This is a genomic window from Pseudomonas sp. B7 (assembly GCF_016735645.1).
GTDB classification, from domain to species: domain Bacteria; phylum Pseudomonadota; class Gammaproteobacteria; order Pseudomonadales; family Pseudomonadaceae; genus Aquipseudomonas; species Aquipseudomonas glycinae.
Genome location: NZ_JAERRE010000003.1, coordinates 297,626 through 412,968, shown reverse-complemented (window position 1 = coordinate 412,968; position 115,343 = coordinate 297,626). Strand labels below are relative to the sequence as shown.

Genomic DNA, 115,343 nt, shown 5'->3' with positions numbered 1-115,343 from the left:
CTGGAGCAACAGATCGCTCAGGTCTGGCAGGACGTGCTGGAGCGCGAGCAGATCGGGCGCAACGCGCATTTCTTCGAGGCCGGCGGTCATTCGTTGCTGGCGACCCAGGCCGTCTCGCGCTTGCGCAAGGTCACCGGTCTGACGCTGAGCCTGCGCGATCTGTTCGGTGCGCCGGTGCTCAAGGATCTGGCAGCGGTCATGCAGGCCAACGTCGGGGTGGAGCTGGGGGCGTTCGATTCACGTCAGGTCGAGCTCAAGGCGCACGGCGCCAAGAGCAGCGCGCCGTTGTCGCTGGTGCAGCGCCGCTTGTGGATCGCCGAGCAATTGTCCGGTGGCACGTCCGCCTATGGCATGCCGATGGCGTTGCGTTTGCGCGGTGACTTGTCGGTGCAGCGCCTGCTGGCGAGTTTTGCCGAGGTGGTGCGTCGCCATGAGGTGTTGCGCACGGCCTATGTGCAGGACGACGAAGGCGATCCGATTGCCGTGATCGTCGATGAGGTCGAGCTGGATTTCCCGCTGATCGATCTGTCCGGCCTGTCGCGCAGCGATCAGGAAGAACAGGTGGCGCAAGCCGTCCTCGACAACGCCAACACGCCGATCGACATGGAGCAGGCGCCGCTGTTGCGCGGACGCATCCTGCACCTGAGCCCGAACGAACATGTGTTGCTGTATTCGATGCACCACATCATTTCCGACGGTTGGTCGATGGGGGTGTTGATCAACGAGCTGGTGGAAATCTACGACCGCGTCAGCGCCGGCCAACCGCATGCCTTGCCGGCACTCGCCGTGCAGTATTCGGACTTTGCCCTGTGGCAACAGGCGCTGGAACAACAAGGCGTGCTCGGGCAGCAGGCGAGGTTCTGGAAAGAACAACTGGCGGGCTACAACGGCCAGCTCAGCCTGCCGCTGGACAACCCGCGCGGTGCAACGCCGTCCTACGCTGGCGACGCGGTGCAATTCGCCCTCGGCGCTCGGCTGAGTCGTGACGTCCGGGCGCTGGCCTCACGGGCCGGTGTGACGCTGTACAGCACGTTGCTGGCGTCGTTCCAGGTATTGCTGCACCGCGTCAGCGAAGGCGCGGACGTGTTGGTCGGTGCCGACGTGGCCGGGCGTGAGCGGGCGGAGCTGGAGCGCTTGATCGGTTTCTTCGTCAACGTGCTGCCGCTGCGTTCGCGGTTTGTGAGTCAGGCCTCGTTCAGCGGCTTCCTGGCGCAGACCCAGGACACGCTGCTGCAAGCGCTGGAGCACCAGGACCTGCCGTTCGACATGATCGTCGATGCGTCGGGCGTGCCGCGTCACAAGGGCATGAATCCGCTGGTGCAGGTGCTGTTCGTGATGAACAACCTGCCGGGCCGCACCCAGGCCATGGGCGGTTTGGACGTCGAAGCGCTGCCGTCGCTGGAGACCCATTCTAAATTCGACATGGCATTGTTCGTTGACGAAGAAGAAGGGCAATTGCTGGGTAATTGGCAATTCGCCACAAGCTTGTTCGGACATGAGCGCATTCAGTACCTGGTCAAGGCCTGGATAGCCCTGTTGGAACAGATCGTCGCTGATCAGGACATTCAATTGGGAGCTATCAGCATGCCAGTCGACAATTCAGCAGCGGCCACCCGGCCGTCTGCCCCCGGACCCAAGGCCGACAAACTGGGCAAATTCCTCAAGCGCGGCGCTGCCCCGGTGGCCAAGGCACGCCCGGCGCCGGTGCGTGAATCGTTGATGGCAGCGCCACAACCGTTCCCGCTGCTGGTGGAACCGAACGACCCGCAACTGGACCTGATCGAGTGGATCAAGAACAACCGGCCGCTGATCGAGACGAAGCTGGCCACCCACGCCGGCATCCTGTTCCGCGGTTTTGAACTCGACGGCATTCAGGGCTTTGAAGCCTTCGCCGAAGCGATCCAGCCCGGTCTCTACGGCCAGTACGGCGACCTGCCGAAGAAAGAAGGCGGCAAGAACACCTACCGCTCCACGCCGTACCCGGAACGCAAAATGATTCTGTTCCACAACGAGAGCTCCCATCAGGACCGCTGGCCGCGCAAGCAGATGTTCTATTGCGAAGTGGCGGCACCGATTGGCGGCGCGACGCCGGTGGTGGATTGCCGCTTGATGTACGAAAAACTGCCGGCGGATCTGCGCGACAAGTTCGAGGAAAAGGGTCTGCTGTATGTGCGCACCTTCACCGACAAACTGGACGTGTCGTGGCAGCACTTCTTCAAGACCGAAGACCGTGCCGAAGTCGAGGCCCGTTGCCGGGCCGGCGGTATCGAATGGCGTTGGCTGGACAACGACGAACTGCAAACCCGTACCCCCGGCCCGGCGATCATTCGTCACCCGGTGACCGGTGCGAAATCGTTCTTCAACCAGGTGCAACTGCACCACATCTACTGGCTGGAGCCGGATGTGCGTGAAGACCTGCTGTCGATGTTCGGTCTGGAGCGGATGCCGCGCCACGTTTACTACGGGGATGGCACGCCGATCGAGGACGAGGTGATGCAGCGCATCGGCGAACTCTACGAGGCATGCGCCGTACGGTTCGACTGGCAGAAGGGCGACGCCATTCTGCTCGACAACATGCTGGTGGCGCATGCCCGCGATCCGTTCGAAGGGCCGCGCAAGATTGTCGTGGCCATGGGCGACATGTTCGACCACAGCGACCTGCAAGGCGCCCGTGGCGAGCCGGTCCGCGCAACCGAAGGAACAGAGGCATGAACGAGGTGGTGATGGAACAACAGGACGTGGGGCAGGCGTTGACCCCCGAGCAACAGATGCTCTGCGAGCAACTGCCGGGCGCTGCATGCTGGGCCGACGCTGCACGTTTCTTGCGCATCGATATTGCCGGCGAGCTCGACGTGGCGCGCCTGCAAGCGGCCTTCGACCAGGTGCTGGCGCAGCAACCGATGCTGTTGGCCCGGTTGGCCAAGGCTCCGGGTTTTCATGGCCTGCGCCAGTTCAGCGTCGCCGCCGGGTGCTTCCCGCTGACCGTGCAAAACGCACCGGCCAGCGAAGCCGACATTCAGGCGCAATTGACCGAGTGGGCGCAGCGCGCCTTTGTTCCCGGCGAATCTGCCGGTGCGCAAGCGGTGTTGTACGCATTGCCGGAACAACGTTGGGCGCTCCTGCTGGGCGCGGCTCGTCACAGCCTGGATGGCAACGCGCTGACGCTGCTCTATCAGCACTTGCTGCGCGCGTATGAACAGCGTGAATGGCCTGAAGACGAAGAGTCGGGTGAGTTCGGTCAGTACCTGGAATGGCGCAGCGAAGTGATCCTCGACGAGGATGCCGCGACCGCCCGGGCGTATTGGCAGGCACAGCTCAATGGCCTCGATGCGAGCCTGTCGACGCCTTGGCTGGCGGCGCGCGTGTCCACGGTATCGGGCGCGGATTCGGCGACCCTTCAAAAGCCACTCGACGCGGCATTGATCGCGGGGCTTGAGCACCTGGCGCAGACCGTTGCACAACCGGTGACGGTGTTGATGCAAAGTGCCTGGTGGCTGTTGCTGGCGCGTTTGAGCGGTCGCGACGAAGTGCTGATGGGCTGGCGCCACGATGGTCGTGAAGACTATGAGTATTTCTCCGGTGCGATCGGCGTGTTCGAGAAAACCCTGCCGCTGAATCTGCCCGTGGAGGCCGATCAGTCATTCGCACAATGGCTGCCGACAGTCGCCGCGCGCCTGGAAGAACATCGTCTCTGGCAGGAATACTGGACCCCTGAGCTGCAACCGGCGGCTGCACGTCCGGACTATGGTTTTGCGTTGCATCGTCAGGCGCAGCCGGTAGTGATCGGCGCGACCCGTTACACAGCGCAGTCGGTGGAGACCGGGCGCGGTAGGGTGTTCGAGTTGCTGCTGCAAGTGCAATTGAATGCCGAGAACGTGGCCAGCGCGGTTGCGCTTGAATATGCCGCGCAGCGCTACAGCGCGGCGTCCATGCAGGTGCTGCTGGATCAATATGTCACGCTGCTGGACCAGCTCGCGGCCGACGCAAACGTGCCGTTGAGAGCGATCAGCCTGCTGACCGACGCCGAGCGTCAGCGCTTGCTGTCGATCAATCCGTCTGCCCGCGCTTGGGTTGAAACACCTATGCTGCCGCAACGCATTGCCGAGTGGGCACAGTCCACGCCAGAAGCGCTGGCACTGACCGATGAGACCGGCCGCCTGAACTACGCGCAGTTGCAGGCCCAAGTCGAGCGGCTGGCGGCGGGGTTGCATGCCGAGGGTGTGGGCCGTGATTCGATCGTCGCGCTGGCCTTGCCGCGTTCGGCAGCGCTGGTGGTGGCGATGCTCGCGATCTGGCGAGTCGGCGCGGCGTATCTGCCGCTGGATCGCCAATGGCCGGTGGCCCGTCAGCAACTGATGCTCGAACAAGCGCGTGCCGGTCTGTTGCTGACCGACGCCACGCAGGTCGCTGAATGGCAGGACAGTGCGCTGCCGGTGCATTCCATCGATCAATTGTTGGCAACGGACGCTGCGCCGGCTCCGGCCCATGAAACGCAGGGCAGCGATCTTGCGTACGTGCTGTTCACTTCGGGTTCTACCGGCACGCCGAAAGGCGTGTCGATCGAGCACCGCCATTTGCTCAACTACACCGCGAGTGTCAGCTCGGCACTGGGGCTGGACGGTCACCGGCACTTCGGTCTGACCTCCACGGTGGCGGCGGATCTGGGCAACACGACGTTGTTCGGCGCGCTGTTCAACGGTGCAGCGCTGCATGTTGCCAGCGATGCACAGATGCAGGACGCGCAGGCCTTCGCCGGCTATGTGCAGGCGCATGCCATCGACTGCCTGAAAATCGTGCCGTCGCATCTGGCCGCACTGCTCGACAGTGAAACCCCGCATTTGCCGCGAACCCTGGTGCTGGGCGGGGAGGCGATTGCCGCACCGCTGATTCAGCGAATCGCGCAGGTGCGCAGCGATTGCCAGGTGTTCAACCATTACGGCCCGACCGAAACCACGGTCGGCGTGATGGTGCACAAGGTTGCGCCGGGGCAGGGCGCCGGATGGCTGAGCCAGGTGCTCGACAACAATCAGGTGTACGTGCTCGACGCGCAGCAGCAATTGGCGCCGGTCGGTGTCGTTGGCGAGTTGTATGTTGGCGGTGCGCAGCTGTTTCGCGGGTACGTCAATGTCGACGCCGAGGCGGGACTGTTGATCGACAGCCCGTTCATCAGCGGCGAACGCCTGTATCGCACCGGCGATCTTGCGCGCTACCTGCCTGAGGGGGCGATTGTCTTGCACGGGCGGCGCGATCATCAGATCAAGGTGCGCGGTTTCCGTATCGAGCTGACGGAAGTCGAGGCGCAATTGCTGCGCCAGCCGTCCGTGCAGGAAGCGGCGGTGGTTGCCGGGGACAGTCCTGAGCAAGGCTTGCAGGCGTTTGTCGTGGCCCGTGAATCGCTGGCCGCGGACAGTCTGCGCGAGCAACTGGCGCAGCAACTGCCGGCGGTGATGGTGCCGCAGCAGATTCGCTTCATCGAACGCCTGCCGAGGCTGGCCAACGGCAAGATCGACCGCAAGGCTTTGCAGCAATTGGCCGATCAAGGCGTCGACGACGATTACGTCGCGCCGCGTGACGCCCTCGAAACGTTGCTGGCCGGACGCATGGCGCAGTTGCTCGGGCAGGATCGCCTGAGTATCGATCGCGACTTTTTCGCTGCCGGTGGCCACTCGTTGCTGGTGATCAAACTGGTCGCGGGGATTCGCAAGCTGCTGCAGTGCGAAATCCACCCGGGCGTGGTCTTCGACCATCCGACCGTGGCCGGGCTTGCGCAAGCGTTGCGCGGTCAGGAAGCAAGTCCGGGGCAGCTGGACAAACTGGCTCAGGCGCGGGTGCGTCTCGAGTCCATGAGCCCCGAGGAAAAAGCCCTGCTGACCGAAAAGGCCCGGCAGCTGCAAGCCGCCAAGGTGGCCCAGGACGTTTAACCGTCCGGCCAGGAAAAACCGTCGCCTCAGTGCGACGGTTTTTTTTAATTTATTTCACAAATGATAAACAAACGCATTCCGGTTTTTCCGGTCTGCTCCGTCTTACTAACGTAAGCGCGTGAATCGACTCGAAAAAGGGCCTTTTCAGTCAGATTTTCCCGCGGCAACAAACGGATTTCTTACGCAACCGATGACCGGCCCGCGTCTCTGCGCGGGCGACTGCTGCCCGGGGAGGGGCCAGTCGATCGATTCACATGATTGAACGATCCCGCAGCGCAGGTGTGCATTTCGAGGGGCGCTCGGCGCCCCGCAGGCTTTTCCACTTCGACCAATAATAGAGAGCACAATGTCCGCAATTCACGAATTGAAACCCCTGTTCAAGGCCCTGGTGATGTCCCGAACGTTGCGCTCGCGCTCTGTGCTGGCGGGAATGGGCATGGCGTCCCTGCTGCCGCTCAGCGCTCAGGTTCTGGCCGAGGACAAAGCCTTCAATATCGCGGCACAGTCCCTGCCGCAGGCGCTGCAGGCGTTTGGCGAGCAAAGCAACATGCAGGTCATCTACAGCGCCGATGATCTGGCGGGCCTCAAGAGTTTTGCAGTCAAAGGCAACATGACACCGGAGTCGGCCATCGGCCAGCTCCTGCGCGGCACCGACGTGCGCTTCACCGTGGAAGGCAACACCCTGATGCTGGTGCGCAGTGGCAGCGCCAAGGGGCTGGAGCTGGGTGCAACCACGATCAACGCCAGCGCGCTGGGCACCACCACCGAAGGCACCCATTCCTACACCACCGGTGCCGTGACCATCGGCAAGGGCCAGCAGAAACTCAAGGACATCCCGCAGTCGGTCAGCGTCCTGACCCGCAAGCGCATGGATGACCAGAACATCAGCAATCTGACCCAGGCAGTCGAAGCCACCACCGGCCTGACCGCGCTGAAGTCGCCGGGCCCGGGCATTTTCATTTACTCCCGTGGTTTCGACATCGAAGCGATCCAGTACGACGGCGTGCCGATCCCGCGCAACGTGTATGCGCTGGGCAGCTACATCACTGAAAACATGGCGATTTACGACCGCATGGAAGTGATCCGTGGCGCGGCCGGCCTGCTGCAAGGCGCGAACAGTCCGGGCGGCGCGATCAACATGGTGCGCAAGCGCGGCCAGGCCGAACCGACCGTGACCCTTTCTGCCAAGGCGGGCAGCTGGGACCGTTATGGCTCCCAGGCTGACGTAGGTGGCCCGCTGAACGATGCCGGCACCATCCGTGGTCGCGCAGTGGTCAACTATGAAAAAGACCATTCGTTCACCGATTACGCCTGGAATTGGGAACAGACCGTGTACGGCGCCCTGGACTTCGACCTGGATGAAGACACCGTGCTCGGTATCGGTTTCAGCAACAAGAAGAGCCACGGCCGTCCATACCTGCTGGGCCTGCCGCGTTACGCCGACGCGAGCAACATCAATCTGCCGCGCTCGACCTACACCGGTGCAACCTGGAACCGTTCGATGAACGACCAGACTGCGGTGTACGCCGACCTTGAACACCACTTCAACGACAGCTGGAAAATCAAGGCCTCGGCCATCGCCATGAACGAGTCGAACGAGGCGACCTACCAGTTCATCGCCGGCGTGGTGCCGGTGGGTGGCAGTACCGGTCCGCGTTTCTCCGACTACGCGACCGATTTTGCCAACAAGAACCGTGCGTTCGATATCTACCTCGACGGCCAGTTTGAAGGCTTCGGCTTCAAGCAAGGCCTGACCGTGGGCGCCAACTATTCCAAGTTCACCAGCGATGACAAATACGCTCGCCAGTTCACCCCCGGCGTAGACATCTTCGACATCGATCACAATCGTCCGCAGAAGTCGTTCGACATGATCGCCGACGCCGCCAACCTGGCCGTGAGCACCTACGATGTTCGCCAGAAGGGCCTCTACGGCAGTTACAAGATCAACCTGACCGATCCGCTGACCCTGATCCTCGGGGCGCGTACCAGCTGGTATGACTTCTCCTTCGACCAGGACAACTACTTCGCCCGCGAATTGCAGGAAGGCGGCGAGAAGAACTCGATCAAGAGCACCGGCCGTGTGACGCCTTACGTCGGCATGGTGTATGCGCTCAACGAACAGTGGTCGGCCTACGGCAGCGTTGCCGAAGTGTTCATTCCGCAAACCCAGTTGACCAAAGAGAAGACTGCGCTCAAGCCGATCGAAGGCACCAACTACGAGCTGGGGATCAAGGGCGAGTTGATGGATGGCCGCTTCAACACCTCCCTGGCGTTGTTCCGCTACATCCAGAAAAACCGCGCCGTGTCTGACCTGACCACCGACATCGAAGGGCCTGAGGCCTGCAACGGCTGGTACTGCTCGACAGCGTCGGGTAAGGTTCGCAGCCAGGGTCTGGAAGCGGAAATCGCCGGCGAACTGTTCGATGGCATGCAGATTTCCAGCGGCTATACCTACAACACCACCAAGTTCCTCGAAGACTCCGACCTCAAGGGCAAGCGCTTCGCCACCGGTACGCCGATGCACATGTTCCGCCTGTGGGGCGACTACACCCTGCCGGGTGATTTCCACAAGGTCAGCGTCGGTGCCGGCGTGAATGCCCAGAGCAGCACGGTCAGCTTCGACCGCAGCTTCGATCTGCCAGGCTTTGCCATCTGGGGTTCGCGCGTTGCCTACCAGGCTACCGACGAGGTCAACCTGGCCGTCAACCTGAACAACATGTTCGACAAGCGCTACATCATTCCGGCCTTCGCCCAGATCAACAGCAACAGCTACTACGGCGACCCGCGTAACGTGATGTTCAGCGTGACGTACAAACCGCAGTTCTGATCCACCGGTAATACCCGAACCCGGTCTGCCATTGCAGGCCGGGTTTTTTATTGCCCGGAAGAAAGGCTCCAGCGACGGATGAACGAAAAAGCGGCCAAAGAAAAACCCCGTCAATCAATGATTGACGGGGTTTTTCAGGTCCTGCACAGAGGCTCAGCGCACTCGACTGTTGCTCAGGAACGTATCGATCAGGGGTTCAAGCAGTTCATCCTGGAAGATCATGCTGCGGTGTTCCAGCGGTGACAGCAGCGAGCAGTTCAGTTCGCCCGACTGGCTGTAACGCTGGATCAGCGCCTGGCTGAAGGCCAGTTCCTCTGCAGTTTTTTCCGGGACGGCCCACCAGCAACTCGGTTTGACCCGCAGAGACTTGTAGGTGAAGGCCTCGAAGGCTTCCACCAGACGCTCGTGGACCGAGAACGCCTGGGCGTTCATGACTTCACTCTTGATGTTCTGCACAACGGCCAGCAAGTCGCCTTGGCCCGGTTCGACCTGACCGGCCGCCCAGTCATAGAAGTCCTTGACGCTGCCGTGCGGCGACGTTTGCAGGTAGGCAGCGGTGCGCGGTGCCAGGGTCGGGAACAACAGATTGAAGTAGTGCACGGCGTCGAGCACTTCTTCGGAGGTGACGCCGAGCGCTTCGTCGTCCGTTCGCTGGAAGCGTGGCAGGTCGGCAGGGAAGGCCGACGCCGGCACGGTGCCGTCGACCAGCCCCAGAAACGCCACTTCGTGACCCTGAGACTCCAGCGTCGCGGCCACGTCCATGGCCAGCGGGCCACCCAACGACCAGCCCATCAGGTGATAAGGCCCCTGCGGCTGGGTGTTGACGATTTCACGGCTGTAGTCGGCGATCATCTCCGACCAGGTTTGCGCGTCGTTGTGTTGCTGCGCGAAGCCGCGATGCATCACGCCGTAGACTTTCGCCCGGTTGTTCAGGCGTTTGGCCAGCGGCTGATAGCAGAACACGATGCCACCGCTGGGGTGCAGGCAGAACAGTGCCGGTGCGTCGGCCGGTGCGTTGTTGAGTTCGACCACACACTGCGCGGTTGCGAAATGCTGGCGAGCGACGAAAGCGGACAGTTCGGCGATGGTCGGGTGAGCCAGCAACTCTTGCAGACGTACTTCGATATCGAGCTGTGCCTTGAGCTGGGCGATCAACTGGATCGCGAGAATCGAATGGCCGCCCAACTCGAAGAAGTTGTCGGTGATCCCGACGCGCTCAATGTTCAACGATTGCTGCCAAAGACCGGCCAGCGCTTCTTCCAGCGGATTGCCCGGCGCCACGTAGGTTCGTTGCCAGAGGCTGGCATCCGGTTCCGGCAGGGCTTTGCGGTCGAGTTTGCCGTTGGCGTTCAAGGGGAAGCGCTCAAGGAACAGCAAGTGTGCAGGCACCATGTAATCGGGCAATTGCCCACGCAGTGCGGTGATCAGAGTGTCGCGCAGTTCCGTCGAATCCGCTGCGATGACGTAGGCCACCAATTGCAGACCGCTCGGGCCGTCGTGGGTCAGCACCGCGCAATCCTGCACCTGCGGCTGATCAAGCAGTCGCGCTTCGATCTCGCCCAGTTCGATGCGGAAGCCGCGGATTTTTACTTGATGGTCGATCCGTCCGACGTATTCGATGCTGCCGTCGTTGCAGTATTTCGCCAGGTCGCCGGTACGGTACAGACGCCCACCCGCAACACTGTCGAAGGGGTCGGGGATGAAGCGCGTGGCGGTCAGGTCGGTGCGGTTCAGGTAACCCCGGGCCAGCCCGGCGCGACCGATGTACAGCTCACCGGTGCAGCCTTTGGCGACCGGGTTGAGGCCTTCATCCAGCAGATACCAGGACAGGTCGGCAATCGGCACGCCGATAGGGCTGGCGGACTCGGCGTTCAGGTCAGCCAGTGACAGCGGCCGGTAGGTGACGTGGACGGTGGTTTCGGTGATGCCGTACATGTTGATCAGTTGCGGGGTCTGATCGCCGAAGCGTTCGAACCAGGGGCGCAGGCTTTTCACCTCGATCGCCTCACCGCCGAAAATCACGTAGCGCAGGTGCTGGGTCAACGGCTGGTCGGCTTCACAGGCGACTTTCATCAGTTGCTTGAACGCCGACGGCGTCTGGTTCAGCACGCTGACCTTTTCTTCGCAGAGCAGCGTGTAGACGTCTTGCGGAGAACGACTGACGGCGTGCGGCACGATCACCAGGCGTCCACCGTACAGCAACGCACCAAAGATCTCCCAGACCGAGAAGTCGAAGGCATAGGAATGGAACAGGCTCCAGACATCGTTCTGATCGAAGCCGAACCAACCGCTGGTGGCTTCGAACAGGCGTACCACGTTGTGATGCGCCAGCAGGGCGCCCTTGGGTTTGCCGGTCGAGCCGGAGGTGTAGATCACGTACGCCAGATTGTCCGGCTGAACGGCGACGTCGGGGTTGTGCTCGGCGGCGTCGATCAGGCTCGTGGCGTCGTCGAGCAGCACGCAGCGCACGTGGGCCGGCAATGGCAATTGCTCACGCAGGTGGGACTGGGTCAGCACCCAGTCGATGCGGCTGTCCTCGATCATGTAGGCCAGGCGATCTGCCGGGTAGGCCGGGTCCAGTGGCACATAGGCGCCGCCGGCCTTGAGAATCGCCAGCAGGCCGATCAGCATTTGCGGCGAGCGCTCGGCGGCGATGCCCACCAGCACATCCGGGCCGACACCGTTGGCGATCAAGCGGTGGGCCAGACGGTTGGCCTGGCGGTTGAGCTCGGCGTAGCTGACCTGTTGTGCGCCGAAGGTCAGGGCGATGGCGGCACCATCGCGCGCGACCTGCGCTTCGATCAACTGATGCAGGCATAGCGACGGGGCGATTCGGGTCTGCTGCGGGTTCCATTCGGCGAGGGTCTGCCGATGCTCTTCGGCTTCAAGCAACTGCAACTCGTCCAGGCGTAAATCGGGGCTGGCGATCAGTTGCAGCAGCAGTTGTTGCCAGTGCCGGGCCATGCGCTCGATGGTATCGGGGGTGTACAGGTCGCGGCTGTATTCGAAGGTGGCTTGCAGGTTCTGCGGATTGAAGTCGACGTCCAGCGACAGGTCGAACTTGGCCTGGCTTTCGCCGGCATCGAGAAATTGCAGGTTCAGCCCGGCCCATTCCACGGCCGCTGGCTCGCCGCCGCCCGTGCGCCAGTTGAACAGCACCTGGAACAGCGGATTGAGCGAGGTGGCACTGCCGCGTTGCAGTTGATCGAACAACAGCTCAAGAGGGTAATCGGCGTGTTCCAGGGTCGCCAGTGAATGCGCGCGCAAGGCGTGCAGGAAGTCCCGCACCGGTTGCTGGCCGTCGAGCGTCGCCTTGTACACCTGACTGCTGACAAAAAAGCCCACCAGTTCCTGGCTGTCGCTGCGGTTGCGGCTGGCGTTGGGCACGCCGACGGTGAATTCGCGTTGCTGACTGTAACGGCCCAGCAGCAATTGCCACGCGCCCATCGCCAGCACGAACGGGGTCAGGCCTTCGTTCTGGCAGAAGCGGTTGAGGGCTTGCAGCGCTGTGGGCTCAAGGCTCAGAGAATGACGCCCGGCCAAGTGTTGCTGGCCTTCGGCGCGGGCATGATCGACGGGCAGTTCAAGCACCGGCAGTTCGCGACCCAGATACTGACGCCAGTAATGGTCGGCGCGCTTGCAGGCGACGCCGTCGAGGTATTCGCTGCGTTGCCACTGCGCGTAGTCGCTGTACTGGATCGGCAACTCGCTCAGCACCGGAGCGAGGCCGGCGCTGGCCTGCGCATAGGCGCGCGCCAGATCCTGCATGAGGATCGCGTTGGACCAGGCGTCAGACACGATGTGGTGCATGTTCAGCAGCAGCACATGTTCACGCTCGGCGGTCTTGACCAGGGTGGTGCGGATCAGCGGCGCGCGGCTCAGGTCGAACGGTTGCAGGGCCTGGGTCTGGAGGCGTTGTTCGAGGTGCAGGCGACGGGTGTCCTCATCCAGCGAGGAAAGGTCCTGGCGCTTGAGGTTCAGGCGTATCTGGCGCTCGACCACCTGGGTCGGCACGCCGTCGATTTCGCGAAACGCACTACGCAGGATGTCGTGGCGATCGATCACTGCGTTGAGCGCGGTTTCCAGCGCCTGAGGATCGAGGTCACCGTCCAGGCGCAGGGCGCGCGGCAAGTTGTAGGCGGCATTCGCCGGTGCCTGCTGCTGCACCAGCCACAGACGCTGCTGGGCGTACGACAGCGGCGCCCGATCGAGGCGCGCGCGGCGGGTGGCGACCGGGTCTGGCTCGACGGCGTCGGCATCGGCCAACAGCAGCGCCAGCAGGTCATCATCAAGAAGTTCGTTCATGGCTTTCTCTTAACACTCGACAGGGGCGGGCCGGTTCAGCAGACGGCTGCCGGGGCTTTTTCGCTGATGACCTGGCCGCCTTGCATGCGCACCAGTTGGTCGGCGACGTCGAAATAACGGTCGTCGTGGGAGATCACGATGATGGTCTTGCCCAGGTATTTGAGTTCCGGCAGCAGCTCGGTGTAGAAAATCCGCCGGAACACCGGGTCCTGATCGGCCGCCCACTCGTCGAACACCAGCACCGGACGTTCCTCCAGCCACGCGTTGAGCAGGGCCAGACGCTTGCGCTGGCCAGTGGACAGGTCGGTGGTGCTGAACGCGCCATCTCGTATGCTGACCTTGTGCGAAATCTCCAGGCGTTCGAGGTAGCGGTTGGCGTCCTCGGGCACTTGCTGATCGCCCTGCACCAGTTCGTCGAACAGGTAGTAGTCGGCAAAAATCGTGGTGAACAACTGACGGTAATCGTCACGGTTCTCGGCCACCACGGGCGCACCGTTGAGCAGGATTTCCCCGCCCTTTGGCGCGTACAGCCCCAACAGCAATTTGATCAGGGTGGTTTTGCCGCCGCCGTTTTCGCCGACGATGAACACGATTTCGCCCTGACGGATCGACAGATTGACCGGGCCGAGGGTGAACGGTTTGTTGTCGCCCACGGCTGCAAATGCATAGTGAACATCACGCAGTTCCAGATGCTCGACCACCGGTTTGACGCTGGCGGTGTCGCTCAGCAGCAGGTGCGGTTCCGGGGAGGAAAACTGTTCCGCCAGATCGGCAATGCGTTTGAAGGCGATGTTGGCGCGACTGACCACCGGCAGGGTGGTCACCAGGTATTCCAGCGGGCCCTTCATGTACAGCAGCACCAGCACGAAACCGCTGAGCACCGCTTTGTCGGTGCCCAGCCAGAAGGATTGCAGGGCGAGTGCCAGGCCGATCACCACGAAGAACAGCATCGAGCCAAACGTCTTGGCGACCACGAAGGTGTTGATCGAACGGATGTGGGTGTTGCAGATGTAATCGGCGGTGCCTTCGATGCGCTGGCTGAACATGCGCTGACGGCGCGGGCGATGGATGCGCAGTTCCTTGGCGCCGGCCGCGATGGCGCTGTAGTGCTTTTGCAGTTCGTCTTCGGCTTCACGGGCGGCTTCAAAGCCTTTGATGCCTTTGGCTCGGGCGATGTACTGCACGACGGTGCCGATGATGATCGCCACCAGCAACAGCGCGAACATCGGCACCGAGAGGTAGGCCAGGTAACCCAGGCAACCGAGGGTGACGGTGAAGGCGATGGCCAGTGGCGCGAAGGAAAACGCGAAGTCGCTGACGGTGTCGACGTCATGGGTCAGCACCGGGATCAGGCGATGGCTGCGGAAGCGTTCGATCTGCTCGATCGGCGCCAGCAGGACTTTTTCACCGAGCGATTTTCGCAGTCCGGCAATGATGTGCTGGCCGACATGGTTGGTGCCGATGTCGGACAGGATCGAACTCAGCAGCGCCAGTGCACAGAGCCCGGCGAAACTGGCGAGCACACCCAGTGACGGGCTCCCGTTGGCGTTCAGGGCGTCATTGATGGTCGCCAGCAACGCCGTGACGCTGAGGCCGCCGACCATGCCGAGCATGATCGAAATCAGGACCACCAGCCAATAGGGCTTGAGCAGGCTGAGAACTTCGCTGATGGCGCCACGGGATTTTGTGGTCATGGTGGATTCCGCTTTTGAAGGCCGGGGGGGGCGTTGATTCGATAAAAACCGGGACGGCGTCGCCCCGCTGGTCGCCGCCGGGGTGGATCAGAGGTCGCGGGCTACACGAAAGCCCAGCCAGTCGCCCCGCACTTTGGGGTAGACCGCGTTGCGGTTGCCGGAGCGCGAGAACACCGGCGCCTCGCCCCAGTCATTGCCGCGGATGCGCCGGATGCTGCAGTCGCCGGTCAGCCACGCGCTGCCGTCACTCGGGGCACCGGCGTAGTTTTCGTTGTAGCAGTCAGCGGTCCATTCGTAGACGTTGCCGTGCATGTCATAGACGCCGAAGGCGTTGGCCGGAAAGCTGCCGGCCGGCGCGGTAAAGTTGTAGCCATCGGCGGCGCCGTAGGTGTTGGCGTGTTTGGCGATGCTGTATTCCTTGCCCTCATCGAACGGGAACGGGAAGGGCCCGGCGCTGCCGGCACGCGCGGCGTATTCGCGCAGGGACTCACTGACCAGACGGTATTGCTTGCCGGTCTTTTTCGAGAGCCACGCCACGTACGCGTTGACTTCGGCGAAGTCCATGCACACGGCCGGATGCTTGTCGGTGTACTGCTTGCGCGGATCGCTGCCCGCATAATCCGGAATCCCGGCCTTGCACGCGCGGCCCTCGCGATCATCGCCGTCGGGCATCTGATAACCGGTGTCCTTGAGATAGGCGTCCCATTGGCCCCGAAGGACCTGGAAGCGGCTGATGGCCAGCGGTTTGGCGAACGTCACCGGGTGCATCGGGCCTTCGTCCGGTTCGCGGCCGACTTCGTCTTCCGGGGTGCCCATGGTGAACGTGCCGGTGGGCAGCACGACCATTTCCGGGCAGTCCTTGCAGTCTTTGAACACCTTGCCCGGCTGCAGCGGTTCAGCCGCCTGCGCCAGTCCCGGCAACAGGCTGGCGAGCAGGGCGGCCAGGGTCAGCGCGGGGAGCGACTTGATGGAAAAACTACGTAGCTCACTGTTCATCATTTCTCTCGATAACAGGTTTAAAGGCGTTCACGGTGCTCAGATCTGGCTGACGAGCACGGTCATGAAACGGTCGATTTCTTGTTCGGTGTTCAACAGGCCCGGCGCGCTGCGAATGACCGGGCCGACGTCGCGGTCGACGGCATCGGCGATCACCTTGTTCTGCATCAGGTAGGCGGCGATCTTGTCGCAGTCCTTGCCCTTGACCCGGAAGAAGGTGAAACCGGCGGAGAGTTCGGGGCTCAGCGGCGTCACCAGTTCGATCTGCGGATGTTCCTGCAGGCGCTTTTTCAGATAGCTGTTCAAGCCGTGAATACGCGCCTGGACGTCGGCCTTGCCCAGTTGCAGGTGCAATTTGAACGCTTCGTTCAAGGCCCAGCGGTGCTCGAAGGCGTGATAGCCGCCGGGGGTCATGGTGGTGGAAAACGCGGTGGCTTCGGAGAAGGTCGGAATGATCGGCGTGATGTACCTGACCTGGTCGAAACGGCTGCAGACGATGCCGGTGCCGCGTGGGCCGAACATCCATTTGTGGGTGCCGGCGATAAAGAAGTCGCAGTTCATGGCCGGGAAACTCAGGTCATCGACGCCGAAACCGTGCACGCCGTCCACCAGATAAATGATCCGGTTGTCGTCCGAACGGCCCTTGTTGTGCTTGTCGACCAGCGCGCCGATTTCGCCGATCGGCAGTTTCACGCCGCTGCCCGAATGCACCCAGCACATGCCCAATACACGGGTTTCCGGGCGGATGTTGCTGTCGATCGCCGCCAGGATTTCGGCCTTGGTCGCCGTGTGCGGATCCTTGAACAGACGGATCTTGCGCACCTTGGTGCCTTCACGCTGTGTGCGCAGCGCGAGGATGGTGTGGGTGGCGTAGTGTTCGTGTTGAGTGGTGAGGATTTCCTGATCGGCACGCACATGGGCGCCGCCGTAAATCATCGCCAGGCCCTCGGTGGTGCTGCCGGTCAGGGCGATCTGTCTGGCGTCGGCTTGCAGATAACGCCCGGCCCAGACCCGTACCTCTTCCTCGCGCTGCTCGATCACGCCCAGGTCCCAGTCCATCGCCAGCCCCGGGTTCTTGTCGAGGGCGGCGCGGTGCAGGGCGATGGCGTCACGCACCGGTCTGGGGTGCGAGGTAATCAGGAAGTTGGAGAAGTGCAGGCAGTCGGGATCCTGCTCGAACAGTGTGCGTAATTGCGTCCACTTGTCCTGTGCCGGCGCCGCTGGCGCAACATTCGTGGTGTTGTCGGTGCTGGCGCCGTGGGCGATGCCCGAGGCCAGCGGCAGGCCGGCGGCGAGAATCCCCGCCTGCTTGAGAAACGTACGACGATCACTCATGGCTTGATCTTGTCCTGCTGTGAAATCAGCGCAGGTCGGGCGGCTTTCTGCACCTGATCCCAGACCCGCAGGAAGTTGCCGCCCCAGAGCTTGGCGATGTCTGCTTCGGAGTAGCCGCGCGAAATCAGTTCGGCGGTGACGTTGGGGATGTCGCCGACGTTCTCCCAGCCTTTGACGCCGCCGCCTTCGTTGAAGTCGGAGCTGATGCCGACGTGGTCGATACCGATCTTGCGCACGGTGTAATCGATGGCGTCGCCGTAGTCCTTGAGCGTGGCTTTGGGTTCTTCGTCGAGGATCGCGTAGAGGCGGCTGGCGTACTGGCCGAACTTGGCCTCGGGCCATGCGGCGATGATCGGGTCGCCCGGCATCAGTGCCACGGCGAGGTTGGGCAGTGGCGGCAGGTCAAAGCTTTTGCGCAGTTCGTTGAGCTTGTCCTGGGTGGTCTGGGTCAGCGGGCGCAGGTACTGCGAGAAGCCCACCACCTGCACCACGCCGCCGCTGTTCTTGATCAGTTGCAGTTCTTTGTCGCTGAGGTTGCGGGGGATGTCGACCATCGCCCGTGGCGCCGAGTGCGAGGCCACCATCGGCGTGCGGCTCAGTTGCGCGACTTGCTCCAGGGCTTTGGTCGACATCTGTGACACATCGATGATCACGCCCAAATCGTTGAGACGCTTGACCGCTTGTTTGCCGAGGTCGGAGAGGCCGTCGAGTGCATCCGGCGAATCATTGAAGAACGGCAGCGGCCGGGATGAGTCGGCCCAATCGTTGTTGCCGATGTAGCTGAAACCGAACATGCGCATGCCACGCGCCGTCCACAGGTCCAGCAGGTTCAGGTCGTGGCCCAGCGGGTAGGCGTTGAGCATGCTGATGAAGATCGCGAACTTGCCTTCACCGTGCAGGCGCCGAAAATCTTCGGGCGTGTAGGCAATCCCGACCTGATTGGGGAAGTCGCGGACCATCCCGGAGATGATCTTGTAGCGGATCTCCTGCTGGTTGCGTGCCTCTTCAACGAAACCCGCCGTAGGCTTGTGCGGCGCATTGGCGCCGTTCCACAGTTCCGGCCAGCCGAAAATCGTCAGTGCTGCACCGGACAGTTGCCCGCGATTGGCTTTTATCAGGTCGAACTGACCGGGGCCGTCCTTGTCGGCTTCATTGCCGTGGGTGCCGAAGTCCTGAAGGACGGTGATGTGGCTGTCGAAGGACAGCAGGTGCTGGTGCATCTCGCGGGCCTGGTCCATCACCTTGACCGGATAGCCGGGATTGTCGTTGAGCCAGTAATCCCAGGCTGCGAAGCCTGCTGCGGCACTGATCGCCAGGGCCAGTGGCAGGCCAATGAAAAGAGCCTTTTTCGAACGTGGTTTTGTCATTGCCATCTCAGTCAGGTTCGCCGTCAAGGTGCTGGCGCAGGGGCCATTGCTATCTGGAAAGAACGAGTGATTGGCAACGAAATTTAGTCGCATCGCCCTGTGGCGCGGGCGCCCTTAAATTTGTCGGGGCAGCGTACGTTCTAGCTTGGATAAAGCCTGCTTCATGGCTGACACAGGTAGGGCAATGAAGATTTCTCGACGATGGTTCATGGCAGGCCTGGCGCTGACCGGCGCTGCGGTGCCTGCGGCTTATTTTGGTCATCGTGAATGGACCAGACCGGACCCCACGATCACCCCCGGCGAGGCGTCGTTCGACGTGGCCGACATGGCCGGTCAGCGTTTGGCGAACAAATTGCGCGGGGTTTGGGATATCCGTTTCGAGGGCCGCGACGCGGGTGTCGAAGGGCTGCCGGCGAGCGGTCTGCAAGTGTTTCTCGACATCGGCCAGAAGGGGCGCGGTGTCTGCGGCTTTCTGGATACGCCCGAGCGTCTGCGCTCTGGCGAAACACCGCGTTACCGAATAATCGGTGATCTGGCCGAGGGCGACGCGGCGAAGTTGAGCTGGCGGCTGATCAGTGCCAACGGCCATATCGACTACGAACTGCAAATGATCCTTGACGAAGTCTGGGCCGACTTCGGCAACGCCGGCAGCGGCAGCCTCAGCGGTCGGGTGTCACGTCTGGATCGGCCGCTGGCTTTGCCGATGCAGGACAACCGCTTCATTGCCGTGAAACAGTTATTCCCCGAAGCGCGGCAGCGTACGCCGCTGAACCCGACGCTGCTGGCGTGGCTGATCTCCCCCGAACACCGGTTGTTTCACCAGGTCTGGCACGCCACGCGGGACAAGTGGCACACCCTGGCCGAAGACAAACGCAATGCGTTGCGCGGTCTCGGCTGGCAACCCGGCCCGCGCGGCAAGGAGCGCGATGCCCGTGGCGATCGCAAGGATCGTAACGGCTCGGGCGTCGACTTTTTCTTCATGCACCGGCATATGCTGGGCACGGCGCGTTCGATGCAGGATCTGCCGTCGTGGGAATACTTCCCGCTGCCGCAGCCCGAGCTGATCCGCGACCGGGTCGGTTTCGCCCGTTACTTCGACAACCACGACGGCACGGCACTGCCGCCGACGTGGCTGGCCGATGGCGACAACGAATACAGCCAGTGGGTCAGCGACCTGAAAACCGCCGAGACCTACGAAAGCAACTTTCAGGTATGGGAATCGCAATACCGCGATCCGGCTTATCTGGCCAAACTCACGCTGGGTCAGTTCGGTTCTGAAGTGGAGTTGGGGCTGCATGACTGGCTGCATATGCGCTGGGCCTCGGTGCCGCGTGATCCGTCCAACGGCCAGCCGGTGCCGTTTGCCCGTGATCCGGCGGATTTCGCCGCGCGCTGGTTTGCGGCGGAAAACGACTTCCTCGGCGATCCGTTTTCATCCCACGTCAACCCGGTGTTCTGGCATTTCCACGGCTGGATCGATGACCGCATCGAGGACTGGTTCCGCGCTCACGAGCGTTTCCATCCGGGCGAAGTAACGCGGCAAGTGGTCAACGGTGTGCAGTGGTTTGCGCCGGGACGCTGGAACGAGGTCGCGGATCCGTGGCTGGGGCCGACCACCCACGGTTGCAGCACCACGCCGGGGTTGCAGGTGGGCAAGTCCGTGGAAATGGACCCCGAGACCATGAAGCTGGCGTTGCGTATCACCTTCATCGGCGACGAGAAAAAACTCGCCGCACTGTTCCGCCGCGTGCCGCAACGGCCGTGGTATGCGCGTCATTTGAAAGCCAAGGTTTGAAGCAAAAGATCGCTGCGTGCGATCTTTTGTTTTTCAGCGCGTCTCCCAGCCCCCACCCAACGCTTTGTACAACGCAATGCTCGCTTGCATCCGCGCCAGTCGCAGTTGCACGTTGAGGTCTTGCGCGGCGTACAGCGTGCGCTGGGTCTCCAGCACGGTCAGCAGGTCTTCGGCGCCGGCCTGATAGCGGCTTTGCGAAAGGTTGAACGCAGTCTGTGCCTGATTCAACTCTTCGGTCTGCCATTGTCGCTGTTGATCCAGGCCCTGGATGCTGTTCAGGGCTTTTTCCACGTCGGCGAAGCCATTGATGATCGCGCCGCGATAGGTTTCCAACAGTTCTTCCTGGCGGGCGGTTGCCTTGTCGCGTTCTGCGGACAGGCGACCGTTATTGAAGATCGGTGCGATCAGCCCGGCGGTGAGGTTGTAGAACGGGCTACGCATCACATCGTCGAAGCGGTTGGCGCCGGAGCCCAGCTGCGCGCTCAGGGTGACCTTGGGCAGCATGGCGGCGCGGGCGACTTTGACGTCTGCCCGGGCGGCTGCCAGTTGCGCTTCGGCGCGGGCGATGTCCGGGCGTCGGGTCAGCAGGTCGCTGGGCAGCCCGGCAGCGATTTGTGGCCACTGCAGTTGGTCGAACGACTCGATGCTCGGTGGCAGCTCTTGCACCGGTCGCCCGAGCAGTGCCGCCAGACCGATTCGCGCGTCCTCGGCCTGTTGCTGCACCGTCGGCAGTTGCCGCTGTTGCGCGGCCACCAGACTTTTCTGCTGGGCCAGTTCCAGCGCGGTGGCCGAGCCGGCGTTGAAACGGGTCTGCACCAGTTGCAGAACACTCTGCGCGTTGGCCAGGTTCAGCGCGGCAATGCGGCTTTGTTCCTGCAATGACAACGCCTGGGTGTAGCGGTTGGCGACGTCGCTGAGCAGGGTCAATTCCACGGTGGCCTGATCGAACTCACTCGCGCGCAGGCCCTGGCGGGCGCTCTCGCGGGTGGCGGCCTGACCGCCCCAGAAGTCGATTTCATAACTCGCGCTGAGGTTGGCGTCGAAGTAGTCCACGGCCTTGTTGCTGCTGTCGGCATCCAGTTGGCTGTAGCCGTTGCCGCGCAGCAGTTTCTGGCGGTTGGCGTTCAGGCCTGCGGTTAGTTCCGGTAATTGCGAACCGCCCGCGATCACTGTGCTGGCGCGTGCCTGACGTACGCGGGCAATGGCGGCGGCCAGGTCGTGGCTGCCGCTTTGCGCCTGCCCGATCAGCAGGTTCAGATGCGGGCTGGCGAAATGCGTCCACCATTGCTGGTTGGTCTGCGCCACCGATTGCCCGGTCGGCGACTGCCACGCGGCGGGGGCGGTCACGCCGCTTTCCGGGCGTGGCGCGGGGCTGCCGCAGGCGCTCAGCATCAGGCAAAGGGTCAACAGGCTCAGTTGCGGTTTCATAGATCGATCATTCACTGGTGAGGGCCGTGACCGGGTCGAGCCGGGCAGCTTTGCGAGCGGGCATGAAGCCGAAAACGACCCCGGTGATCAGTGCGCAGGCGAAGGCGCCGGCGATGGCCACCAGGGAAAATGCGACAGCGACTTCGCTGAGTATCAACACACCGCCCACGAGCAGCGCCAGGCCGATGCCGGCAATGCCGCCGACCACCGAGAGCATCACCGCCTCGGTCAGGAACTGACGCAGGATGTCGCGCTGACGGGCGCCGGTGGCCATGCGGATACCGATTTCGCGAGTGCGTTCGCGCACGGTCATGAGCATGATGTTCATCACGCCGATGCCGCCGACCAGCAGCGAAATCGCGGCAATCGAACCGAGCATCAGTGACAGGGTGTTTTGCGTGCGAGCTTCGGCCTGAATCATCGCGGCATTGTTGGTCAGCTCGAAATCCTTCTTGCCGTTGTGCAACTGCAACATCAATTGCTCGATGGCCATTTCGGTTTCATGGACCTTGCGCGCATCGGCGGCAGCGATCACTACGTACTCGGGGTTGTGCGTGCCGAACAGTCGAACGCTGGCAGCGGAGTAGGGGATGGCGATGCGATTGTCGCTGTCCTGGTCGCCGGAGCTGGCGCCTTTGCCGGCCAGTACGCCGACCACCTGGAACGGTACGTTCTCGATCAGGATGTATTGACCGATGGGATTGCTCACGTCCTTGAGCAACTTGTCGCGGACCTTCTTGCCGATTACCGCCACGGCTGCACCGTTGCGCTCGTCGGCCTCGGTGAAGTAGCTGCCCTCGACCACCGGCCAGTTGAAGATCTCGGGGAAATTGGTGTCGTTGCCGCCGATGTAGCTCATATGGTCGAGGTTGCCGAAGCGCACCCCGGCTTCGGCGCCGTTGACCGGCATGATGCGAGTGATCTGCGGCAGGCTGGCCAGTGCGGCGACTTCATCGAGGGTAACGATGCCTGGTGGCGTGCGCGGGTTCGGCGCGGCGCCGCTGAGGTAAATGATGTTGGAGCCGAAGGCGCCCATCTGCGCCATGACCTGGCGTTTGCTGCCTTCACCGACGGCGAGCATGACCACCACCGATGCGACGCCGATGATGATCCCCAGCAGCGTCAGCGCGGTACGGAAGCGGTTGATCCACATGACGCGCCACGCCGCCTGCACCGCATCGACCAGTTCGCCTTTCCAGGCACCGCTCGCTTCGCTGCCCTCGCTCAGGCGTTTGCGCAGATCCACGGCCTGCAAGGCGCCGGGGTTGGTGCTGGCCTGCACGGTGGGATCTTCCTTGGCGCTGTCGCGGATGATCAGGCCGTCGCTGATTTCAATGATGCGCTTGGCGCGCGCCGCCACTTCACGGTCATGGGTGATGAGGATGACCACATGACCCTGGCTCGCCAGCTCGTCGAGCAGTGCCATGACTTCCTTGCCGCTGTGGCTGTCGAGGGCGCCGGTCGGTTCGTCCGCCAGAATGATATGGCCGCCGTTCATCAAGGCGCGGGCAATCGACACCCGTTGTTGCTGGCCGCCGGAGAGTTGATGGGGGCGGTTGCCGGTGCGCGAGGCCAGACCGAGGCGCTCAAGCAGGGCGGCGGCCCGTGCATGGCGCTCGGCAGCCGGAATGCCGGCATAGATGGCCGGCATCTCGACGTTTTCCTGGGCGGAGCCCGACGGAATCAGGTGGTAACCCTGAAACACGAAACCGAAAGCCTCGCGACGCAGCCAGGCCAGTTCATCGGTGTCCAGGCCGGCGACGTTCTCACCGGCAAAACGGTATTCGCCGGATGTGGGCCGGTCGAGGCAACCGAGGATGTTCATCAGCGTCGATTTGCCGGAGCCGGATGCACCGACGATCGCCACGAACTCGCCGGCATGGATCGACAGATCGATGCCACGCAACACGTGAACTTCGGGCGTGTCGCCGCCGCCGTAGGATTTGCGGATGTCCTGCAGGTCGATCAGGGGCGTTTGCATTCAGCCTCCGCTGCCGTCGGCCGGGCCGATCAACAGATGATCGCCTTCGCTGAGACCGTCGAGAATCTGCACCTTCAAACGGTCGCTGATGCCGGTACGCACGGTGCGTTGCTCAATGTCGCCGTTCTGCGCCACGACCCGGGCAACCTGACTGTCGGGTTTGGCGCTGCCGTGCAGGGCGGCAACCGGTGCGGTGAGGACGTTTTTTGCCTCGTTGGAGACGAAGAACACTTGTGTGGTCATTTCCGCCATCAGCGCGTTGTCGGCGTTATCGACATCCAGCAATACGGTGTACAGCACCACACGACCGGCACCGCTTTTGCTGGTGCTGGTCGGGCTGCCACCGCCCTGGCTGGTCTGGTCCAGCGGTTTGGGCGGCACCGGCAGGATCTGCCGCACGGTGCTGCTCCAGCGCCGGTTGCCGCCACTGAGGGTGGTGAAATAAGCGCTCATGCCCGGTTTGACGTGGCCGATGTCGGCTTCGGAGACTTCAGCCCAGACCGTCATTGGCGACAGCTTGGCGATCCGCAGGATCAGCGGTGTCTGTTGCTGGGCGTTGAGTGTCTGGCCTTCGCGAGCGTCCAGTGCGACCACGGTACCGGCCATCGGTGCGTAGATCCGGGTGTAACCGAGCTCGGCCTGATCGCTGCGCAGGCTCGCCTGTGCCTGACGGATCTGCGCCTGGAACATGTCGATGCGCGCCTGCGTGGCTTTCAGTTCGGCGCGGGCGGTTTGCACGTCTTCTTCACGGGTGGCGCCGCCGGCAGCCAGGTTCTGCTGGCGCTGATACTTCTGACGCGCCAGTTCATGTTGGGCCTGTTGTTCCTGCAACTGCGCCTTCAGGTTCTCGATGGAAAACTGGCTGGCGTCGAGTTTGGCCTTTTGCGTGGCCGGGTCGATCTCTACCAGCAACTGACCCTCCTTGACCACGTCGCCGACTTCCACGTGGATCTTGCGAATCTGCCCCGACGCCTGGGCGCCGACATCTACATACCGGCGAGGCTGGAGGGTGCCGAGTGCGGTCACGCTGCTTTCTATATCGCCGCGAGAGACCTGCACGGTGGTGAATTTGTCCCGACCGGGCGGCAACACCTGCCAGGCGGCAATAGCAATGACGGGGATAAGGCAAAGGGCGATGAGCAGGGCGCGTCGGGCGGGGCGGGGACGTTTCATGCAGGGTTCCGGCCAGTGGAAATAGGCCCGTCGTTCAGCAGGCACCGCGAGCGGGCCACGGTCGAACGCTGTCGCAGGACGCGACAGATACGGGGGCTGTCCTTTAAACGAGAGACGGGGTGGGGAATTTAAGCGCTGAAAAACGCGGTAACAGGTATAGCTGGCAACAATTTGTCGGGCAAATGGAAACAGCACTTTAAATCTATATGAGAATTACTATAAATTACGCACCTGAAATTGCCACTACCGTGCCACTGCCTTTTTCGACAGTCGCGGATCTGGCTCAAGGATCGAAACCGCACGCTGCGGCGGGGAATCATGTTGGAAAACTACTATCGCGAGTTGGTGTGTTTCCTGAACGCCAGGCTCGGCAACCGTCAGGTGGCCGAAGACGTGGTGCATGACGCTTATCTGCGGGTGCTGGAGCGGTCCAGCGAAACGCCGATCGAGCAGCCTCGGGCATTTCTCTATCGCACCGCACTCAATCTGGTGATCGACGACCATCGACGCAATGCCCTGCGTCAGGTCGAATCGCTGGAAGTGCTCGACAGCGAAGAGCGCTATTTCACTCCATCCCCCCACAACACCTTCGATCACGGCCAGCGACTGGAGATGCTCCAGCGCGCCCTCGCTGAACTTTCGCCGCTGTGCCGCGAAAGTTTTCTGCTACGCAAGATCGAAGGCCTGTCGCACCCCGAAATCGCCCAGCACCTCGGCATTTCCAAGGCCCTGGTGGAAAAACACATCGTCAACGCCATGAAGCATTGCCGCCTGCGCATCAAGCAATGGGACGCCCATTGAGCCGTCGTCGTTAAATTTTATTTCACTGTCCTCGTTCCTACTCAACAGACGATCTGCTGTCCTGCTCAAGGCCGGTCAGGTCACTCAGGCTTTTCGTCCAGAGGACACTGGAAATGACACAGGCAATTGCATCGCCCATCGTTCACGACCTGATCGGCGTCGGTTTCGGCCCTTCGAACCTGGCGCTGGCCATCGCTCTGCAAGAGCGCGGCCCGACCCAGGGCGAACTGGATGTGCTGTTTCTCGACAAACAACCGACCTACAGCTGGCACGGCAATACGCTTTCGACCCAGAGCGAGTTGCAGATTTCCTTCCTCAAGGATCTGGTGACCCTGCGCAATCCGACCAGCCCGTACTCGTTCGTCAACTACCTCAAGCACCACGGCCGTCTGGTGGACTTCATCAACCTCGGCACCTTCTACCCGTGCCGCATGGAGTACAACGACTACCTGCGCTGGGTGGCTGGGCAGTTCACCGAGCAGAGCCGCTACGGCGAAGAAGTGCTGACCATCGAGCCGGTGCTGCACAACCATCAGGTTGAAGCGCTGCGGGTGATCTCGCGAGGCACCGACGGCCAGCAGTTCGTACGCACCGCGCGTTCGGTGGTGGTCAGCGCCGGCGGTACGCCGCGCATTCCCGAGGCGTTCAAGGCGCTGAAGGGGGATGGCCGAGTGTTCCATCACTCGCAGTACCTGGCGGAAATGGCCAAACAGCCGTGCGTGAACAACCAGCCGATGAGCATCGCAATCATCGGTGGCGGCCAGAGCGCGGCGGAAGCCTTTATCGATCTGAACGATTCGTTCCCGTCGGTGCAGGTCGACATGATCCTGCGCGGCTCGGCGCTGAAGCCGGCGGACGACAGCCCGTTCGTCAACGAAGTGTTCTCGCCGGAGTTCACCGACCTGATCTTCCAGCAGAACAGCAGCGAGCGTGAGCGTCTGGTCAACGAGTATCACAACACCAACTACTCGGTGGTCGACATCGACCTGATCGAGCGTATCTACGGCATCTTCTATCGCCAGAAAGTCTCGGGCGTGGCGCGTCACGCGTTCCGCACCCTGACCACGGTCGAGAAAGCCACTGCCACCGAACATGGCATTGAACTGACCGTGCGCAACAATGCCACCGGCGAAGTCACCGTACGTGCCTACGATGCGGTCGTGCTGGCCACCGGTTACGAGCGTCAGATGCACCGCAAACTGCTGGCGCCGCTGGAGGAGTACCTGGGCGATTTCGAGGTCGACCGCAATTACCGCCTGATCACCGACGAGCGCTGCAAGGCCGGTCTGTACATGCAGGGCTTCTGCCAGGCCAGCCATGGTCTGAGCGATACGCTGCTGTCGATCCTGCCGATCCGCGCGGACGAGATCGCCGGCTCGCTGTATGAGCATGGCAAGAACCGCGGGCACAGCCGTTCGGTGATGGATCTGTTGCTGGCGACTGCCAGCTAAGCATCCTTTCAGCCTGATCGTTCCCACACAGTGGGAACGATCCTCAGGCCAATCCTGAACCCTTCCTGAACACCCGCCACATTCCCCGACACACTTCCTTTTGCGGGTTTACTCTCCAGACATCGGGGCGTAAGCTTCGCGCGTTTTCATCAATAGCGGAGACCCACAGTGGGTACTTGTTCGAGTGACAGTTGTCGGCCGGTCCTTGTAACCGGCAGATTCTCGGCAAGATAACGCGCATTCCTTTGTGCCGTTGTCTCGCCGAACAGCGAGCAGCGGCATCCCGATCATGACCGGTCCCGGTCATGTACCGACGTCCTTCTCATCGACACTGAAAAGCCTGTGAAGTCGACTTCATCGTCGTCATTGCAGCCCTATCGACACGCCTGTCTTTTCTGACCGGCGCGCCACGCCTTGCCGTGCCGGTTTTCCGGTGCCCGAGACGAGGACGTACCTGCTCGACGGTTTCCCGGCTGACCATAGGGGCAACAGCCATGAAACTTACGCTCAAGGAATTTTTCGCAGGCTTCCTGCGGACCCGCCACATCGCCCGGCATTTCCGTCGCCTGGCCTTGCTGGAAACCCTCAGCGACACCACGGTCAGCCGTGAAGTGCCGCCGACTCTCGCCAATACACTGGTGGACGCCGCCCATTGCGACAGCGGCGTGCTGCTGTCGAACCTCGGCACCCACACCGATGGCCTGACCGATTTCGAAGTCGATGTGCTGCGCGCGCAGCACGGCCTCAACGAAGTCGAGCACGAGCAACCGCTGCCGTGGTGGACCCACCTGTGGCACTGCTACAAGAACCCGTTCAACCTGCTGCTGACCCTGTTGGCGGTAATCTCGTGGCTGACCGAAGACCTCAAGGCCGCCATCGTGATTTTCTCGATGGTGGTGCTGTCGACGTTGCTGCGCTTCTGGCAGGAAAGCAAATCCAACCAGGCCGCCGACGCGCTCAAGGCGATGGTCAGCAACACCGCCACCGTGCTGCGCCGGGATGCGCCGCGCGCTGAACTGCCGATCAAGCAACTGGTGCCAGGCGATCTGATCGTGCTGTCGGCCGGCGACATGATTCCCGCCGATTGCCGGGTGCTCAGCGCCAAGGATCTGTTCGTCAGCCAGGCGGCGATGACCGGCGAATCGATGCCGGTGGAAAAATTCCCGCGTCAGGCCGATCGTGACACGCGCAATCCGCTGGAGCTCGACAACATCCTGTTCATGGGCACCAACGTGGTGTCCGGCACGGCGGTGGCGGTGATTCTCACCACCGGCAACAGCACCTATTTCGGTGCGCTGGCGCAGCGGGTCGGGGCGACGGATCGCGCGGTAACTTCGTTCCAGCAAGGGGTGAACAAAGTCAGCTGGCTGTTGATCCGTTTCATGTTCGTCATGGCGCCGCTGGTGTTGTTCATCAACGGTTTCACCAAGGGCGACTGGACCGAAGCGCTGCTGTTCGCGCTGTCGATCGCCGTGGGCCTTACCCCGGAAATGCTGCCGATGATCGTCACCTCGACGCTGGCCAAGGGCGCGGTGTTCCTGTCGCGCAAGAAAGTCATCGTCAAACGCCTGGATGCGATCCAGAACTTCGGCGCCATGGACGTGCTGTGCACCGACAAGACCGGCACCCTGACCCAGGACAGGATCTTCCTGGCACGCAACGTCGATGTCTGGGGCGAAGACTCCGATGACGTGCTGGAAATGGCTTACCTCAACAGCTACTACCAGACCGGCCTGAAAAACCTGCTCGACGTGGCGGTCCTGGAACACGTGGAAATCCACCGCGAGCTGAAGGTCGGCACGGCGTTTCGCAAGGTCGACGAGATCCCGTTCGACTTCAACCGCCGGCGCATGTCGGTGGTGGTCGAAGGGCGCGGTCAGCCGCATCAACTGATCTGCAAAGGCGCGGTGGAAGAGGTTCTGTCGGTGTGCAGCCGGGTTCGTCACGGTGAAGTCGACGAAGCCTTGAGCGATGAATTGCTGGCGAAAATTCGTCAGGTCACCGCAGCATTCAACGCTGAAGGCTTGCGTGTGGTAGCAGTGGCAGCACGGTCGATGCCTGAAGGTCGCGACACTTACAGCCTGGGCGACGAGCAGGAACTGACGCTGATCGGTTACGTGGCGTTTCTCGATCCGCCGAAGGAAAGCACCGCCCCGGCACTCAAGGCCCTGGCCGAGCACGGCGTGGCCGTGAAAGTGCTGACCGGCGACAACGAGCTGGTGACCGCCAAGATCTGCCGCGAAGTGGGCCTGGCCCAGCAAGGCCTGCTGATGGGCAACGACATCGAACGCATGAGCGACGCGGAACTGGCAGTGGCCGTGGAAACCACCAATGTGTTCGCCAAGCTGACGCCGTCGCACAAGGAGCGCATCGTGCGCATCCTCAAGGGCAACGGCCACGTGGTCGGGTTCATGGGCGACGGCATCAACGACGCCCCGGCCCTGCGCACCGCCGACATCGGGATTTCCGTGGACAGCGCGGTGGATATCGCCAAGGAAGCGGCCGACATCATCCTGCTGGAAAAGAGCCTGATGGTGCTGGAGGAGGGCGTGCTGGAAGGGCGGCGGACCTTCGCCAACATGCTCAAGTACATCAAGATGACTGCCAGCTCGAACTTCGGCAACGTGTTCTCGGTGCTGGTGGCCAGCGCGTTCATTCCGTTCCTGCCGATGCTGCCGATGCACCTGCTGGTGCAGAACCTGCTGTATGACATTTCGCAGATCGCGATCCCGTTCGACAACGTCGACGACGAGATGCTGAAACAGCCGCAACGCTGGCAGCCAGGGGACGTCGGGCGCTTCATGCTGTTCTTCGGCCCGATCAGTTCGATCTTCGACATCACAACGTTCGCCTTGATGTGGTACGTGTTCGATGCCAACACCCCGGATCACCAGACCCTGTTCCAGTCCGGCTGGTTCGTGGTCGGGCTGCTGACCCAGACGCTGATCGTGCACATGATCCGCACGCCGAAGATTCCGTTCCTGCAAAGCCGCGCGGCCATGCCGTTGCTGGTGATGACCGGGATCATCATGGCCGTGGGCATCTTCCTGCCGATGGGGCCGCTGGCGCACTACTTCAAACTGCAGGCGCTGCCGTCGATGTACTTCGTGTTCCTGCCGGTGATCCTGCTGGCGTACATGGCGCTGACTCAAGCCGTTAAAGGCTTCTACATCCGCCGGTTCGGCTGGCAGTAACAGGCAAGATTCCCCCCTTGTGGGAGCAAGGGGGGCGGTTTCAAGGAGTTCGACATGCAAGCGATCAACAATCTCAACCTCAGCTCATTGCTCGACACGCTGGTCAGCCTCAGCGCGGCGTTCATCCTCGGCGGCCTGATCGGCTTCGAGCGCCAGTACCGGCAACGCACGGCGGGCTTGCGCACCAATGTGCTGGTGGCGGTCGGCGCGGCGATTTTCGTCGACATGGCCAACCGTCTCGCCGGTGCCGAAGGCGCGGTCCGGGTGGTCGCGTATGTGGTCTCCGGCATCGGCTTTCTCGGTGCCGGGGTGATCATGCGCGAAGAGGGCAACGTGCGCGGCCTCAACACCGCCGCCACGCTCTGGACCTCGGCAGCCGTCGGTGCCTGTGCCGGTGCCGACCTGCTGGCCGAAGCGGTGCTGGGCACCTTGTTCGTGCTCGCCGCCAATACCTTGCTGCGGCCGATCGTCAACAACATCAACCGTCAGCCGCTCGATGTGGTCTCGGCGGAAGTCACCAACATCGTCTATGTCATTGCCCGGCGCTCGCAGCAAACGGCCGTGTTCGCCCTGCTTGAAGCGGAGCTTGAACGCAGCAACTACCCGGCCAGTGATGTCGATGTGCACGCCTTCGGTGCCGACGAAATCGAGATCGAAGCCACGCTCGCAACCACGTCGGTGGACGGCGATGAACTGGACGCACTGGTGAAGCGGATTTCCACTTCAAGCCTGGTGGTGCAGGCGTTCTGGAGTCCGAGCACCACGGAATAGCTTTTTCAATCCGGATGAGTGACGGTGTTTTTCGGAAAAGTCCTACAGAGCGCATCCCGATGCTTGGGTAGTCTTGCCGCCACTTGAAGCGACTACCCGGACTTCCACGTTGACCGACAAAACCCTGCGCATCCTGATCGCCGACCTGCAGCATTTTCACCGGATGAAGATCGAGCGGCTGTTCAATGGTCTCGATTACTACCGCATTGCACCGGTACAGAGCCTTGCCGAACTGCTGACGCTGGTCGATTACGGCTGTCAGCCGTTCGATGTCCTGGTGATTAATGCCGAGCTGGCGACCGGGATCGCGGATCTGCGTGGTTTTCTGTTTGATCACCCACTCGTCCGAAGGGCGCTGGTCTATGGTGAATCGGCGGACTCTTCAGGTGTTTCCAGGCGATTTGGGGCAAAGATCATCACTAGCCCTGAAGCATTGCCTTCCATCCGCGCCATCGAACAGTTGATGAACTCGGTCGAGGGTTCGTCTGGGCGCTCTTCGCGTGTTCGATCACAGATCGGCCGAACGCACAACTGTCAGATCTGACAGGTGATTCAGGGTGCATACCGTGCAACAGTTGTAGCGCAGCTACCAATAGTCCCGTTCAAGCCAGATCGGTGGCGTCGTGTCATGTATTCGCCCCGGGAGTGATCATGGGTTCAGCATTGATCGTTGATGATCATCCAGTGGTGGTGGGTGCCCTACGCCTGGTTCTGGAGTCTGCGGGTTACACACCGATCCATGTGACTGGCAGAGGTGTCGATGTGGTGCCGATGCTGCGTGAGCACGCGCCGAAACTGGTAGTGCTCGACCTGAAACTCGATGGCTTCGGCGGCCTGGAGGTGTTAGCCCGCATCAGAGCCGTCGGGCTGGTCTGCAATGTGGTGATTTTCACCTCGGCCGACCCTGAACACTATCTGATGCGCTGTCGACGTGCAGGGGCGATGGCTTTTGTCGCCAAATCCGCCTCGATGCAGCATTTGCAAAATGCAATCAAAGCCGTCCGTTCGGGTTATACCTACTTCCCCGAAATGCCTGTGGTCAATACCGGGCAATCCGAAGCACATCGCGATGAACGAGAGTTGATTGCACTTCTGTCCACTCGCGAAATGGAGATCATGCTGAAGCTGGCCAGAGGCGAGTCCAACAAGCACATTGCGCTTGCGATGAACCTTAGCCACAAAACCATCAGCACCTACAAGACCCGCCTGATGCTGAAGCTCGGGGTAAGCTCACTGGTGGTGTTGCGAGAGTTTGTCAAACGCAACGGTCTGCTTCCATAGGCTGCCCATGATATGGCCTCTGCGGTTCGTTCTTCTGTCGATACTGATGCTTGCAAGCACAGTGCACGCGACCGAGGCACAACGGCTGGAAATCGTCTCCCGCACCCGCCTTGAGGGTGTGCAGATTCAACTGGATGAGCAGGATCGACAGTGGCTCCGTGCGCACCCGGTATTGCGCATCGGTGCCTCCTGGCCGGACTACCCGCCCTTTGAACTGACCCGCAAGCGCCATGAGCTGGAAGGCCTCACGGCCGATTACGCTGATGCGATTGCGCAGATTTTGAACATCGACGTCGAAGTCTGGTGTCATGCCAACCGCGCAAGCGCCATGGCCGCGCTCAAGGCCGGTGAGGTAGACCTGCTGGGCACGTCGAACAACTTCGAGATCGCTGATCCCGAACTGATGCTGTCGCGCGCCTACGCCGAGGATCAGCCGATGTGGGTGACCCGGCTCAATGAGGCGTTACCGGATGATCTCGCCGGCAAGCGCATCGCCATGGTGGACGATTACCTGCCAGCCTCGACCATCGAAGAGGCTTACCCGAAAGCTTCCCTGCAGCGCTATCGATCGATCCTCGATGCCCTCGGCGCCGTGGCGTTCGGCCGGGATGATCTGTACCTCGGTGACTTCATCAGCGCCAGCTACCTGATCAACACCCATTTTCAAAACGACCTGCAACTGGCCGGGCCCTCGGGCCTCGACGCCAACCCGTTCGGCTTTGCTCTGGCTCGCAGCAACATCCGCTTGAAACGTCTGGTCGACAAGGCCCTGCTGGCCATTCCCATGGAGCAGCGCCTGGCCATGGAACTGCGCTGGAGCGCCGGTCGAGCCGACATAGCGGCGCAGTCGCGGGTGAGCCTGAGTGACAGCGAGCAACAATGGCTGGATCAGCACCCGGTGGTGCGGGTCGGCGCTGTCGATGATTTTGCACCGCTGACATTCTTTGACACCGATGGCCGCTTCAGTGGTCTGGTCGCACAATTGCTCAACCTGATCAGTCAGCGCAGTGGCCTGACATTCGAGGTGGTGCGCGGTCAATCTCTGGATCGTCAGGTCGAGCAACTCAGAAACGGTGAGCTGGACCTGTTGCCGGTGATGACACCGAGCCGCGAGCGCGAAACGCAAATGTTGTTCACTCGCTCGTACGCCAACAGTCCCTTTGTCTTGATCACCGAGTCGAAGGCACAGGCACCGCGCAGTCTCGAAGAGATGGCGGGTAAACGTCTGGCGCTCTATCGCGGCAATCCGCTGCGTGATTACCTGCTGGAACACGTGCCGCAGATCAACCTGATCGAATTGCCGAGCCCGGCGGACGGTACGCGGGCGCTGTTTGATGGTCGGGCCGATGCGACATTGAGCTCGTTGCTGGTGGCGCGTTATCAGATCGATCACCAGTACCGTGAGCGCTTGCGCATAGCCTCTACGCTGGGGGATCAACCGGCCCGGATCGCCATGGCCACGGCGCCCGATGCCCCGCAGCTGCAGTCGATTCTGAACAAGGCGCTGCTGGGCATTGCACCTCAGGAAATCGACGGTCTGGTCGCGAGATGGAGTCGGAACGTGGTGCTGCAGGACAGCTATTGGCAGCGCCATCGAGAGCAAATATTGCGCGGGTTTGCCGTAGCCGCCGGTCTGCTGTTGCTGGCATTGGGCTGGATCGCCTTTCAGCGTCGGCAGATCCGCCAGCGCCAGCAATGGCTTCAGCAGTTGCAGGAAGCCAAGGACGCAGCCGACGAAGCCAATCGCGCCAAGAGCACGTTTCTGGCGACCATGAGTCATGAAATCCGCACACCGATGAACGCGCTGATCGGCATGCTCGAACTCGCCCTCAAGCGTGCCGATGAAGGCGTGACCGATCGCCAGGCGATCGAAGTGGCGTCCAGCGCCGGGCAGCAGTTGCTGGCATTGATCGGCGATATTCTCGACATCGCCCGCATCGAGTCCGGGCATCTGTCGCTGGCCCCCAAGCGCGCCAATCTACGTGAGGTGGTGGCGTCGGTGTGTCGGATTTTCGAAGGCCTGGCCCGGCAGAAGCAATTGTTGTGGCATGTCGAACTGGATGAGCGCAGCGACGTCGAGGTGATGCTCGATCCCCTGCGTTTCAAACAAGTGGTCTCGAATCTGTTGAGCAATGCAATCAAATTCACCGAAGCCGGGGAAGTGAGCCTGTGTTTGCGCGTGTTCGGCGAGCACGGCGGGTTGATTGAAGTGGGTGTGGCCATTGAAGACAGTGGCCGTGGGATCAGCGCCGAGGATCAGCAGCGGTTGTTCAGCCCGTTTGTACAGGTCGGCGATCATCGGTCTGTGGCGCACGGCGGCTCCGGCCTGGGGCTGGTGATCAGCCGCAACCTGTGCCGGTTGATGGGCGGCGATTTGTGGATGAACAGCGAGTTGAACCGCGGCACTCAGGTCATGCTGCGACTGGAGCTGCCGGTGCTGGCGCCGCGGGTGCAGAAGGAAGAAGCGGCACCTGCGGTAGCAATGACAAATTCACTGGCCGTGCTGGTGGTGGACGACCATCCGGTCAATCGCCTGCTGTTGTGCCGGCAGTTGAGTGAACTCGGCCATCGCCCCGTTGACACCGATGGCGGTGAGCGCGCGCTGGCACTGTGGCGCGGGCAATCGTTCGATGCTTTGATCACTGATATCAACATGCAGGGGCTCAACGGTTATGAACTGACGCGCGCGGTGCGTCAGGAAGAAGCCGCGACGGGCAGGGCGCCCTGCCTGATTCTCGGATTTACCGCCAATGCGCAAATCGAAGAAAGGCAGCGCTGCCGGGCGGCCGGAATGAACGATTGCCTGTTCAAGCCGGTGCTGCTGCGCGAGCTGAGTCAGGCGCTGATGGCCGCCGGAGCAGAGACGCAGGTCGAGAGCCTGGACGAGTCGGCGGTGTCCGAGTTCGATCTGAGTGCGCTGTTGCAACTGGCAGGCGCGGACAACCCGCTGATCGAACAATTGCGTGAGGAGGTGCGTAACAGCCTGCGCATCGACCTGCAGCGTCTGGAAGCATCAGGTCTTGATCGTGATGTCTTGCGTGATCTGGCGCATCACGTCACGGGCGGGGCGCACATGATTGGTGCCGAGCGCGTGGTCTCGGCGTGTCGGGTGCTCGAGCAGGCTTGCCGTGACGATCAGCCCGCAGCGGCATTGACGGCCGCCATCGATTCGCTGCGCGTGGCCATGCACGACCTCGCGCAGCAGCTTCAGGCCTGATCGGTCAGTCCCACTGCGGCGCGATGCCTTTGGGGCTGGTCAGGCGATGGCCGCGATCCAGTGTGGCGATCAGCGCCATGTCGGCGTCGCTCAGGGTCAGCGCCATGGCGCCAAGGTTGCCTTGCAGGTTGGCACGTTTGGTCGACGACGGAATCACCGCGTAACCCGATTGCATCGCCCACGCCAGAGTGACCTGCGCCGGGGTGGCTTGCAGACGCTCGGCGATCTGCACGATCAGCGGATCCTTCAGCACTTCGCCATAGGCCAGGGTCATGTACGACGTGATCTGGATGCCCTGACTTTGCGCGAACTCGACGACCTTGCGGTTTTGCAGGTACGGGTGCAGTTCAATCTGGTTGGTGGCGATATTTTCCGCGCCGACCGCAGCAATCGCCTGTTTCATCAGGTCGATGGTGAAGTTGGACACGCCGATCTGCTGGGTCAGGCCCAGGCGTTTGGCTTCCAGCAGCGCGCCCATGAACTCTTCGACGGGCACCTGATCTTCCGGCGACGGCCAGTGGATCAGCGTCAGGTCGAGGTAGTCGGTCTGCAGTTTTTGCAGGCTCGCCTTGAGGCTTTCGATCAGACGATCCTTGGCGAAGTTGGCGATCCAGATCTTGCTGGTGATGAACAGTTTGTCGCGGGCAATACCGCTGGCAGCGATGGCCTCGCCGACATCGGCTTCGTTTTCGTAGATCTGGGCGGTGTCGATGACCCGGTAACCGAGCTCAAGGGCAGTGCTCACCGAATCGATGACCACCTGACCTTGCAGGCGAAACGTACCAAGACCGAAAGCGGGAACAGACATGCAGGAACTCCAGGGTTGCAGTGGGTATGGGCAGGAGTATCCGCGTCTGATTCCTCGGGAAAAACCGCTGTCGGGGCAAAGTACTGTTGACTGAAAAGCACGAATCACATTGATCGCTCATCGTTCCATCAATAGAACGATGAGGACGGTTTTGGCTGACTAGTACTAAATACGTGGCGAATTTATGATCAGCCCATGATCAACCTGATTTCGGAGCCCACCATGAAAAAACTGATCGGTATCTACACCAGCCCTCGCGGCCACTGGGTCGGCGATGGGTTTCCGGTGCGCACCCTGTTTTCCTACGACAACCTGGGCAAGCACATCAGCCCGTTCCTGCTGCTGGATCATGCCGGACCTGCGCATTTCACCCCGACTATTGAGCGCCGTGGCGTGGGGCAGCATCCGCACCGTGGCTTCGAAACCGTGACCATCGTTTACGAAGGCGAAGTGCAGCACCGTGATTCCACCGGCAGCGGCGGCACCATCGGTCCGGGCGATGTGCAGTGGATGACGGCGGCTTCCGGCATCCTGCATGAAGAATTCCACTCGGAAAACTTCGCTCGAACCGGCGGCAATCTGGAAATGGTGCAACTGTGGGTGAATCTGCCGGCCAAGGACAAAATGGCCGCGCCGGGTTACCAGACCATCCTGGACAGTGATATCCCGCAAATCGCGCTCAATGACGGTGCCGGCAGCCTGCGCCTGATCGCCGGTGAGTTCGACGGCCACAAAGGTCCATCCCGCACGTTTACGCCAATCGACGTGTGGGACCTGCGCCTGAACGCCGGCAAGCTGCTTACGCTGGATCTTCACGAAGGCCGCAACACCGCGCTGGTGGTGTTGAAGGGTTCGGTTCAGATCAACGGTGGGGAGTCGATGCGCGAAGGCCAGTTGGCGCTGTTCGAGCGTGATGGCGATCGCATCACCCTTGAAGCCAGCGCGGACGCGGTGGTGCTGCTGCTCAGCGGCGAGCCGATCGACGAGCCGATTGTCGGCCACGGCCCGTTCGTGATGAACACCGAGCAGGAAATCCATCAGGCTTTCGCCGACTTCCAGTCCGGCCGCTTCGGCCAGATGCACAGCTAAAAAAACCGGCAGGCGCCACGTGCGCCTGCCGGTTTTTTTTGCGCACGCGCAGTGGCGCTCATCCCGCCAAATCAATTACTCCTACACTGAGCCCAATCTGTGCGATCTTCTCGCGACTGGCCCCTGTCGGAGTTGTTTGATGCTGTCTCTGCTCACCGATCATCCGTTGTTTTGTGCCCTGATCCTGATCCTGGTCGATCTCGGTCTGTGGCGCCTGATCAGCGCCCACGGCAGTGCATGGAAACTGTTGGTGCGGGTGCTGATTTTTGCCCTGTTCAGCATTCTGCTGTTCAACGAAGGGCTCAACCCGATGGAGCCTGCGCCTTGGGCCGACAATGTGCCGTTGCACCTGGCGGCGACCGGGTTGCAGATCGGCTGGTGGCTGTTCGGCGCGCGCACTCTGACGGTGCTGATTGGTGCGGTGATGATGCAGCGTGTCGGGCATACCGGGCGGTTGTTGCAGGATCTGCTCGGTGCGGTGATCTTCCTGATTGCGATCATCGCGGCGCTGGCCTACGTGCTGGATCTGCCGGTCAAAGGCGTGCTGGCAACGTCCGGGGCGTTGGCGATCATCGTCGGTCTGGCGCTGCAGAGCACCTTGAGTGACGTGTTTTCCGGGATCGTGCTCAACACCACCAAGCCTTATCAACTGGATGACTGGATCTCCATCGACGGCACCGAAGGCCGGGTCACCGACATCGACTGGCGCGCCACGCGCCTGCAAACCAGTCAGGGCAGCATGGCGGTGATTCCCAACTCGCTGGCGGCCAAGGCCAAGATCATCAACTTCAGCCGGCCGAGCAACATGTTCGGGGTTGCCGTCAGCGTGCAGGTCAGCCCCCATGCGCGGCCGAGTTCGGTGATCGATGCCCTGGAGCGCGCGATGCAGGGCTGTCGCCAACTGCTGGAGAACCCCGCGCCGAGTGTTGCGCTGAAGAGCTCCAGCAGTGCAGGCACCGAATATGAAATCAGCGGGTTCGTCGCCTCGATGAGTGAAAAGCGCGTGGTGCGCAATCAGCTGTTCGACCTGGCCTACCGGCATCTGCAAGCGTCCGGGGTCAATCTGCTCTCGAGTGATGAGCCGGGTGTTCCGAGCAATCTCTCGCGACCTCGGGCGTTGCTCGACAGCTCGCCGATTTTCTCCACCCTGCGTCAGGAGGAGAAAGAAACCTTCAGCCAGAACATGACTCTGCAAACCTTCCGTGCCGGCGAGATGATTCTGGCGGGCGGGGAGGTCAGCGATCACCTGTTCATCATTGAGTCCGGCGTGGTCTCGGTGACGCTCAAGCGCCACGGCACGCCGTTCGAGTCCGGACGGATGGGGCCGGGCGAAGTGATCGGCGAGGCGGGGATTGTGTCCGATACCTCTTTGCCGGCCGACTTCTCCGCCAAGACCTTCTGCGCGCTGTACCGCATCGAGAAGTCTTATCTCAAGCCATGCCTGGACGCCCGTCACGACATCAACGATGCGATGAAGGCGCTGCTCGATTTCCGCCTGCACAAGGCGCAATCCCTGACGGAAGATACGCCGGCGGTCGTGCCGAAAAAAGGCTTCCTTCAATGGCTGCGCAATCGCGTGTAAACGGAGGATCCAACGCAACCGTCGCGGGGGGACCGGTGTCACAGGTTTTAATCGGTCAATGGCAGGAGCCCGGACGATGAAAAAAATGCGCATTGCCACGTTCAACGTCAACGGCCTGCGTGCCCGTCTGCCAAATCTGCTGGAATGGCTCAGGCGCGAGCAGCCGGACATCGTCTGTCTGCAAGAGCTCAAGATGCTGGACAGCGCGTTTCCCGCTGCTGATCTGGAGGCCGCCGGCTACGGTGCCATCTGGCACGGTCAGGCGTCTTGGAACGGGGTGGCGATTCTTGCCCGCGATGCGCAACCGCTGGAGAGCCGGCGCGGTTTGCCCGGCGATCCCGACGATAAGCACAGCCGCTACCTCGAAGCGGCGGTGCATGGGGTGTTGGTGGGGTGCCTGTATCTGCCCAATGGCAATCCGCAACCTGGGCCGAAGTTCGACTACAAGCTGGCCTGGTTCGAGCGTCTGATCAAATACGCCCGGGATCTGCAAAGCAGCGATCACCCGGTGGTGCTGGCCGGCGATTACAACGTGGTGCCCACCGATCTGGATATCTACAACACCCGTTCGTGGCTCAAGGATGCGTTGTTGCAACCGGAGAGCCGCGAGTGCTATCAGCGCCTGCTGGATCAGGGCTGGACGGACTCTTTGCGGCATCTGTATCCCGAAGATCGGCTGTACACGTTCTGGGACTATTTCCGTCAGCACTGGCAGAAGAACTCCGGGCTGCGGATCGACCATCTGCTGCTCAATCCGACACTGAGCCCTTATCTGCACGAGGCCGGTGTGGATGCCTGGGTGCGCAACGAACCGCACGCCAGCGACCACGCGCCGACATGGATTCGCATCGGTTCGCGTAAAAGACGCTAGCGGGTGATTGGTTAATTCAATTGTCGATTCGAGGCCCGGATCCCGTATACATGGCGACCATCGGCGGAACGATCCGCGCCCCCATGCAAAAGGACCCAGCCATGAGCGAGCCACGCCTGACGAATCTGAAACAGTACCTGCAACGCCTGGGATTCGACGCGCCCCCGGCACCGACCCTTGAAACCCTGCGATTGTTGCAACTGCGCCATACCGGCGCCTTTCCTTTCGAAAACCTGTCGACGCTCAGTGGCGAACCCGTCCTGATCGATCTGCCCTCCATTGAGCGCAAGGTCCTGAACAACGCCCGTGGCGGGTACTGCTACGAGCTGAACAACCTGTTTCTGGCCTTGCTGCTGGAGCTGGGGTTCGACGCGCGGGGCATCAGCGGGCGCGTGGTCATGAATCAGCCCGAAGGCAGCTGGACGGCACGCACCCACCGCCTGAGCCTGGTGACCATTGACGACGTGCGCTACATCACCGACGTCGGCTTCGGCGGCATGGTGCCGACCGCGCCACTGGTGCTCGATACCGACGCCGAGCAATACACGCCGCACGAACCGTATCGCATCGAAGTGCAGGCCGATGGCTACATGCTGCGGGCCAGAGTCGCTGGCGAATGGCGGCCGATGTACCTGTTCGATCTGCAGCGCCAGGAAGACATCGATTACACCCTCGGCAACTGGTACGTCTCGACCCACCCGGACTCGCCATTTGCCCAGCGCCTGATGGTGGCGCGTACGGGCGACGGCTGGCGGCGCACCTTGAACAACGGCAGTTTCGCGATCCACCGTATCGGCGCCGAGAGCGAGCGGCGTGAAGTGACGGATGTCGATGAACTGATCGAATTGCTGGAACGGGAATTCGGCTTGCGCCTGCCGCACCAGCTCGGTGCGCGAGAGGCTCTGGCGCGCTTGATTCAGCCAGTTTGAACGCTACGGTTTGACGTCCGGTTCCAGTACTCGCCGGATCTCGTTCACGGCCGCCGACAGTTTTTTCTCAAGGCTCTTGAGGTCGGTGGCGGTGATGCCTTGCTTGAATTGCCCGCTTGAATCTTCGAGTTCAACAGCTGCCCCACGGCTGTTAAGCAATGCGTGGCGCAGGGTGTTGTTGATTACCGTCTGATAGCCAAACCCCTCGCTTTCAGCGACCTCGCGCGCGGCTTCGATCACCGCGTCATCGAGCATGATGGTGATGCGCGTTTTACCCTTGGTGGGAGCAATGGCGCCGCGTTTACCGTCGCTGAAATTGTATTCATCTTTCATTGATCACCTCTGCGCAAAGTTGCCATCGCTCGCTGGGCTCGAATGGGTTGGCAGCATTCTTGCTTTTGTCGAACTGAATCTTGAATGACTTCATTATGCATACTTTATATGTATAAAAAGAACGCGACCGCGCCGTCGGTCGCCATGAACACTTCAGCCTAGGCGGATAACGCGTGGACTCTATTGGGGATGTGTTGCCGGATTTGTGGGGGATGAAAGCAGCGGGATAGAAGGTTGGGTGGCTAGCTAACCATTATGTGACTGATAAGTTGTATACAAGTCTATGGACATTTGTCCTGACTCTTGCATACAGTGTGTGCATAACAAAAACCAGGGAACTCCCCCACCATGAAAACGCCCCATGTTTCACACCAACGGCCCGAGGACGAGAATCTCGGGGTCGGCGCGAATATGGCTTACGGCCTGCAACACGTTCTGACCATGTATGGCGGTATCGTCGCGGTGCCACTGATCATCGGTCAGGCCGCCGGGCTTTCGCCGGCGGACATCGGTCTGTTGATTGCTGCTTCATTGTTTGCGGGGGGGCTGGCCACGCTGCTGCAAACCCTGGGTTTACCATTTTTCGGCTGTCAGTTGCCGCTGGTGCAGGGCGTGTCCTTCTCTGGCGTTGCCACCATGGTGGCGATTGTCAGCAGTGGCGGGGAGGGCGGCTTCCAGTCGGTGCTCGGCGCGGTGATTGCGGCGTCGCTGATCGGCTTGCTGATCACCCCGGTATTTTCGCGAATCACCAAATTCTTCCCGCCGCTGGTAACCGGCATTGTGATCACCACCATCGGCCTGACGCTGATGCCCGTGGCTGCACGCTGGGCCATGGGCGGCAACAGTCACGCGCCTGATTTCGGCAGCATGCAGAACATCGGTCTGGCGGCGGTGACGCTGGTGCTGGTGCTTCTGTTGAGCAAGGTCGGCAGCTCCACCATCTCGCGTCTGTCGATCCTGTTGGCCATGGTGATCGGCACGGTGCTGGCGGTGTTCCTCGGCATGGCGGACTTCTCCAGCGTCACCCAAGGCCCGATGTTCGGCTTCCCGACGCCGTTCCATTTCGGCATGCCGACCTTCCACTTCGCCGCGATCCTGTCGATGTGCATCGTGGTCATGGTGACCCTGGTGGAAACCTCGGCGGACATCCTGGCGGTCGGTGAAATCATCGGCACCAAAGTCGACTCCAAGCGTCTGGGCAACGGCCTGCGGGCGGACATGCTGTCGAGCATGTTTGCACCGATCTTCGGCTCGTTCACCCAAAGCGCCTTCGCCCAGAACGTCGGGCTGGTGGCGGTGACCGGGATCAAGAGCCGCTACGTGGTGGCGACCGGCGGTATCTTCCTGGTGATCCTCGGCCTGCTGCCGTTCATGGGCCGGGTCATTGCAGCCGTGCCGACCTCGGTACTCGGCGGCGCCGGTATCGTGCTGTTCGGCACCGTGGCGGCAAGTGGTATCCGCACGCTGTCCAAGGTCGATTACCGCAACAACGTCAACCTGATCATCGTCGCCACCTCGATCGGCTTCGGCATGATCCCGATTGCCGCGCCGAACTTCTACGATCACTTCCCGAGCTGGTTCGCGACCATTTTCCATTCGGGAATCAGCTCGTCGGCGATCATGGCGATCCTGCTGAACCTGGCGTTCAACCACTTCACGGCGGGTAACTCGGACCAGCAGTCGGTGTTTGCGGCGGCAGAAGAGCGGACCCTGCGTTATCGCGATCTGGCCGCGCTGCGTGAAGGCGACTACTTCAGCGACGGCAAACTGCATGACTGCGACGGCAATGAAGTGCCGGTGATCGATCCGGATGCGGATCACGGTCATGGCGCGCCGAAGGTACATGCCAAGAGCAGCGAACACGTCTGACCGTTGTAGTTGAATGAAAAGGGCCGATCAGTTGCGAAACTGATCGGCCCTTTTTATGGCGCTGACTTTTTCAATGCCACAAAAAAGCCCCTGAATCTTTCGATTCAGGGGCTCTGTATTTGGCTCCACAACCTGGACTCGAACCAGGGACCCAGTGATTAACAGTCACTTGCTCTACCAACTGAGCTATTGCGGAATTGGTGCGTATGTTACTGATTTAAAAAGACTAGTCAAGCGCGAGATGTAAATTTGTTGGAAAGGTCAGGACGGGCGGCGGTTTATCGGCGATTGGCGGTTACCAGAACCGTGGCAGAGGTCTACCATGGCCGCCCGGAAGTGGTCACACGCGCTGCCGGCCATTCGCCGAAAAGGTATGCGCCATGAATAGTCCCATCCTCACCCATTGTCCTGTCGAGGTGTTCGCATGAGCACCGCACAAATCAGCCTGCCCAAAGGCGTCGGCCCGCACGCCGAAAAACTCTTCGACGCGATCACCCAGGCCGCCACGGCTGAAGAACTGAACCGCGCAGGCGGAAAGGCCGAAGGTTTTGTCCTCGGCCTGGAAAGCACCAAGGCCATCAAGAGCCAGATCGCCGAATCGCTCTACGTCGTTTATGACGATGCGGCGACTCAGCGTGCAGCGGAACTGGCTTAACCGCCGAAGGTGAAGGTGCCGAGCATCAGTTTGGCGTACAGCATCGTCGCACCCAGTTGCACCAGCCACAGCGCCAGCCCACCGAGAAACACCCCGGCCGCGACTTGCAGCACCAGATTGTTGCCGCGCTTGGCGGGAGCGCGGGGGATGAAGTCATCCAGATCGTCGCGGTCGGCGCGCAGGTCATCGTTTTTCATGTCGTCTCTCTGAAATATCGTTTGGGTGCAGTCTAGAGGGTATGGCGGCTTTTCTTCAGACAAATAAAAAACGGGAAGCGCGAAGGCTTCCCGTTTTCAGTGCCACGCCGGATCAGATGACCTGAACGATGGCGTCCGTCACGGCTTCGATGTTGCTCTGGTTCAGCGCGGCGACGCAGATGCGGCCGGTGTCCAGGGCGTAGATGCCGAACTCGTTGCGCAGGCGGTGAACCTGTTCGGTGGTCAGGCCGGAGTAGGAGAACATGCCGCGCTGGCGACCGACGAAGCTGAAGTCACGCTGCGGGGCTTTCTTGGCCAGCAGAGCAACCATCTGCTCGCGCATGCCGCGAATGCGCAGGCGCATTTCAGCCAGTTCGGCTTCCCACTGAGCGCGCAGTTCCGGGCTGTTCAGCACAGCGGCAACGATGCTTGCGCCGTGGGTCGGCGGGTTGGAGTAGTTGGTGCGGATCACGCGTTTGACTTGCGACAGGACGCGGGCGCTTTCTTCTTTCGATTCGCTGATGATCGACAGTGCACCGACGCGCTCGCCGTACAACGAGAACGACTTGGAGAACGAGCTCGATACGAAGAAGGTCAGACCGGATTCCGCGAACAGACGCACGGCAGCGGCGTCTTCGGCGATGCCGTCACCGAAACCCTGGTAAGCCATGTCGAGGAACGGCACGTGACCTTTGGCCTTGACCGCCTCCAGCACGTTGTTCCAGTCCGCCGGGCTCAGGTCGACGCCGGTCGGATTGTGGCAGCAGGCGTGCAGCACGACGATCGAGCCGTTCGGCAGGGCATTGAGGTCTTCCAGCAGGCCGGCACGGTTCACGTCGTGGGTGGCGGCGTCGTAGTAGCGGTAGTTCTGCACCGGGAAACCGGCGGTTTCGAACAGCGCGCGGTGGTTTTCCCAGCTCGGGTCGCTGATCGCCACGACGGCATTGGGCAGCAGTTGCTTGAGGAAGTCGGCACCGATTTTCAGTGCGCCGGTACCGCCGACGGCCTGAGTGGTGATAACGCGGCCAGCCGCCAGCAGTGGCGAATCATTGCCGAACAGCAGCTTTTGCACAGCCTGGTCGTAGGCCGCGATGCCGTCGATCGGCAGGTAGCCACGGGAGGCATGCTGAGCGGCGCGAATGGTTTCGGCTTCGATGACGGCGCGCAGGAGTGGAATTCGCCCCTCTTCGTTGCAGTACACACCCACCCCGAGGTTGACCTTGTTGGTCCGGGTATCGGCGTTGAATGCTTCGTTGAGGCCCAGGATTGGATCGCGGGGTGCCATTTCGACAGCGGAGAACAGGCTCATTTTTACGGCAGCTCTAATGGAGAGTGGAGGGACGTGTGGCGCTCCAGCCGAATGCACTAGAGCGGTGCACAAACGGGGAGCTAGTATAGAGGCCATCATCGATCAATGGCGACAGGCGAATCGGCTTTTAAGGTAAGTTTTTCCGATTATTTCTCGACCGTTAGTCGAATGAGCTTGTCGGAGACTTTACCGGATGTAGGACGTTTGCCTTGAAAGGCGAGGCAATCGGCTCCACATTCAGCACAATCTTCGTTTTTCCTTGCGCGACATCGGTCGTTTGCGGTCTTTCTCGTGGTGCTGCGGTTGCCCGCCGCGTCGCGATTCCAGAGGTGTTTATGTCTGAATTCCAGCTCGTCACCCGTTTCGACCCCGCCGGCGATCAACCCGAAGCCATTCGCCTGATGGTCGAAGGCATCGAAGCCGGGCTGTCGCACCAGACGCTGCTCGGGGTGACCGGGTCGGGCAAGACCTTCAGCATCGCCAATGTGATCGCCCAGGTGCAGCGTCCGACGCTGGTGCTGGCGCCGAACAAGACCCTGGCCGCGCAGTTGTACGGCGAGTTCAAGTCGTTCTTCCCGAACAACGCCGTCGAATACTTCGTTTCCTACTACGACTACTACCAGCCCGAAGCCTATGTGCCGTCGTCCGACACCTTTATCGAGAAGGATGCGTCGATCAACGACCATATCGAGCAGATGCGGCTGTCGGCGACCAAGGCACTGCTCGAGCGCAAGGACGCGATCATCGTCACCACGGTGTCGTGCATCTACGGTCTGGGCAGCCCGGAAACCTATTTGAAAATGGTCCTGCACGTCGATCGCGGCGACAAGCTCGATCAACGTGCGCTGGTGAGGCGCCTGGCCGACCTGCAATACACCCGCAACGACATGGATTTCGCCCGTGCGACCTTCCGTGTGCGCGGCGATGTGATCGACATCTACCCGGCGGAATCCGACCTGGAAGCGATCCGCATCGAGCTGTTCGATGACGAGGTGGAGAGCATTTCTGCGTTCGACCCGCTGACCGGCGAAGTCATCCGCAAGCTGCCGCGCTTCACCTTCTACCCGAAGAGCCACTACGTGACGCCCCGGGAAACCCTGCTCGACGCCATCGAGGGGATCAAGGTCGAGTTGCAGGAGCGCCTGGAATACCTGCGCAACAACAACAAACTGGTGGAAGCCCAGCGTCTTGAGCAGCGCACCCGGTTCGACCTGGAGATGATCCTCGAACTCGGCTACTGCAACGGCATCGAAAACTACTCGCGCTACCTGTCCGGACGCCCGGCTGGTGCGGCGCCGCCGACGCTCTACGATTACCTGCCGGCCGATGCGTTGCTGGTGATCGACGAATCCCACGTCAGCGTGCCGCAAGTCGGCGCGATGTATAAGGGCGACCGCTCGCGCAAAGAAACTCTCGTGGAGTACGGCTTCCGCCTGCCGTCGGCGCTGGACAACCGGCCGATGCGCTTCGACGAGTGGGAAGGGGTGAGCCCACAGACGATTTTCGTCTCGGCCACGCCCGGCAACTACGAAGCCGAGCATGCCGGGCGGGTGATCGAACAGGTTGTGCGCCCGACCGGTCTGGTCGACCCGCAGGTCGAAGTGCGGCCGGCGCTGACTCAGGTTGACGATCTATTGTCGGAAATCACCAAGCGTGTGGCGGTGGAGGAGCGGGTGCTGGTTACCACGCTGACCAAGCGCATGGCCGAAGACCTGACCGATTACCTGGCCGATCACGGCGTACGCGTGCGTTATCTGCACTCGGACATCGACACCGTCGAGCGGGTCGAAATCATCCGCGACCTGCGTTTGGGCACGTTCGATGTGCTGGTGGGGATCAACCTGCTGCGTGAAGGTCTGGACATGCCGGAAGTGTCGCTGGTGGCGATTCTCGACGCGGACAAGGAAGGCTTCCTGCGTTCCGAGCGTTCGCTGATCCAGACCATCGGCCGGGCGGCACGTAACCTCAATGGCCGGGCGATTCTCTACGCGGATCGCATCACCGGTTCGATGGAGCGCGCCATCGGCGAAACCGAACGCCGTCGTGACAAACAGATCGCCTTCAATCTGGCCAACGGCATCACGCCGAAGGGCGTGTTCAAGGACGTCGCCGACATCATGGAAGGCGCCACCGTGCCCGGTTCGCGCAGCAAGAAGCGCAAAGGCATGGCCAAGGCCGCCGAAGAGAACGCCAAGTACGAAGCCGAACTGCGCTCGCCGAGCGAGATCACCAAGCGCATCCGCCAACTGGAAGAGAAGATGTACCAGCTGGCCCGCGACCTGGAATTCGAAGCGGCAGCACAGATGCGCGACGAAATCGCCAAGCTGCGTGAGCGGCTGTTGGCCGTTTAACGGATCGTTCCCACGCTCTGCGTGGGAATGCAGCCCTGGACGCTCTGCGTCCGCTCAAGATTAATGTGCCTCGCCGGCCTTCAGTCCGGCGGGCAATTTCTTGGTCAGCAAAATCGCCAACATGCTGATCCCCAGCGCAATCCCGACAAAATGAAACGCATCGTTGTAGGCCATGATCAGCGCCTGCTGATGCACGATCTCGCTCAACTTGCCCAACGCCGCCGTGTCACTGCCGAAACGATCGGTCATCGACGCCAAGCGTTCGGCCACCTGCGGATTGGTCGGCACCACCGCTTCACGCAAATAATCGAAATAGGTTTTGGTGCGCGCATCCAGCAAAGTAGCGAGCAGGGCGATGCCGATGGCGCCGCCGAGGTTGCGCAAAATGTTGAACAGGCTCGATGCTGAGCCCGCGTCTTGCGGCAGGATGTACGCCGTGGCGATCAGCGAAATGGTCACCATGATCAGCGGCTGACCCAAGGCACGGATGATCTGGATCTGGTTGAACTGCGGCCCGGCGAAATCCGGATTGAGCACCCCGGATGAAAAACTCGCCAGCCCGAACAGCCCGAAACCGATTGTGCACAGCCATTTCGGCGAGACGAATTTCATCAGTTTCGGCACTAGCGGAATCAGAAACAGCTGCGGCACGCCCATCCACATGATCACTTCGCCGATCTGCAGGGCGTTGTAGTTCTGGATTTGCGCCAGGTACAGCGGCAGCAGATAGATCGAACCGTACAACCCGACGCCCATGCCGAGGCTGGAAATACTCGACAGCCCGAAATTGCGGTTGCGCAGGATGCCGAGGTTGATGAGCGGGTTGGGCTTGGAAATCTGCACGATCACGAAGGTGATCAGGCTCAGCAGGGCGATGCTGCCCAGCGTCACGATCAGGCTCGATTCCAGCCAGTCCTTGCGATGGCCTTCCTCAAGGAAAACCTGCAGGCAACCGAGGCCGATGCCGAGCGTGAGAATGCCGGTGTAATCGGTGCTTTTCAGCAGCTCCCAATGCGCTTCTTTCTTCTCCAACCCGTACATCAGCCCGGCGATCATGATCAGCCCCGGCGGGATGTTGATATAGAAGATGTACTCCCAGCCCCAGTTTTCCGTGAGCCAGCCGCCGAGGGTCGGGCCGATGGATGGGGCGAAGGTGGCGGTCATGGCAAACATCGCCATGCCTTTGGCGCGGTGGTGTTCGGGGAGTTTGATCAGTGTCAGGGTGAACGCCAGCGGGATCAGCGCGCCGCCGGTGAAGCCCTGCATGGCGCGAAACACGATCATGCTCTCCAGACTCCAGGCCATCGAGCACAACAGCGAAGAAATCAGAAACCCCAGCGACACCCACACCGCCAGCCGCCGTGCCGACAGCAACTGCACCAGCCAGGCGGTCAGCGGAATCATGATGATTTCCGCCACCAGATAAGACGTCGAAATCCACGAGCCTTCTTCCAGGGTCGCCGACAGGGCGCCCTGAATATCCTTGAGCGACGAGTTGGTGATCTGGATGTCGAGCACCGCCATGAAGGCGCCAAGCATGACGCTCATCACCGCGATCCAGTCCCGCCGGGTCGGTTCGCCGACCGGGCGGATCAGTGAATCACCGGCCATTGTCAGGGGCGTCTTTGATGTTCACGGTGGCGGTGACGGACATGCCCGGACGGATCTTGCCGTGCAGCGGGTTATCGGCCTTGAAGGTCAGCTTGACCGGAATCCGCTGCACGACCTTGGTGAAGTTGCCGGTGGCGTTGTCCGGCGGCAACAGGCTGAACTGCGCGCCAGAGGCGGCGAACAGACTGTCGACCCGGGCTTCGACCGGCGTATCGCCATAGGCATCGAAAAGCAGCTCGGCCTTTTGGCCCGGCTGCATGTGGCCGATCTGGGTTTCCTTGAAATTGGCCTGCACCCAGATGTCTTCGTCCGGGACGATCGACAAAAGATAGGCGCCGGCCTGTACCACTTGCCCATTGCGCGCGGCACGCTGGCCGATCAGGCCGCTGATCGGCGCGTGGATTTCGCTGCGGGTCAGGTTCAGTTCGGCCTGGGCGAGGTCGGCACGGGCGTTGGCGATCTGTGCATCGAGGCGTTTGATCTCGGCGGTCAGCGCGTTGACTTGCTGGCGCTGGCTCTGGGCATCGGCCTGGGCCTTGGCCACTTGCGAGCGGGCGATATGGGCGTCGGCGGAGAGGGTGGTGACCCGCTCCTCGGAGACGTAGCCGGGTTTACGCAGGGTTTCTGCCCGCGACAAATCCACCTGCGAGCGGCCGAGCGTTGCCTGGGTGGTGGCAACTTGCGCGTCGCTGGCGGCAATCAGGCTGGCTTGCTGGGTCAATTTGCTCTGGGCTTGCAGGCGCTCGGCCTCACGGGTGGCGAGGGCGGCGTTGGCGCGATCGACGGCCAGACGGAAATCATTCGGTTCGAGACGGATCAGCAGTTGGCCCTTTTCCACATGTTGGTTGTCCTGCACCAGCACTTCGTCGATGCGTGCGCTCAACTGGCTCGACACGCGGGTGATTTCACCCTGGACATAGGCGTTGTCGGTGCTTTCATAAAAGCGTCCCTTGAAAAACCAATGGGCGAAAAAGCCCCCGGCAATCAGCAGGACCAGCAGCAGGAAAATGAACAGGCGACGCTTGAGTTGGGCAGGCATGGGCAAACTGTAGTCGAGGAATTGTAAGGAAAGTTATCAGCAGGCGAATCTGGCATACAGCCGATGAACGGTAAATGCCGTCTGTTGATATTCGGCCATTCACCACGGCCAACGGGCGTTCCAGACGCAACCTTGGCTTAAATGCCCTGCCCGCTGGAGCGGGGCGGGTGTCGCCTGTTACCATTCGCCGCTTGATCGTTCTTTGCTTTTCATTCTTTTCGAGACATGCCATGACCACCGTCCGCACTCGCATCGCGCCATCGCCTACCGGGGATCCCCACGTAGGTACCGCTTACATCGCACTGTTCAACTACTGCTTTGCCAAGCAGCACGGCGGTGAGTTCATCCTGCGGATCGAAGACACCGATCAATTGCGTTCGACCCGCGAGTCCGAACAGCAGATCTTCGACGCCCTGCGCTGGCTGGGTATCGACTGGAGCGAAGGCCCGGACGTCGGCGGCCCGCACGGCCCGTACCGTCAGAGCGAGCGCGGCGATATCTATCAGAAGTATTGCCAGCAACTGGTCGACATGGGCCACGCCTTCCCGTGCTTCTGCACCGCTGAAGAGCTGGACCAGATGCGCGCCGAGCAAATGGCGCGCGGCGAAACCCCGCGTTACGACGGCCGTGCACTGTTGCTGTCCAAGGAAGAAGTCGCCCGGCGCCTGGCTGCCGGCGAGCCGCACGTGATCCGCATGAAGGTGCCGAGCGAAGGCGTCTGCGTGGTGCCGGACATGCTGCGTGGCGATGTCGAGATCCCGTGGGATCGCATGGACATGCAAGTGCTGATGAAGACCGACGGCCTGCCGACGTACTTCCTGGCCAACGTGGTCGACGATCACCTGATGGGCATCACTCACGTGCTGCGCGGCGAAGAATGGTTGCCGTCGGCGCCGAAACTGATCCTGCTTTACGAGTATTTCGGCTGGGAACAACCGGAGCTGTGCTACATGCCGCTGCTGCGTAACCCGGACAAGAGCAAGCTGTCCAAGCGCAAGAACCCGACTTCGGTGACGTTCTACGAGCGCATGGGTTTCATGCCTGAGGCGATGCTTAACTACCTGGGCCGCATGGGCTGGTCGATGCCGGACGAGCGCGAGAAGTTCTCGCTGCAGGAAATGGTCGACAACTTCGACCTCAAGCGCGTGTCGCTGGGTGGGCCGATTTTCGATATCGAGAAGCTGTCGTGGCTCAACGGCCAGTGGCTGCGTGATCTGCCGGTGGAAGAGTTCGCCGCTCGCGTTCAGAAGTGGGCGTTCAACTCCGAGTACATGATGAAGATCGCGCCGCATGTTCAGGGCCGTGTCGAAACCTTCAGCCAGGTTGCACCGCTGGCCGGGTTCTTCTTCGCCGGTGGCGTGAACCCGGATGCCAAGCTGTTCGAATCGAAAAAGCTTTCGGGCGATCAGGTTCGTCAGTTGATGCAATTGATCCTGTGGAAGCTGGAAAGCCTGCGTCAGTGGGAGAAGGACAGCATCACCGCGACGATTCAGGCGGTGGTCGAATCCCTCGAGCTCAAGCTGCGTGATGCGATGCCGCTGATGTTTGCCGCGATTACCGGGCAGGCGAGTTCGGTGTCGGTGCTCGATGCGATGGAAATCCTCGGGCCGGACCTGACCCGTTTCCGTCTGCGCCAGGCGATTGACCTGCTGGGCGGCGTGTCGAAGAAAGAAAACAAAGAGTGGGAAAAGCTGTTGGGCGCCATCGCCTGATTGCGTTTGACTCTGCAGGACGCGCCGAAGGTCAGGATCTTTTGATCCTGTCCTTCGGTGTTTTCCCCCGAATTTACGGGGGGAGGGCGGTAAGTGATTGTAATGCCGACAAAAAATTTTGAAATTTTTCAAAAATAAGTTTGACAGCCTTTCGATACGCCCTTAAGATTCGCCCCGTCCTCAGCGATGACATCAACGATGAGGGGCTATAGCTCAGCTGGGAGAGCGCTTGCATGGCATGCAAGAGGTCGACGGTTCGATCCCGTCTAGCTCCACCAATTTACACTTCGAAGCCTGGCCACACCGGCTTCGAAGCGATCAACACTCAGCGTTGATCAGTTGTATAGAAGGGTTTGCGTCCCCTTCGTCTAGTGGCCTAGGACACCGCCCTTTCACGGCGGTAACAGGGGTTCGAGTCCCCTAGGGGACGCCAGTTTTACAGAAGTGATGTTGCAAGATGTCGCTCCGCCGAGAGGCGAAAAATCCGGGGCTATAGCTCAGCTGGGAGAGCGCCTGCATGGCATGCAGGAGGTCAGCGGTTCGATCCCGCTTAGCTCCACCAATTTACAGTTCAAGGTCTGGCCACACCGGCCTTGAATCGATCAGTACTCAGCGCTGATCATTTGTATAGAAGGTTTGTGTCCCCTTCGTCTAGTGGCCTAGGACACCGCCCTTTCACGGCGGTAACAGGGGTTCGAGTCCCCTAGGGGACGCCACGATTACCCGCTCTGCGGGATTTTATAAGGGTCATTCAATTATTGAATGGCCCTTTTGTTTGTCTGGCGTTTGGCCAAATCCTCTTTTTCCTTAACACTGTGCTTCAGACCAGCGGTCACGCGTGTGACTTGCGGAATATTATTATGAGAATAATATTGCTATCGTAATATTCGGAGGCGACGATGAACGACAAGAAAGCTCAAACCCGCGAACGCATTCTCAAGGCCGCCAGTGCTGCACTGATCCAGCGCGGTCCGGCTGAACCGAGCGTGGGCGAAGTGATGGGGGCGGCCGGCCTGACCGTCGGTGGCTTCTACGCCCACTTCGAAAGCAAGGACGCAATGATGCTTGAGGCGTTCAAGCAATTGCTCGGTCGCCGTCGCGACCTGATTGCCGACATGGACAGCGAGCTGACCGGTGAGGAGCGCCGCGCCCTGGTGGCTGCTTTCTACCTGTCGCGCAAGCACCGTGATTCCAGCGATTCGGCCTGCCCGATTCCGGCCTCCATCGGCGAGCTGGGCCGTCTACCGGAGGCGTTCCGGATCGCGTTGAACGAACACCTGGAATTGATGATTGCGCAGTTGGCCGCAACGCCGGAAGACACCGACAAAGCGTTGGCCGACGTGGCCTTGATGGTGGGAGGCCTGGCGCTCGCCAGGGCGTTGGGCCCTGGGGATTTATCCGATCGATTGCTGCGCGCTGCCAAGTCGGCGGTGCGTTGACCTGAAGGCTACAAGCCCGGGGAGAGAGCGATGAGCACGTTGAAGTGGGTTCGCGGCGTTAATGGCACCTTGGGCTGGTTCGCACCGAAACTGGTGGCGAGCAAAATGCGGTTGGCGTTCATGACGCCGCGCGCGAATACACCGCGCGATTGGGAATTGCCGCTGCTGGCGAAATCCGAACGCATCACTTTGCGCTTCGGTCTTTCGGCCCTGCGCTGGGGGCAAGGCCCGACTGTTTTGCTGATGCATGGCTGGGAAGGGCGCCCCACCCAGTTTGCCGCGTTGATCACTGCGCTGGTCGAAGCGGGCTACACCGTTGTCGCGCTGGATGGTCCGGCCCACGGTCGCTCGCCGGGGCGTGAAGCCAACGTGGTGCTGTTCGCCCGTGCGATGCTTGAGGCCGCGGCCGAATTGCCGCCGTTGCAAGCGGTCATCGGCCACTCCATGGGCGGTGCCAGTGCCATGCTCGCGGTGCAATTGGGCTTGCGCACTGAAACCCTGGTGAGCATCGCCGCTCCCGCGCGAATTCTCGGGGTGCTGCGCGGATTTGCCCGCTACGTCGGCATGCCGCCCAGAGCTCGTTCCGCGTTCATTCGCGAGGTTGAACAGGACGTCGGCATGCGCGCCGCCACCCTCGATGTCGCCCACTATCAACTGGATATGCCAGGCCTGATCGTGCATGCCGAGGACGACACGTTCGTTTCGGTCAAGGAATCCCAATTGATCCACGAATCCTGGTTCGACAGTCGCTTGCTGCGCCTGGAGGCCGGCGGCCATCAACGCGTACTGGCCGACCCTCGGGTGATTGATGGCGTGTTATCACTGCTGGCCGGGCGCAGCCTTCAGGCGCGGCAATCGGCCTAGTCATCCGTTACACTGCCCCGGTTGAATCATTTGACCGGGAGTAGGGCATGGGCTGGGATCGGGCAACGCCGTTTACCATTGATCTGCAAGTGGGCGCCGAGGACATCGACGGGCTGGGCCACGCCAACAACGCGGTCTATGTGACCTGGCTCGAGCGCTGCGCCTGGCGCCACTCACAGCGCCTGGGCCTGGATCTGGTCGAGTACCGGCGGCTGGATCGGGCAATGGCCGTTGTACGCCACGAAATCGATTACCTGGCCGCCGCCTACGAAGGCGACGAGCTGCAATTGGCGACCTGGATCGTTGATTGGGACCAGCGCCTGAAAATGACCCGTCACTTCCAACTGATCCGCCCCAGCGACAACGCCACGCTGCTGCGCGCCCAGACCACCTTCGTCTGCATTGAGCTGTCCACCGGCCGGCCCAAGCGCATGCCCGCCGAATTCATCGAAGGCTATGGCCCGGCCATACAGACGGCGGACATGGGTTTAACCCGCGAAACCCAGTAAACTGCCGCACGTTTTTCCTTGAGTGTGTGTTTCCCATGCAAATTGCTCTGGCGCCGATGGAAGGGTTGGTCGACGACATCCTGCGCGATGTCCTGACCCGTGTCGGCGGTATTGACTGGTGCGTGACCGAGTTCATCCGGGTCAACGATCAGTTGCTGACTCCGGCCTATTTCCACAAGTTCGGCCCTGAACTGCTCAACGGTGCGCGCACGGCGTCCGGCGTGCCACTGCGCGTGCAGTTGCTGGGTTCCGATCCGGTGTGCCTGGCGGAAAACGCGGCGCTGGCCTGCGAGCTGGGCTCCGAAGTGATCGACCTGAACTTCGGTTGCCCGGCCAAGACCGTCAACAAGTCCCGTGGCGGTGCGGTACTGCTCAAGGAGCCGGAACTGCTCAACCGGATCGTCGAACACGTGCGTCGCGCCGTACCTGCGCACATTCCGGTTACCGCCAAGATGCGCCTGGGTTTCGACAGCCCGGACGGCTCGCTGGTGTGCGCCACGGCACTGGCAGAAGGCGGCGCCGAACACATCGTGGTGCACGCCCGGACCAAGGTCGACGGCTATAAGCCACCGGCCCATTGGGAGTGGATCCCGCGCGTACAAGATGTGGTCAAGGTGCCGGTATTTGCCAACGGCGACATCTGGAGCGTCGAGGACTGGCGACGCTGCCGGGAAATCAGCGGCGTCGAAGACATCATGCTCGGTCGCGGTCTGGTGTCGCGCCCGGACCTGGCCCGTCAGATCGCCGCCGCCCGTGCCGGCGAAGAAGTCGTCGAGATGACCTGGGCCGAGCTGATGCCACTGATCCAGGACTTCTGGCTGCAAGCCAAAGCGCAAATGACCGCGCGCCAATCGCCTGGCCGTTTGAAGCAATGGCTGGCCATGCTGACCCGCAATTATCCCGAAGCCGTCGAGCTTTTCACCGTGCTGCGCCGGGAGACCGAGCCGGATCAGGTCTCGCGTTTGCTGGGTTTGCCGGTCGCCGAAGCCGCCTGAAAAAAATCTTCAAACGATCTCTTGAAAACAAAACGCAGGTCCCTATCTAAGGGTTACGCGATGCCGAATTCGGGTCGCGGAGACAAAAAAACTTGCTGATTGTTTTCAGGAGATTTGAATCATGAGTACTGCATTTTCCCTCGCTCCACTGTTCCGTTCCTCGGTAGGTTTCGACCGTTTCAACGACCTGTTCGAAACCGCCCTGCGCAACGAGCCGGGCAGCACCTATCCGCCTTACAACGTGGAAAAACACGGTGACGATCAATACCGCATCGTCGTGGCGGCGGCCGGTTTCCAGGAAGAAGACCTGGAACTGCAAGTCGAAAAAGGCGTGCTGACCATCAGTGGCGGCAAGCGTGATGCCAATGAAGGCGTCACGTTCCTGCACCAGGGCATTGCTCAGCGTGCATTCAAGCTGTCCTTCCGCCTGGCCGATCACATCGAGATCAAGGCCGCCGGCCTGAGCAACGGTCTGTTGAGCATCGACCTGTTGCGCGTGATTCCGGAAGAGGCGAAAGCCAAGCGCATCCCGATCAATGGGGCGCAGCCGGCTCTGCAACACTGAGTCACTTGCAGAAACAAATCGTCTGAACGGGCGATAAGCCGCTGAATGAAGGCCCCGACACGTCGGGGCCTTTTTTGTGGGCGCAGGAAAATGGCTGTTCGACTTTGCCGCCAGCGGCGGTTTCTCTACAATCCGCCGCAGTTTAGCCGACCCCATCCTTAGCGGTCGGCCTGGAGCCTTTTTTCATGGACGATATTCAACAGCGCTGGCTGTGCGCCCTCTCTGCGCCAATGGCCGCGCTTAATACCGGTGCCGGGTATGACGACCCTGCCTTCTGCGACGACCGCTATATCGATCTGAAAGGCAGCTGGGGAATCGATGACCGGCGACAATTGTTCGACATGCTTCAATGGATGACGGACGACGGACATGCAAAGCACCTGAGTGGCGCCTATTCGGCGTGGCAACGTTGTCTGCCGAATGAATGGCAGCGCCTGCTCGAAGAGCTGAGCCCTCGCGAGCGTGTTCTGCATGAGTTTGCCAGTCGCACTTTTGGCGGTTGTGGTCCCGGAGGAATTTTGTCTTGGGATTACGGGCGGATGGGGTTTCTCTTGCGTTGCGCAGTGCGCAATCAGTGGATTGATCTGGCCGAAAGCAACTGGCTGCACAGCCGTTTGGCCGTCAGGGCGCAATTTCACTACGGTAGCTGGATGTCTTACTTCAATGGCTTTGTTGTGGGGCGTACGTTTTGGTGTTGCCTGAACACAAGCGACGACGAGTTGGCTTGCGAGCTGGAGCGGCAAGGGGACAGTGTTCATAACCTGCGGATCACCCGCGGCCTCGCCCAGAACATTCCGCACTTTCTGGCCGACCTGCCCTGGCACATGGAAATTGATTCGTTACCCCGTCCGGCATCGCTCAAGGAGTTCGACTGGTCATGAGTTGCTGGATTCGCCTGGGCATCGAGCCTACATCCGACGAAACCCTGATTCGCGATGCCTACCGCGCACGATTGCCGTCGCATCATCCGGAAACCGATCCTGAAGGATTTCAGGCGCTGCGCATGGCCTACGAAAACGCCTTGCGCCTGGCGCGTGAAGATGAGGAAGAAGCGCCCGAGGAAATAACTGAAAACTCAGGGCAGGAGGTTGTCGAGATCCCGCAGGCGTTCGCGGATTTCTGCGAGTTGCTTGACGATCCCGCGCGACGTTTCAACTTCGAGGCGTGGCAGGCATTTGTCCGGGCGCTGGATGAGCTGTCGCTGGAACAGCTCGATGAACTCAGTTGGGGGCTCTACCACCGGATGGCCGATGCCGGCCCTCTGTCTTACCGCTGCGCGAATCTGTTGGCCAAGCGTATGGCGTGGCATCAGCAGTTACTGGATCTGGAGTTCAACGACGCGCATCGGGTGGGAGCCTTTTTGCAGCGAATCGAAACGCCTGACCCGTTCGATACCGATCTGATGAGCGCCTGGTCATTGGCTGCGCAGACCGAAACACTTTGGTACGCCCGCAGCCTCGACTTTATTTTCACCCAGCGTCCCCTCCATGAGTTCGCTGACTTCGCCAGTCAGCACACGTGTCTGCCGTTGCCGGATGATGCTGCGTTCATGAAACGTTTGCTGGTGCAGTTCACCCAGGCGGGCATCGGTGCACCGATATTTTTGCAGTGCTGTGTCGAAAAACAGCTGGAAGCACCGGATGACGTGGACTGGCTTTACCTGTTGGCGTGTCAGAGCAGTCTGCTGGGGCGGGACGATCAGGCATTGCCGTGCTGGATCAGGCTGTGGAACGAGTTCCGCCATCCGATGGCCGAAAGTCGTCTGCTGGAATTGTGCGCCAAGCGGCAACCGACTTTTCTGCCTCTGCTGATTCAGGCGTTCGATTGTCTGGGCGATTTCTCCGAGTGGCCTGCGGATCTCGGGGATGACGCGCAGGTATACGGCAGTCCGTCACAACGCCCCGAGACGCTGAACCGTTGGTTGGGTGTCGGGCGGTTGAAGCTCGATAGCCTGGCGAAAAGTTTTGTCGATTGGCGCATGACAGGCGATGAGCTCCCGTTGCTTGCCCAACTGCTGGGTGAGAATGCCGACAGCAGGCTGCTGCAACTGTACCGGCATGCCTGGGCGCTGCATCGCGGTGATGCGGTCTTGCTGCAGCGGATTCTGGATCAGCCGCTCCCGGTCGATGCGCTTGAATGCCTGGTGTTGAGCGGGTTCAAAGTTCAGGCCGGACAACATCTGCGCTGGTTGGAGAATGCGCCGATTGCGCAGGCTATGAGTGTATTCAGCGAAGCGGATTCAATATCGCAGCAATTGCCGCAGGCACTGACAACAGGCGAGCTGCAAAAGGTCTGTCGCCTGTGGTTGCGTCGCTTGCGGCCCTACAGTGACACCGCCCTGGAGCGCATCGCCGAAGCATTCAAATTGGGCGCCGTCAAAGACGACTGTGACTTGTCCGAGCTCGATCTGCTCCTTCAGTTGAGCCGTCGCGGGATAGGGTTGCCGCCGGTCGGGCTGGGCGAGGCTGCCTGGGAGTGGCACGCTCAAACCGTGTTTTTGCTGGCGTTGCTGGATCAGCCGGAGCGCTGGCTGCCAATGATCGATGGGCAGTGCCTGGAGCGTCTGCCGTTCAGTCCGGTTCATCCTTTGAGTCGACTGCAGCCACTGTTGCGGCGGTTGCAACGCGAGCAAGGCAATTGCGACGGTTTACTGGGCTGGCTGCAAGGCAATGATCCGGTGCACGGCTTGCTGGTGCAGCAATTGTTCAGCGTGCAGCAGGCACTCGACAGCGCCCGATTGCCTGCCAATACCCTGCTTTACACCTGCATCGAGAGCGACCGCGCTGCGTGTGGCGACGATCTGTTGGGGCTGTTGATGTTCTGGGGCGTGCTCTATCACGACCCGAGCCTGAGCGCCGAGCAGCATCGTGCCTTGCTGCAGTCCATCGCGGCAGTCAGTTGCGAGGATGACTGGTTCGAAGGGTTTCGTGACGGCTTGATCAAGGGCGAGCCGGTGTGGCCGCCGCGCAAGGTGTTGACGGATTTTGGGGTCGACAAACTGTTGGCATACGAGGCCCTCGATTCGCTCAAGGCCATGGTGCGCTATGGCGCTGCCGGAGTGCCGAAAACGCGAGTGCTGCGCCAATTGCAGCAGGGCAAGGATGACGTGAAGAACAGTATCGGCTTGCGCCTGGCGCTGTGTGCCTTGCTGTCCTGGTCGGAGCGTTTGATGTTGGCCAAAAGTGATGTTCAGCCGGTGCCGGCAGGGGCGATCTGGCGCCTGGGGTCGCGGCTGGGGCGCAAGGCTTTTATCGCCCAGGTCCTGGGGTGTGTGGTGATTACGCCGGTGGCAGGATTGATCAGCGGTACCACATTCTTTGGCATTCTGATCCTGTTACTGGGTGTTCTGCTGTTATTCGGTGCCACTCTGCGCCGTTTGCATGATATGGGACGAGGCCTGCCCACATTGCTGATATTCATGGCCTTGTCGCCGGTCTTGCCGTTTCTGCCGCTGCTGCTGTTCGGCTTTCCCGGTGACAAGTTGCCCAACCGGTACGGGGTGCCACCGGACAGCGGCGGTGGCGAGGGTGGCGAGATGCTGTCCGGTGGTCTGCAGGCTGCTCTGCGGCGACTTAACGGTTAGAGGCGCAGTTGATCCAGCGCCTTGTTGAGCTCTGAGCGGTGGCTGGCGATCTCGGCCGGCTGCTGTCCGCCGAGTACCGTGGTGAAGTTGTGCAGCCACTCGGCAATGTGTTCGCGCTGCGTGCCCAGACTTTGCATCCATGCCCGCTCCAGACGGGCCAGCAGTGTGCGGTTGGGCAATGCGTCGCGTGGATGGACCTTCAGCGTCGACAGGCGGTTATGGCTGTCTCTGCGTGCTTGTTCATTCAGCCCGGTGGGACTGCGGTCGATGCTGTGGCTGTGGCGTTCGCCGGTCTGGAGCAGCGTGACGTCGACCTCGAGTAAACCGTTGATGTCGTAACTGAAGCGTACGTCCAGCTCCTGAATGTTATCGGTGGGCGTCAAGGTGACATCGAAAGCGTCAATGAGGATGTTGTCACGTACCCACGGCCGCTCACCCTGATAAACGGCAATGCGCAGCAGCTCCTGCCGGGGATGGGTTGTGTGGTAGCGCTCTACCCGTGACGTCGGGATGATGGTGTTGCGTTCGATGATCGGCGAAAAGGCGCCGTCGATGCCTTTGCCACGCATGGTTGCGATGCCCAGTGTATACGGGCAGACATCGGTCAGAATCAGTTCTTCGATCGCGCCATCGCGCGCCTTGCAGGCCGCTTGCGTGGCCGCGCCCAATGCAACGAGGGTGTCGGGATCAAGATGCCGGTAGGGCAGGCGTCCGAACAGTGTGGCGACCAACTGTTGTACCGCAGGCATTCGCGTTGCCCCACCGACCAGCACCAGACTGTCGAGATCCCGTGGTTTCAAGCGCGCATCGCGCAGGGCCTGTTCGATCGGCGCGCGCAATCGTACCAGCAACGGTTCCCAGATCTTCACGGCAGCGGCTTCATCCAGCGACCATTCGTACAGTTTGTCGGCATGGTGCCAGCTCAGCGATTGAGGTCCTTCGCCGAGTTCGCATTTGAGTTGTTCCAGGGCATCGCCCAGGCTGGCCATGCCTTGCGGATCAATCATCGACGGGGTCAGTCGCCAGTTTTTCAGACAGGCATTCAGCAGTGCAGCGGTAAAGTCCTCACCACCCAAAAAGTTGTCCCCGGTGGACGCATGCACTTCAATCAGCGGCAACGCATATTCCAGCACCGTGACATCGAACGTCCCGCCGCCCAGATCGAAGATCAGCGTGCGTTCGAATTTCTGCTCGTGCAGGCCATACGCCATTGCAGCGGCGGTTGGCTCGTTGATCAGTCGGGAGACCTTCAGGCCCACCAGTTCGGCGGCGAACAGTGTGCGTTTGCGTTGCTCGTCACTGAAATACGCCGGCACGGAAATCACCGCTTCAGCCACCGGGTGGCCGAGAAAGGCTTCGGCGTCCTGCTTGAGTGAGCCCAGCACCAGTGCCGATAACTCTTCGGGGCTGAAGGTTTTGGTGCCGAGTTCGATCTGCCGGTCGCTGCCCATGAATCGCTTGAACGCGGCGGCTGTGCGTTCCGGGTGGGTCGTGAGGCGTGCGCGTGCGGCTTTGCCGACCAAAATGGTCTCGTCTTCATCGAGGCTGACCACCGACGGGGTCAGTACCTCGCCGAGGGCGTTGGGGATCAATCGGGCCTGACCGTCCTGCCACACGGCGATCAAACTGTTGGTGGTGCCAAGGTCAATGCCCAGCAGGGCCGGGCGGGGGAGGGTTGCATCCTGCATGATCGATCTCGAAACAGCGCGAAAAAACGCGACCCTACAGGTTGCCGCCAACCCTGGCAATTACCGGCCTGGGTCGATACTTGTGATAAGCGGCCGCAGGTGTCAGGTCATTCCAGCAATCCCTTCAATCCCTCAAGCGGCAACGGCCGGCTGTGCAGATAACCCTGATACAAATGGCAGCCCAACCCCTGCAGGAAGGCCAGCTGTTCCGGGGTTTCCACGCCTTCGGCGATCACCTCCAATTCCAGGCTGCGGGCCATGGCGACGATGGCGCGGATGATTTCGGCGTCGTTGGGGTCGGTGGTGGCGTCGCGGATGAACGACTGATCGATCTTCAGCGTGTCTACCGGCAATCGTTTCAGATAGGTCAGCGATGAATAGCCGGTGCCGAAATCGTCCATGGCAAAACTCACGCCGAGTTTTTTCAGGCGACGCATCTTGCTGATGGTGTCTTCCAGGTTCTGAATGACGATACCTTCGGTGATCTCCAGTTTCAGCAACGAGCAGGGCAGGCCGTGGCTGCTCATGCTGTGTTCGATGCGCTCGACGAAGTCGTTCTGGCGGAACTGCCGGGGGCTGATGTTCACGCACAGGCTGAAGGCCAGAGGATCGATCAGCTTTTCGGCGATCAATTGCTTGAAGGCTTCGCACGCCTCGTCGAGGATCCAGGTGCCGACCTCCAGAATCAGCCCGCTGTCTTCCAGCACCTTGATGAATTCGGTGGGTGATTGCGCGCCGAGTTCCGGGTGATTCCAGCGCACCAGGGCTTCGGCGCCGATGATGCGATTGTCCCGGGCGTCGATTTGCGGTTGGTAATGCACGTCGAATTCGCCACGGGACAGCGCCAGGCGCAGGTCGGTCTCCATGCGCAGCCGTTCGCTGGCCGCTTTCTGCATGGTGTTGTGATACATCTGCGTGGTGTTGCGCCCCGAATCCTTGGCCCGGTACAGCGCAATGTCGGCGCGTTTGAGCAGGTCGGTCGGGGTCGAGCCGTGATCGGGAATCAGCGCCACGCCGATGCTCGGCGTCACTTGCAGGCGCTGGCCGTCGAGGAACATCGGCTCCGACAGCAACTCGCGAATGGTGTCGGCCAGCTCGCGCACCTGGGCACTGACTTCATTGCGCGTGCCCTCCAGACCGCTGAGCAACACCACGAACTCATCGCCACCGAGCCGCGCCACCGTGTCTTCCATGCGTACGCTGGCCTCAAGTCGTGCGGTGATGATTTTCAGCACCGTGTCGCCAACCGGGTGCCCCAGCGAGTCGTTGATGTGCTTGAAGTGATCCAGATCGAGAAACAGCAGCGCGCCGCGCAGGTTGTGGCGCTTGAGCAGGGCGATCTGCTGGCTCAGGCGATCCATCAGCAGTGCGCGGTTGGGCAGGTTGGTCAGCGGGTCGTGATAAGCCAAGTGGCGGATCTGCGCCTCGGCGTTCTTCAGCAGGCTGACGTCCCGGGCCGTGAGCAACAGGCAGGCGGTTTCGTTGAGAGTGATCGGTTCGACCGAGACTTCCACCGTCAGGATCTCGCCGCGCTTGTTGCGCCCGAGCATTTCCTGATGGTGTACGCGGCCCTTGATCTGCAGCTCCGCAAGCAGTGCAGAACGCTGTTTTTCTTCGGCCCAGATGCCGACCTGATACACGGTTTTGCCCACCACTTCGTCGGCGCGGTAGCCGGTGAGGCGGCAGAAACCGTCGTTGACCTCCAGATAACGTCCGGTGTCGCGCTCGGTGATGGTGATGGCGTCGGGGCTGGAGTGGAACGCCTTGGCGAATTTCTCTTCGCTGGCCTTGAGCGCCGCTTCCGAGCGTTGTTGCTGGGTGATGTCGCGCAGCGTGGTAACGATGCACGGCTGGTTGCCGACGCTGATCTGCCGGCTGGAAATCACGCAGGTCAGCGACTGGCCGTCCTTGTGCTGGACGATGATCGCGACATTGCTCAGGCCCTGTTCGCGGATCACCCGTTCGATGCGTTGCAGGCTTTTCGCCGAGGCGTCCCACAGGCCGATTTCTTCGGCGGTGTGGCCGATCACATCGCTGGCGCTCCAGCCGAAGGTCTGGGAGAAACTGGAGTTGATCTCGATGAATTCCCCGGTTTCCTGGCGCGTGACGCAGATCGGGTCGGGGCTGACCTGGAACAGCGTGGCGAATTTCTCTTCCGAAGCCACCAGCCGTTGTTCGCGTTCGACCTGATCGGTGATGTCCAGCAGGGTGCCGGCCATCCGCAGCGGTACGCCGTTGTCGTCGCGATAGAGGCGGGCGCGGCTTTCCAGATAGCGCGAGCTGCCGTCCGGCAATTGCACGCGGTAAGTCAGCTGATAATTGCCCGCCGGGCCTTCGCGCAGGCTGCGATAGGCGTCGCGCATGCTGTCGCGCTCTTCGCCGGGTACGCCCTCGAAAAACTCTTCGAACGATTCGTGGAACGGTTTCGGCTCCAGGCCGTGTAATTGCGCAGCGCGGGCCGAGCCGTAGAGCATGCCGCTGGGAATGTGCCAGTCCCAGGTGCCGAGTTGCGCCGAATCCAGCGCCAGGTCGAGGCGTTCCTGGCTGTCTTTCAGGGCATGTTCGGCGGCTTTTCGTTCGGTAGTGTCGAGAAAAGTGCTGAGCAGGTAAGGCTGGCCTTCGAGTTCGACCTTTTGCGCGCTGAGGATGCCGTCGTGGATCTGGCCATTGCTGGCGCGGAACTGCACCTCCATGCTGACCAGTTCGCCCTTGGCCTTGGTCTTCTTGACCAGCTCCGCCCGCTGCTCGGGATGCACCCACAGGCCCAGTTCCAGGGTGGTGCGCCCGATGGCGCTCTGCACCGGCCAGCCGAACAGGCTTTCGAAATACTGGTTGGCCTCGCTGATCAGGCCGTCTTCCTGACGGGTCAGCAGCACCATGTTCGGGCACAGATGAAACAGTGTCGCAAAACGTTTCTCCGAACTGCTGAGCGCCTGTTCCCGTTGCCGCTGGTGGGTGATTTCGCGGATCACCCCGATCATTCGGGGGCGACCGTGTTTGTCGGGGAGCAGGCTGCCGTTGATCTCCAGCCAGTGCAGGCTGCCGTCGGGCCAGCGGATGCGGTGGTGCATCGCCTGTTCCAGCGGCGCACCGGCAATCACCGCGTGGAAGGCGCGGATGGTTTTCGCCCGGTCTTCCGGTGGCAGCAGATCGAGGTATTCCAGGTCTTCGGGCAGCGGTTGCCGCGGGTCGAAGCCGAACAAGGCCTGAGTGCCGCGCGACCAGCTGATCTGCCCGCGCTCGATGTCCCAGTACCAGGCGCCAAGCCGGGCACCGTTGAGCGCCGCGAGCAATTGCGGCGCACTCTCCCAGCTCTGCTCGGATCGCCGTGGATCAATGGCCTGAATACGCGGCATCGGCGGAATACGGTCAACAGATTTCGGCATTGTTAAGGGGCCTTGAGCTGATTTGGGCGTTTGGCACAGGGGCGGCAGCTCTATAGGAGTAGCACAAGTTAGCCGAGAGTCCCTGGCAGATCGATTTGAGCGTCCAGCAGGGCCATAAACGCCCGTGCAGCATTCGACAGCGTCCTTTCAGTGTGCAGGATATAGCCTAGCTGGCGACTGAGCTGTATGCCCGGTAAAGGTATGCGCGCCACCTGCTCATCGAGCATCGTGCGCGGCAAAACACTCCAGGCCAGGCCGATCGACACCATCATCTTGATGGTTTCCAGGTAGTTGGTGCTCATGGCGATGTTCGGCGTCAGGCCCTGAGCCTCGAACAGCCGTTGGACAATATGGTGGGTAAAGGTGTTGCCGCCGGGGAAAACCGCTGGATGGCCGGCAATGTCCGCCAATGTGACGGCGCCATTGCTGATCAATGAATGTTCCGGGGCGACCACGAAATCCAGCGGGTCATCCCAGACCGGCGTGGCTTTGACCAGCGTGTGCGGCTCCGGCGCCAGGGTGATGACTGCCAGTTCTGCCCGGCCATGGAGAATTTCCTCGTAGGCCACTTCCGAATCGAGGAACTGAATATCCAGCGCAACCTGCGGGTAGCGGCGAGTGTATTCCCTCAACAGCGGTGGCAAGCGGTGCAGGCCGATGTGGTGACTGGTGGCCAAAGTCAGGCGACCCGTGACTTCGCCGGTCAGGTTGGTCAGAGCACGGCGCGTGTCGTCCAGTACGTTGAGAATCTGATAAGCCCGTGGCAGTAAGGCCCGGCCGGCCTCGGTCAGACCCACTTCACGGCCCAACCGGTCGAACAGCCGCACATTCAGTTGCTGCTCCAGGCCAGCGATGCGTTTGCTGATCGCCGGTTGCGTCAGGTGCAGCCGTTCGCCGGCGCCGGAGAAGCTTCCAGTCTCGGCAATCGCGATAAAAGCATTGAGGTTGGCCAGGTCCATGTTCGCATTCCAGTTGGTTATCCAAAGCATAAAAAATATGAATTTGAGTTATTTAATCTAACCCCATAGGATCGGCCTCACAAGCCAAAGGGTTATTGATAAGCCCAGGGCATAGAAACAAGCTGATGAGGAACCGTCTGATGGCCGGCAAAACGCTCTACGACAAGCTCTGGGATTCGCATTTGGTCAAGCAGCGCGACGATGGCTCGGCGCTGATCTATATCGATCGTCATATCATTCACGAAGTGACCTCGCCGCAAGCCTTTGAAGGCCTGCGTCTGGCCGGACGCAAGCCGTGGCGCATCGATGCCAACATCGCCACCCCGGACCACAACGTACCGACCACTCCGGAGCGCAAGGGCGGCATCGAAGCCATTGCCGACCAGGTCTCGCGTTTGCAGGTTCAGACCCTCGATGACAACTGCGATGAATACGGCATCGTCGAGTTCAAGATGAACGACGTGCGCCAAGGCATCGTTCACGTGATCAGCCCGGAGCAGGGCGCGACCTTGCCGGGCATGACCGTGGTCTGCGGCGACTCGCACACCTCGACCCACGGCGCGTTCGGCGCCTTGGCCCACGGGATCGGCACTTCCGAGGTCGAGCACGTGCTCGCCACCCAGTGCCTGGTCGCCAAGAAAATGAAGAACATGCTGGTGCGCGTCGAAGGTCAGTTGCCGTTCGGCGTGACCGCCAAGGACATCGTCCTCGCGGTGATCGGCAAGATCGGCACCGCTGGCGGTAACGGCCATGCGATCGAGTTCGCCGGCAGCGCGATCCGCGATCTGTCCATCGAAGGCCGCATGACCATCTGCAACATGTCCATCGAAGCCGGCGCCCGCGTGGGTCTGGTGGCGGCGGACCAGAAGACTGTGGATTACGTCAAGGGTCGTCCTTTCGCACCGAAAGGTGCCGAGTGGGATCTGGCGGTCGAGTCCTGGAAAGACCTGGTGTCCGACGCCGATGCGCATTTCGACACCGTGGTCGAGCTCGACGCCACGCAGATCAAGCCGCAGGTCAGCTGGGGCACTTCGCCGGAAATGGTCTTGGCCGTTGATCAGAACGTGCCGGACCCGGCTAAAGAGATGGATCTGGTCAAACGCGACTCGATCGTCCGCGCCTTGAAATACATGGGTTTGACCGCCAATCAGGCGATCACTGACATTCAGCTCGACCGCGTGTTCATCGGCTCCTGCACCAACTCGCGCATCGAAGACTTGCGCGCTGCGGCGGTGATCGCCAAGGGTCGCAAGGTTGCGTCGACCATCAAGCAGGCCATCGTCGTGCCGGGCTCGGGTCTGGTGAAGGCGCAGGCCGAGGCCGAAGGTCTGGACAAGATTTTCCTCGAAGCCGGTTTCGAATGGCGCGAGCCGGGTTGCTCGATGTGCCTGGCGATGAACCCGGACCGTCTGGAGTCCGGCGAGCATTGCGCCTCGACCTCCAACCGTAACTTCGAAGGCCGTCAGGGCGCCGGTGGCCGTACCCACCTCGTCAGCCCGGCCATGGCCGCTGCGGCGGCGGTGAACGGTCGTTTCATCGACGTTCGTGAATTGATCTAAAGGAGCGCAGCATGAAAGCTTTTACCCAGCACACTGGTCTCGTCGCGCCTCTGGATCGTGCCAACGTCGACACCGACCAGATCATTCCGAAGCAGTTTCTGAAGTCGATCAAGCGCACCGGTTTCGGTCCGAACCTGTTCGACGAGTGGCGTTACCTGGATGTGGGTCAGCCGTATCAGGACAACTCCAAGCGTCCGCTGAACAAGGAATTCGTACTCAACGCCGAGCGTTATCAAGGCGCCAGCGTGTTGCTGGCCCGCGAAAACTTCGGCTGCGGCTCCAGCCGTGAACACGCGCCGTGGGCGCTGGAAGAATACGGTTTCCGCAGCATCATCGCGCCGAGCTATGCCGACATTTTCTTCAACAACAGCTTCAAGAACGGCTTGCTTCCGATCATCTTGAGCGACGCCGAAGTCGACGAGCTGTTCAAACAGGTCGAGGCCGCGCCGGGCTATCAGTTGCAGATCGATCTGCACGAGCAGACCGTGACCAGCCCGAACGGCAAGGTCTATCGCTTCGAGATCGACGCCTTCCGCAAACACTGCCTGCTCAATGGTCTGGACGACATCGGCCTGACCCTGCAGGACGGCGATGCGATTGCCGCGTTTGAAGCCAGGCATCGCGCGAGCCAGCCATGGTTGTTCCGCGACGCGTGAATCTGAAAGGTTGAAACCCAGAAAAGGACGTACCCATGACCAGCACCGCCCAGCACAGTCAGGTTGTACAAAAGCAATTCGGTGAACAGGCCGCCGCCTACCTGAGCAGCGCCGTTCACGCTCAAGGCACTGAATTTGCGCTGCTGCAGGCTGAGCTGGCGGGGCAGGGCGAGGCGCGGGTGCTGGATCTGGGTTGTGGCGCCGGGCACGTGAGTTTTCACGTCGCCTCGTTGGTGAAAGAAGTGGTGGCCTATGACCTGTCGCAGCAGATGCTCGACGTGGTGGCCGCCGCTGCCGTTGATCGCGGCTTGAGCAACGTGTCCACGGTCAACGGCGCCGCCGAGCGTCTGCCGTTTGCCGATGGCGAATTCGACTTCGTGTTCAGCCGCTATTCGGCGCACCATTGGAGCGATCTCGGCGTGGCCTTGCGCGAAGTGCGCCGGGTGCTGAAACCGGGTGGCGTGGCGGCGTTCATCGATGTGCTGTCGCCGGGCAGTCCGCTGTTCGACACCTATTTGCAGAGCGTCGAAGTGCTGCGCGACACCAGCCATGTGCGCGATTATTCCGCCGGTGAGTGGCTGCGCCAGGTCAGCGAGGCCGGTCTGCACACCCGCAGCACCACGCGTCAGCGCCTGCGTCTGGAGTACAACAGCTGGGTCGAGCGCATGCGCACACCCGAAGTGATGCGCGCCGCGATCCGCCAGTTGCAGCAATCGATGGGCAACGAAGTGCGCGAATATTTTGAGATTGAGGCCGATGGTTCGTTCAGTACAGATGTACTGGTGCTCTGGGCCGAAAAGTAAGTTTCGAACGACAAGCATTTTTCCCGGCGCGCCCCTCGATGGCGCACCGACTGAAGACACGAGGAAAGCATGAGCAAGCAGATTCTGATTCTCCCAGGCGACGGTATTGGTCCGGAAATCATGGCCGAAGCGGTCAAGGTGCTGGAGCTGGCCAACGAAAAGTACAGCCTGGGCTTCGAGCTGAGCCATGACGTGATCGGTGGCGCCGCCATCGACAAGCACGGCGTGCCGCTGGCCGACGAAACCCTCGATCGTGCCCGCGCTGCCGACGCTGTGCTGCTGGGCGCCGTGGGCGGCCCGAAATGGGACACCATCGAGCGTGACATCCGCCCTGAGCGCGGCCTGCTGAAAATCCGTGCGCAACTGGGCCTGTTCGGCAACCTGCGTCCGGCGATCCTGTACCCGCAACTGGCTGACGCTTCGAGCCTGAAGCCGGAAATCGCTGCCGGCCTGGATATCCTGATCGTCCGTGAACTGACCGGCGGCATCTACTTCGGCGCGCCGCGCGGCACCCGTACCCTGGAAAACGGCGAGCGCCAGTCCTACGACACCCTGCCGTACAGTGAGAGTGAAATCCGCCGTATCGCCCGTGTCGGTTTCGACATGGCCCGCGTGCGTGGCAAGAAACTGTGCTCGGTGGACAAGGCCAACGTGCTGGCGTCCAGCCAGCTGTGGCGTGAAGTGGTCGAGCAGGTCGCCAAGGATTACCCGGACGTCGAACTGAGCCATATGTACGTCGACAACGCCGCCATGCAACTGGTGCGTGCACCGAAGCAGTTCGACGTGATCGTCACCGACAACATGTTCGGTGACATCCTGTCCGACGAAGCGTCGATGCTCACCGGTTCCATCGGCATGCTGCCTTCGGCCTCGCTGGACGCCAACAACAAGGGCATGTACGAGCCTTGCCACGGTTCGGCGCCGGACATCGCGGGCAAAGGCATCGCCAACCCGCTGGCGACCATCCTGTCGGTGTCGATGATGCTGCGTTACAGCTTCAATCTGCACGAAGCGGCCGATGCCATCGAAAAAGCGGTCAGCGTAGTGCTGGATCAAGGCCTGCGCACCGGCGACATCTTTTCGACCGGTTGCACTAAAGTCGGTACGCAGGAAATGGGTGACGCAGTAGTCGCCGCGCTGCGGAATCTGTAATCTCTCGGGCCCGCTGCGAAATTCAATACAAAGCAGCGGCCCACTTTTCAAGAAGGTGTAGTTGCGATGAAACGTGTAGGTCTGATCGGTTGGCGCGGCATGGTCGGTTCCGTGCTCATGCAGCGGATGCTGGAAGAGCAGGATTTCGATCTTATCGAGCCGGTGTTTTTCACCACTTCCAATGTCGGTGGCCAAGGCCCGTCCGTGGGCAAGGACATTGCTCCGCTCAAGGACGCTTACAGCATTGAAGAGCTGAAGACCCTCGACGTGATCCTGACCTGCCAGGGCGGCGACTACACCAGCGAAGTGTTCCCGAAGCTGCGCGAAGCCGGCTGGCAGGGTTACTGGATCGACGCGGCCTCGAGCCTGCGGATGAACGACGACGCCGTCATCATTCTCGACCCGGTCAACCGCAAGGTCATCGACCAGCAGCTCGATGCGGGCACCAAGAACTACATCGGCGGCAACTGCACCGTCAGCCTGATGCTGATGGGCCTGGGCGGTCTGTTCGAGGCCGGTCTGGTCGAGTGGATGAGCGCCATGACCTATCAGGCGGCCTCCGGCGCCGGCGCGCAGAACATGCGTGAACTGATCAAGCAGATGGGCGCGACCCACGCCGCTGTCGCTGATCAACTGGCCGATCCTGCCAGCGCGATCCTCGATATCGACCGTCGTGTGGCCGAAGCCATGCGCAGCGACGCTTACCCGACCGAAAACTTCGGTGTACCGCTGGCCGGCAGCCTGATCCCTTGGATCGACAAGGAACTGCCGAACGGCCAGAGCCGCGAAGAGTGGAAGGCCCAGGCCGAGACCAACAAGATCCTCGGTCGCTTCAAGAGCCCGATCCCGGTCGACGGCATCTGCGTGCGCATCGGCGCCATGCGTTGCCACAGCCAGGCACTGACCATCAAGCTGAACAAAGACGTGCCGATCGCCGACATCGAAGGGCTGATCAGCCAGCACAACCCTTGGGTCAAACTGGTGCCGAACAACCGCGAAATCAGCATGCAGGAGCTGAGCCCGACGAAAGTCACCGGCACCCTGAACGTTCCGGTCGGTCGTCTGCGCAAGCTGAACATGGGGTCGCAGTTCGTCGGTGCTTTCACCGTCGGCGACCAACTGCTGTGGGGCGCGGCCGAACCGCTGCGTCGCATGCTGCGGATCCTGCTTGAGCGTTGATCGCTTGATGCAATGAAAGAACCCGCGCCTTGCACGAGGCGCGGGTTTTTTTTTGCCTGCGTGGCGGCCACCCGGTAAAGTGCCGCTCCCCCCGTTTCGCCAGAGGTAGCAACATGACCCAGACCCTTGATATTGCCGTGATCGGCGCCACCGGTACTGTCGGCGAAACCCTCGTGCAGATTCTCGAGGAGCGCGACTTCCCGGTCGGCACCTTGCACCTGTTGGCCAGCAGCGAATCCGCCGGCAGCTCGGTGCTGTTTCGCAACAAGAACGTGCGCGTGCGCGAAGTCGACGAGTTCGATTTCAGCAAGGTCAAACTGGCGTTCTTCGCCGCCGGCCCGGCCATCACCCTGAGTTACGCCGCCCGCGCTCACGCGGCGGGTTGCTCGCTGGTCGATTTGTCTGGCGCCTTGCCGGCGGATCAGGCGCCGCAAGTGGTGCCGGAAGCCAATGCCGATGTGCTGGCCGGTTTGAAAGCACCGTTCCAGGTCTGCAGCCCGAGCCCGTCGGCCACCACATTGGCCGTGGTGCTGGCGCCGCTGCTCGATCTGATCGAGCTGCACTATGTGCATGTCACCGCCAATCTGGCGGTTTCCGCCCAAGGCCGCGAAGCCGTGACCGAGCTGGCACGTCAGACCGCCGAGCTGCTGAACATGCGTCCGCTGGAGCCGACATTCTTCGACCGGCAGATGGCTTTCAACCTGCTGGCCCAGGTCGGTACGCCCGACGCGCAAGGTCACACGCTGCTGGAAAAACGTCTGGTGCGCGAGCTGCGTCAGGTGCTGGCCAAGCCTTTATTAAAGATTTCCGCAACTTGCGTTCAAGCCCCGGTGTTTTTTGGCGATAGCTTTAGCGTGACCTTGCAGTCAGCGAGCGCGGTCGACCTGGAAAAGGTCAACGCCGCGCTTGAAGAGGCCGAGGGTATCGAGCTGGTCGAGGCCGGCGATTATCCGACCGCCGTCGGTGACGCGGTCGGGCAGGACGTGGTCTACGTCGGGCGGGTGCGCGCCGGTGTCGACGAGCCGTCGGAACTTAATCTGTGGCTGACGTCAGATAACGTACGCAAAGGTGCGGCCCTCAACGCCGTGCAGGTCGCCGAGTTGTTGATAAAAGACCTGCTGTAAAAGATACTTGGCAACAATTTGTCGACTGATTCTAGCCGGGCGCTATGCTTGGCCAGATCGCTTGATGACGCGACACCCTCCGGGACTTTCCGGGGCATCAAAGAAATGATCGCGCGCGGCATGCTGTCGTCGTCGCGCGCAATGCCTTACGGCAGCGACTATCAACATCTTCTCGCTGGCCGAGGAACGTTCAAACAAAGGAAGAGGCTATGGTTCAAGTTCGCAAACTGGTGTTAGCAATAGCGGCCGCCTCGGCGCTGTCCTCCGGTATGGCGCATGCCCTCGGGCTCGGGGAGCTGACCCTGAAGTCGACCCTGAACCAGCCGCTGGTGGCGGAAATCGAGCTGCTCGATGTCAAGGATCTGACCGCTGCCGAAGTGGTGCCGAGCCTGGCCTCGCCGGAAGATTTCGCCAAGGCTGGCGTCGATCGCCAGGCCTTCCTCAATGATCTGACGTTCACCCCGGTGCTCAACGCCAGCGGCAAAAGTGTGCTGCGCGTCACCTCGAGCAAACCGCTGTCGGAACCGATGGTGAAATTTCTCGTGCAGGTGATGTGGCCGAACGGCCGTCTGCTGCGTGATTACAGCGTGCTGCTGGATCCGTCGAAGTTCTCGCCGCAGACCGCTGATGCCGCCGCCCAGCCTGCTCCGGCGCAAACCATCACCGCACCGACTACCGGCGCCACGCATTCGACCCACACCACCACGCCGCGCGACACCCTGTGGGAAATCGCCGCCAAGGCGCGCACCGGCGGTTCGGTGCAGCAGACCATGCTGGCGATCCAGGCCTTGAACCCGGACGCGTTCATCGGCGGCAACATCAACCGCCTGAAAACCGGTCAGGTGCTGCGTCTGCCGGATCAGGTGCAAAGCACCGCACTGCCGCAGTCCAAAGCGATTGCCGAAGTGGCGGCGCAGAACGAAGCCTGGCGGCAGGGTCGTCGTTATGTGGCCAAGCCGGGCACCGGTCAGCAGCAGCTCGATGCGACCAATCGTGGTCGCGCCAATACCGGTGCTGCGCAAAACGCCAAGGACAACCTGAGCCTGGTGTCAGCCGAAAGCGCCAAGGCGCGTGGCAAGGGTCCGGCCGGCGATGCCAAGGCCCTGAGCAACAAACTGGCGGTCACTCAGGAAAGTCTCGACACCACCCGTCGTGACAACGAAGAGCTGAAAAGCCGCATGGCCGATCTGCAAAGCCAGCTGGACAAGCTGCAACGCCTGATCGAGCTGAAGAACAATCAACTGGCGAAAATGCAGGCCGAAGGTTCGGGCTCGGCTCCGGCCACAACGGCCCCTGTTGTTCCTGCGATCACTGCGGAACTGGCAACCACGCCACCGGCGACTCCTGCAGAGGTTGCGCCAGTCGCACCTGCGCCTGAGGCCGCTGCTCCGGCCCCGGTCGAGCCGGTTGTCGAGCCTGTGGTTGAAACGACGCCGGCCGCCAATGACGAAAAAACCTTCAATGAACTGCTGACCAATCCAATCCTGTTGGGTCTGGTCGGTGGCGGTGCAGTGGTCCTGCTGCTCCTGTTGTTGCTGCTGGCCCGTCGCCGCAAGGCGCAACAGGAAGCCGAAAAACACCTGCGTATGGCACGTGCGCTGGAGGAGCAGTCCTTCTCCCAGGATCTCGATCTGCCGGAAAGCAGCTTCGAAGGTCTGGAGGTGCCAGCCGCCAGCGTCAAGCTGACCCCGGCTCCAGCTCCAGCTCCAGCTGCGGCGCCTGCCGCCGCTGCTGTAGTTGCGCCCGTCGTGATGGCCGAGCCGATCGCCGCGCCGCTGGTGGCGCCGGCCGCCGAGCGTTCCGACGACGTGCTGGACAAGGCGCAGTCGCACATCGACGGCGGTCGTTTGAATCAGGCCGCCGCGTTGCTGGAGGAGGGCGTGAGCCTGGAGCCGCAGCGCAGCGATCTGCGTCTGAAGCTGATGGAGGTTTACGGTCGCCAGGGTGATCGCGATGCCTTCGTCGGTCAGGAGCGTCAACTGGTTGCCAATGGCGACAACTTCGCCAAGGTCGAAGAGCTGAAAAGCCGCTTCCCGGCCATGGCGGTCGTCGCGGCCAGCGGTCTTGCGGCAGCGGCCATTGCCGCCGAGCTGGACGCGGAATACGTCAAGGAGCTGCTGCTCGACGAGCCTGAAGCGCCGGCTGCTTCTGCTGCGGCAGATGACGATCTGGACAGCGCTTTCGACCTGAGCCTCGATGATCTCGACAACATCACGCCAGTTGAACCTGTGGCGGCTGTCGAGCCGGAAACGCCGGTCGAGCTGGACGCATTCCCGACTGACGACGACCTGAGCTTCGAGTCGGTGCTGCAAAAGCAGACCGACATCAAGGAAAACCTCGACGACCTGTCGGACTTCGACCTGGATCTGGATCTCGGTGCCGACCCTGCGCCTGCGCCGGTCGAGTTGGCAGACGATGACTTCCTGCTGGATCTGGACGAAGGCGTGAAGGATCTGCCGCTGGTCGAAACCCCGGCCGTTACCGACGTGCCGCAGGACGATCTGGAGCTGCCAGCCGATTTCGACCTGTCCCTGGCTGACGAAATGGACGCTGCGCCAGCCGAGCCGGATGCGTTCGCCGCCGAGCTGGATGACGTCAACGCTGAGCTGGATCGTCTGTCGAGCAGCATCAACGAGCCAAGCTTCACCGAAGCTGATGCTGCGTTGGGTGATGATCTGGGTGAGGATGACTTCGACTTCCTGTCCGGCACCGACGAAGCCGCGACCAAGCTCGATCTGGCGCAGGCCTACATCGACATGGGCGACAACGACGGTGCGCGCGACATCCTCAATGAAGTCATCAGCGAGGGGAACGACAAGCAGAAGAGCGAAGCGAGCGAAATGCTTTCGCATCTGGCCTGAGTCGGCATTCAGCGCTAAACAGAACGGCAGCCCATGAGGCTGCCGTTTTTGTTTGGGTCTGGTTTCCCCGTCCCGCCGCCTTATAATGCCCGCCTTTGTAGATCAGCAGGCTGTACCGACTTGGCAAACATAGATAACCCGGCCGCCGAAATGGCACCCGAAGGCTTTTTCCGCGTCGCGCTGGGCGTTGAATACAAGGGCTCGCGCTACAGCGGCTGGCAGCGTCAGTCCACCGGTGTGCTCACCGTGCAGGAAACCCTGGAAAAAGCCCTGTCGAAGGTCGCCGACTCGCCGATCTCGCTGCAATGCGCGGGGCGCACCGACGCCGGTGTGCATGCGTGCGGGCAAGTGGTGCATTTCGATACCCAGGTCGACCGCTCGCTGAAAGCCTGGGTCATGGGCGCCAACATCAATCTGCCCCACGACATCAGCGTCAGTTGGGCGAAGATCATGCCGGCGCATTTCCATGCGCGATTCAAGGCGATTGCCCGGCGCTATCGCTATGTGATCTACAACGATCAGATCCGCCCGGCGCATCTCAACGAAGAAATCACCTGGAATCACCGTCCGCTGGACGTCGAGCGCATGGCCGAGGCCGCGCAGTACCTGATCGGTACCCATGATTTCAGTGCCTTCCGTGCCGGCCAGTGCCAGGCCAAGTCGCCGATCAAGCAGATGCATCACCTGCGCGTGACCCGTCACGGCAAAATGATCGTTCTGGACATCCGCGCCAACGCGTTCCTGCACCACATGGTGCGCAACATCGCCGGCGTGCTGATGACCATCGGTGCCGGCGAGCGGCCGGTGGAGTGGATGAAAGAAGTGCTGGAGAGCCGTGAGCGGCGTTCCGGCGGGGTCACGGCGCATCCGTTCGGCCTGTATCTGGTGCAGGTCGAGTACCACGACGAGTTCCCGTTGCCCGAGCGTTTCATCGGGCCACATTTCCTTACGGGTTTCGCGGAACTTGACGGCTGACGCCCTCGAACGCATTTGTTACCATCCGGGACTTTCTCGGATTTGCCTTGGGGTTTTTATCGACATGTCAGCCGTTCGCAGCAAGATTTGCGGGATTACCCGCATAGAAGATGCGTTGGCAGCCGTCGAGGCCGGGGCCGATGCCATTGGTTTTGTGTTCTACGCTAAAAGTCCCCGGGCCGTGACCGTGCAGCAGGCGCGGTCGATCATCGCCGCCTTGCCACCGTTCGTGACCACGGTCGGGCTGTTCGTCAATGCCAGCCGTTGCGAGCTCGGGGAAATCCTCGATGCCGTGCCGCTGGATCTGCTGCAGTTCCATGGCGACGAAACCGCCGCCGAGTGTGAGGGCTGGCACCGGCCGTACATCAAGGCCTTGCGGGTCAAGGCGGGCGATAACATTGCCGCTGCCTGCGATGCCTACCCGAGCGCCAGCGGCGTGCTGCTCGACACTTATGTCGAAGGCGTGCCCGGCGGAACCGGCGAAGCGTTCGACTGGTCATTGATTCCGCAAGGCTTGAGCAAACCGTTGATTCTGGCCGGCGGCCTGACGCCGGAGAACGTCGCCGATGCGATAGCCCGGGTGCGGCCGTATGCCGTGGATGTCAGCGGCGGGGTAGAGGCGAGCAAGGGCATCAAGGATCACGCAAAGATTCGTGCATTCATCAACGCCGTACGCTGATGTGACGGCTGGCAGACTGCCGCCGTCCACAGCTCTGTAGAAAAGAGGCTGAGGGTCTTTTCGGGGTGTGCGCAGGTCAGTTCCGCTGACCCGGCAGTCCGGACGATCATCGCCACACATGAATTTAGCTGAAGGGCATACGCGGGGCCGCGAACCAGAGCGTTCGGGCCGCCGGTACTGGAGAAAGAAAGCATGAGCAACTGGTTGGTAGACAAGCTGATCCCTTCGATCATGCGTTCCGAGGTCAAGAAGAGCTCGGTCCCTGAAGGTCTGTGGCACAAATGCCCGTCCTGCGAGGCTGTGCTGTATCGTCCGGAGCTGGAAAAGACCCTGGACGTTTGCCCTAAATGCAACCACCACATGCGCATCGGCGCACGTGCGCGCATCGACATCTTCCTGGACGCCGAAGGCCGTACCGAACTGGGCGCCGACCTTGAGCCGGTTGACCGTCTGAAATTCCGTGACGGCAAGAAGTACAAGGACCGCCTGGTCGCTGCCCAGAAACAGACCGGCGAGAAAGACGCACTGGTTTCCATGAGCGGCACCCTGCTGGGCATGCCGGTCGTGGTTTCGGCGTTCGAATTCAGCTTCATGGGCGGTTCCATGGGCGCCATCGTCGGTGAGCGCTTCGTGCGCGCCGCCAACTACGCGCTGGAAAACCGTTGCCCGATGGTCTGCTTTTCCGCCTCCGGTGGTGCGCGCATGCAGGAAGCCCTGATCTCGCTGATGCAGATGGCCAAGACTTCGGCTGTTCTGGCGCGTCTGCGTGAAGAAGGCATTCCGTTCATCTCGGTGCTGACCGACCCGGTCTACGGCGGCGTTTCCGCCAGTCTGGCGATGCTGGGCGACGTGATCGTCGGCGAGCCTAAAGCCCTGATCGGCTTCGCCGGTCCACGTGTGATCGAGCAGACCGTGCGCGAAAAACTGCCGGAAGGCTTCCAGCGCAGCGAGTTCCTGCTGGAGCACGGCGCCATCGACCTGATCATCGATCGTCGCGAACTGCGTCCGCGTCTGGGTAACCTGCTGGCGCAACTGACCGGCAAACCGACGCCTAAATTCGTTGCTGCGCCGATCGAGCCGATCGTCGTTCCGCCGGTGCCTGCCAACGTATGACCGAGCGCACCCTTGGCGAGTGGCTCGCCTACCTTGAACAGTTGCATCCATCGGCCATCGACATGGGGCTGGAGCGTTCGCAACAGGTAGCGTCCCGCATGGGACTGGGCCAGCCGGCGCCTCGGGTGATTACGGTCACCGGCACCAACGGCAAGGGTTCGACCTGCGCGTTCGTGGCTTCATTGCTGCGAGCGCAGGGCCTGAACGTCGGTGTCTACAATTCTCCGCACTTGCTGCGTTACAACGAGCGGGTGCAGCTCAATGGCGTCGAAGCCACTGACGCGCAGCTGTGCGAAGCCTTCGCGGCGGTCGAAGCGGGGCGCGGCGACACTTCCCTGACTTACTTCGAAATGGGCACCCTGGCGGCGTTCTGGCTGTTTCAACAGGCCGGGCTCGACGCGGTGGTGCTGGAAGTCGGGCTGGGCGGGCGTCTGGATACGGTCAACGTGGTCGATGCCGACATCGCGCTGGTCACCAGCATTGGTGTCGATCATGCCGATTACCTGGGCAATACCCGCGAATCCGTGGCCTTCGAGAAGGCCGGGATTTTCCGTCAGGGCAAGCCTGCGCTGTGCGGCGATCTGAATCCTCCACAACCCCTGCTGGACAAGGCGCGCGAGCTCGCTTGCCCGTTCTTCCTGCGCGGGCGCGATTTCGATCTGGGTATCACGGATCAATTCTGGCAGTGGCGCGGTACCGATGCTGACGGTCAGGTCGTTGAGCTGCGCGATTTGCCGCTGCTTGATCTGCCGATGGAAAACGCTGCGCTGGCGTTGCAGGCTTATCTGCTGCTCGGTTTGCCATGGGATGCCAAACAGATTGTTGCGGCGTTGCAGGCGACTCGCGTGGTCGGTCGTCTTGATCGTCGCTCGTTCGAATGGAACGGCAAGCGCTTGAACCTGCTGCTGGACGTTGGCCATAACCCGCATGCGGCGGAGTATCTGGCCCGGCGTCTGGCGGCGCGTCCGCCGGTCGGCAAGCGTCTGGCGGTGTTCGGCCTGTTGGCGGACAAGGATCTGGACGGTGTCATCGGTGAATTGAATGCCAGTGTCCAGCATTGGGCGGTGGCGCCGCTGGATTCGCCGCGTGCGCGTCCGGTGGCTGAATTGAATGTTGCACTGCAGAACCTTGGCGCCTCGGTCACGTCTTATGACAGTGTGGCGGCTGCGCTGGAAGAGCAGTGTGCAGTGGCCACCAGCGACGACGAGATCTTGCTGTTCGGATCATTTTATTGTGTCGCCGAGGCCCTCGAATGGCTGTCTCGGCGCTCCACGGAGGAAGCGGCAAATGGCTTTGCTGGATAAAGCGTACAAACAGCGCATGGTCGGTGCCTTGGTGCTGGTGGCGCTGGCGGTGATTTTCCTGCCGATGCTGTTTTCCCGTCAGGATGAACAGCGTCAGGTGACCGTCGAGGCGCCGGCTGCGCCGCAAGCGCCCGCCGTGGCGCAGATCCAGATGGAAACCGTGGCCGTACCCGAGCCTCAGGTTCTGCCGCAAGAGCCAGTGCCGAGCGATGACGAAGTCGCCGAGCAGGCTGTGCCGACGGCGCCGATTGCTTCCGCCGCGCCAGCCCCGGCTCCGGCGCCGGTGGCCAAACCGGTTGCGCCGGCTCCCGCTCCCGTTCCCGTTCCCGTGGTCAAGCCAACCACGGCCCCGGCTCAGCCGATCGCTGCATTGTCTGCCAAGCCGGATACCACCCAGAGCCGCGTCGATGCCAATGGCCTGTCGGTGAGCTGGTCGGTGCAACTGGCCAGTCTGTCGAGCCGCGCCAGCGCCGAAAGCCTGCAGAAAACCCTGCGCAGCCAGGGTTACAACGCTTACATCCGTTCGGCCGATGGCAAGAACCGGGTGTTCGTCGGCCCGCTGATCGAGCGCGCAGAAGCTGATCGTCTGCGTGATCTGTTGAGCCGCCAGCAGAACCTCAAGGGGTTTGTGGTGCGCTTCCAGCCCGAGCGCGGCTGATATCTATCACTTCGATAGAAATGCACTGAAAATCGCAGCTTACCGACAGCCATGCGCTCTGCTAAAATGCGCCGCCTTATCCGTCTGTAGGCTGCACTGTGCCATTTACCTGGGTTGACTGGGCGATCGTTGCAATCATCGCCATCTCCGCTTTGATCAGTTTGAGCCGCGGCTTCGTCAAAGAAGCATTGTCGCTGGTGACCTGGATCATTGCAGGAGCCGTTGCCTGGATGTTCGGTGGCTCACTGTCCGAGTACCTCGCCGGATACATTCAAACACCGTCGGCTCGTGTGATCACGGGCTGTGCCATCATGTTTGTCGCCACACTGATCGTGGGCGCAATGATCAATTATCTTATCGGCGAGTTGGTTCGCGTCACCGGGTTGTCCGGGACCGATCGATTCCTCGGCATGGCCTTCGGCGCTGCGCGTGGCGTGTTGCTGGTGGTCGTGGCGGTCGGGCTGTTGAGCCTGGGGCCGGTACAGCAGGACGGGTGGTGGAAAGAATCACAGCTCGTGCCAAAGTTTCTATTGGTCGCAGACTGGTCCAAGAACCTGATTCTCGGGTGGAGCAGTCAGTGGCTTGCCAGCGGAATCAGCGTACCCGCTGATATTCCGTTCAAGGAGCAACTCTTGCCGTCGGCCAAAACGCCTCAGTGAGTGTTGTTCAGTTCAGATCCATTAAGTAGGGGTTGCGTCGCATGTGTGGCATCGTCGGTATCGTCGGTAAGTCGAACGTCAATCAGGCGCTGTATGACGCGCTAACCGTGCTCCAGCACCGCGGCCAGGACGCTGCCGGTATCGTGACCAGCCATGATGGCCGGTTGTTCTTGCGCAAGGACAATGGCCTGGTGCGTGACGTGTTTCAACAGCGTCACATGCAGCGCCTGGTCGGCCACATGGGTATCGGCCACGTCCGTTACCCGACTGCCGGCAGCTCGACGTCGGCCGAGGCTCAGCCGTTCTACGTCAACTCGCCTTACGGCATCACCCTGGCGCACAACGGTAACCTGACCAACGTTGAACAGTTGGCCAAAGAGATCTACGAATCCGATCTGCGTCACGTCAACACCAGCTCCGACTCGGAAGTGTTGCTGAACGTGTTCGCCCACGAGCTGGCCCAGCGCGGCAAGCTGCAACCGACCGAAGAAGACGTGTTTGCCGCCGTGACCGACGTGCACAACCGTTGCGTCGGTGGTTACGCCGTTGTGGCGATGGTGACCGGTTACGGCATCGTCGGCTTCCGTGACCCGCACGGCATCCGCCCGATCGTGTTCGGTCAGCGTCACACCGACGAAGGCGTCGAGTACATGATCGCCTCCGAAAGCGTTTCGCTGGACGTGCTTGGCTTCACTCTGATCCGCGACCTGGCACCGGGCGAAGCGGTCTACATCACTGAAGACGGCAAGCTGCACACTCGTCAGTGCGCGACCAACCCGTCCCTGACTCCGTGCATCTTCGAACACGTCTACCTGGCGCGTCCGGATTCGATCATCGACGGCGTGTCGGTCTACAAAGCCCGTCTGCGCATGGGTGAGAAGCTGGCCGAGAAGATCCTGCGCGAGCGTCCAGAACACGACATCGACGTGGTCATCCCGATTCCGGACACCAGTCGCACCGCAGCACTGGAACTGGCCAACCATCTGGGCGTGAAATTCCGCGAAGGCTTCGTCAAGAACCGTTACATCGGCCGTACCTTCATCATGCCCGGCCAGGCTGCGCGCAAGAAATCGGTACGCCAGAAGCTCAACGCCATCGAACTGGAATTCCGCGGCAAGAACGTGATGCTGGTGGACGACTCGATCGTTCGCGGCACCACCTGCAAGCAGATCATCCAGATGGCCCGTGAAGCCGGCGCGAAAAACGTCTACTTCTGCTCGGCGGCTCCGGCTGTTCGCTTCCCGAACGTGTACGGCATCGACATGCCGAGCGCTCACGAGCTGATCGCTCACAACCGTTCGACTCAGGATGTCGCCGACCTGATCGGCGCCGACTGGCTGATCTATCAGGACCTGCCTGACTTGATCGAAGCGGTCGGTGGCGGCAAGATCAAGATCGAAAACTTCGATTGCGCAGTGTTTGACGGCAAGTACGTCACCGGCGATGTCGACGAGGCTTACCTGAACAAGATCGAACAGGCACGCAACGATGCCTCGAAGGTCAAGACCCAGGCGGTCAGTGCGATCATCGATCTGTACAACAACTGAGTTTCAACCGGCCCTTAGGGGCCGGTTTTGTATCTGGCAAAAGACTTTTATTTATCGAGAACAGGGCAAGGAGTGACAGCATGAGTCAGGAATGGGATGCCGGTCGGCTGGACAGCGACCTCGAAGGCGTAGCGTTCGATACCCTGGCCGTACGTGCCGGTCAGCACCGTACGCCGGAAGGCGAGCACGGTGATCCGATGTTCTTCACTTCCAGCTATGTGTTTCGCACCGCCGCCGATGCGGCTGCGCGGTTTGCCGGGGAAGTGCCGGGCAACGTCTACTCGCGTTACACCAACCCGACCGTTCGCGCCTTCGAAGAGCGCATCGCCGCGCTGGAAAGCGCCGAGCAGGCGGTGGCCACGGCCACCGGCATGGCCGCGATCATGGCGGTGGTGATGAGTCTGTGCAGCGCCGGCGATCATGTGCTGGTGTCGCGCAGCGTGTTCGGTTCGACCATCAGTCTGTTCGAGAAGTACTTCAAGCGTTTTGGCGTGGAAGTCGATTACGTGCCGCTGGCCGATCTGTCGGCCTGGGACGCAGCGATCAAGTCCAACACCAAATTGCTGTTCGTCGAGTCGCCGTCCAATCCGTTGGCTGAGCTGGTGGATATCACCGCGCTGTCGGAAATCGCGCACGCCAAGGGTGCGATGCTGGTAGTCGACAACTGCTTCTGCACGCCTGCCTTGCAGCAGCCGCTGAAGCTGGGCGCAGACATCGTTGTGCATTCGGCCACCAAGTTCATCGATGGCCAGGGCCGTTGCATGGGCGGCGTGGTTGCCGGTCGCAGCGAACAGATGAAAGAAGTCGTCGGCTTCCTGCGTACCGCCGGGCCGACCCTCAGCCCGTTCAACGCCTGGATCTTCCTCAAGGGGCTGGAAACCCTGAACCTGCGGATGAAGGCGCACTGCGCCAATGCCCAACAACTGGCTGAGTGGCTGGAGCAGCAGGATGGCATCGAGAAGGTGCATTACGCCGGTCTCAAGAGCCATCCGCAGCACGAACTGGCTCTGCGTCAGCAGAAGGGCTTCGGCGCGGTGGTGAGCTTTGAGGTCAAGGGCGGCAAAGAGGGCGCCTGGCGCTTTATCGATGCGACCCGTTTGATCTCGATCACGGCCAACCTGGGTGACAGCAAAACCACCATCACCCACCCGAGCACCACGTCCCACGGCCGTCTGGCGCCGCAGGAGCGTGAGGCAGCCGGCATTCGTGACAGCCTGATCCGCATCGCGGTCGGTCTGGAAGACGTGGCTGACCTGCAAGCCGACCTGTCGCGCGGTCTGGCGGCGTTGTGATCGAGTTGTCTACGCCAAAGATCGGCACCCATGGCCGCGTTGCATTGGTCACGGGTGCCGCGCGCGGGATCGGCTTGGGCATCGCGGCATGGCTGATCAGCGAAGGCTGGCAGGTGGTGCTGACTGACCTGGATCGTGTGCGAGGTTCGAAAGTGGCGAAGGTGCTCGGCGAAAACGCCTGGTTCATTGCCATGGACGTCGCGGACGAAAGTCAGGTGGCGCTCGGTGTCGCTGAGGTGCTGGGGCAATTCGGTCGTCTGGATGCGCTGGTGTGCAACGCTGCCGTGGCCGATCCGCACAACATCACGCTGGAAAGCCTCGATCTGGCTTACTGGAATCGGGTGCTTGCGGTGAACCTCGGTGGGCCGATGTTGCTGGCCAAACACTGCGCGCCGTATCTGCGTGCGCACAACGGGGCGATCGTCAATCTGGCCTCGACCCGTGCGGCGCAGTCAGAACCGGATACCGAAGCCTATGCGGCGAGCAAGGGTGGTTTGCTGGCGCTGACTCACGCGCTGGCGATCAGTCTCGGGCCGGAGATTCGCGTCAATGCGGTCAGCCCGGGCTGGATCGATGCGCGGGATCCATCCGCGCGGCGCGCGGAACCGCTGACCGATACCGATCATGCCCAGCATCCGGCGGGCAGGGTGGGGACGGTCGAGGATGTGGCGGCGATGGTGGCGTGGTTGCTGTCGAAGAATGCGGGGTTTGTGACGGGGCAGGAATTCGTGGTCGATGGCGGCATGACCAAGAAGATGATTTATACGGAATGAAGCAATTTCGTCTTTTTTAGAAAAACTTCAATCCTGCTATTGACTTAGGTTCGCTACCTGCGTAAATTTCGCGGCCTCGGAGATGCAAACGGGTGATTAGCTCAGCTGGGAGAGCGTCTGCCTTACAAGCAGAATGTCGGCGGTTCGATCCCGTCATCACCCACCACTCCCGAGAGACTTGCGTAAGCAAGAACGTAGGCTGAAAGTGCCTGCACCGACGCGCAGCGGTAGTTCAGTCGGTTAGAATACCGGCCTGTCACGCCGGGGGTCGCGGGTTCGAGTCCCGTCCGCTGCGCCATATTTAACGAGCCAGGCACTGTCTGGTTCGCGATTGAAAAGCACCGAAGCTTTCAGTCAAACGAGTTACTTGAGCGCAAGCTCAAAGCGATACGCAGCGGTAGTTCAGTCGGTTAGAATACCGGCCTGTCACGCCGGGGGTCGCGGGTTCGAGTCCCGTCCGCTGCGCCATATCTGTTTCAAGGACCACTGAACGCCTTGAAACACCGAAAGCAACCTCTGGTTGATTCGGAATCGATAGCAAAGACCCTGGTCGAAAGACCGGGGTTTTTTGTGTCTGAAATTTGACCTTTCCCACATTCCTCCTTTGTAGCCGGCGACGAACGCAAGACGTGGCTCGTTCGATGCCGCCCGGCAATCTCTCCTGCGTCCATGGGTCGCTGCGATGCGATGCCGCATTGATTTTTGATTCTTTGGTCAAATTTTTGTAACTGGTTGTTTGCTGCGAGCTCAGAAACCTTTAAAGTTAACCTTTCGGTCAGCTTTGCACTGTCATCACGCCCTTTGTTTAGCCAAAAAGGGCTTCTGCAAGACTCGAGATTCCCAGTAGATAACCAGAAGGGCGGATCCATAACCGCCCAGAGGATGATCCATGTCCAACCGTGAAATATCCCGGCGCTCGTTCCTTCAGGGCGGGCTGGTGGCGGGTGTGAGCGTTACGCTCACGCCGCTCAGCAGTCAGGCGCTCGGTGCCTTGATGGAAAACAGCGTGACCGTGCCGTCCGAGCAGTGGCTCGGCAACAACGGCAAGGCGCGCCAGCGTAACGATGCATTGTCCAAGGTCCGCGGCAGCAAGGTGTTTGCTCGCGACATCCGTTCCAAGGACATGCCGGGCTGGCCCCAGCAGCAAGGCCACGCCATGTTGCTGAAAACCATCAAGGCTGACCGCATCTACGACGGCTATGACCTGTCGTGGCTTGGCGCCGATCTGCAGCCTGACCGCATCGTCACCGCTGCCGACCTGGACAAGGACGGCATCGTGTTCCCTGAAGAGCACGCACCGGATCCTCTGCTGCCGGAAGGCAAGGTGCCGATGTTCATCGGTCACCCGGTCGCGATCCTGATCTGGAACGATTTCGAGCGTTTCCGTCAGGCCAAGAACAAACTCAAATTCAATGACAAAGCGATTCGTTACGGTGCGCAAGTACCGTTCTACGAAGGCGATCCCTATGGCAGTTTCCGCTACGTGCGGGTCGGTGGTCCGACGTCGGCGGACGAGGATGAGTTCGCCAGCCTCAAGGACTCGATCCTGTTCCCGATGCTGAAGAACCGTCGCCCGGTGTGGAATTCCCAGCCGAACCTGCACGGCAACCTGACCGAGCGCGGCCTGTTCTACGCCGACCGCATGAAGAAAGAGATCGACACCCCGCCGGACAACTGGCTGGTGTTCGACGAACGCTACAAGACCCCGTCGATCGAGCCGGCCGCGATGGAGCCGGACAACGGCAACGGCTGGTACGACCCAGCGACCAAGACCCTGCATTTCGTCGTCGCCACCCAATGTCCGCTGGAAACCGCCACCGAGACCGCGAAGATGATCGGACCGTCGCGTTTCGGCCTGGCGAACCTGAACATGCACCCGGGCTACACCGTCGGTTACGGTTCCAAGGACCACAACATTTTCGTCTACTACGCAGCCCTGGCGGCGTTGTACGGTGCGGGTGTACCGATTCGCCTGGCCAACGACCGCTACGAGCAGTTCCAGAGCGGCATCAAGCGCCACCCGTTCGACATCCGCTACCAGTTGGCAGTGGACAAGACCGATCACAGCTTCAAGATTTTCCGTGCCGAGATGAGCGTCGACGGTGGCGGTCGGATCAACTACAGCCCGTCGGTGGCCGCCGTTGGCGCTACGGCGGCGCAGTCGATCTACTACATGCCGCAGAACGACCTGCAGGTCACCGCTTACCATTCCCGCGCCGTTGAAGCGGGTTCGATGCGCGGTTACGGCACCCTGCAGAGCATGGCTTCCACCGAGATGATGGTCGACGAAATCGCCGATCGCCTTGGTGTCGATGCCATTGATCTGCGCCGCAAGAATGCGCTGCGTTCGGGGATGAAAAACACCCAGGGTGCGATCCCGGCCGGTGCGTTGCGCCTGCACGAGATTCTCGACAAGGCTTCGCTGCACGAAGTGTGGAAAAACCGCGACGCGATCAAGAAGCAGCGCGAAGCGGCAGACCCGGATAACTGGTATGGCGTAGGCTTTGCCATTTGCCAGAAAGACTTCGGCACCGGTTCCGAAGCACCGATGGCCAGCATCGAATTCACCGCTGACGGGCGCATTTCCCTGCGTCATATCGGAATCGAGATCGGCACCGGCATGTCCACCTCGCAAGCGTTGGTGGTGGCTGACTTCCTCGGCAGCGCGGCTCACGACGTGAAGACCGGCGAAACCGAGTGGGATGAGATGCAGCTGGTGACCGCCGGCAACCCTTACATCATGAGCCAGGCCGAGCAGGACAACTTCCTGCGCAATCCGCGCTGGGTCGGCAAACTGGCGTCGGCCTCGTCCGCGACCAACTCCGCCTACTACTTCAGCCACGCCACCCGCGAAGCGGCGCGCGTGCTGTTCAACCACGGTCTGTGGCCGGCAGCGCTGGAGATCTGGCGTCAGGGTCCATACGGCGGCCAGGCCAACCCTTACGTGGTGCGTCGCGAAGATGCGCACTGGGTCGACGGCAAACTGACCGCCAACGGCATGCAGCCGCTGACCTTCGAAGAGCTGGCCAAACGTGCTCACGAGCGCGGTCTGGTCACTGGTGCCACGGTTCACGGTTTCAACCGCTGGAGCTGGGCCGAAGCCGAATACAGCATCGACGGCGTGCGCGAGCGTCTGCCGCTCGACGGTCTGGCGGTGAAGTACGGCGACGGCGCCCCGAAAGCGAAAAAGGCACAGATGACCAGTGCCGGTTTCCACCTGTTGGATCGGCAGAATGTTGCCTATCCGGTGGTTCAACTGAACAACGCCGCCGTGACCTATTACAGTCCGGTCGCGACGCTGGTCGAGTTGAAGGTCAACAAAGGTTCGGCAGAAGTCGAAGTGCTCAACCATCACTCGTGGCTGGAATGCGGTCGGGTGCTGGTCGAAGAACTGGTTCGTGGCCAGCTCGAAGGCGGGATCGCCATGGGCATCGGTCACGCCTTGATGGAAGAGATGCCGCTGTACGAAGGCGGGCCGGGGGAGGGTGACTGGAACTTCAACCGTTATCGCCTGCCGATGGCGCGCCATGTGGCGGTATGGAAGCAGACGTCGGAAATCCTGCCGCCGCTGTCCCCGAGCGACCCGTCCAAAGGCATCGCCGAAGTGGTGATGATCCCGGTGGTCGGCGCCATCGGTAACGCCGTGGCCCACGCCATCGGTAAACGTGTTCGCGATCTGCCAATCACTGCTGCGCGCATCAAGGAGGCCCTCAATGGCTAACCGTCCGCTTCAACTGACCCTCAACGGTCAATCCGTCGGCCCGGTGGACATCCCTGATGACCTGCCGATGATCGATTACCTGCACGAATACAAGAACCTCACCGGTTCGCGCCTGGGTTGCGGCCAGGGCATCTGCCACGCCTGCGTGGTGATCGTCGACAACCCGGACGGCAGCAGCGAAGAAGTGCGTACCTGCATCACCGGCGCGCATTACTTCGAGGGTAAGAAAGTCCGCACCATCGAAGGCCACGCCAAGCGTGACGAGCAAGGTCAGGTCACCGAGCTGAACCCGATCCAGCAGCGTTTCGTCGACGAATTCGCCTTCCAGTGCAGCTACTGCGCGCCGGGCTTCGTCAACGCCGCGACCGTGCTGGTGGAAAAGCTGCAACGCCAGCCGATCGTCGAAAGCAAACTGGAGCAAGTCATCGAGGACAGCCTCGGTCATCACGTCTGCCGTTGCACCGGGTACGTGCGTTACTACAACGCTACCCGCAACGTGCTGACCGATCTCGGCCTGGTCAAGGAGGGTTAAGCATGAAGCAATTACTGACCCGCCTGACCCTGGCGGTCGGGCTGGCTGTGCCTGTGTTGGCGGCGCATGCGGATGATCAGGTCAAGCGCGGCGAATACCTTGCCCGCGCGGCCGACTGCATGGCGTGCCACACGGCGCCAGGCGGTGCGCCGTTTGCCGGAGGCCTGCCGATCGTGTCGCCGTTCGGCACGATCTACGGCACCAACATCACTCCAAGCAAAGAGCACGGCATCGGTTTGTACAATGATGACGAATTCTTCGCTGCGCTCACTGAGGGCAAGCGTCGTGACGGCGCGAACCTCTATCCGGCGATGCCGTACACCTCCTACCACTTGATGCCGCGTGCGGATTCGGATGCGATTCATGCGTATCTGAAAACCGTCGAACCGATCGAGCGTGCAGCGCCGGTGACGAGCCTGAGCTTCCCGTTCAACGTGCGTCCGGGCTTGATTGGCTGGAACATGATGTATGGCAAAGCCTTGAAGCTCGAATCTGCCGAAGGCAAAAGCGAGGCGTGGAAACGCGGCCAGTACATGGTCGAAGTGCTTGGCCATTGCGGCGAATGCCACACGCCGCGCGGCCTGCCGGGCGCGATGCAGTTGGACAAGCGCCTGACCGGCGGCATCCTCAACGGCTACCTGGCACCGAGCCTGCTCGCCACTGATCTGGCGGCGCGCGGCTGGAACCATCAGGACCTGAGTACGTTCCTCAAGCACGGCATGAGCGCCCAGGGCACGATGTTCAACGAGATGTTTCCGGTGTTCCACAACAGCACTCAGGGTCTGAATGATCCGGATCTGGCGGCGATGGCGACTTTCCTGCTGGGCGACAAGCCTCCGGCGGCGAAAGAGCTGACCGAAGTGCCGGTGGAAAAACTCAGTGCCAGCGCTCAACGCGGCCGTCAGGAATACTTGAATGTCTGCGCTGGCTGTCATGCGGCCGGTGGCGAAGGCAAACCGCACATTGCGGTAGCCATGCGCGGCAACACCACGCTGCGCCTGGAAGATCCGCGCAACCTGTTGCGAGTGATCGAGGACGGTATCGGCGAACAGAAATTCGCCGGGTTCGAACACATGCAGCCGATGCCGGGTTTTGCCGACAAGCTCAGTGCCGAACAACTGACCGATCTGCTGAACTACCTGCGTCAGGGTTGGGGTGGGCAGTCGGCCGAGCTGGCGGTCGGCGATGTGCAGAAGCTTCAGGCTGATGCTCCGTCCATCGAGCACAAGGCGCACTGATCATGCAGCATCTCGATCTGCAGGTTGTGCGCCGGGCGCTGGAGTGGTCGACGGCGGGGCAGCGCATCTGGCTGTGTACCGTGCTGACCACCTACGGTTCGGCGCCCCGCGCGCCGGGTTCACTGCTGGCGGTGAACGACGGCGGACAGTGGATCGGGTCGTTGTCCGGTGGTTGCGTCGAGGAAGACTTTCTCGAGCGCGTCGCCGAAGGTGCATTTCTCGATGCGATCAATGTCGTGCGTTATGGCGAAGGTGACGATCCGCGTTCGCGGGTCAGCCTGCCGTGCGGCGGCATTCTCGATGTGCTGGTAGAGAAATTTGACGCCGGCTGCGATGTGCAGGCGCACCTGCGTGAACTCGAATCGGCGTTGCTGGGGCAGCGCCGGTTGATTCGCGAGGTCGATCTGGCGACGGGCGCGCGTAGCTTGTTTGCCGATCGCGAGCAGGGTGCGCGGATCGAGCGTGAAATCGACCGGGTACGGATCCGTATCGGGGCCGCCCAGCGTTTGCTGCTGGCCGGCTATTCCAGTGTGGCGCAGGCCTGTGCGGAGTTCGCGGTCGGTCTCGGCTTTGAAGTGATTCTCTGCGACCCGCGTGATGAAGTGCTGGAAGGCGTGGTGCTCAACGGCGTGGAGATCCGTCGGCAACTGCCGTCGGTGTTCATCGCCGATGGCGGTTGTCACCGTGATACGGCGGTGGTGGCGTTGACCCATGATCCGCGTATCGACGATCTGGCGATGATGGAAGCCGTGCGTACCGAGGCTTTTTATATCGGTGTGATGGGCTCGCAGCAGACATCGCAGAAACGCTTCGAGCGTTTGCGTCGGATTGGCGGTCTGGGGGAGAGCGAACTGGCGCGGATTCATGCGCCGATCGGTCTTAACCTTGGCAGCAAGACGCCGGCGGAAATCGCTTTGGCGGTGCTCGCAGATATCCTGCGGATTCGCAGCGGGATTGCACGGGATCAGTTGTGATTGATGCTGGATGTAAAAAGGGCCACTTTTCAGTGGCCCTTTTTTTGCTCATCAGAAACCGAGCTTGTCGCGCAGTCCGTAGTACCACGCGCCCAGTGCGGCAAACGGTGTGCGCAGCAGTTGCCCGCCGGGGAACGGGTAGTGCGGCAGGTCGGCAAACGCATCGAAACGCTCGGCTTGTCCGCGCAGAGCCTCGGCCAGTACCTTGCCGGCCAGGTGTGTATAGGTCACGCCGTGGCCACTGCAGCCTTGAGAATAATAGATGTTGTCGCCCAGACGTCCGACCTGAGGCAGGCGCGACAGGGTCAGCAGGAAATTGCCGGTCCAGGCGTAGTCGATTTTCACGTCCTTGAGCTGCGGGAAGGCCTTGAGCATTTTCGGGCGGATGATCGCTTCGATGTTTGCCGGATCCCGCGCGCCATATACCACGCCGCCGCCGAAGATCAGGCGTTTGTCGCCGGTGAGGCGGTAGTAGTCGAGCAGGTAATTGCAGTCTTCTACGCAGTAGTCCTGCGGCAGCAAGGATTTCGCCAGTTCATCGCCGAGCGGTTCGGTGGTGATGACCTGAGTGCCGCACGGCATCGATTTGGCCGCCAGTTCCGGCATCAGATTGCCGAGGTAGGCGTTGCCGGCAACGATGATGAATTTGGCTCGGACCTTGCCCTGCGGTGTATGCACGACCGGGTTGGCGCCGCGTTCGATGCGCACGGCCGGCGACTGTTCATGGATGGTGCCGCCCAGGGATTCCACAGCGGCGGCTTCGCCCAGCGCCAGGTTAAGCGGGTGGATGTGGCCGCCGCTCATGTCGAGCATGCCACCGACATATTGGTCACAAGCCACCACTTCGCGGATGCGGCGTTGATCGAGCAGTTCCAGTTGGGTATGGCCGAAGCGTTCCCACAAGCGCTTCTGCGATTCCAGGTGGCCCATTTGCTTGGCGGTGAGGGCGGCGAATACGCCACCGTCCTTCAAGTCGCACTGAATGTTGTACTTGCTGACGCGCTCACGAATGATCCGGCCGCCTTCGAACGCCATCTGCCCGAGCAGTTGCGCCTGCTTCGGGCCGACGCTGCGTTCGATCACATCGATGTCACGGCTGTAGCTGTTGACGATTTGCCCGCCATTGCGCCCCGAAGCGCCGAAACCGACCTTGGCGGCTTCCAGCACGGTCACGCGAAAACCGTTCTCCAGCAGGAACAGGGCCGAGGAGAGTCCCGTATAACCAGCGCCGATCACACAGACATCCGTCTCCACGTCATCCTGCAGGGCAGGGCGTGGTGGTACGGCGTTGGCCGACGCAGCGTAATAAGACTCTGGGTAAGGGGTGTTCGCCATCCTGCAGCCTCTGTTTAATATATTTTACGAGTGCAGCGATCCTACCCCAGTTGAAAAACCTCCGCCAGCCACCGAGAAATCTTCTTGCGCCGGGTCAAAATTAAATATTTTGCATATTCATAGGGTTAGGTGAAAAAAAGGTGTTGACACCCCTCCGGAATTCCGTAGAATGCCGCCTCACAGCAGGCACGTAGCTCAGTTGGTTAGAGCACCACCTTGACATGGTGGGGGTCGTTGGTTCGAGTCCAATCGCGCCTACCAAACAAAATCCGCTCTGCTGGGCGGTCTAGAAGGGCTCACCGAAAGGTGGGCCCTTTTTTGTTGTCTGCGATTTGCAGAGCCTATGCAAATTTCGGTTTGGCCCACCTCCGCTACACTTCGGCAAATTTGCAGGAGTGTATTCATGAGTCGCCAATTCAGGCGCGCCAGTCCAGGCGATATCGAAAGCCTGTTGAAGATTGATCCTGTCGCTGAAAAAAATGGCGGCCGTCGTGAGTACATCGCGAGGGCCGTTAGGGCAGAGGAGTGCTGGGTTGTCTGCGAGGCGAGCGTACCCCTCGGTTACGGATGTCTGGATCGAAGCTTTTTTGGTGAATGGTTCATACCCCTCGTGATCGTCTCCAGTGCGAACAGGCGTTCCGGTGTGGGGCGGCAAATCGTGAACGGTCTGGAGCAGCATGCTTGTGCAGAAAAGATCTTCACGTCGACCAATACGTCCAACTCGCCGATGCGGCAGCTGCTGACCAATCTTGGATATCAGCACAGCGGAATAGTAGAGAACCTTGATCCGTGGGATCCCGAGCTCATTTTTGTAAAATTCTTGAGCCAGGCGCGTATCGATCGCGATGCATTTTGATCCATTCGTCGCCGACCGTTGCGAGCGTCCTTTTAAATAGTGTGGATATTTAAGGGGTTACGCTTCTTATTAACCATTCGGTTATCAAAAATGCGTTGTTACATACTGGAAAAATCAGTAATATCCGTCCCGCGTTCACCACCACGGTTTATGCATTTTTAAATCCCAAGCTTCCATCAGCTGCTTGGGATTTTTTTTGCCCGCGATTTGCCTTTTCCGCACCTCTGCCCATTCTCTCGTCTCGCCCGCTTCTGTTTTACGGGAAGGGTGACAGGCAAGCCCACACTTTTTCGACTACTACTGATTGGCTGATTTCATCTCTGCCGGACAGGAGTTAATCGATGCTGGTTCACTGGTTTCTTGCAGCGATTCATTTACTGGCATTTGCCATGGGCTTCTGGGCGGTGTTGACGCGTGGGGCGGCCCTCAGCCGCCTGGCGTCTGGATCCGGTGAGGTCGCGCGCGTATTGCTAGCCGACAACCTTTGGGGGCTTTCGGCGCTGGTGTTGCTCATCACTGGCGGCATGCGCGCCTTCGGAGGTTACGAGAAGGGAACTGACTACTACCTGCACCAGCCGTTGTTCCATCTGAAGATGGCGTTGTTCGTGCTGATTCTGCTTCTGGAACTCGTTCCGATGATCACCCTGATCAAGTGGCGCGTGGCCAAGGCGCGCGTTGCTGTCACTGATACAGGGCGTGCGAAGGTGTTCGCACGGATCAGTCATGCCGAAGCGCTGCTGTTGATATTGATGGTCGTGGCGGCCACCGGGATGGCGCGTGGCGTCTCATTTGGCTAAGCGGGCGAGATTCCCAACCGCTATTCGGAAATGTCCGACAGCCAGCCCATGGAATGACGGTTAGTATCGGTTGCAAGAAGGCTTGAGGCAGGAAGGGGCGTAGCACGCGCCGTCACCAGGGAGGTGGGGGAATGGCAATACGGCGCTTGAATCTTTAGCCAGTCATTGGCGCGCAGGCAAACGAACTGGCTACTGACTGCGATAGGGCTCAGGGCGTTTGTGGCTTGTCCGGAGCGGTCAGGCCCGCCTGGATGCGCTGGTAGATCTCTTCCCGGTGTACTGCAACGTTCTTCGGAGCATTGATGCCGATTCGAACTTGCTGGCCGCTGACGCCGAGAATGGTGATCGTGATGTCATCACCAATGTTTATGCTTTCACCGACTTTGCGGGTGAGTATCAGCATGGTCTTCTCCTTGATTGCTTTGTAGGGCACCTGATTCAGACAGTGCAGAGGTCGGTGGTACGTATAGATTAGTGCGAAGTCTTACAGTTTGGGTGCCTCTTTCTGACGCGCAGCAGCGGCATTAATTCCCAGCGCGTAACTATACAGGGGCTGCCAGCATCAATCTCGTCCTTTTGTGCCCATTTTGCGGGGCTCCGAAAGTATTCTCGAATGTTAAGATCGCCGCTTTGAAAATTCAGAGGGAAGCGTTGTGCGCAAATTGGTCTGGGTAGTCGCGGCACTGGCATTGGCAGGATGTGGCGAAGGCAAGAGTGTGGATGCGCAAAAGCCGAAACCGGCGGTAGTAACGGCGCCTGCTGTGGTGGGTCCGCAGTGGGAGCTGGAAGTGCGCGGTGAAACCCCTCAGGCCGTCAGCGACCTCAGCGGCTGGCTGATCGAGCACGGCTTTGTGGCTAGCGTCATCAAGGATGCCAGCGGCAAGACCCGAATCCTCCTCGGTCCTTTCAATTCGAAAGATGATGCCGAGGCGCGTCAGGCGGATGTGAATGCAGCACTGGTCAAGGCGAAGAAGCAGAACATCGAAACGCTGGTGATCGAGCGCGCTCCCGCGCAATAAGCGATCCATTTGGCGGAGCTGACTAAAGGGTGCCTCCCGTGATTCGTTTTCAAGGAATCACTGAAGATACCCGGAAGGAGCTCCGCATGGCCTCCGCCAATCCTTACAAGTTGTTCGACGTTGTTTTGCGTCATAAGCAGCAGTTGAGCCCGCATCTCATGCGGATCACGCTCGCAAGCCCCACCGTCACCGAGATGGCAACCTGGGCGCCGGATCAGCGAGTAAAGCTGTTTTTCCCGGCAGCCGACGGTTCACCCGCCAGGCTTTCTCAGGGCGAGGGGTGGTACGCGCGGTTCCGCTCGATGCTGGTTGATCGTCGCCCGGCGATGCGTACCTACACCATCCGTCATTTGCGCGCGGAAGCGGGCGAAGTCGATATCGATTTCGTCCTGCACGGCGAGACCGGTCCAGCCTCCCGTTGGGCGTTGCGAGCGCTGCCTGGCGAGTCAATGCAGATTCTGGCACCCGACAGCCGATTCTCGGCACAAGAAGCAGGGGGATTTGAATGGAAGCCACCGCAAACGCTCAAGCAACTTCTGCTGGTCGCCGACGCCACAGCGTTGCCGGCCGCCATGGGGATTCTGGAAGAACTGGCGACTCTGGCTGCACCGCCGCAGACCCAGGCGTTTTTCGAAGTCGACAGTCGTGAGGACATGTTGGCGGTTCCTGACTGGCCCGGGCTTTCGGTGCAATGGCTGATCCGCAATCACGCAGCTGCCGGCACGTTGATGGTGGAAGCTGTGCGGCAGGCAACGTTGCCTGTCGATGCATCGCCCGTTGGGCAGGCGGTCGAACTGGCGGATGTCGACATCGAAGAAGAGATTCTGTGGGAGATCGCCGATACGGCCAGCGAGGGATTCTATGGCTGGATTGCCGGGGAGTCCGCCGCTGTAATGAGTCTGCGCAAGTACTTGATCAAGGAGCGTGGCATCCCTCGCGAGTCGCTCAATCTGATGGGCTACTGGCGTTACAACAAGTCCGGCGATTGAGCACAAAAAAGGCCTTGAGTTTATCGCTCAAGGCCTTTTCTTTTGATCAGGTAATCAACCGCAGGATTTCAGGTTCACCGGACCGACAAACTCGTTGCCGCGTCCCATCACGCACGCCACGCTCTGGTTGCGTTGACGTTCCCAGTCTTGCACCGGATAAGTCTTGTCCCAGGCTTCGTACAGTTGGCGATCCTGCTTCGACAAGCGCAAGCCGTACTGTTTGCTCATGTAAAAGTAGGTGCGGGCGATCATGCCGCGAATCGAAGGGCGGGGCATGACCTTCTTCGCCTTGAAGTCGACTTGAGTCAGGCATGAGCCGTACTGACCCTTTTCGACCGGCAGCCAGCCATAGCTGAAATTGCTGCGGTCGCCATTCACCTCGCCAATGCTCGGCACCAGGTTGTGCAGGTCGGCTTCGGCTTTCTGATAGCTCGGGTCGTAGCGGGCGCAATTCTTGCGACCGCCTTCCTGCCAGCATTGACGTTGATGGCCGAACTGCCAGGCCGGAACGATGTGCTCCCATTCAATGCGGGACGCCCGCTTGGCGTTCTTGCGTGGGACGTAGCCGCAGGCGGCCAGATCGACCTTGTTGCCAGTGTATTTGCACCCGCAATAAAACTCGGTGGATTGTGGAGCGTACAGCTTCCAGGCGACCTTCTTGGCCTCGGTGAACGTACGCGGCGCGCCAGCTTGCGCACCCAGGGAAATGAACAGCAACAGCACAGCAGCAAAACGCAGAATCATTGAATCAATCTTCCTTCGGCACAACCCAGAAAATCTGTACGCCGCCATCGTCGCGGTAGGCGAGGGTGACGTTGTCGTTCTCGTCGATTTCTTCCAGCAAGCGCTCCCAGTCATCCACCGGCTCGTCCGGAAGGCGGAAGATCAGTGCGGCTTTGGCTTTTTGTGCGGTAGGCGAGTTGATGATTTTTTGAACGCGCATGCCCATGCGTTCGTAAGCGTCAGGAGCATCAGGGGAAGTGGCCACGAGGTTATCCTTATTAAGCTGTACGTGCATACAGTATTTAACTGTAGGCATTTTCGCAACTGCTTAAAATTCAAGAAAATCCTCTGACAGCGGTTTTCCGATTTTGATGTCACTCAGGTGAAATTTTTCTTTTGAGGAGACGCAAGCTTCACCCTCCGTCAAGTTGACGAAGGGTGAAGTCAGTGCCCGATCAGGAAAGGATCAGGCGAGGATGAATCAGTATTCCCAGAACATCCGTTGCAGCTCTTTGCTGTCGTTGGTCTTGGTCAGCGCGACCATGGCCAGGATGCGGGCTTTCTGCGGGTTCAGATCGTGGGCAACCACCCAGTCGTACTTGTCGTCAGGCTGTTCGGCGTTGCGCAGGACGAAACCACCGGCATTGACGTGAGACGAGCGAATGATCTGCACGCCGTCCTTGCGCAGCGCCTGCAGGGTCGGAACCACGCGGGAGGAAACCGAACCGTTGCCGGTACCGGCATGGATGATCGCCTTGGCGCCGGACTGGGCGAGGGCCTTGTAGGCTGTGTCGCTGACATTGCCGTAGGAATAGGCGATTTCTACATCAGGAAGGCTCTTGATGTTTTTGATATCGAATTCCGAATCCATGGTGTGGCGCTTGGCTGGCAGGCGGAACCAGTAGGATTTGCCTTCAACCACCATGCCGAGCGGGCCCCAGGCGCTTTTGAAGGCTTCGGTCTTGATGTTGATCATCTTGCTGACGTCGCGACCCGACTGGATTTCATCGTTCAGGGTCACCAGTACGCCTTTACCGCGAGCTTCTTTGCTGCTGGCGACAGCCACGGCGTTGTACAGGTTCAGCATGCCGTCCGCCGACATGGCGGTGCCCGGGCGCATGGAGCCGACGACGATGATCGGCTTGTCGGTTTTTTCCACCAGATTCAGGAAGTACGCGGTTTCTTCCAGAGTGTCGGTGCCGTGAGTGATGACGATGCCATCGACGTCTTTGCTGTCGGCCAGTTCGGAAACGCGACGACCCAATTGCAGGAGGTTTTCGTTGGTGATGCTTTCCGAGGCGATTTGCATGACCTGTTCGCCGCGTACATTGGCCAGCGTGCTCAGTTCGGGAATGCCGGCGATCAATTGTTCGATGCCCACTTTCGCAGCCTGATAGGTCGCGCTGTTGGCAGCGCTGGCGCCTGCGCCGGCAATGGTGCCGCCGGTGGCCAGTACCACCACGTTGGCCAGTTTGGTCTGGGTTTCAGCTTCTTTTGCCTGGAGGGCGGTTGGCAGGAGCAGGAGGAGGGCCAAAGCGCCCGGAACGAAACTCTTCAAAGCAGATGTCATTATTTTTCTCTCTAGTAGTGAGACGGTGCTGATGCAGGTTCATCTAGATGCGCCCCGGGCCGATCTGAATGCCAGGGGTGCAGGGAGGGAGCAGGATCTGTACCAGTCGTACTGTGCGTGAGAGAAATGTTTAACCTTATGATTTAAATCAAGATTTATTTGAAGTGTGGTTGTGAGCTTGTCTCGCTCATCCGGGTTTCCGAACACAGGCTGTTTTCTCGTTCGGCTCACCGAAAAGGACTACGAACCTCGTCCACAGACTGAACTGGCTGCTTTCCAGATCTCTGCTAAAGAAAACGGCGCGCTGGCCGATGCGCCTTGACAGGGATTCAATTTTTCAGGAGTTCACATGTCATTGACTATCGGTTTTTCAAATCCCGGTTCGGTCACGATCGGCGGTAAAACTGCTGCGACGATCAATGCAATGAGTGAAGCTGAAGCCGATGCGTCAGCCGAGGCACTGGGTACCGAGAAGGTTGAAACCAATCAGGTCAGAACCGGTGGTCCTGCCCAGGAAGCAAGCGCGAGCGAGGCTGAAGGCGGTGACAATCTGAGCATCACTATCAAGACGTTGCTCAAGCGCATGCAGGAATTGCAGAAGCAGCTTCAGGAGCAGCAACAGCAACTGGCCGCCGCGCAGGCTGCGAGTTATCCAACCCCCGAAGCCAAGTCGCAAGCGGTGATGTCCATCCAGGGGCAGATCGCTCAAACCAGCGGTGCCCTGCTGGAAGTCTCGGCTGCACTGGTCAAGGAAATGTCGAAGGGTTCTTCTGCTGGTAACGTGGTCAACACCACGGCTTGAGCGCTCAAGGGGCGGATCGATGGATTCGCTCTGCAACGCAATACCGATTTCTGATTGTTGACAAATGAAGGCGTGATTCGCATAGTTCGGTCTACGCAAACGTTTGCGCGGCCTTCGCGATGGATTGAATTGTCGTGGGTGCAGCGAGCTTACGCCAGCGCAAGCGTTGCTCACAATAATCATAAGATCGGAGTGAACCCATGAAGCTGCCATTCGCTGGACGTCTTCTTGCTGTCGCCATGCTGGCTGCCGCATCCGCCGCACTGCCTGTCTCTTCGGCTTTCGCCGAATCCCCTGAAAAACCCAAAGTCGCCCTGGTCATGAAATCCCTGGCCAACGAATTCTTCCTGACCATGGAAGACGGCGCCAAGGCCTACCAGAAAGAACATTCCGCCGATTTCGACCTGATCTCCAACGGCATCAAGGACGAAACCGACACGGCGGGGCAGACGCGCATCGTCGAGCAGATGATTCTGGCGAAGGTCAACGCACTGGTCATCGCACCGTCTGATTCCAAGGCGATGGTGCCGGTGATCAAGAAAGCCGTCGATGCCGGTATCACTGTGATCAACATCGACAACCAGCTCGATCCGGCTGTGATCAAAAGCAAGAACATCAGCGTTCCGTTCGTAGGCCCGGACAATCGCAAAGGCGCGCGTCTGGTGGGCGAGTACCTGGCCAAACAACTGAAGGCCGGTGACGAAGTGGGCATCATTGAAGGCGTCTCCACGACCACCAACGCCCAGCAGCGTACCGCAGGCTTCAAGGACGCGATGGAGGCTGCGCAGATCAAGGTTGTCTCCCTGCAGTCCGGCGATTGGGAGATCGACAAGGGCAACAAGGTGGCCGCTTCGATTCTCAGCGAATATCCGGACGTCAAGGCGCTGCTGGCCGGCAACGACAGCATGGCCGTGGGCGCCGTTTCCGCCGTGCGTGCTGCCGGCAAGGCTGGGCAGGTGCTGGTTGTTGGTTACGACAACATCAATGCCATCAAACCGATGCTGAAGGACGGCCGCGTTCTGGCGACGGCCGACCAGTACGCCGCGAAGCAAGCGGTGTTTGGCATTGAGACTGCGCTGAAAATCATCAAGGGCGAGAAAGTCGACAGTGGTGCCAATGGCGTGATCGAAACGCCGGTCGAGCTGGTCACCAAGTAAGTCCACTGGCGACACAATGGCGCTCGTCCGTCCGGGCGAGCGCATGGAGATTTTTATGTCAGTTTCCGCTCCGAACGCTGTCCTCTCGGTCAGCGGTATCGGCAAGACCTACGCGCAACCGGTTCTGACCGGCATCGACCTGACGTTGATGCGCGGTGAAGTACTGGCGCTGACCGGTGAGAATGGTGCCGGCAAAAGCACCCTCTCGAAGATCATCGGCGGGCTGGTCACACCTACCACCGGCCAGATGCAGTTCCAGGGCAAGGAATATCGCCCCGGCAGCCGCACGCAGGCTGAAGAGCTGGGTGTGCGCATGGTCATGCAAGAGCTCAATCTGCTGCCGACGCTTTCAGTGGCGGAGAACCTGTTCCTCGACAACCTGCCGAGCAACGGTGGCTGGATCAGTCGCAAGCAACTGCGCAAAGCCGCTATCGAAGCCATGGCTCAAGTCGGCCTCGACGCCATCGACCCGGACACACTGGTCGGCGAGCTTGGGATCGGTCACCAGCAAATGGTCGAAATCGCCCGTAACCTGATCGGCGATTGTCACGTGCTGATCCTTGATGAACCGACCGCGATGCTGACCGCGCGCGAAGTCGAGATGCTGTTCGAGCAGATCACCCGGTTGCAGGCGCGCGGCGTCTCGATCATCTACATCTCCCATCGCCTCGAAGAACTGGCCAGGGTCGCTCAGCGCATTGCTGTGTTGCGTGACGGTAACCTCGTTTGCGTCGAGCCGATGGCCAATTACAACAGCGAGCAACTGGTCACCCTGATGGTCGGTCGCGAGCTGGGCGAGCATATCGATCTGGGGGCTCGCCATATCGGCGCGCCGGCCCTGACGGTCAAAGGCCTGACCCGCTCCGACAAGGTTCGCGACGTGTCCTTTGAGGTTCGCGCCGGTGAGATTTTTGGCATTTCGGGGCTGATCGGGGCAGGGCGCACCGAACTTTTGCGGCTGATCTTCGGTGCTGATGTCGCGGACAGCGGCACGGTGGCACTCGGTTCACCGGCAAAAGCGGTGAGCATTCGCTCGCCAGTCGATGCGGTGCGCAACGGCATCGCCTTGATCACCGAAGATCGCAAGGGCGAAGGACTGCTGCTGAGTCAGTCGATCAGCGCCAACATTGCCCTGGGCAACATGCCGGAAATTTCCAGTGGCGGGTTCGTCAACAACGGCGACGAAACGAAGCTCGCGCAACGGCAGATCGACGCCATGCGTATCCGCAGTTCCAGCCCGACGCAGCTGGTATCCGAGCTGTCCGGCGGCAATCAGCAAAAGGTGGTAATCGGTCGCTGGCTTGAGCGCGACTGCTCGGTGTTGCTGTTCGACGAGCCGACTCGTGGTATCGACGTCGGTGCCAAATTCGATATCTATGCCTTGCTCGGCGAACTGACCCGGCAGGGCAAGGCCTTGGTCGTGGTGTCCAGCGATTTGCGCGAGTTGATGCTGATCTGCGACCGCATCGGTGTGTTGTCGGCGGGGCGTCTGATCGATACGTTCGAACGCGACAGCTGGACCCAGGATGACTTGCTTGCCGCCGCATTCGCCGGCTACCAGAAACGTGATGCGTTGCTCAACGAAGCAGCGCCTAGGGATCTCCCATGAAAACTGCATCTTCCGCCGGCAAATCCAGTGGCAATTTCTACGGCCTTGGCACTTATCTGGGCCTCGCGGGCGCCTTGCTGGCAATGATTGCGCTGTTCTCGGTCATGAGCAGCCATTTCCTGTCGTACAACACCTTCAGCACCCTGGCCAACCAGATTCCCGACCTGATGGTGCTGGCAGTGGGCATGACCTTCGTCCTGATCATCGGCGGTATCGATCTGTCGGTGGGCTCGGTACTGGCACTCGCGGCCTCCACTGTCAGCGTGGCGATTCTTGGCTGGGGCTGGAGCGTACTGCCGGCGGCCTTGCTGGGTATGGCTGTCGCGGCGTTGGCTGGCACGGTAACTGGCTCGATTACCGTGGCGTGGCGAATTCCGTCGTTCATCGTGTCTCTGGGTGTTCTGGAGATGGCCCGTGGTCTGGCCTATCAGATGACCGGTTCGCGCACGGCCTACATCGGTGATTCCTTCGCCTGGCTGTCGAACCCGATCGCCTTCGGCATTTCGCCGTCGTTCATCATTGCCTTGCTGGTCATCTTTATTGCCCAGGCCGTTCTGACCCGTACTGTGTTCGGTCGCTACCTGATCGGCATTGGCACCAACGAAGAAGCGGTGCGTCTGGCGGGGATCAATCCAAAACCCTACAAGATCCTGGTCTTCAGTCTGATGGGGCTGCTCGCCGGCATTGCGGCGCTGTTCCAGATTTCCCGGCTGGAAGCGGCCGACCCGAACGCCGGTTCCGGCCTTGAGCTGCAAGTGATCGCTGCGGTGGTGATCGGCGGCACCAGCCTGATGGGCGGACGTGGTTCGGTAATCAGCACCTTTTTCGGCGTGTTGATCATCTCCGTCCTGGCGGCCGGTCTGGCGCAGATTGGCGCGACCGAGCCGACCAAGCGCATCATCACCGGCGCGGTGATCGTAATCGCCGTGGTGCTCGATACCTATCGCAGTCAACGCGCAAGCCGACGGGGCTGATAAATGGCAACGATCAAGGATGTGGCGGCACTCGCAGGAATTTCCTATACGACCGTGTCCCACGTAGTAAACAAGACCCGGCCGGTGAGCGAAGAGGTGCGGGTCAAGGTCGAGGCGGCGATCAAGAGTCTCGACTATGTACCGAGCGCCGTGGCCCGGTCGCTGAAAGCGAAAACCACCGCCACCATCGGTTTGCTGGTGCCCAACAGCCTCAACCCATACTTCGCCGAACTGGCGCGCGGGATCGAGGATTACTGCGAGCGTAACGGTTACTGCGTGATTCTCTGCAACTCCGACGACAACCCGGACAAGCAGCGCAGCTACCTGCGGGTCCTGTTGGAAAAACGCATCGACGGCTTGATCGTCGCCTCGGCGGGTGGCGACAGCGGTCTGGCGCAAGGGTTGGCGGGTGTAAAGACGCCGATGGTAATCGTCGACCGTGGGCTCGAAGGCGTGGATGCCGACCTGGTGCGCATTGATCACGAATATGGCGCGTACCTCGCGACGCGGCATCTGCTCGAGCTCGGTCATCGCGATATCGCCACGATCGGTGGTCCGGCCAGCACCAGTGTCGCGCAAATGCGTCAGGCCGGTTTTGCTCGAGCGCTGAAAGAGGCCGGTGTTGAAGTGGCCCCGTCGCGCATGCTGGAAAGCGACTTCACCAGCACTGGCGGTTACAACGCTGCTTCCATCCTGCTTGAACGTAACCCGCCGAGCGCGATTTTTGCCGGTAACGACATGATCGGCATTGGTGTGCTGCGGGCGGCGGCAGAGCGCAACGTGCGCGTGCCCGCCGAGTTGTCGGTGATCGGTTTCGACGATATCCAGATGAGTCGTTACGTGTATCCCGCGCTGACGACCGTGGGCCAGTCGATCCTGCAATTGGGCGAGATGGCCGCGGAAGTTCTGTTGCGAAGAATTGCCACCCCGGATCTGGCGACGGATCAGCGGATCGTGACCCCGAGTATTGTCCTGCGCGAATCGACTGCACCGCTGTCCGGCGTGTTCACCGAATACCGCTGAAACGAATTGAAGAGTAGTGATGTATGTCCGCAAATGTAGTAGTAATAGGCAGCCTGAACATGGACCTGGTCACCCGGGCGCCGCGCTTGCCCCGGGGCGGTGAGACGCTGATCGGTCATTCCTTCGCGACCGTGTCCGGTGGCAAGGGCGCCAATCAGGCGGTGGCCGCTGCGCGACTGGGAGCGCAAGTGTCGATGGTCGGCTGTGTCGGCAACGATGAATATGGCGTGCAATTGCGCGACGCGTTGCTGGCCGAGCAGATCGATTGCCAGGCGCTCAGCGTGGTGGAGGATTCCAGTGGCGTGGCGCTGATCGTGGTCGATGACAACAGTCAGAACGCAATTGTCATCGTGGCCGGTGCCAATGGCTCGATGACCCCGGCGGTCATCGACCGGTTCGACGCCGTGCTAAAGGCTGCCGACGTGATCATCTGCCAGTTGGAAATCCCTGATGCCACCGTAGGCCATGCCCTCAAGCGCGGACGTGAGCTGGGCAAGACAGTCATCCTCAACCCGGCGCCGGCCAGCCGTCCGCTGCCGGCAGACTGGTTTGCCGCCATCGATTACCTGATTCCCAACGAGAGCGAGGCCGCCGCCCTCAGCGGTTTGCCGGTGGACTCGCTGGAGACCGCTGAAAAAGCCGCGGCGCACCTGATTTCACTGGGCGCCGGCAAGGTCATCATCACGCTGGGCGCTCAAGGCTCTTTGTTCGCCAACGGTACGGGTTACCAGCATTTTCCTGCACCCAAAGTGAAGGCTGTCGACACCACCGCCGCCGGGGACACTTTTGTCGGCGGATTTGCCGCTGCACTGGCGGCCGGCAAAACCGAGGACGAGGCCATTCGTTTCGGGCAGGTCGCTGCGGCCCTGTCGGTTACCCGGGCAGGTGCCCAGCCGTCCATTCCCACCACCTCCGACGTACAGGCATTCAAACCCGCATGAAAAAGACTCCTTTGCTCAATGTCGCCCTGTCGCGGCTGATTGCCTCCCTCGGCCACGGCGACGTGGTCGTGATCGGTGATGCCGGCCTGCCGGTGCCGCCGGGTGTCGAGCTGATCGACCTGGCGTTGACGCACGGCGTGCCGGATTTCGTCAGCACCCTGAAAGTCGTGCTCAGCGAGATGCAGGTGGAAAGCCACGCGCTGGCCAAGGAGATTTTCGACAAGCAACCGACCGCGCTGTCCACGCTGGACGAGCTGAATGACGAAGGCTCGCTGGGGCGGCGTGACCTGCTCAGTCACGAGCAATTCAAAGTACTCAGCCGACAGGCACGAGCGATTGTTCGTACGGGAGAATGCCAGCCGTACTGCAACATCGTGCTGGTGGCTGGGGTTACGTTCTAAACAGGGTTCGCCCCTTTTGATTTCATCTGCACAAGGAATGCGCCATGCACCGCTATGCTCAAAAATTGCATCAATTGATTCGGGGGCTGCTGCTTTTGTCCGTGATAACCGCGACCGGCGCCCAGGCGGCGGAAAAGATCGACCTGATCATTGACACCGATCCGGGTGCCGACGACGTGGTCGCCCTGTTGTTTGCCCTGGCCTCCCCGGAAGAGCTGAACATTCGCGCGTTGACCACCGTGGCCGGCAATGTGCGTCTGGACAAGACTTCGCGCAATGCCAGGTTGGCCCGTGAGTGGGCTGGGCGGGAAGATATTCCGGTGTACGCCGGGGCGCCAAAACCGCTGATGCGCACGCCGATCTACGCTGAAAACATCCATGGCAAGGAAGGCCTGTCGGGTGTCACCGTGCATGAGCCGAAGAAAGGCCTGGCCGAAGGCAATGCGGTCAACTATCTGATCGACACCCTGAAAAAAGCCAAGCCGCACAGCATCACCATCGCGATGCTCGGCCCGCAGACCAACCTGGCCCTGGCGCTGATCCAGGAGCCGGAGATCGTTCAGGGCATCAAGGAAGTCGTGATCATGGGGGGCGCTCACTTCAATGGCGGCAACATCACGCCAGTGGCCGAATTTAACTTGTACGCCGACCCGCAAGCCGCGGAAGTTGTGCTCAAAAGCGGCGTGAAACTGACTTATCTGCCGCTGGACGTGACCCACAAGATCCTCACCAGTGACGCACGCCTGAAGCAGATTGCGGCGCTGAACAACAATGCGAGCAAGATTGTCGGCGACATCCTCAACGAGTACATCAAAGGGGATATGGAGCACTACGGCATTCCGGGTGGCCCGGTGCATGACGCCACCGTCGTGGCTTATCTGCTCAAGCCTGAACTCTTCACGGGTCGTTCGGTGAATGTGGTGGTCGATAGCCGTGAAGGCCCGACATTCGGCCAGACCATTGTCGACTGGTATGACGGCCTGAAGGCGCCGAAGAACGCTTTCTGGGTGGAGAACGGCGATGCCCAAGGCTTCTTCGATCTGCTGACCGAGCGTCTGAAGCGTCTGAAGTAAGCCATACGCCCGCAAGCGCCAGCTTGCGGGCTTTTACTTTCTCTCGGTGTCCGATGTCCCTCCGAAGTCATCGGGATACTTCTCGAACAGCTGGGCAATGAACGACTGTGCGCCTTGCGTTCCCAGGGTCTTCACCAGCAAGTCAATGCTGATCAATGCCAATTCCTCCGGGCTGCCCGGACTGTAAGAGCTGTGCCCTTGCGGCCAGGTGGCCTTGATGTCGGCGGTAATGCTTACGGTGGTCATGGCAAGGCTCGGTCACGGGATTGAAGTCTTGAGTTAACCACTTTGTCGGGCGGTTAGCACTGCGACTTAGGCATGAGCACAGGGCTATGCGACACTTGGTCGTTTCCGCAAAAAAACAAGGATTGCGCTGTGCAGATCGATTTGAATAGCCCCGACGGCCTGACCCTTGATGCTGTCCGCCGGATGCTGGCGTCGGCGAGTGATGACGAACATACCCAGCTGCGCGTGACCAAGGGCGGGATTGCTTATATTTCTTCGGGTGTCACTGGCGGTCAGGACATCGACGGTTTGCTGTTTCGCCTGGAGACTTGGGCTAAAGGATCGGGATATGTGGGAAATGTCGCGGCCAGTGATGAAGTCTGGGTTATGCAGATCTTCAATGCGCTCAAGGACAACTGGCCGAACCCGCCCTTTGACTACATTGATGTCTACTGAACGTCATTAATATTCAGTGACGTTTTACGGGGTGAAGCGACAGGCGTTGCTCAGGCACACTCGGCGTTTTTCCGATGGTGGGGCAGGGTGATGGCACTCGTCGGGAAACCAATCGCCGTATTGGTGGTCGCACGATCTCTGGTAAAAATTGAATAAGGAGGCTTCATGCCTTGGAAGTTCGCGTCACTGGGTGCACTGATGGCCGTTGCTTTGTTGGGTGGTTGCACCACGACCTCCAGCGAGTCGCAAAAGGATCCCGTGGCGACTGAGGCCGGACATGGTCGTTGTGAAGTATCGGCTGCGGAGTTCGCTCTCGGCAAGAAAGCTTCGCCAGAGCTGTTGGAGCAAGCACGCAAAAAAGCCGGTGCGCAGAACGCCCGGTTCCTCAAGCCGAATGACATGATTACTTTGGAGTACCGCTCCGATCGCCTCAACCTGAATACCGATCAGAACCTGGTGGTCACTCGCGTCAGCTGCGGCTGAGTTTCGGGCATTTGTCTTACCCATAAAAAACCCCGTCACATGGACGGGGTTTTTTTAGTGCGCCGGGAAATTACTCTGGGCGAACTTGTGCAGCTTGCATACCCTTTTGGCCTTTCTCAGCCACGAAGGAGACGGTCTGGCCTTCTTTCAGGCTTTTGAAACCGTCAGTTTCGATAGCTTTGAAGTGTACGAACAGGTCGTCACCGCCACCTTGAGGAGTGATGAAGCCGAAGCCTTTTTCATCGTTGAACCATTTAACGGTGCCGGTTTGGCGATTAGACATGGTGTATCTCCAAGAAACATATATTTTCAGTAGTACTGTGCTGCTCAGGCCAACTGGGCACACCGGGGTATCATAGTCGAAATGTTCGCTTTGGTAGCCCCCCGGACGTGCTGTTTGCCAATCAGTCGTGTTTTCTTTACTGCCTGTTTCGGCTGGAGGCCCCGGTTTAAAAGGCTTCGAGCGAAAAATAAAGACAATAAAAAAACCTGTAAAACCTGCATAAATCGTACGAAATGGCCTTAATCAGATGCTTTTCAGCGGTTCTGGAGGCAGTGAAAAGGCCTGTTTCATCATTTTTTCGCCGGGGTATTGGCCTTGCATTTGGCAATTTGCCCCAAGGCTTTCTGTTGCAGTTCAGGCGTGGCCTTGTTGTCCATCAATGCCTGAATGTCGCTGGCCGGGTAGGACTTGATGGCATCGGCACCGCACGCGCAGTGGGATTTTGCGGCAGCGGCGCCGATTTGCGGAGTGGCCGCCTGGGTGCACTGAGCCATGTATTTCTCACGCTCGCCCTTTGGCCAGTCGGCGTGGGCGCTCAGCGGCAGCAGCAAAACGAGGGGGGCGACTGCAGCAAGCAGGGTGTTAAGACGCATGCGAGGATGCTCCTTGTGGGTCAATGTCTTGTTATCTGAGGGCCCAAAGGCCGATCAAGTTCAGCACTCTGGCATAAAACAGACGATTTGCCTCTCGCTAAAACCTGAGTGCATCGGTGACCGTTCATCTGTGCTAGCATGCCTGGCTCGGGCGTTCGCAGGCTCCGGATGACCTTCAGTCCCGGTAGCGGCAGCGCACGAATTTTCCGATTTGAATCCCAGTCACTCTGGTTCGGTTTTCCGGTTGGCCGCAAGGCTCCTGCCGCTGTAAGGCAGGCGTTCGTCATTGAATGGCCTGGATCGGATCTTGTACTGGCTCATCCCAACCCACGTGACCTTTGGTAGGGGTCACCACTAGGAGAGGAGGCGCCATGCCAACTATTACTCTTCCCGACGGCAGTCAACGTTCATTCGATCACCCGGTTTCCGTAGCCGAGGTCGCCGCCTCCATCGGTGCAGGTCTGGCCAAGGCCACCGTAGCCGGCAAGGTCAATGGCAAGCTGGTCGACGCCTGCGACATCATCGACAGCGATGCGACGCTGCAAATCATCACGCCAAAGGATGAAGAGGGGCTGGAGATCATTCGCCACTCTTGCGCCCACCTGGTCGGCCATGCGGTCAAGCAGCTGTACCCGACTGCAAAAATGGTCATCGGGCCGGTCATCGACGAAGGTTTCTACTACGACATCGCCTTCGAGCGTCCTTTCACTCCGGACGACATGGCCGCCATCGAGCAGCGCATGCACCAGCTGATCGATACAGAATATGACGTCATCAAGAAAGTCACTCCGCGTGCCGAAGTGATCGAAGTGTTCAAGGCTCGTGGCGAAGACTACAAGCTGCGCCTGGTCGAAGACATGCCGAACGAGCAGGCCATGGGCCTGTACTATCACGAAGAATACGTCGACATGTGCCGCGGTCCGCACGTGCCGAACACTCGCTTCCTGAAATCCTTCAAGCTGACCAAGCTGTCCGGCGCCTACTGGCGCGGTGATGCCAAGAACGAGCAATTGCAGCGCGTTTATGGCACCGCGTGGGCTGACAAGAAGCAACTGGCTGCTTACATCCAGCGTATTGAAGAAGCTGAAAAGCGCGATCACCGCAAGATCGGCAAGCGCCTGGGCCTGTTTCATACCCAGGAAGAAGCGCCGGGCATGGTGTTCTGGCACCCGAACGGCTGGACGCTGTACCAGGTGCTCGAGCAGTACATGCGCAAAGTGCAGCGCGACAACGGCTATCTCGAGATCAAGACGCCGCAAGTCGTTGACCGCAGCCTGTGGGAGAAATCCGGGCACTGGGCAAACTACGCCGACAACATGTTCACCACTGAGTCGGAAAGCCGCGACTACGCTATCAAGCCAATGAACTGCCCATGCCATGTGCAGGTGTTCAACCAGGGCCTGAAGAGCTACCGCGAGCTGCCGATGCGTCTGGCCGAGTTCGGCGCCTGCCACCGTAACGAGCCATCGGGTGCGCTGCACGGCATCATGCGTGTGCGTGCGTTCACTCAGGACGACGCCCACATCTTCTGCACCGAAGAGCAGATGCAGGCTGAATCCGCTGCGTTCATCAAGCTGACCATGGATGTTTACCGCGACTTCGGCTTTACCGACGTCGAGATGAAGCTGTCCACTCGTCCGGAAAAACGCGTCGGTTCCGACGAGCTGTGGGATCGCGCCGAAGCAGCTCTGGCTGCAGCCCTTGATAGCGCGGGTCTGCCTTACGATCTGCAGCCGGGTGAGGGGGCGTTCTACGGTCCGAAAATCGAATTCTCGCTGAAAGATTGCCTCGGCCGCGTGTGGCAGTGTGGTACCTTGCAGCTCGATTTCAACCTGCCTGTGCGTCTGGGAGCCGAATACGTTTCCGAAGACAACAGCCGCAAGCATCCGGTGATGTTGCACCGTGCGATCCTCGGTTCGTTCGAGCGTTTCGTCGGAATTCTGATCGAGCACTACGAGGGTGCGTTCCCTGCGTGGCTGGCGCCAACCCAGGCAGTGATCATGAATATCACTGATAAACAGGCAGATTTCGTCGCTCAGGTCGAAAAAACTCTCAACGAAAGCGGGTTTCGTGCCAAGTCCGACTTGAGAAATGAAAAGATCGGCTTTAAAATCCGCGAGCATACTTTGCTCAAGGTTCCATATCTCTTGGTTATTGGGGATAAGGAAGTCGAGATGCAGACTGTCGCTGTGCGTACTCGTGAAGGTGCTGACCTGGGCTCGATGCCCGTCGCCCAGTTCGCTGAGTTTCTCGCGCAAGCGGTTTCCCGGCGTGGTCGCCCAGATTCGGAGTAATTATTATTAAGCGTGAAATGAGACAAGATAAACGAGCTGCACCGAAAGCCCCGATCAACGAGAATATCTCGGCACGCGAGGTTCGGTTAATTGGCGCTGATGGCGAGCAGATTGGCATCGTCTCGATTGATGAAGCGCTTCGTATTGCTGAAGAAGCAAAGCTTGATCTGGTAGAAATTTCTGCCGACGCAGTCCCACCGGTTTGCCGTGTGATGGACTACGGCAAATCGATCTTCGAAAAGAAGAAGCAGATTGCTGCGGCGAAGAAAAACCAGAAGCAGATTCAGGTAAAAGAAATCAAGTTTCGTCCAGGGACGGAGGAAGGGGATTACCAGGTAAAACTGCGCAACCTGGTACGTTTCCTGAGTGACGGGGACAGGGCCAAGGTATCCTTGCGATTCCGCGGCCGTGAGATGGCCCACCAGGAGCTGGGGATGGAACTCCTCAAGCGGGTTGAACAAGACCTGCTCGAGTACGGTTCGGTCGAACAGCATCCTAAGATGGAAGGACGCCAGCTGATCATGGTCATCGCCCCGAAAAAGAAGAAGTAATCAACAGGGCACGGCAGGCCTTCTGATTATGTTTATCAACTGAATGCGGAGTATCCGAACATGCCAAAGATGAAAACCAAAAGTGGTGCTGCTAAGCGGTTTCTGAAAACTGCTAACGGTATCAAGCACAAGCACGCTTTCAAGAGCCACATCCTGACCAAAATGTCGACCAAGCGTAAGCGTCAACTGCGCGGTAGCAGCTTGCTGCATCCGTCTGACGTGGCAAAAGTCGAGCGCATGCTGCGCCTTCGTTAATTTTTGGATCAAGAATAGAGGAAGTAACTCATGGCTCGTGTAAAGCGTGGCGTCATTGCCCGTAAACGTCACAAAAAAATTCTGAAACTTGCTAAAGGCTACTACGGCGCACGCTCCCGCGTATTCCGTGTTGCCAAGCAAGCGGTAATCAAGGCAGGCCAATACGCCTACCGTGACCGTCGTCAGAAAAAACGTCAGTTCCGCGCTCTGTGGATCGCTCGTATCAACGCTGGTGCTCGTGTTAACGGTCTGTCCTACAGCCGTTTCATCGCTGGCCTGAAAAAAGCGTCCATCGAGATCGACCGTAAGGTTCTGGCTGATCTGGCAGTGAACGAAAAAGCGGCGTTTGCTGCGATTGTCGAGAAAGCTAAAGCCACCTTGGCTTAAGTACCCCCGACAGTCACCCGGCCTCACCTCTGTGGAGCCAGGTGTTAAACGTCATAGATAGGGGAAGAGCCTTCAAGCTCTTCCCCTATTTTGTATCTGGAGTCTGTACATGGAAAACCTGGATGCGCTGGTCTCTCAAGCACTAGAGGCTGTGCAAAGCGCTGAAGATATCAATGCCCTGGAGCAAATCCGGGTTCAATACCTTGGCAAAAAAGGTGAATTGACTCAGGTGATGAAGACCCTGGGGAATTTGCCGGCAGAAGAGCGTCCGCAGGTCGGCGCCCTGATCAACGTTGCCAAGGAACGTGTCACAGGCGTTCTCAATGCGCGCATGGCTCTGTTTGAGGAAGCCGAACTGGCTGCCAAGCTGTCTGCCGAATCCATTGACGTGACCCTGCCGGGCCGTGGTCAGACCTCCGGTGGTCTGCATCCGGTAACCCGGACTCTGGAACGTATCGAACAGTTCTTCACTCATATCGGCTACGGCATTGCCGAAGGCCCTGAGGTCGAAGACGACTATCACAACTTCGAGGCGCTCAACATCCCAGGCCATCACCCGGCCCGGTCGATGCATGACACCTTCTATTTCAACGCCAACATGTTGCTGCGCACCCATACCTCGCCGGTACAGGTCCGCACCATGGAATCGAAAAAGCCGCCGATCCGCATCGTCTGCCCAGGCCGTGTGTATCGCAGCGACTCCGATATCACCCACTCGCCGATGTTCCACCAGGTCGAAGGCCTGCTGGTCGATCGCGATATCAACTTCGCCGACCTCAAAGGCACGATCGAAGAGTTCCTGCGGGTGTTCTTCGAAAAAGAACTGGCCGTGCGTTTCCGTCCTTCGTACTTCCCGTTCACCGAGCCTTCCGCCGAAGTCGACATGGAATGCGTGATGTGCAGCGGTAAAGGCTGCCGCGTCTGCAAACAGACCGGCTGGCTGGAAGTGATGGGCTGCGGCATGGTTCATCCGAACGTATTGCGCATGTCCGGGATCGATCCGGAAGAGTTCTCGGGCTTTGCCTTCGGCATGGGCGTTGAGCGTCTGGCCATGCTGCGTTACGGCGTGAACGACTTGCGTCTGTTCTTCGACAACGACTTGCGGTTCCTCGCGCAATTTCGCTAGTCGTAACGAATTCTTAGGAGAGCAGGATGAAATTCAGTGAACAATGGCTGCGTGGCTGGGTCAGCCCGCAGGTAGATCGCGACGCGCTGGTTGCCCGTCTGTCGATGGCCGGTCTTGAGGTTGATAGCGTTACGCCGGCCGCCGGTGTTTTCAGTGGCGTGGTTGTGGGCGAGGTGCTGAGCACCGAGCAGCACCCCGATGCCGACAAATTGCGCGTTTGCCAGGTCAGCAATGGCGCGGAAACTTTCCAGGTTGTGTGTGGTGCGCCAAACGTGCGTCCGGGCCTGAAAATTCCGTTCGCGATGATCGGTGCCGAGCTGCCGGGCGACTTCAAGATCAAGAAGGCCAAGCTGCGCGGCGTCGAGTCCAACGGCATGCTGTGCTCGCAAGCCGAACTTCAGATCGGCGAAGGCAATGACGGTCTGATGGAGCTGCCGGCTGATGCGCCGGTGGGCGAAGATTTTCGTGTTTATCTGGACCTGGAAGACGCCAGCATCGAAGTCGATCTGACTCCGAACCGTGGCGACTGCCTGTCCCTGGCCGGTCTGGCCCGTGAAGTCGGCGCGCTGTACGACGCACCGGTCACTCGCCCGGTGGTGATGGCTGTTCCTGCAGCGCACGACGAAGTGCGCTCCGTCGAAGTTCTGGCACCTGCTGCCTGCCCGCGTTATCTGGGCCGGGTCATCCGTAACGTTGACCTGTCCAGACCGACGCCGCTGTGGATGGTTGAGCGCCTGCGTCGCGCCGAAGTCCGCAGCATCGACGCCGCCGTCGACATCACCAACTACGTGATGCTCGAACTGGGTCAGCCGCTGCACGCTTTCGATCTCGCCGAAATCAACGGTGGCATCCGTGTTCGCATGGCGGAAGAGGGCGAGAAGCTCGTGCTGCTCGACGGTCAGGAAGTCAGCCTGCGTAGCGATACGCTGGTGATCGCCGACCACACTCGCGCTCTGGCCATTGCCGGCGTGATGGGTGGCGAGCACAGCGGTGTATCTGCGACCACTCGCGACGTATTCCTTGAAAGTGCGTTCTTCGACCAGATCGCGGTGGCGGGCAAGGCTCGTTCCTACGGTCTGCACACCGACGCTTCGCACCGCTACGAGCGCGGTGTGGACTGGCAACTGGCCCGTGAAGCCATGGAGCGCGCCACTGGCCTGCTGCTGGAAATCACCGGTGGCGAAGCTGGCCCGATCATCGAGACCGTCAGCGAGCAGCATCTGCCGTCGATCGCACTGATCACCCTGCGTGCTCAGCGCATCACCCAGATGCTGGGCATGCAAATGGATTCGGCCGAAGTCGAGCGCCTGCTCAATGCTTTGGGTCTGAAGGTTTCCGCCGACGGAGCAGGGCAGTGGCGCGTAGAAGTGCCAAGCCACCGCTTCGATATCAGCCTGGAAGTCGATCTGATCGAAGAGCTGGCGCGTCTGTACGGTTACAACCGCTTGCCGGTTCGTTACCCGCAAGCTCGTCTGGCGCCACAGGCCAAGGCTGAAGCGCGCAGCGATCTGCCGGAGCTGCGTCGTCTGCTGGTCGCTCGTGGCTATCAAGAAGCGATCACTTACAGCTTCATCGATCCGAAGCAGTTCGAGCTGTTCAACCCGGGCGTCGAGCCGCTGCTGTTGGCGAACCCGATCTCCAATGACATGGCCGCCATGCGTTCGTCGCTGTGGCCGGGTCTGGTCAAGGCGCTGCAGCACAACCTCAACCGTCAGCAGGATCGTGTTCGTCTGTTCGAGAGCGGTCTGCGCTTCGTCGGTCAGCTGGAAGGTCTGAAGCAAGAACCGATGATCGCCGGTGTGGTGTGCGGCAGCCGTCTGCCGGAAGGCTGGGCGCAAGGCCGCGATACCGTCGACTTCTTCGACGTCAAGGCTGACGTAGAAGCGGTGCTGGGCTTTGCCGGTGCGCTGGATCAGTTCACTTTTGCACCGGGCAAGCACCCTGCACTGCATCCAGGCCAGACCGCACGCATCGAGCGGGAAGGGCGTGAAGTCGGCTTTATCGGCGCGATTCACCCTGAGCTGTCGAAATCCCTGGGTCTCGACCGTCCGGTCTTCGTCTTCGAGCTGGTTCTGGCTGAAGTCGCTCTGGGGAAAATGCCGAAATTCCACGAGTTGTCGCGCTTTCCTGAAGTGCGTCGTGACCTGGCACTGATTGCGCACAAAGACGTTGCAGCCTCGGCTGTACTGGACGTAATCCGTGAAAATGCAGGCGAATGGCTGACAGACCTCAGGCTATTTGACGTGTATCAGGGTAAAGGCATTGATCCTGATAGAAAAAGCCTCGCAGTCGGCTTGACCTGGCAGCATCCATCGCGCACTCTTAATGACGATGAGGTGAATTCGACGACGCAAAATATCCTCACCTCGCTCGAACAAAGGTTGAACGCCACGTTAAGGAAGTGACGTATGGGGGCTTTGACGAAAGCTGAGATGGCGGAACGTCTGTATGAAGAGCTGGGCCTGAACAAGCGGGAAGCCAAGGAGTTGGTGGAACTGTTTTTCGAGGAAATCAGGCACGCTCTTGAAGACAACGAGCAGGTCAAATTGTCGGGTTTCGGCAATTTCGACCTTCGGGACAAACGCCAGCGGCCTGGCCGCAACCCGAAAACGGGGGAAGAAATCCCGATCACGGCTCGCCGTGTGGTCACCTTTCGTCCAGGGCAGAAGTTGAAGGCCCGAGTTGAGGCTTATGCTGGAACCAAGTCATAACGACGAACTCCCCGTCATCCCGGGCAAACGC

93 protein-coding genes and 9 tRNA genes (2 of these 102 running past the window's edge) are annotated in these 115,343 nt (G+C 60.6%); 76 read left to right on the top strand and 26 right to left on the bottom strand.

Features of this window, described 5'->3' with window-relative positions; all coding sequences use genetic code 11:
- From JKA62_RS10510 to JKA62_RS10500, 3 genes are all read left to right on the top strand, one after another.
- Positions 1-2,712, top strand: the end of a protein-coding gene (locus tag JKA62_RS10510; RefSeq protein ID WP_201817736.1) for a non-ribosomal peptide synthase/polyketide synthase. Its footprint begins 10,794 nt before the window's first position; only the last 2,712 of its 13,506 coding nucleotides appear in the window; its start codon lies off the left edge, out of view; its stop codon occupies positions 2,710-2,712.
- Entirely contained in the window at positions 2,709-5,921 is a 3,213-nt protein-coding gene (locus tag JKA62_RS10505) for a non-ribosomal peptide synthetase (RefSeq protein WP_201817732.1), read from the top strand. The genes JKA62_RS10510 and JKA62_RS10505 overlap by 4 nt, the downstream gene beginning before the upstream one ends.
- A gap of 346 nt (positions 5,922-6,267) precedes the next feature.
- Positions 6,268-8,748, top strand: coding sequence for a TonB-dependent siderophore receptor (locus tag JKA62_RS10500; RefSeq protein WP_201817728.1), 2,481 nt, complete (start codon positions 6,268-6,270; stop codon positions 8,746-8,748).
- A 153-nt stretch (positions 8,749-8,901) separates the two neighbouring features.
- Here JKA62_RS10500 and JKA62_RS10495 read toward each other — a convergent pair whose 3' ends face one another.
- From JKA62_RS10495 to pvdM, 5 genes are all read right to left on the bottom strand, one after another.
- Entirely contained in the window at positions 8,902-13,053 is a 4,152-nt protein-coding gene (locus JKA62_RS10495) for an amino acid adenylation domain-containing protein (RefSeq protein WP_201817725.1), read from the bottom strand.
- A 35-nt stretch (positions 13,054-13,088) separates the two neighbouring features.
- Complete coding sequence (locus JKA62_RS10490) at positions 13,089-14,747, bottom strand: cyclic peptide export ABC transporter (RefSeq protein ID WP_011333314.1); 1,659 nt, start codon at positions 14,745-14,747, stop codon at positions 13,089-13,091.
- An 87-nt stretch (positions 14,748-14,834) separates the two neighbouring features.
- On the bottom strand, positions 14,835-15,743 hold the full coding sequence (pvdO, locus tag JKA62_RS10485; RefSeq protein WP_041475190.1) for a dihydropyoverdine dehydrogenase: 909 nt from the start codon (positions 15,741-15,743) through the stop codon (positions 14,835-14,837).
- Positions 15,744-15,782: 39 nt separating this feature from the next.
- A complete protein-coding gene (pvdN, locus tag JKA62_RS10480; RefSeq protein WP_011333316.1) occupies positions 15,783-17,078 on the bottom strand; it encodes a pyoverdine-tailoring periplasmic protein PvdN in 1,296 nt (431 codons plus the stop codon).
- Positions 17,075-18,445 (bottom strand): pyoverdine-tailoring dipeptidase-like protein PvdM, encoded by a 1,371-nt coding sequence (gene pvdM / locus JKA62_RS10475; protein WP_011333317.1) that lies wholly within the window; start codon positions 18,443-18,445, stop codon positions 17,075-17,077. Before pvdM ends, pvdN begins: the two co-directional genes overlap by 4 nt.
- A gap of 184 nt (positions 18,446-18,629) precedes the next feature.
- Here pvdM and pvdP point away from each other — a divergent pair, with 184 nt between their 5' ends.
- Complete coding sequence (pvdP, locus tag JKA62_RS10470) at positions 18,630-20,240, top strand: pyoverdine maturation tyrosinase PvdP (protein WP_201817722.1); 1,611 nt, start codon at positions 18,630-18,632, stop codon at positions 20,238-20,240.
- A 33-nt stretch (positions 20,241-20,273) separates the two neighbouring features.
- Here the strand turns inward: pvdP and JKA62_RS10465 are convergent, their stop codons facing one another.
- The 3 genes from JKA62_RS10465 to JKA62_RS10455 are packed head-to-tail and all read right to left on the bottom strand — an operon-like array spanning position 20,274 to position 24,822.
- Complete coding sequence (locus tag JKA62_RS10465) at positions 20,274-21,668, bottom strand: efflux transporter outer membrane subunit (protein ID WP_201817719.1); 1,395 nt, start codon at positions 21,666-21,668, stop codon at positions 20,274-20,276.
- A gap of 7 nt (positions 21,669-21,675) precedes the next feature.
- A complete protein-coding gene (locus JKA62_RS10460; protein WP_011333320.1) occupies positions 21,676-23,649 on the bottom strand; it encodes a MacB family efflux pump subunit in 1,974 nt (657 codons plus the stop codon).
- A complete protein-coding gene (locus JKA62_RS10455) occupies positions 23,650-24,822 on the bottom strand; it encodes an efflux RND transporter periplasmic adaptor subunit (RefSeq protein WP_201817716.1) in 1,173 nt (390 codons plus the stop codon).
- Positions 24,823-25,140: 318 nt separating this feature from the next.
- Between JKA62_RS10455 and JKA62_RS10450 the strand changes: the two genes are divergently transcribed.
- The 7 genes from JKA62_RS10450 (at position 25,141) to JKA62_RS10420 (ending at position 35,537) form a co-directional block, all read left to right on the top strand.
- Positions 25,141-25,623 carry a sigma-70 family RNA polymerase sigma factor gene (locus JKA62_RS10450; protein ID WP_011333322.1) on the top strand — a complete coding sequence of 161 codons (483 nt, stop codon included), beginning with the start codon at positions 25,141-25,143 and terminating at the stop codon, positions 25,621-25,623.
- Between the two features lie 113 nt (positions 25,624-25,736).
- Positions 25,737-27,074 (top strand): lysine N(6)-hydroxylase/L-ornithine N(5)-oxygenase family protein, encoded by a 1,338-nt coding sequence (locus JKA62_RS10445; RefSeq protein ID WP_201817714.1) that lies wholly within the window; start codon positions 25,737-25,739, stop codon positions 27,072-27,074.
- A gap of 494 nt (positions 27,075-27,568) precedes the next feature.
- Positions 27,569-30,268, top strand: a complete 2,700-nt coding sequence (gene mgtA, locus JKA62_RS10440) for a magnesium-translocating P-type ATPase (protein WP_011333324.1) — start codon at positions 27,569-27,571, stop codon at positions 30,266-30,268.
- 54 nt (positions 30,269-30,322) lie between these two features.
- Entirely contained in the window at positions 30,323-31,039 is a 717-nt protein-coding gene (locus JKA62_RS10435) for an MgtC/SapB family protein (RefSeq protein ID WP_011333325.1), read from the top strand.
- Between the two features lie 109 nt (positions 31,040-31,148).
- Positions 31,149-31,583: a hypothetical protein gene (locus JKA62_RS10430; RefSeq protein WP_041475191.1), complete on the top strand. Its 435-nt coding sequence runs from the start codon at positions 31,149-31,151 to the stop codon at positions 31,581-31,583.
- A 107-nt stretch (positions 31,584-31,690) separates the two neighbouring features.
- On the top strand, positions 31,691-32,320 hold the full coding sequence (locus JKA62_RS10425; protein WP_011333327.1) for a response regulator transcription factor: 630 nt from the start codon (positions 31,691-31,693) through the stop codon (positions 32,318-32,320).
- A 7-nt stretch (positions 32,321-32,327) separates the two neighbouring features.
- A complete protein-coding gene (locus JKA62_RS10420; RefSeq protein ID WP_201817710.1) occupies positions 32,328-35,537 on the top strand; it encodes an ATP-binding protein in 3,210 nt (1,069 codons plus the stop codon).
- Positions 35,538-35,541: 4 nt separating this feature from the next.
- Here the strand turns inward: JKA62_RS10420 and dkgB are convergent, their stop codons facing one another.
- Entirely contained in the window at positions 35,542-36,345 is an 804-nt protein-coding gene (dkgB, locus tag JKA62_RS10415; protein ID WP_201817708.1) for a 2,5-didehydrogluconate reductase DkgB, read from the bottom strand.
- A 222-nt stretch (positions 36,346-36,567) separates the two neighbouring features.
- Between dkgB and JKA62_RS10410 the strand changes: the two genes are divergently transcribed.
- The 4 genes from JKA62_RS10410 (at position 36,568) to JKA62_RS10395 (ending at position 40,816) form a co-directional block, all read left to right on the top strand.
- Positions 36,568-37,434 carry a pirin family protein gene (locus JKA62_RS10410; RefSeq protein ID WP_011333330.1) on the top strand — a complete coding sequence of 289 codons (867 nt, stop codon included), beginning with the start codon at positions 36,568-36,570 and terminating at the stop codon, positions 37,432-37,434.
- Between the two features lie 139 nt (positions 37,435-37,573).
- Positions 37,574-39,016 (top strand): mechanosensitive ion channel family protein, encoded by a 1,443-nt coding sequence (locus tag JKA62_RS10405; RefSeq protein ID WP_011333331.1) that lies wholly within the window; start codon positions 37,574-37,576, stop codon positions 39,014-39,016.
- Positions 39,017-39,092: 76 nt separating this feature from the next.
- Positions 39,093-39,887: an exodeoxyribonuclease III gene (xth, locus tag JKA62_RS10400; RefSeq protein ID WP_011333332.1), complete on the top strand. Its 795-nt coding sequence runs from the start codon at positions 39,093-39,095 to the stop codon at positions 39,885-39,887.
- 101 nt (positions 39,888-39,988) lie between these two features.
- Entirely contained in the window at positions 39,989-40,816 is an 828-nt protein-coding gene (locus JKA62_RS10395; protein ID WP_011333333.1) for an arylamine N-acetyltransferase family protein, read from the top strand.
- Positions 40,817-40,819: 3 nt separating this feature from the next.
- Here JKA62_RS10395 and JKA62_RS10390 read toward each other — a convergent pair whose 3' ends face one another.
- Complete coding sequence (locus tag JKA62_RS10390) at positions 40,820-41,149, bottom strand: BrnA antitoxin family protein (RefSeq protein WP_011333334.1); 330 nt, start codon at positions 41,147-41,149, stop codon at positions 40,820-40,822.
- Between the two features lie 348 nt (positions 41,150-41,497).
- On the opposite strand from JKA62_RS10390, the gene JKA62_RS10385 reads away from it, so the two are divergent.
- Positions 41,498-43,018: a nucleobase:cation symporter-2 family protein gene (locus JKA62_RS10385; protein ID WP_011333335.1), complete on the top strand. Its 1,521-nt coding sequence runs from the start codon at positions 41,498-41,500 to the stop codon at positions 43,016-43,018.
- 120 nt (positions 43,019-43,138) lie between these two features.
- Here the strand turns inward: JKA62_RS10385 and JKA62_RS10380 are convergent.
- A tRNA-Asn gene (locus tag JKA62_RS10380) sits at positions 43,139-43,214 on the bottom strand.
- Between the two features lie 228 nt (positions 43,215-43,442).
- On the opposite strand from JKA62_RS10380, the gene JKA62_RS10375 reads away from it, so the two are divergent.
- A complete protein-coding gene (locus JKA62_RS10375; RefSeq protein WP_011333336.1) occupies positions 43,443-43,673 on the top strand; it encodes a hypothetical protein in 231 nt (76 codons plus the stop codon).
- On the opposite strand, the gene JKA62_RS10370 is transcribed toward JKA62_RS10375, so the two are convergent.
- The gene (locus tag JKA62_RS10370) at positions 43,670-43,870 is read right to left on the bottom strand and encodes a hypothetical protein (RefSeq protein WP_007956421.1); all 201 of its coding nucleotides are present in this window, start codon (positions 43,868-43,870) and stop codon (positions 43,670-43,672) included. The genes JKA62_RS10375 and JKA62_RS10370 overlap by 4 nt on opposite strands.
- A gap of 112 nt (positions 43,871-43,982) precedes the next feature.
- The gene (locus JKA62_RS10365; RefSeq protein WP_011333337.1) at positions 43,983-45,179 is read right to left on the bottom strand and encodes an amino acid aminotransferase; all 1,197 of its coding nucleotides are present in this window, start codon (positions 45,177-45,179) and stop codon (positions 43,983-43,985) included.
- Positions 45,180-45,514: 335 nt separating this feature from the next.
- Between JKA62_RS10365 and uvrB the strand changes: the two genes are divergently transcribed.
- Positions 45,515-47,530: an excinuclease ABC subunit UvrB gene (gene uvrB / locus JKA62_RS10360; protein WP_011333338.1), complete on the top strand. Its 2,016-nt coding sequence runs from the start codon at positions 45,515-45,517 to the stop codon at positions 47,528-47,530.
- A gap of 60 nt (positions 47,531-47,590) precedes the next feature.
- On the opposite strand, the gene JKA62_RS10355 is transcribed toward uvrB, so the two are convergent.
- Positions 47,591-49,081 carry an MDR family MFS transporter gene (locus JKA62_RS10355; RefSeq protein WP_170844900.1) on the bottom strand — a complete coding sequence of 497 codons (1,491 nt, stop codon included), beginning with the start codon at positions 49,079-49,081 and terminating at the stop codon, positions 47,591-47,593.
- Positions 49,082-49,130: 49 nt separating this feature from the next.
- Complete coding sequence (locus JKA62_RS10350; protein ID WP_011333339.1) at positions 49,131-50,180, bottom strand: HlyD family secretion protein; 1,050 nt, start codon at positions 50,178-50,180, stop codon at positions 49,131-49,133.
- Between the two features lie 230 nt (positions 50,181-50,410).
- Here JKA62_RS10350 and gltX point away from each other — a divergent pair, with 230 nt between their 5' ends.
- The 12 genes from gltX to JKA62_RS10290 all read left to right on the top strand — a co-directional run bounded on the left by gltX (position 50,411) and on the right by JKA62_RS10290 (position 59,847).
- Positions 50,411-51,892, top strand: coding sequence for a glutamate--tRNA ligase (gene gltX / locus JKA62_RS10345; RefSeq protein WP_007956429.1), 1,482 nt, complete (start codon positions 50,411-50,413; stop codon positions 51,890-51,892).
- Positions 51,893-52,094: 202 nt separating this feature from the next.
- Positions 52,095-52,170, top strand: a tRNA-Ala gene (locus tag JKA62_RS10340).
- 79 nt (positions 52,171-52,249) lie between these two features.
- A tRNA-Glu gene (locus JKA62_RS10335) sits at positions 52,250-52,325 on the top strand.
- A gap of 53 nt (positions 52,326-52,378) precedes the next feature.
- Positions 52,379-52,454 (top strand) — tRNA-Ala (locus tag JKA62_RS10330).
- Positions 52,455-52,532: 78 nt separating this feature from the next.
- Positions 52,533-52,608, top strand: a tRNA-Glu gene (locus tag JKA62_RS10325).
- Between the two features lie 183 nt (positions 52,609-52,791).
- Positions 52,792-53,331 (top strand): TetR/AcrR family transcriptional regulator, encoded by a 540-nt coding sequence (locus JKA62_RS10320; protein WP_011333341.1) that lies wholly within the window; start codon positions 52,792-52,794, stop codon positions 53,329-53,331.
- 30 nt (positions 53,332-53,361) lie between these two features.
- A complete protein-coding gene (locus tag JKA62_RS10315) occupies positions 53,362-54,195 on the top strand; it encodes an alpha/beta fold hydrolase (protein WP_007956433.1) in 834 nt (277 codons plus the stop codon).
- A 47-nt stretch (positions 54,196-54,242) separates the two neighbouring features.
- Positions 54,243-54,704, top strand: coding sequence for an acyl-CoA thioesterase (locus JKA62_RS10310; protein ID WP_011333342.1), 462 nt, complete (start codon positions 54,243-54,245; stop codon positions 54,702-54,704).
- A 35-nt stretch (positions 54,705-54,739) separates the two neighbouring features.
- Positions 54,740-55,699, top strand: coding sequence for a tRNA dihydrouridine synthase (locus JKA62_RS10305; RefSeq protein WP_011333343.1), 960 nt, complete (start codon positions 54,740-54,742; stop codon positions 55,697-55,699).
- 121 nt (positions 55,700-55,820) lie between these two features.
- Positions 55,821-56,264, top strand: coding sequence for an Hsp20 family protein (locus JKA62_RS10300; RefSeq protein WP_011333344.1), 444 nt, complete (start codon positions 55,821-55,823; stop codon positions 56,262-56,264).
- A gap of 185 nt (positions 56,265-56,449) precedes the next feature.
- Positions 56,450-57,145 carry a DUF1266 domain-containing protein gene (locus JKA62_RS10295; protein ID WP_011333345.1) on the top strand — a complete coding sequence of 232 codons (696 nt, stop codon included), beginning with the start codon at positions 56,450-56,452 and terminating at the stop codon, positions 57,143-57,145.
- Positions 57,142-59,847, top strand: coding sequence for a J domain-containing protein (locus JKA62_RS10290; RefSeq protein ID WP_011333346.1), 2,706 nt, complete (start codon positions 57,142-57,144; stop codon positions 59,845-59,847). The genes JKA62_RS10295 and JKA62_RS10290 overlap by 4 nt, the downstream gene beginning before the upstream one ends.
- On the opposite strand, the gene JKA62_RS10285 is transcribed toward JKA62_RS10290, so the two are convergent.
- From JKA62_RS10285 to JKA62_RS10275, 3 genes are all read right to left on the bottom strand, one after another.
- Positions 59,844-61,535 (bottom strand): molecular chaperone HscC, encoded by a 1,692-nt coding sequence (locus JKA62_RS10285; protein WP_201817706.1) that lies wholly within the window; start codon positions 61,533-61,535, stop codon positions 59,844-59,846. The genes JKA62_RS10290 and JKA62_RS10285 overlap by 4 nt on opposite strands.
- 107 nt (positions 61,536-61,642) lie before the next feature.
- Positions 61,643-64,921, bottom strand: coding sequence for a bifunctional diguanylate cyclase/phosphodiesterase (locus JKA62_RS10280; protein WP_011333348.1), 3,279 nt, complete (start codon positions 64,919-64,921; stop codon positions 61,643-61,645).
- Positions 64,922-64,989: 68 nt separating this feature from the next.
- Positions 64,990-65,880 (bottom strand): LysR family transcriptional regulator, encoded by an 891-nt coding sequence (locus tag JKA62_RS10275; protein ID WP_007956444.1) that lies wholly within the window; start codon positions 65,878-65,880, stop codon positions 64,990-64,992.
- 140 nt (positions 65,881-66,020) lie between these two features.
- Here JKA62_RS10275 and leuC point away from each other — a divergent pair, with 140 nt between their 5' ends.
- From leuC to JKA62_RS10160, 23 genes are all read left to right on the top strand, one after another.
- The gene (gene leuC / locus JKA62_RS10270; RefSeq protein ID WP_011333350.1) at positions 66,021-67,439 is read left to right on the top strand and encodes a 3-isopropylmalate dehydratase large subunit; all 1,419 of its coding nucleotides are present in this window, start codon (positions 66,021-66,023) and stop codon (positions 67,437-67,439) included.
- A gap of 11 nt (positions 67,440-67,450) precedes the next feature.
- On the top strand, positions 67,451-68,095 hold the full coding sequence (gene leuD, locus JKA62_RS10265; RefSeq protein ID WP_011333351.1) for a 3-isopropylmalate dehydratase small subunit: 645 nt from the start codon (positions 67,451-67,453) through the stop codon (positions 68,093-68,095).
- A 35-nt stretch (positions 68,096-68,130) separates the two neighbouring features.
- Positions 68,131-68,898: a class I SAM-dependent methyltransferase gene (locus JKA62_RS10260; protein ID WP_011333352.1), complete on the top strand. Its 768-nt coding sequence runs from the start codon at positions 68,131-68,133 to the stop codon at positions 68,896-68,898.
- 69 nt (positions 68,899-68,967) lie between these two features.
- A complete protein-coding gene (gene leuB / locus JKA62_RS10255; RefSeq protein ID WP_011333353.1) occupies positions 68,968-70,050 on the top strand; it encodes a 3-isopropylmalate dehydrogenase in 1,083 nt (360 codons plus the stop codon).
- A 66-nt stretch (positions 70,051-70,116) separates the two neighbouring features.
- The gene (gene asd / locus JKA62_RS10250; protein ID WP_011333354.1) at positions 70,117-71,229 is read left to right on the top strand and encodes an aspartate-semialdehyde dehydrogenase; all 1,113 of its coding nucleotides are present in this window, start codon (positions 70,117-70,119) and stop codon (positions 71,227-71,229) included.
- 113 nt (positions 71,230-71,342) lie between these two features.
- Entirely contained in the window at positions 71,343-72,353 is a 1,011-nt protein-coding gene (locus JKA62_RS10245; RefSeq protein WP_011333355.1) for an aspartate-semialdehyde dehydrogenase, read from the top strand.
- 209 nt (positions 72,354-72,562) lie between these two features.
- Entirely contained in the window at positions 72,563-75,214 is a 2,652-nt protein-coding gene (locus JKA62_RS10240; protein ID WP_011333356.1) for a FimV/HubP family polar landmark protein, read from the top strand.
- Positions 75,215-75,364: 150 nt separating this feature from the next.
- The gene (gene truA, locus JKA62_RS10235; protein WP_011333357.1) at positions 75,365-76,189 is read left to right on the top strand and encodes a tRNA pseudouridine(38-40) synthase TruA; all 825 of its coding nucleotides are present in this window, start codon (positions 75,365-75,367) and stop codon (positions 76,187-76,189) included.
- 64 nt (positions 76,190-76,253) lie between these two features.
- Positions 76,254-76,868 carry a phosphoribosylanthranilate isomerase gene (locus JKA62_RS10230; protein WP_011333358.1) on the top strand — a complete coding sequence of 205 codons (615 nt, stop codon included), beginning with the start codon at positions 76,254-76,256 and terminating at the stop codon, positions 76,866-76,868.
- Between the two features lie 192 nt (positions 76,869-77,060).
- Positions 77,061-77,981 carry an acetyl-CoA carboxylase, carboxyltransferase subunit beta gene (accD, locus tag JKA62_RS10225; protein WP_011333359.1) on the top strand — a complete coding sequence of 307 codons (921 nt, stop codon included), beginning with the start codon at positions 77,061-77,063 and terminating at the stop codon, positions 77,979-77,981.
- Entirely contained in the window at positions 77,978-79,285 is a 1,308-nt protein-coding gene (gene folC / locus JKA62_RS10220) for a bifunctional tetrahydrofolate synthase/dihydrofolate synthase (RefSeq protein WP_011333360.1), read from the top strand. Before accD ends, folC begins: the two co-directional genes overlap by 4 nt.
- A complete protein-coding gene (locus tag JKA62_RS10215) occupies positions 79,269-79,943 on the top strand; it encodes an SPOR domain-containing protein (RefSeq protein WP_011333361.1) in 675 nt (224 codons plus the stop codon). The genes folC and JKA62_RS10215 overlap by 17 nt, the downstream gene beginning before the upstream one ends.
- Positions 79,944-80,041: 98 nt before the next feature.
- Positions 80,042-80,602 (top strand): CvpA family protein, encoded by a 561-nt coding sequence (locus JKA62_RS10210; protein ID WP_007956464.1) that lies wholly within the window; start codon positions 80,042-80,044, stop codon positions 80,600-80,602.
- Between the two features lie 41 nt (positions 80,603-80,643).
- A complete protein-coding gene (purF, locus tag JKA62_RS10205) occupies positions 80,644-82,149 on the top strand; it encodes an amidophosphoribosyltransferase (protein ID WP_007956466.1) in 1,506 nt (501 codons plus the stop codon).
- An 80-nt stretch (positions 82,150-82,229) separates the two neighbouring features.
- Positions 82,230-83,441, top strand: coding sequence for an O-succinylhomoserine sulfhydrylase (locus JKA62_RS10200; protein WP_201817704.1), 1,212 nt, complete (start codon positions 82,230-82,232; stop codon positions 83,439-83,441).
- A complete protein-coding gene (locus JKA62_RS10195) occupies positions 83,438-84,214 on the top strand; it encodes an SDR family oxidoreductase (RefSeq protein WP_041475192.1) in 777 nt (258 codons plus the stop codon). The genes JKA62_RS10200 and JKA62_RS10195 overlap by 4 nt, the downstream gene beginning before the upstream one ends.
- 90 nt (positions 84,215-84,304) lie before the next feature.
- Positions 84,305-84,380: transfer RNA gene (locus JKA62_RS10190), tRNA-Val, on the top strand.
- Positions 84,381-84,435: 55 nt separating this feature from the next.
- Positions 84,436-84,512, top strand: a tRNA-Asp gene (locus tag JKA62_RS10185).
- A gap of 93 nt (positions 84,513-84,605) precedes the next feature.
- A tRNA-Asp gene (locus JKA62_RS10180) sits at positions 84,606-84,682 on the top strand.
- Between the two features lie 421 nt (positions 84,683-85,103).
- Complete coding sequence (locus JKA62_RS10175) at positions 85,104-87,935, top strand: xanthine dehydrogenase family protein molybdopterin-binding subunit (RefSeq protein ID WP_201817702.1); 2,832 nt, start codon at positions 85,104-85,106, stop codon at positions 87,933-87,935.
- The gene (locus JKA62_RS10170; RefSeq protein ID WP_011333365.1) at positions 87,928-88,467 is read left to right on the top strand and encodes a (2Fe-2S)-binding protein; all 540 of its coding nucleotides are present in this window, start codon (positions 87,928-87,930) and stop codon (positions 88,465-88,467) included. The genes JKA62_RS10175 and JKA62_RS10170 overlap by 8 nt, the downstream gene beginning before the upstream one ends.
- 2 nt (positions 88,468-88,469) lie before the next feature.
- Positions 88,470-89,705, top strand: coding sequence for a c-type cytochrome (locus tag JKA62_RS10165; protein ID WP_011333366.1), 1,236 nt, complete (start codon positions 88,470-88,472; stop codon positions 89,703-89,705).
- Positions 89,706-89,707: 2 nt separating this feature from the next.
- Positions 89,708-90,679 carry an XdhC family protein gene (locus tag JKA62_RS10160; protein ID WP_201817700.1) on the top strand — a complete coding sequence of 324 codons (972 nt, stop codon included), beginning with the start codon at positions 89,708-89,710 and terminating at the stop codon, positions 90,677-90,679.
- Positions 90,680-90,730: 51 nt separating this feature from the next.
- Here JKA62_RS10160 and JKA62_RS10155 read toward each other — a convergent pair whose 3' ends face one another.
- Positions 90,731-92,014 (bottom strand): NAD(P)/FAD-dependent oxidoreductase, encoded by a 1,284-nt coding sequence (locus JKA62_RS10155; RefSeq protein ID WP_011333368.1) that lies wholly within the window; start codon positions 92,012-92,014, stop codon positions 90,731-90,733.
- A gap of 184 nt (positions 92,015-92,198) precedes the next feature.
- Here JKA62_RS10155 and JKA62_RS10150 point away from each other — a divergent pair.
- From JKA62_RS10150 to JKA62_RS10140, 3 genes are all read left to right on the top strand, one after another.
- Positions 92,199-92,275, top strand: a tRNA-Val gene (locus JKA62_RS10150).
- Between the two features lie 142 nt (positions 92,276-92,417).
- The gene (locus JKA62_RS10145; protein WP_041475193.1) at positions 92,418-92,870 is read left to right on the top strand and encodes a GNAT family N-acetyltransferase; all 453 of its coding nucleotides are present in this window, start codon (positions 92,418-92,420) and stop codon (positions 92,868-92,870) included.
- A 341-nt stretch (positions 92,871-93,211) separates the two neighbouring features.
- Positions 93,212-93,667: a DUF2214 family protein gene (locus tag JKA62_RS10140; RefSeq protein WP_011333370.1), complete on the top strand. Its 456-nt coding sequence runs from the start codon at positions 93,212-93,214 to the stop codon at positions 93,665-93,667.
- A 208-nt stretch (positions 93,668-93,875) separates the two neighbouring features.
- Here JKA62_RS10140 and csrA read toward each other — a convergent pair whose 3' ends face one another.
- On the bottom strand, positions 93,876-94,070 hold the full coding sequence (gene csrA / locus JKA62_RS10135) for a carbon storage regulator CsrA (protein WP_003179932.1): 195 nt from the start codon (positions 94,068-94,070) through the stop codon (positions 93,876-93,878).
- Between the two features lie 250 nt (positions 94,071-94,320).
- On the opposite strand from csrA, the gene JKA62_RS10130 reads away from it, so the two are divergent.
- Together JKA62_RS10130 and JKA62_RS10125 are read left to right on the top strand one after the other, a co-directional pair.
- Positions 94,321-94,686: an SPOR domain-containing protein gene (locus JKA62_RS10130; protein ID WP_011333371.1), complete on the top strand. Its 366-nt coding sequence runs from the start codon at positions 94,321-94,323 to the stop codon at positions 94,684-94,686.
- Positions 94,687-94,772: 86 nt separating this feature from the next.
- Positions 94,773-95,675, top strand: a complete 903-nt coding sequence (locus JKA62_RS10125) for a siderophore-interacting protein (protein ID WP_011333372.1) — start codon at positions 94,773-94,775, stop codon at positions 95,673-95,675.
- A gap of 54 nt (positions 95,676-95,729) precedes the next feature.
- Here the strand turns inward: JKA62_RS10125 and JKA62_RS10120 are convergent, their stop codons facing one another.
- The 3 genes from JKA62_RS10120 to JKA62_RS10110 form a co-directional block, all read right to left on the bottom strand.
- On the bottom strand, positions 95,730-96,419 hold the full coding sequence (locus JKA62_RS10120) for an endonuclease (protein WP_011333373.1): 690 nt from the start codon (positions 96,417-96,419) through the stop codon (positions 95,730-95,732).
- A gap of 4 nt (positions 96,420-96,423) precedes the next feature.
- Positions 96,424-96,693, bottom strand: a complete 270-nt coding sequence (locus tag JKA62_RS10115; RefSeq protein WP_371857356.1) for a DUF1654 domain-containing protein — start codon at positions 96,691-96,693, stop codon at positions 96,424-96,426.
- A 186-nt stretch (positions 96,694-96,879) separates the two neighbouring features.
- A complete protein-coding gene (locus tag JKA62_RS10110; protein WP_011333374.1) occupies positions 96,880-97,968 on the bottom strand; it encodes an asparaginase in 1,089 nt (362 codons plus the stop codon).
- 349 nt (positions 97,969-98,317) lie between these two features.
- On the opposite strand from JKA62_RS10110, the gene JKA62_RS10105 reads away from it, so the two are divergent.
- The 8 genes from JKA62_RS10105 to JKA62_RS10070 all read left to right on the top strand — a co-directional run bounded on the left by JKA62_RS10105 (position 98,318) and on the right by JKA62_RS10070 (position 105,948).
- The gene (locus JKA62_RS10105) at positions 98,318-98,770 is read left to right on the top strand and encodes a hypothetical protein (protein WP_134020740.1); all 453 of its coding nucleotides are present in this window, start codon (positions 98,318-98,320) and stop codon (positions 98,768-98,770) included.
- Between the two features lie 200 nt (positions 98,771-98,970).
- The gene (locus tag JKA62_RS10100; RefSeq protein ID WP_201817697.1) at positions 98,971-99,927 is read left to right on the top strand and encodes a sugar ABC transporter substrate-binding protein; all 957 of its coding nucleotides are present in this window, start codon (positions 98,971-98,973) and stop codon (positions 99,925-99,927) included.
- Positions 99,928-99,982: 55 nt separating this feature from the next.
- Entirely contained in the window at positions 99,983-101,536 is a 1,554-nt protein-coding gene (locus JKA62_RS10095; protein WP_201817694.1) for a sugar ABC transporter ATP-binding protein, read from the top strand.
- On the top strand, positions 101,533-102,510 hold the full coding sequence (locus JKA62_RS10090) for an ABC transporter permease (protein WP_007956013.1): 978 nt from the start codon (positions 101,533-101,535) through the stop codon (positions 102,508-102,510). The genes JKA62_RS10095 and JKA62_RS10090 overlap by 4 nt, the downstream gene beginning before the upstream one ends.
- 3 nt (positions 102,511-102,513) lie before the next feature.
- A complete protein-coding gene (locus JKA62_RS10085) occupies positions 102,514-103,533 on the top strand; it encodes a LacI family DNA-binding transcriptional regulator (RefSeq protein WP_201817691.1) in 1,020 nt (339 codons plus the stop codon).
- A gap of 23 nt (positions 103,534-103,556) precedes the next feature.
- On the top strand, positions 103,557-104,474 hold the full coding sequence (rbsK, locus tag JKA62_RS10080) for a ribokinase (RefSeq protein ID WP_201817688.1): 918 nt from the start codon (positions 103,557-103,559) through the stop codon (positions 104,472-104,474).
- On the top strand, positions 104,471-104,875 hold the full coding sequence (gene rbsD, locus JKA62_RS10075; protein ID WP_011333380.1) for a D-ribose pyranase: 405 nt from the start codon (positions 104,471-104,473) through the stop codon (positions 104,873-104,875). The genes rbsK and rbsD overlap by 4 nt, the downstream gene beginning before the upstream one ends.
- Positions 104,876-104,919: 44 nt before the next feature.
- Positions 104,920-105,948: a nucleoside hydrolase gene (locus JKA62_RS10070; RefSeq protein WP_011333381.1), complete on the top strand. Its 1,029-nt coding sequence runs from the start codon at positions 104,920-104,922 to the stop codon at positions 105,946-105,948.
- A gap of 33 nt (positions 105,949-105,981) precedes the next feature.
- Here the strand turns inward: JKA62_RS10070 and JKA62_RS10065 are convergent, their stop codons facing one another.
- On the bottom strand, positions 105,982-106,194 hold the full coding sequence (locus JKA62_RS10065) for a hypothetical protein (protein WP_201817675.1): 213 nt from the start codon (positions 106,192-106,194) through the stop codon (positions 105,982-105,984).
- Positions 106,195-106,323: 129 nt separating this feature from the next.
- Between JKA62_RS10065 and JKA62_RS10060 the strand changes: the two genes are divergently transcribed.
- Both JKA62_RS10060 and JKA62_RS10055 read left to right on the top strand, forming a co-directional pair.
- Positions 106,324-106,629, top strand: coding sequence for a hypothetical protein (locus tag JKA62_RS10060; RefSeq protein ID WP_179692044.1), 306 nt, complete (start codon positions 106,324-106,326; stop codon positions 106,627-106,629).
- A gap of 165 nt (positions 106,630-106,794) precedes the next feature.
- Complete coding sequence (locus tag JKA62_RS10055) at positions 106,795-107,112, top strand: I78 family peptidase inhibitor (RefSeq protein ID WP_011333384.1); 318 nt, start codon at positions 106,795-106,797, stop codon at positions 107,110-107,112.
- A 70-nt stretch (positions 107,113-107,182) separates the two neighbouring features.
- Here JKA62_RS10055 and JKA62_RS10050 read toward each other — a convergent pair whose 3' ends face one another.
- On the bottom strand, positions 107,183-107,395 hold the full coding sequence (locus JKA62_RS10050) for a cold-shock protein (protein WP_007956027.1): 213 nt from the start codon (positions 107,393-107,395) through the stop codon (positions 107,183-107,185).
- Between the two features lie 290 nt (positions 107,396-107,685).
- Positions 107,686-107,988: a hypothetical protein gene (locus tag JKA62_RS10045; protein WP_011333385.1), complete on the bottom strand. Its 303-nt coding sequence runs from the start codon at positions 107,986-107,988 to the stop codon at positions 107,686-107,688.
- A gap of 371 nt (positions 107,989-108,359) precedes the next feature.
- Between JKA62_RS10045 and thrS the strand changes: the two genes are divergently transcribed.
- The 8 genes from thrS to JKA62_RS10005 all read left to right on the top strand — a co-directional run.
- Positions 108,360-110,282, top strand: coding sequence for a threonine--tRNA ligase (gene thrS, locus JKA62_RS10040; protein WP_064378870.1), 1,923 nt, complete (start codon positions 108,360-108,362; stop codon positions 110,280-110,282).
- A complete protein-coding gene (gene infC, locus JKA62_RS10035; protein WP_169432615.1) occupies positions 110,282-110,833 on the top strand; it encodes a translation initiation factor IF-3 in 552 nt (183 codons plus the stop codon). The genes thrS and infC overlap by 1 nt, the downstream gene beginning before the upstream one ends.
- A gap of 60 nt (positions 110,834-110,893) precedes the next feature.
- Positions 110,894-111,088, top strand: coding sequence for a 50S ribosomal protein L35 (gene rpmI / locus JKA62_RS10030; protein WP_002553160.1), 195 nt, complete (start codon positions 110,894-110,896; stop codon positions 111,086-111,088).
- Between the two features lie 30 nt (positions 111,089-111,118).
- Complete coding sequence (gene rplT / locus JKA62_RS10025; protein ID WP_002553161.1) at positions 111,119-111,475, top strand: 50S ribosomal protein L20; 357 nt, start codon at positions 111,119-111,121, stop codon at positions 111,473-111,475.
- A gap of 109 nt (positions 111,476-111,584) precedes the next feature.
- On the top strand, positions 111,585-112,601 hold the full coding sequence (pheS, locus tag JKA62_RS10020; protein WP_011333387.1) for a phenylalanine--tRNA ligase subunit alpha: 1,017 nt from the start codon (positions 111,585-111,587) through the stop codon (positions 112,599-112,601).
- A gap of 26 nt (positions 112,602-112,627) precedes the next feature.
- Positions 112,628-115,006 carry a phenylalanine--tRNA ligase subunit beta gene (pheT, locus tag JKA62_RS10015; RefSeq protein ID WP_201817673.1) on the top strand — a complete coding sequence of 793 codons (2,379 nt, stop codon included), beginning with the start codon at positions 112,628-112,630 and terminating at the stop codon, positions 115,004-115,006.
- Positions 115,007-115,009: 3 nt separating this feature from the next.
- Positions 115,010-115,312: an integration host factor subunit alpha gene (gene ihfA, locus JKA62_RS10010; protein ID WP_002553164.1), complete on the top strand. Its 303-nt coding sequence runs from the start codon at positions 115,010-115,012 to the stop codon at positions 115,310-115,312.
- Positions 115,293-115,343 carry the 5' portion of a MerR family transcriptional regulator gene (locus JKA62_RS10005; RefSeq protein WP_003179985.1) on the top strand. It continues 306 nt past the right edge of the window, so only the first 51 of its 357 coding nucleotides appear in the window; the start codon lies at positions 115,293-115,295; its stop codon lies beyond the right edge, outside the window. Before ihfA ends, JKA62_RS10005 begins: the two co-directional genes overlap by 20 nt.

Coding starts and splice junctions, on each gene's coding strand:
- JKA62_RS10505 (WP_201817732.1), top strand. CDS start 2,709: ATGAACGAGGTGGTGATGGAACAACAGGACGTGGGGCAGGCGTTGACC.
- JKA62_RS10500 (WP_201817728.1), top strand. CDS start 6,268: ATGTCCGCAATTCACGAATTGAAACCCCTGTTCAAGGCCCTGGTGATG.
- JKA62_RS10495 (WP_201817725.1), bottom strand. CDS start 13,053: ATGAACGAACTTCTTGATGATGACCTGCTGGCGCTGCTGTTGGCCGAT.
- JKA62_RS10490 (WP_011333314.1), bottom strand. CDS start 14,747: ATGACCACAAAATCCCGTGGCGCCATCAGCGAAGTTCTCAGCCTGCTC.
- pvdO (WP_041475190.1), bottom strand. CDS start 15,743: ATGAACAGTGAGCTACGTAGTTTTTCCATCAAGTCGCTCCCCGCGCTG.
- pvdN (WP_011333316.1), bottom strand. CDS start 17,078: ATGAGTGATCGTCGTACGTTTCTCAAGCAGGCGGGGATTCTCGCCGCC.
- pvdM (WP_011333317.1), bottom strand. CDS start 18,445: ATGACAAAACCACGTTCGAAAAAGGCTCTTTTCATTGGCCTGCCACTG.
- pvdP (WP_201817722.1), top strand. CDS start 18,630: ATGAAGATTTCTCGACGATGGTTCATGGCAGGCCTGGCGCTGACCGGC.
- JKA62_RS10465 (WP_201817719.1), bottom strand. CDS start 21,668: ATGAAACCGCAACTGAGCCTGTTGACCCTTTGCCTGATGCTGAGCGCC.
- JKA62_RS10460 (WP_011333320.1), bottom strand. CDS start 23,649: ATGCAAACGCCCCTGATCGACCTGCAGGACATCCGCAAATCCTACGGC.
- JKA62_RS10455 (WP_201817716.1), bottom strand. CDS start 24,822: ATGAAACGTCCCCGCCCCGCCCGACGCGCCCTGCTCATCGCCCTTTGC.
- JKA62_RS10450 (WP_011333322.1), top strand. CDS start 25,141: ATGTTGGAAAACTACTATCGCGAGTTGGTGTGTTTCCTGAACGCCAGG.
- JKA62_RS10445 (WP_201817714.1), top strand. CDS start 25,737: ATGACACAGGCAATTGCATCGCCCATCGTTCACGACCTGATCGGCGTC.
- mgtA (WP_011333324.1), top strand. CDS start 27,569: ATGAAACTTACGCTCAAGGAATTTTTCGCAGGCTTCCTGCGGACCCGC.
- JKA62_RS10435 (WP_011333325.1), top strand. CDS start 30,323: ATGCAAGCGATCAACAATCTCAACCTCAGCTCATTGCTCGACACGCTG.
- JKA62_RS10425 (WP_011333327.1), top strand. CDS start 31,691: ATGGGTTCAGCATTGATCGTTGATGATCATCCAGTGGTGGTGGGTGCC.
- JKA62_RS10420 (WP_201817710.1), top strand. CDS start 32,328: ATGATATGGCCTCTGCGGTTCGTTCTTCTGTCGATACTGATGCTTGCA.
- dkgB (WP_201817708.1), bottom strand. CDS start 36,345: ATGTCTGTTCCCGCTTTCGGTCTTGGTACGTTTCGCCTGCAAGGTCAG.
- JKA62_RS10410 (WP_011333330.1), top strand. CDS start 36,568: ATGAAAAAACTGATCGGTATCTACACCAGCCCTCGCGGCCACTGGGTC.
- JKA62_RS10405 (WP_011333331.1), top strand. CDS start 37,574: ATGCTGTCTCTGCTCACCGATCATCCGTTGTTTTGTGCCCTGATCCTG.
- xth (WP_011333332.1), top strand. CDS start 39,093: ATGAAAAAAATGCGCATTGCCACGTTCAACGTCAACGGCCTGCGTGCC.
- JKA62_RS10395 (WP_011333333.1), top strand. CDS start 39,989: ATGAGCGAGCCACGCCTGACGAATCTGAAACAGTACCTGCAACGCCTG.
- JKA62_RS10390 (WP_011333334.1), bottom strand. CDS start 41,149: ATGAAAGATGAATACAATTTCAGCGACGGTAAACGCGGCGCCATTGCT.
- JKA62_RS10385 (WP_011333335.1), top strand. CDS start 41,498: ATGAAAACGCCCCATGTTTCACACCAACGGCCCGAGGACGAGAATCTC.
- JKA62_RS10375 (WP_011333336.1), top strand. CDS start 43,443: ATGAGCACCGCACAAATCAGCCTGCCCAAAGGCGTCGGCCCGCACGCC.
- JKA62_RS10370 (WP_007956421.1), bottom strand. CDS start 43,870: ATGAAAAACGATGACCTGCGCGCCGACCGCGACGATCTGGATGACTTC.
- JKA62_RS10365 (WP_011333337.1), bottom strand. CDS start 45,179: ATGAGCCTGTTCTCCGCTGTCGAAATGGCACCCCGCGATCCAATCCTG.
- uvrB (WP_011333338.1), top strand. CDS start 45,515: ATGTCTGAATTCCAGCTCGTCACCCGTTTCGACCCCGCCGGCGATCAA.
- JKA62_RS10350 (WP_011333339.1), bottom strand. CDS start 50,180: ATGCCTGCCCAACTCAAGCGTCGCCTGTTCATTTTCCTGCTGCTGGTC.
- gltX (WP_007956429.1), top strand. CDS start 50,411: ATGACCACCGTCCGCACTCGCATCGCGCCATCGCCTACCGGGGATCCC.
- JKA62_RS10320 (WP_011333341.1), top strand. CDS start 52,792: ATGAACGACAAGAAAGCTCAAACCCGCGAACGCATTCTCAAGGCCGCC.
- JKA62_RS10315 (WP_007956433.1), top strand. CDS start 53,362: ATGAGCACGTTGAAGTGGGTTCGCGGCGTTAATGGCACCTTGGGCTGG.
- JKA62_RS10310 (WP_011333342.1), top strand. CDS start 54,243: ATGGGCTGGGATCGGGCAACGCCGTTTACCATTGATCTGCAAGTGGGC.
- JKA62_RS10305 (WP_011333343.1), top strand. CDS start 54,740: ATGCAAATTGCTCTGGCGCCGATGGAAGGGTTGGTCGACGACATCCTG.
- JKA62_RS10300 (WP_011333344.1), top strand. CDS start 55,821: ATGAGTACTGCATTTTCCCTCGCTCCACTGTTCCGTTCCTCGGTAGGT.
- JKA62_RS10295 (WP_011333345.1), top strand. CDS start 56,450: ATGGACGATATTCAACAGCGCTGGCTGTGCGCCCTCTCTGCGCCAATG.
- JKA62_RS10290 (WP_011333346.1), top strand. CDS start 57,142: ATGAGTTGCTGGATTCGCCTGGGCATCGAGCCTACATCCGACGAAACC.
- JKA62_RS10285 (WP_201817706.1), bottom strand. CDS start 61,535: ATGCAGGATGCAACCCTCCCCCGCCCGGCCCTGCTGGGCATTGACCTT.
- JKA62_RS10280 (WP_011333348.1), bottom strand. CDS start 64,921: ATGCCGAAATCTGTTGACCGTATTCCGCCGATGCCGCGTATTCAGGCC.
- JKA62_RS10275 (WP_007956444.1), bottom strand. CDS start 65,880: ATGGACCTGGCCAACCTCAATGCTTTTATCGCGATTGCCGAGACTGGA.
- leuC (WP_011333350.1), top strand. CDS start 66,021: ATGGCCGGCAAAACGCTCTACGACAAGCTCTGGGATTCGCATTTGGTC.
- leuD (WP_011333351.1), top strand. CDS start 67,451: ATGAAAGCTTTTACCCAGCACACTGGTCTCGTCGCGCCTCTGGATCGT.
- JKA62_RS10260 (WP_011333352.1), top strand. CDS start 68,131: ATGACCAGCACCGCCCAGCACAGTCAGGTTGTACAAAAGCAATTCGGT.
- leuB (WP_011333353.1), top strand. CDS start 68,968: ATGAGCAAGCAGATTCTGATTCTCCCAGGCGACGGTATTGGTCCGGAA.
- asd (WP_011333354.1), top strand. CDS start 70,117: ATGAAACGTGTAGGTCTGATCGGTTGGCGCGGCATGGTCGGTTCCGTG.
- JKA62_RS10245 (WP_011333355.1), top strand. CDS start 71,343: ATGACCCAGACCCTTGATATTGCCGTGATCGGCGCCACCGGTACTGTC.
- JKA62_RS10240 (WP_011333356.1), top strand. CDS start 72,563: ATGGTTCAAGTTCGCAAACTGGTGTTAGCAATAGCGGCCGCCTCGGCG.
- truA (WP_011333357.1), top strand. CDS start 75,365: ATGGCACCCGAAGGCTTTTTCCGCGTCGCGCTGGGCGTTGAATACAAG.
- JKA62_RS10230 (WP_011333358.1), top strand. CDS start 76,254: ATGTCAGCCGTTCGCAGCAAGATTTGCGGGATTACCCGCATAGAAGAT.
- accD (WP_011333359.1), top strand. CDS start 77,061: ATGAGCAACTGGTTGGTAGACAAGCTGATCCCTTCGATCATGCGTTCC.
- folC (WP_011333360.1), top strand. CDS start 77,978: ATGACCGAGCGCACCCTTGGCGAGTGGCTCGCCTACCTTGAACAGTTG.
- JKA62_RS10215 (WP_011333361.1), top strand. CDS start 79,269: ATGGCTTTGCTGGATAAAGCGTACAAACAGCGCATGGTCGGTGCCTTG.
- purF (WP_007956466.1), top strand. CDS start 80,644: ATGTGTGGCATCGTCGGTATCGTCGGTAAGTCGAACGTCAATCAGGCG.
- JKA62_RS10200 (WP_201817704.1), top strand. CDS start 82,230: ATGAGTCAGGAATGGGATGCCGGTCGGCTGGACAGCGACCTCGAAGGC.
- JKA62_RS10175 (WP_201817702.1), top strand. CDS start 85,104: ATGTCCAACCGTGAAATATCCCGGCGCTCGTTCCTTCAGGGCGGGCTG.
- JKA62_RS10170 (WP_011333365.1), top strand. CDS start 87,928: ATGGCTAACCGTCCGCTTCAACTGACCCTCAACGGTCAATCCGTCGGC.
- JKA62_RS10165 (WP_011333366.1), top strand. CDS start 88,470: ATGAAGCAATTACTGACCCGCCTGACCCTGGCGGTCGGGCTGGCTGTG.
- JKA62_RS10160 (WP_201817700.1), top strand. CDS start 89,708: ATGCAGCATCTCGATCTGCAGGTTGTGCGCCGGGCGCTGGAGTGGTCG.
- JKA62_RS10155 (WP_011333368.1), bottom strand. CDS start 92,014: ATGGCGAACACCCCTTACCCAGAGTCTTATTACGCTGCGTCGGCCAAC.
- JKA62_RS10145 (WP_041475193.1), top strand. CDS start 92,418: ATGAGTCGCCAATTCAGGCGCGCCAGTCCAGGCGATATCGAAAGCCTG.
- JKA62_RS10140 (WP_011333370.1), top strand. CDS start 93,212: ATGCTGGTTCACTGGTTTCTTGCAGCGATTCATTTACTGGCATTTGCC.
- csrA (WP_003179932.1), bottom strand. CDS start 94,070: ATGCTGATACTCACCCGCAAAGTCGGTGAAAGCATAAACATTGGTGAT.
- JKA62_RS10125 (WP_011333372.1), top strand. CDS start 94,773: ATGGCCTCCGCCAATCCTTACAAGTTGTTCGACGTTGTTTTGCGTCAT.
- JKA62_RS10120 (WP_011333373.1), bottom strand. CDS start 96,419: ATGATTCTGCGTTTTGCTGCTGTGCTGTTGCTGTTCATTTCCCTGGGT.
- JKA62_RS10115 (WP_371857356.1), bottom strand. CDS start 96,693: ATGCACGTACAGCTTAATAAGGATAACCTCGTGGCCACTTCCCCTGAT.
- JKA62_RS10110 (WP_011333374.1), bottom strand. CDS start 97,968: ATGACATCTGCTTTGAAGAGTTTCGTTCCGGGCGCTTTGGCCCTCCTC.
- JKA62_RS10105 (WP_134020740.1), top strand. CDS start 98,318: ATGTCATTGACTATCGGTTTTTCAAATCCCGGTTCGGTCACGATCGGC.
- JKA62_RS10100 (WP_201817697.1), top strand. CDS start 98,971: ATGAAGCTGCCATTCGCTGGACGTCTTCTTGCTGTCGCCATGCTGGCT.
- JKA62_RS10095 (WP_201817694.1), top strand. CDS start 99,983: ATGTCAGTTTCCGCTCCGAACGCTGTCCTCTCGGTCAGCGGTATCGGC.
- JKA62_RS10090 (WP_007956013.1), top strand. CDS start 101,533: ATGAAAACTGCATCTTCCGCCGGCAAATCCAGTGGCAATTTCTACGGC.
- JKA62_RS10085 (WP_201817691.1), top strand. CDS start 102,514: ATGGCAACGATCAAGGATGTGGCGGCACTCGCAGGAATTTCCTATACG.
- rbsK (WP_201817688.1), top strand. CDS start 103,557: ATGTCCGCAAATGTAGTAGTAATAGGCAGCCTGAACATGGACCTGGTC.
- rbsD (WP_011333380.1), top strand. CDS start 104,471: ATGAAAAAGACTCCTTTGCTCAATGTCGCCCTGTCGCGGCTGATTGCC.
- JKA62_RS10070 (WP_011333381.1), top strand. CDS start 104,920: ATGCACCGCTATGCTCAAAAATTGCATCAATTGATTCGGGGGCTGCTG.
- JKA62_RS10065 (WP_201817675.1), bottom strand. CDS start 106,194: ATGACCACCGTAAGCATTACCGCCGACATCAAGGCCACCTGGCCGCAA.
- JKA62_RS10055 (WP_011333384.1), top strand. CDS start 106,795: ATGCCTTGGAAGTTCGCGTCACTGGGTGCACTGATGGCCGTTGCTTTG.
- JKA62_RS10050 (WP_007956027.1), bottom strand. CDS start 107,395: ATGTCTAATCGCCAAACCGGCACCGTTAAATGGTTCAACGATGAAAAA.
- JKA62_RS10045 (WP_011333385.1), bottom strand. CDS start 107,988: ATGCGTCTTAACACCCTGCTTGCTGCAGTCGCCCCCCTCGTTTTGCTG.
- thrS (WP_064378870.1), top strand. CDS start 108,360: ATGCCAACTATTACTCTTCCCGACGGCAGTCAACGTTCATTCGATCAC.
- rpmI (WP_002553160.1), top strand. CDS start 110,894: ATGCCAAAGATGAAAACCAAAAGTGGTGCTGCTAAGCGGTTTCTGAAA.
- rplT (WP_002553161.1), top strand. CDS start 111,119: ATGGCTCGTGTAAAGCGTGGCGTCATTGCCCGTAAACGTCACAAAAAA.
- pheS (WP_011333387.1), top strand. CDS start 111,585: ATGGAAAACCTGGATGCGCTGGTCTCTCAAGCACTAGAGGCTGTGCAA.
- pheT (WP_201817673.1), top strand. CDS start 112,628: ATGAAATTCAGTGAACAATGGCTGCGTGGCTGGGTCAGCCCGCAGGTA.
- ihfA (WP_002553164.1), top strand. CDS start 115,010: ATGGGGGCTTTGACGAAAGCTGAGATGGCGGAACGTCTGTATGAAGAG.